99 protein-coding genes and 3 pseudogenes are annotated in these 109,666 nt (G+C 59.0%); 46 read left to right on the forward strand and 56 right to left on the reverse strand.

Going from position 1 to position 109,666, the window contains the following annotated elements; genetic code table 11:
* Positions 1–82 precede the first annotated feature (82 nt).
* The 12 genes from KGA88_RS04665 to arcD (KGA88_RS04720) form a co-directional block, all read right to left on the reverse strand.
* A complete protein-coding gene (locus tag KGA88_RS04665) occupies positions 83–571 on the reverse strand; it encodes an RDD family protein (protein ID WP_223589263.1) in 489 nt (162 codons plus the stop codon).
* 95 nt (positions 572–666) lie between these two features.
* Positions 667–879: a cold-shock protein gene (locus tag KGA88_RS04670; protein ID WP_007977299.1), complete on the reverse strand. Its 213-nt coding sequence runs from the start codon at positions 877–879 to the stop codon at positions 667–669.
* 400 nt (positions 880–1,279) lie between these two features.
* Positions 1,280–2,404 (reverse strand): glycine cleavage system aminomethyltransferase GcvT, encoded by a 1,125-nt coding sequence (gcvT, locus tag KGA88_RS04675; protein ID WP_223589265.1) that lies wholly within the window; start codon positions 2,402–2,404, stop codon positions 1,280–1,282.
* Positions 2,405–2,440: 36 nt separating this feature from the next.
* Positions 2,441–3,817, reverse strand: coding sequence for an L-serine ammonia-lyase (locus tag KGA88_RS04680; RefSeq protein ID WP_223589268.1), 1,377 nt, complete (start codon positions 3,815–3,817; stop codon positions 2,441–2,443).
* Between the two features lie 206 nt (positions 3,818–4,023).
* Positions 4,024–6,876 (reverse strand): aminomethyl-transferring glycine dehydrogenase, encoded by a 2,853-nt coding sequence (gene gcvP, locus KGA88_RS04685; protein ID WP_110661226.1) that lies wholly within the window; start codon positions 6,874–6,876, stop codon positions 4,024–4,026.
* A gap of 11 nt (positions 6,877–6,887) precedes the next feature.
* The gene (gene gcvH / locus KGA88_RS04690; RefSeq protein WP_008047373.1) at positions 6,888–7,271 is read right to left on the reverse strand and encodes a glycine cleavage system protein GcvH; all 384 of its coding nucleotides are present in this window, start codon (positions 7,269–7,271) and stop codon (positions 6,888–6,890) included.
* A gap of 429 nt (positions 7,272–7,700) precedes the next feature.
* Positions 7,701–9,209, reverse strand: coding sequence for a sigma-54-dependent transcriptional regulator (locus KGA88_RS04695; RefSeq protein WP_223589271.1), 1,509 nt, complete (start codon positions 9,207–9,209; stop codon positions 7,701–7,703).
* Between the two features lie 187 nt (positions 9,210–9,396).
* The gene (locus KGA88_RS04700; RefSeq protein WP_223589273.1) at positions 9,397–9,759 is read right to left on the reverse strand and encodes a DUF5064 family protein; all 363 of its coding nucleotides are present in this window, start codon (positions 9,757–9,759) and stop codon (positions 9,397–9,399) included.
* Between the two features lie 12 nt (positions 9,760–9,771).
* Positions 9,772–10,701: a carbamate kinase gene (gene arcC / locus KGA88_RS04705; protein ID WP_223589275.1), complete on the reverse strand. Its 930-nt coding sequence runs from the start codon at positions 10,699–10,701 to the stop codon at positions 9,772–9,774.
* A 184-nt stretch (positions 10,702–10,885) separates the two neighbouring features.
* A complete protein-coding gene (locus KGA88_RS04710; protein WP_110662651.1) occupies positions 10,886–11,896 on the reverse strand; it encodes an ornithine carbamoyltransferase in 1,011 nt (336 codons plus the stop codon).
* Positions 11,897–11,920: 24 nt separating this feature from the next.
* Positions 11,921–13,177 carry an arginine deiminase gene (gene arcA / locus KGA88_RS04715; protein ID WP_110662650.1) on the reverse strand — a complete coding sequence of 419 codons (1,257 nt, stop codon included), beginning with the start codon at positions 13,175–13,177 and terminating at the stop codon, positions 11,921–11,923.
* A 31-nt stretch (positions 13,178–13,208) separates the two neighbouring features.
* On the reverse strand, positions 13,209–14,636 hold the full coding sequence (gene arcD / locus KGA88_RS04720) for an arginine-ornithine antiporter (RefSeq protein ID WP_223589277.1): 1,428 nt from the start codon (positions 14,634–14,636) through the stop codon (positions 13,209–13,211).
* Between the two features lie 438 nt (positions 14,637–15,074).
* On the opposite strand from arcD (KGA88_RS04720), the gene arcD (KGA88_RS04725) reads away from it, so the two are divergent.
* Positions 15,075–16,502 (forward strand): arginine-ornithine antiporter, encoded by a 1,428-nt coding sequence (arcD, locus tag KGA88_RS04725; protein ID WP_223589422.1) that lies wholly within the window; start codon positions 15,075–15,077, stop codon positions 16,500–16,502.
* The gene (locus KGA88_RS04730) at positions 16,499–17,362 is read left to right on the forward strand and encodes a DNA-3-methyladenine glycosylase family protein (RefSeq protein ID WP_223589279.1); all 864 of its coding nucleotides are present in this window, start codon (positions 16,499–16,501) and stop codon (positions 17,360–17,362) included. The genes arcD (KGA88_RS04725) and KGA88_RS04730 overlap by 4 nt, the downstream gene beginning before the upstream one ends.
* 112 nt (positions 17,363–17,474) lie before the next feature.
* Here KGA88_RS04730 and KGA88_RS04735 read toward each other — a convergent pair whose 3' ends face one another.
* The 10 genes and pseudogenes from KGA88_RS04735 to gap all read right to left on the reverse strand — a co-directional run bounded on the left by KGA88_RS04735 (position 17,475) and on the right by gap (position 28,573).
* A complete protein-coding gene (locus KGA88_RS04735; RefSeq protein ID WP_223589281.1) occupies positions 17,475–18,824 on the reverse strand; it encodes a CoA transferase in 1,350 nt (449 codons plus the stop codon).
* 156 nt (positions 18,825–18,980) lie between these two features.
* On the reverse strand, positions 18,981–19,736 hold the full coding sequence (locus KGA88_RS31700; RefSeq protein WP_411740833.1) for a methyl-accepting chemotaxis protein: 756 nt from the start codon (positions 19,734–19,736) through the stop codon (positions 18,981–18,983).
* A gap of 102 nt (positions 19,737–19,838) precedes the next feature.
* Positions 19,839–21,119, reverse strand: a pseudogene (locus tag KGA88_RS31705) (HAMP domain-containing protein); the annotation flags it as partial.
* A gap of 200 nt (positions 21,120–21,319) precedes the next feature.
* The gene (locus KGA88_RS04745) at positions 21,320–21,709 is read right to left on the reverse strand and encodes a YbaN family protein (RefSeq protein ID WP_223589285.1); all 390 of its coding nucleotides are present in this window, start codon (positions 21,707–21,709) and stop codon (positions 21,320–21,322) included.
* A 161-nt stretch (positions 21,710–21,870) separates the two neighbouring features.
* Positions 21,871–22,473: a biliverdin-producing heme oxygenase gene (locus KGA88_RS04750; RefSeq protein WP_110662007.1), complete on the reverse strand. Its 603-nt coding sequence runs from the start codon at positions 22,471–22,473 to the stop codon at positions 21,871–21,873.
* A 114-nt stretch (positions 22,474–22,587) separates the two neighbouring features.
* Positions 22,588–25,152, reverse strand: a complete 2,565-nt coding sequence (locus tag KGA88_RS04755; RefSeq protein ID WP_223589287.1) for a TonB-dependent receptor — start codon at positions 25,150–25,152, stop codon at positions 22,588–22,590.
* Positions 25,153–25,274: 122 nt separating this feature from the next.
* Positions 25,275–26,240, reverse strand: coding sequence for a FecR family protein (locus KGA88_RS04760; RefSeq protein ID WP_223589289.1), 966 nt, complete (start codon positions 26,238–26,240; stop codon positions 25,275–25,277).
* Positions 26,241–26,361: 121 nt separating this feature from the next.
* Positions 26,362–26,880 carry an RNA polymerase sigma factor gene (locus KGA88_RS04765; protein ID WP_223589291.1) on the reverse strand — a complete coding sequence of 173 codons (519 nt, stop codon included), beginning with the start codon at positions 26,878–26,880 and terminating at the stop codon, positions 26,362–26,364.
* 77 nt (positions 26,881–26,957) lie between these two features.
* Entirely contained in the window at positions 26,958–27,422 is a 465-nt protein-coding gene (locus KGA88_RS04770; protein WP_223589293.1) for a methylglyoxal synthase, read from the reverse strand.
* A gap of 149 nt (positions 27,423–27,571) precedes the next feature.
* Positions 27,572–28,573: a type I glyceraldehyde-3-phosphate dehydrogenase gene (gene gap / locus KGA88_RS04775; RefSeq protein WP_223589296.1), complete on the reverse strand. Its 1,002-nt coding sequence runs from the start codon at positions 28,571–28,573 to the stop codon at positions 27,572–27,574.
* A 220-nt stretch (positions 28,574–28,793) separates the two neighbouring features.
* On the opposite strand from gap, the gene edd reads away from it, so the two are divergent.
* The 11 genes from edd to KGA88_RS04830 all read left to right on the forward strand — a co-directional run bounded on the left by edd (position 28,794) and on the right by KGA88_RS04830 (position 42,616).
* Positions 28,794–30,620 (forward strand): phosphogluconate dehydratase, encoded by a 1,827-nt coding sequence (gene edd, locus KGA88_RS04780; RefSeq protein ID WP_110662283.1) that lies wholly within the window; start codon positions 28,794–28,796, stop codon positions 30,618–30,620.
* Complete coding sequence (locus KGA88_RS04785) at positions 30,617–31,576, forward strand: glucokinase (protein WP_223589297.1); 960 nt, start codon at positions 30,617–30,619, stop codon at positions 31,574–31,576. Before edd ends, KGA88_RS04785 begins: the two co-directional genes overlap by 4 nt.
* Positions 31,577–31,762: 186 nt before the next feature.
* Complete coding sequence (locus KGA88_RS04790; RefSeq protein WP_110663107.1) at positions 31,763–32,494, forward strand: response regulator; 732 nt, start codon at positions 31,763–31,765, stop codon at positions 32,492–32,494.
* Positions 32,495–32,525: 31 nt separating this feature from the next.
* Positions 32,526–33,953, forward strand: coding sequence for an ATP-binding protein (locus KGA88_RS04795; RefSeq protein WP_223589425.1), 1,428 nt, complete (start codon positions 32,526–32,528; stop codon positions 33,951–33,953).
* A 220-nt stretch (positions 33,954–34,173) separates the two neighbouring features.
* The gene (locus KGA88_RS04800; protein WP_223589299.1) at positions 34,174–35,433 is read left to right on the forward strand and encodes an AGE family epimerase/isomerase; all 1,260 of its coding nucleotides are present in this window, start codon (positions 34,174–34,176) and stop codon (positions 35,431–35,433) included.
* A 117-nt stretch (positions 35,434–35,550) separates the two neighbouring features.
* Positions 35,551–36,849, forward strand: a complete 1,299-nt coding sequence (locus KGA88_RS04805) for an ABC transporter substrate-binding protein (protein WP_110661154.1) — start codon at positions 35,551–35,553, stop codon at positions 36,847–36,849.
* Between the two features lie 157 nt (positions 36,850–37,006).
* On the forward strand, positions 37,007–37,915 hold the full coding sequence (locus KGA88_RS04810) for a carbohydrate ABC transporter permease (RefSeq protein ID WP_110661155.1): 909 nt from the start codon (positions 37,007–37,009) through the stop codon (positions 37,913–37,915).
* Positions 37,908–38,753: a carbohydrate ABC transporter permease gene (locus KGA88_RS04815; RefSeq protein WP_110661156.1), complete on the forward strand. Its 846-nt coding sequence runs from the start codon at positions 37,908–37,910 to the stop codon at positions 38,751–38,753. Before KGA88_RS04810 ends, KGA88_RS04815 begins: the two co-directional genes overlap by 8 nt.
* 4 nt (positions 38,754–38,757) lie before the next feature.
* The gene (locus KGA88_RS04820; RefSeq protein WP_223589301.1) at positions 38,758–39,918 is read left to right on the forward strand and encodes an ABC transporter ATP-binding protein; all 1,161 of its coding nucleotides are present in this window, start codon (positions 38,758–38,760) and stop codon (positions 39,916–39,918) included.
* A 204-nt stretch (positions 39,919–40,122) separates the two neighbouring features.
* Positions 40,123–41,469 carry a carbohydrate porin gene (locus KGA88_RS04825; protein WP_223589303.1) on the forward strand — a complete coding sequence of 449 codons (1,347 nt, stop codon included), beginning with the start codon at positions 40,123–40,125 and terminating at the stop codon, positions 41,467–41,469.
* 292 nt (positions 41,470–41,761) lie between these two features.
* Positions 41,762–42,616: a D-hexose-6-phosphate mutarotase gene (locus tag KGA88_RS04830; RefSeq protein WP_110661932.1), complete on the forward strand. Its 855-nt coding sequence runs from the start codon at positions 41,762–41,764 to the stop codon at positions 42,614–42,616.
* A 144-nt stretch (positions 42,617–42,760) separates the two neighbouring features.
* On the opposite strand, the gene KGA88_RS04835 is transcribed toward KGA88_RS04830, so the two are convergent.
* Positions 42,761–43,621, reverse strand: coding sequence for a MurR/RpiR family transcriptional regulator (locus tag KGA88_RS04835; RefSeq protein WP_172681795.1), 861 nt, complete (start codon positions 43,619–43,621; stop codon positions 42,761–42,763).
* Positions 43,622–43,849: 228 nt separating this feature from the next.
* Here KGA88_RS04835 and zwf point away from each other — a divergent pair, with 228 nt between their 5' ends.
* From zwf to KGA88_RS04850, 3 genes are read left to right on the forward strand one after another with little or no spacing between them, the layout of a single operon-like run.
* Complete coding sequence (gene zwf, locus KGA88_RS04840) at positions 43,850–45,319, forward strand: glucose-6-phosphate dehydrogenase (RefSeq protein WP_110661931.1); 1,470 nt, start codon at positions 43,850–43,852, stop codon at positions 45,317–45,319.
* A complete protein-coding gene (gene pgl / locus KGA88_RS04845) occupies positions 45,306–46,019 on the forward strand; it encodes a 6-phosphogluconolactonase (RefSeq protein WP_110661930.1) in 714 nt (237 codons plus the stop codon). Before zwf ends, pgl begins: the two co-directional genes overlap by 14 nt.
* A gap of 17 nt (positions 46,020–46,036) precedes the next feature.
* Positions 46,037–46,702 (forward strand): bifunctional 4-hydroxy-2-oxoglutarate aldolase/2-dehydro-3-deoxy-phosphogluconate aldolase, encoded by a 666-nt coding sequence (locus tag KGA88_RS04850; RefSeq protein WP_008032978.1) that lies wholly within the window; start codon positions 46,037–46,039, stop codon positions 46,700–46,702.
* A 207-nt stretch (positions 46,703–46,909) separates the two neighbouring features.
* Here the strand turns inward: KGA88_RS04850 and KGA88_RS04855 are convergent, their stop codons facing one another.
* A complete protein-coding gene (locus tag KGA88_RS04855; protein ID WP_223589305.1) occupies positions 46,910–48,091 on the reverse strand; it encodes an aminotransferase class V-fold PLP-dependent enzyme in 1,182 nt (393 codons plus the stop codon).
* Positions 48,092–48,110: 19 nt separating this feature from the next.
* Positions 48,111–48,347, reverse strand: a complete 237-nt coding sequence (locus KGA88_RS04860; protein WP_003227425.1) for a DUF3820 family protein — start codon at positions 48,345–48,347, stop codon at positions 48,111–48,113.
* A gap of 203 nt (positions 48,348–48,550) precedes the next feature.
* Here KGA88_RS04860 and KGA88_RS04865 point away from each other — a divergent pair, with 203 nt between their 5' ends.
* Positions 48,551–49,018, forward strand: coding sequence for a ferritin-like domain-containing protein (locus tag KGA88_RS04865; RefSeq protein ID WP_223589308.1), 468 nt, complete (start codon positions 48,551–48,553; stop codon positions 49,016–49,018).
* 128 nt (positions 49,019–49,146) lie between these two features.
* Here the strand turns inward: KGA88_RS04865 and KGA88_RS04870 are convergent, their stop codons facing one another.
* Both KGA88_RS04870 and KGA88_RS04875 read right to left on the reverse strand, forming a co-directional pair.
* Positions 49,147–49,617: a MaoC family dehydratase gene (locus KGA88_RS04870; RefSeq protein ID WP_095967928.1), complete on the reverse strand. Its 471-nt coding sequence runs from the start codon at positions 49,615–49,617 to the stop codon at positions 49,147–49,149.
* 42 nt (positions 49,618–49,659) lie between these two features.
* Entirely contained in the window at positions 49,660–50,604 is a 945-nt protein-coding gene (locus KGA88_RS04875; RefSeq protein WP_110662509.1) for an alpha/beta hydrolase, read from the reverse strand.
* A 245-nt stretch (positions 50,605–50,849) separates the two neighbouring features.
* Here KGA88_RS04875 and fadD2 point away from each other — a divergent pair, with 245 nt between their 5' ends.
* Complete coding sequence (gene fadD2 / locus KGA88_RS04880) at positions 50,850–52,538, forward strand: long-chain-fatty-acid--CoA ligase FadD2 (RefSeq protein ID WP_110662510.1); 1,689 nt, start codon at positions 50,850–50,852, stop codon at positions 52,536–52,538.
* Between the two features lie 394 nt (positions 52,539–52,932).
* A complete protein-coding gene (gene fadD1 / locus KGA88_RS04885; protein WP_110662809.1) occupies positions 52,933–54,633 on the forward strand; it encodes a long-chain-fatty-acid--CoA ligase FadD1 in 1,701 nt (566 codons plus the stop codon).
* 209 nt (positions 54,634–54,842) lie between these two features.
* On the opposite strand, the gene KGA88_RS04890 is transcribed toward fadD1, so the two are convergent.
* Positions 54,843–55,220: a hypothetical protein gene (locus tag KGA88_RS04890; RefSeq protein ID WP_110659627.1), complete on the reverse strand. Its 378-nt coding sequence runs from the start codon at positions 55,218–55,220 to the stop codon at positions 54,843–54,845.
* A 202-nt stretch (positions 55,221–55,422) separates the two neighbouring features.
* On the opposite strand from KGA88_RS04890, the gene KGA88_RS04895 reads away from it, so the two are divergent.
* The 3 genes from KGA88_RS04895 (at position 55,423) to def (ending at position 57,293) form a co-directional block, all read left to right on the forward strand.
* Entirely contained in the window at positions 55,423–55,614 is a 192-nt protein-coding gene (locus KGA88_RS04895) for a CsbD family protein (RefSeq protein WP_110659626.1), read from the forward strand.
* A gap of 177 nt (positions 55,615–55,791) precedes the next feature.
* Complete coding sequence (locus tag KGA88_RS04900) at positions 55,792–56,751, forward strand: YihY/virulence factor BrkB family protein (RefSeq protein ID WP_110659625.1); 960 nt, start codon at positions 55,792–55,794, stop codon at positions 56,749–56,751.
* Positions 56,752–56,753: 2 nt separating this feature from the next.
* A complete protein-coding gene (gene def, locus KGA88_RS04905; RefSeq protein ID WP_223589311.1) occupies positions 56,754–57,293 on the forward strand; it encodes a peptide deformylase in 540 nt (179 codons plus the stop codon).
* 117 nt (positions 57,294–57,410) lie between these two features.
* On the opposite strand, the gene KGA88_RS04910 is transcribed toward def, so the two are convergent.
* Entirely contained in the window at positions 57,411–57,824 is a 414-nt protein-coding gene (locus tag KGA88_RS04910; protein ID WP_223589315.1) for a GNAT family N-acetyltransferase, read from the reverse strand.
* Positions 57,825–58,152: 328 nt separating this feature from the next.
* On the opposite strand from KGA88_RS04910, the gene KGA88_RS04915 reads away from it, so the two are divergent.
* From KGA88_RS04915 to KGA88_RS04930, 4 genes are all read left to right on the forward strand, one after another.
* Positions 58,153–59,094, forward strand: a complete 942-nt coding sequence (locus KGA88_RS04915) for a fatty acid desaturase (protein WP_223589319.1) — start codon at positions 58,153–58,155, stop codon at positions 59,092–59,094.
* A gap of 150 nt (positions 59,095–59,244) precedes the next feature.
* Positions 59,245–60,036 (forward strand): phosphate/phosphite/phosphonate ABC transporter substrate-binding protein, encoded by a 792-nt coding sequence (locus KGA88_RS04920; protein ID WP_223589322.1) that lies wholly within the window; start codon positions 59,245–59,247, stop codon positions 60,034–60,036.
* A gap of 182 nt (positions 60,037–60,218) precedes the next feature.
* Positions 60,219–60,767 carry a sigma-70 family RNA polymerase sigma factor gene (locus tag KGA88_RS04925; protein ID WP_223589325.1) on the forward strand — a complete coding sequence of 183 codons (549 nt, stop codon included), beginning with the start codon at positions 60,219–60,221 and terminating at the stop codon, positions 60,765–60,767.
* Complete coding sequence (locus KGA88_RS04930) at positions 60,764–61,777, forward strand: ABC transporter substrate-binding protein (protein ID WP_102675437.1); 1,014 nt, start codon at positions 60,764–60,766, stop codon at positions 61,775–61,777. Before KGA88_RS04925 ends, KGA88_RS04930 begins: the two co-directional genes overlap by 4 nt.
* A 114-nt stretch (positions 61,778–61,891) precedes the next feature.
* On the opposite strand, the gene gstA is transcribed toward KGA88_RS04930, so the two are convergent.
* Positions 61,892–62,494 carry a glutathione transferase GstA gene (gene gstA, locus KGA88_RS04935; RefSeq protein WP_223589327.1) on the reverse strand — a complete coding sequence of 201 codons (603 nt, stop codon included), beginning with the start codon at positions 62,492–62,494 and terminating at the stop codon, positions 61,892–61,894.
* A gap of 99 nt (positions 62,495–62,593) precedes the next feature.
* On the opposite strand from gstA, the gene KGA88_RS04940 reads away from it, so the two are divergent.
* The 3 genes and pseudogenes from KGA88_RS04940 to KGA88_RS31715 form a co-directional block, all read left to right on the forward strand.
* On the forward strand, positions 62,594–63,466 hold the full coding sequence (locus KGA88_RS04940) for a LysR family transcriptional regulator (protein WP_223589329.1): 873 nt from the start codon (positions 62,594–62,596) through the stop codon (positions 63,464–63,466).
* Positions 63,467–63,986: 520 nt separating this feature from the next.
* Positions 63,987–64,655: pseudogene (locus KGA88_RS31710) on the forward strand (PAS domain-containing protein); the annotation flags it as partial.
* Between the two features lie 129 nt (positions 64,656–64,784).
* A pseudogene (locus KGA88_RS31715) lies at positions 64,785–65,201 on the forward strand (methyl-accepting chemotaxis protein); the annotation flags it as partial.
* A 169-nt stretch (positions 65,202–65,370) separates the two neighbouring features.
* On the opposite strand, the gene KGA88_RS04950 reads toward KGA88_RS31715, so the two are convergent.
* The 3 genes from KGA88_RS04950 to KGA88_RS04960 all read right to left on the reverse strand — a co-directional run bounded on the left by KGA88_RS04950 (position 65,371) and on the right by KGA88_RS04960 (position 67,323).
* Positions 65,371–65,916, reverse strand: a complete 546-nt coding sequence (locus KGA88_RS04950; RefSeq protein ID WP_223589334.1) for a hypothetical protein — start codon at positions 65,914–65,916, stop codon at positions 65,371–65,373.
* 148 nt (positions 65,917–66,064) lie between these two features.
* Positions 66,065–66,703 carry a glutathione S-transferase family protein gene (locus KGA88_RS04955; RefSeq protein WP_223589337.1) on the reverse strand — a complete coding sequence of 213 codons (639 nt, stop codon included), beginning with the start codon at positions 66,701–66,703 and terminating at the stop codon, positions 66,065–66,067.
* Positions 66,704–66,828: 125 nt separating this feature from the next.
* Positions 66,829–67,323, reverse strand: a complete 495-nt coding sequence (locus KGA88_RS04960) for a hypothetical protein (protein WP_223589341.1) — start codon at positions 67,321–67,323, stop codon at positions 66,829–66,831.
* Between the two features lie 425 nt (positions 67,324–67,748).
* Between KGA88_RS04960 and KGA88_RS04965 the strand changes: the two genes are divergently transcribed.
* Complete coding sequence (locus KGA88_RS04965) at positions 67,749–67,997, forward strand: DUF6124 family protein (RefSeq protein WP_007974480.1); 249 nt, start codon at positions 67,749–67,751, stop codon at positions 67,995–67,997.
* Positions 67,998–68,175: 178 nt separating this feature from the next.
* On the opposite strand, the gene KGA88_RS04970 is transcribed toward KGA88_RS04965, so the two are convergent.
* The gene (locus KGA88_RS04970) at positions 68,176–69,207 is read right to left on the reverse strand and encodes a LacI family DNA-binding transcriptional regulator (RefSeq protein WP_223589345.1); all 1,032 of its coding nucleotides are present in this window, start codon (positions 69,205–69,207) and stop codon (positions 68,176–68,178) included.
* Positions 69,208–69,422: 215 nt separating this feature from the next.
* Here KGA88_RS04970 and KGA88_RS04975 point away from each other — a divergent pair, with 215 nt between their 5' ends.
* Entirely contained in the window at positions 69,423–69,956 is a 534-nt protein-coding gene (locus KGA88_RS04975) for a gluconokinase (protein ID WP_223589349.1), read from the forward strand.
* An 81-nt stretch (positions 69,957–70,037) separates the two neighbouring features.
* On the forward strand, positions 70,038–71,390 hold the full coding sequence (locus KGA88_RS04980; protein WP_110662595.1) for a GntP family permease: 1,353 nt from the start codon (positions 70,038–70,040) through the stop codon (positions 71,388–71,390).
* Between the two features lie 227 nt (positions 71,391–71,617).
* Here KGA88_RS04980 and alaC read toward each other — a convergent pair whose 3' ends face one another.
* Positions 71,618–72,835 (reverse strand): alanine transaminase, encoded by a 1,218-nt coding sequence (gene alaC / locus KGA88_RS04985; protein WP_223589353.1) that lies wholly within the window; start codon positions 72,833–72,835, stop codon positions 71,618–71,620.
* Positions 72,836–72,972: 137 nt separating this feature from the next.
* Between alaC and KGA88_RS04990 the strand changes: the two genes are divergently transcribed.
* From KGA88_RS04990 to KGA88_RS05000, 3 genes are all read left to right on the forward strand, one after another.
* The gene (locus tag KGA88_RS04990; RefSeq protein ID WP_110662620.1) at positions 72,973–73,635 is read left to right on the forward strand and encodes a LysE family translocator; all 663 of its coding nucleotides are present in this window, start codon (positions 72,973–72,975) and stop codon (positions 73,633–73,635) included.
* A 67-nt stretch (positions 73,636–73,702) separates the two neighbouring features.
* Complete coding sequence (locus KGA88_RS04995) at positions 73,703–74,188, forward strand: GyrI-like domain-containing protein (RefSeq protein ID WP_223589356.1); 486 nt, start codon at positions 73,703–73,705, stop codon at positions 74,186–74,188.
* Positions 74,189–74,285: 97 nt separating this feature from the next.
* Positions 74,286–74,774: a GNAT family N-acetyltransferase gene (locus KGA88_RS05000; protein ID WP_223589360.1), complete on the forward strand. Its 489-nt coding sequence runs from the start codon at positions 74,286–74,288 to the stop codon at positions 74,772–74,774.
* A 234-nt stretch (positions 74,775–75,008) separates the two neighbouring features.
* Here the strand turns inward: KGA88_RS05000 and KGA88_RS05005 are convergent, their stop codons facing one another.
* The 7 genes from KGA88_RS05005 to KGA88_RS05035 all read right to left on the reverse strand — a co-directional run bounded on the left by KGA88_RS05005 (position 75,009) and on the right by KGA88_RS05035 (position 82,410).
* A complete protein-coding gene (locus KGA88_RS05005) occupies positions 75,009–75,695 on the reverse strand; it encodes a dTMP kinase (RefSeq protein WP_223589364.1) in 687 nt (228 codons plus the stop codon).
* On the reverse strand, positions 75,692–76,828 hold the full coding sequence (locus KGA88_RS05010) for a radical SAM protein (protein WP_223589368.1): 1,137 nt from the start codon (positions 76,826–76,828) through the stop codon (positions 75,692–75,694). The genes KGA88_RS05005 and KGA88_RS05010 overlap by 4 nt, the downstream gene beginning before the upstream one ends.
* A gap of 23 nt (positions 76,829–76,851) precedes the next feature.
* Positions 76,852–77,688: an inositol monophosphatase family protein gene (locus KGA88_RS05015; protein ID WP_223589371.1), complete on the reverse strand. Its 837-nt coding sequence runs from the start codon at positions 77,686–77,688 to the stop codon at positions 76,852–76,854.
* The gene (locus tag KGA88_RS05020; RefSeq protein WP_223589375.1) at positions 77,685–78,743 is read right to left on the reverse strand and encodes a hypothetical protein; all 1,059 of its coding nucleotides are present in this window, start codon (positions 78,741–78,743) and stop codon (positions 77,685–77,687) included. Before KGA88_RS05020 ends, KGA88_RS05015 begins: the two co-directional genes overlap by 4 nt.
* A gap of 26 nt (positions 78,744–78,769) precedes the next feature.
* Positions 78,770–80,131, reverse strand: coding sequence for an MATE family efflux transporter (locus tag KGA88_RS05025; protein WP_223589378.1), 1,362 nt, complete (start codon positions 80,129–80,131; stop codon positions 78,770–78,772).
* Between the two features lie 55 nt (positions 80,132–80,186).
* Complete coding sequence (locus tag KGA88_RS05030) at positions 80,187–81,245, reverse strand: hypothetical protein (RefSeq protein ID WP_223589381.1); 1,059 nt, start codon at positions 81,243–81,245, stop codon at positions 80,187–80,189.
* Between the two features lie 679 nt (positions 81,246–81,924).
* Positions 81,925–82,410, reverse strand: a complete 486-nt coding sequence (locus tag KGA88_RS05035; RefSeq protein WP_223589384.1) for a GNAT family N-acetyltransferase — start codon at positions 82,408–82,410, stop codon at positions 81,925–81,927.
* Between the two features lie 140 nt (positions 82,411–82,550).
* On the opposite strand from KGA88_RS05035, the gene KGA88_RS05040 reads away from it, so the two are divergent.
* The 3 genes from KGA88_RS05040 (at position 82,551) to KGA88_RS05050 (ending at position 84,636) form a co-directional block, all read left to right on the forward strand.
* On the forward strand, positions 82,551–82,976 hold the full coding sequence (locus KGA88_RS05040) for a YybH family protein (protein ID WP_223589387.1): 426 nt from the start codon (positions 82,551–82,553) through the stop codon (positions 82,974–82,976).
* 78 nt (positions 82,977–83,054) lie between these two features.
* Positions 83,055–83,399, forward strand: a complete 345-nt coding sequence (locus KGA88_RS05045; protein ID WP_015096538.1) for a YciI family protein — start codon at positions 83,055–83,057, stop codon at positions 83,397–83,399.
* Between the two features lies 1 nt (position 83,400).
* Positions 83,401–84,636, forward strand: coding sequence for an RNA polymerase sigma factor (locus KGA88_RS05050; RefSeq protein WP_223589389.1), 1,236 nt, complete (start codon positions 83,401–83,403; stop codon positions 84,634–84,636).
* A 93-nt stretch (positions 84,637–84,729) separates the two neighbouring features.
* On the opposite strand, the gene KGA88_RS05055 is transcribed toward KGA88_RS05050, so the two are convergent.
* Positions 84,730–85,584, reverse strand: a complete 855-nt coding sequence (locus KGA88_RS05055; RefSeq protein WP_110662187.1) for a LysR family transcriptional regulator — start codon at positions 85,582–85,584, stop codon at positions 84,730–84,732.
* 92 nt (positions 85,585–85,676) lie between these two features.
* On the opposite strand from KGA88_RS05055, the gene KGA88_RS05060 reads away from it, so the two are divergent.
* On the forward strand, positions 85,677–86,108 hold the full coding sequence (locus tag KGA88_RS05060) for a multidrug/biocide efflux PACE transporter (RefSeq protein WP_223589391.1): 432 nt from the start codon (positions 85,677–85,679) through the stop codon (positions 86,106–86,108).
* Positions 86,109–86,246: 138 nt separating this feature from the next.
* On the opposite strand, the gene KGA88_RS05065 is transcribed toward KGA88_RS05060, so the two are convergent.
* Positions 86,247–87,005, reverse strand: a complete 759-nt coding sequence (locus tag KGA88_RS05065; protein WP_223589393.1) for an SDR family NAD(P)-dependent oxidoreductase — start codon at positions 87,003–87,005, stop codon at positions 86,247–86,249.
* 121 nt (positions 87,006–87,126) lie between these two features.
* On the opposite strand from KGA88_RS05065, the gene KGA88_RS05070 reads away from it, so the two are divergent.
* A complete protein-coding gene (locus KGA88_RS05070; RefSeq protein ID WP_223589395.1) occupies positions 87,127–88,023 on the forward strand; it encodes a LysR family transcriptional regulator in 897 nt (298 codons plus the stop codon).
* Positions 88,024–88,126: 103 nt separating this feature from the next.
* Here KGA88_RS05070 and KGA88_RS05075 read toward each other — a convergent pair whose 3' ends face one another.
* Positions 88,127–89,740, reverse strand: coding sequence for an inorganic phosphate transporter (locus KGA88_RS05075; protein ID WP_223589397.1), 1,614 nt, complete (start codon positions 89,738–89,740; stop codon positions 88,127–88,129).
* Positions 89,741–89,986: 246 nt separating this feature from the next.
* Positions 89,987–91,009 carry a transporter gene (locus tag KGA88_RS05085; protein ID WP_223589399.1) on the reverse strand — a complete coding sequence of 341 codons (1,023 nt, stop codon included), beginning with the start codon at positions 91,007–91,009 and terminating at the stop codon, positions 89,987–89,989.
* Between the two features lie 272 nt (positions 91,010–91,281).
* On the opposite strand from KGA88_RS05085, the gene KGA88_RS05090 reads away from it, so the two are divergent.
* Positions 91,282–92,907, forward strand: a complete 1,626-nt coding sequence (locus KGA88_RS05090) for a methyl-accepting chemotaxis protein (protein WP_110660762.1) — start codon at positions 91,282–91,284, stop codon at positions 92,905–92,907.
* Positions 92,908–92,967: 60 nt separating this feature from the next.
* Here KGA88_RS05090 and KGA88_RS05095 read toward each other — a convergent pair whose 3' ends face one another.
* The gene (locus KGA88_RS05095) at positions 92,968–93,273 is read right to left on the reverse strand and encodes a PepSY domain-containing protein (RefSeq protein ID WP_007974512.1); all 306 of its coding nucleotides are present in this window, start codon (positions 93,271–93,273) and stop codon (positions 92,968–92,970) included.
* 244 nt (positions 93,274–93,517) lie between these two features.
* Entirely contained in the window at positions 93,518–94,645 is a 1,128-nt protein-coding gene (locus KGA88_RS05100) for a glycerophosphodiester phosphodiesterase (protein WP_223589401.1), read from the reverse strand.
* A 211-nt stretch (positions 94,646–94,856) separates the two neighbouring features.
* Here KGA88_RS05100 and KGA88_RS05105 point away from each other — a divergent pair, with 211 nt between their 5' ends.
* The gene (locus tag KGA88_RS05105; RefSeq protein WP_223589403.1) at positions 94,857–95,183 is read left to right on the forward strand and encodes a DUF2025 family protein; all 327 of its coding nucleotides are present in this window, start codon (positions 94,857–94,859) and stop codon (positions 95,181–95,183) included.
* Between the two features lie 122 nt (positions 95,184–95,305).
* Here KGA88_RS05105 and KGA88_RS05110 read toward each other — a convergent pair whose 3' ends face one another.
* The gene (locus KGA88_RS05110; RefSeq protein WP_110660764.1) at positions 95,306–95,629 is read right to left on the reverse strand and encodes an antibiotic biosynthesis monooxygenase family protein; all 324 of its coding nucleotides are present in this window, start codon (positions 95,627–95,629) and stop codon (positions 95,306–95,308) included.
* Complete coding sequence (locus KGA88_RS05115; RefSeq protein ID WP_110660765.1) at positions 95,626–96,333, reverse strand: CTP synthase; 708 nt, start codon at positions 96,331–96,333, stop codon at positions 95,626–95,628. Before KGA88_RS05115 ends, KGA88_RS05110 begins: the two co-directional genes overlap by 4 nt.
* Positions 96,334–96,348: 15 nt before the next feature.
* Here KGA88_RS05115 and KGA88_RS05120 point away from each other — a divergent pair, with 15 nt between their 5' ends.
* Positions 96,349–97,290 carry a LysR family transcriptional regulator gene (locus KGA88_RS05120; RefSeq protein ID WP_223589405.1) on the forward strand — a complete coding sequence of 314 codons (942 nt, stop codon included), beginning with the start codon at positions 96,349–96,351 and terminating at the stop codon, positions 97,288–97,290.
* 6 nt (positions 97,291–97,296) lie between these two features.
* Here KGA88_RS05120 and KGA88_RS05125 read toward each other — a convergent pair whose 3' ends face one another.
* The 3 genes from KGA88_RS05125 to KGA88_RS05135 all read right to left on the reverse strand — a co-directional run bounded on the left by KGA88_RS05125 (position 97,297) and on the right by KGA88_RS05135 (position 99,746).
* On the reverse strand, positions 97,297–97,830 hold the full coding sequence (locus tag KGA88_RS05125) for a DUF1003 domain-containing protein (RefSeq protein ID WP_110660767.1): 534 nt from the start codon (positions 97,828–97,830) through the stop codon (positions 97,297–97,299).
* A gap of 82 nt (positions 97,831–97,912) precedes the next feature.
* The gene (locus tag KGA88_RS05130; RefSeq protein ID WP_223589407.1) at positions 97,913–98,980 is read right to left on the reverse strand and encodes a diguanylate cyclase; all 1,068 of its coding nucleotides are present in this window, start codon (positions 98,978–98,980) and stop codon (positions 97,913–97,915) included.
* Positions 98,981–99,137: 157 nt separating this feature from the next.
* Positions 99,138–99,746, reverse strand: a complete 609-nt coding sequence (locus tag KGA88_RS05135) for a TetR/AcrR family transcriptional regulator (protein WP_223589410.1) — start codon at positions 99,744–99,746, stop codon at positions 99,138–99,140.
* Positions 99,747–99,961: 215 nt separating this feature from the next.
* Here KGA88_RS05135 and KGA88_RS05140 point away from each other — a divergent pair, with 215 nt between their 5' ends.
* Complete coding sequence (locus KGA88_RS05140) at positions 99,962–101,020, forward strand: MBL fold metallo-hydrolase (protein WP_223589412.1); 1,059 nt, start codon at positions 99,962–99,964, stop codon at positions 101,018–101,020.
* Between the two features lie 37 nt (positions 101,021–101,057).
* Here the strand turns inward: KGA88_RS05140 and KGA88_RS05145 are convergent, their stop codons facing one another.
* The gene (locus KGA88_RS05145) at positions 101,058–101,375 is read right to left on the reverse strand and encodes a helix-turn-helix transcriptional regulator (RefSeq protein ID WP_007998876.1); all 318 of its coding nucleotides are present in this window, start codon (positions 101,373–101,375) and stop codon (positions 101,058–101,060) included.
* Positions 101,376–101,496: 121 nt separating this feature from the next.
* The gene (locus tag KGA88_RS05150) at positions 101,497–102,462 is read right to left on the reverse strand and encodes a hypothetical protein (protein ID WP_223589414.1); all 966 of its coding nucleotides are present in this window, start codon (positions 102,460–102,462) and stop codon (positions 101,497–101,499) included.
* Positions 102,463–102,577: 115 nt separating this feature from the next.
* Between KGA88_RS05150 and KGA88_RS05155 the strand changes: the two genes are divergently transcribed.
* Entirely contained in the window at positions 102,578–104,359 is a 1,782-nt protein-coding gene (locus KGA88_RS05155) for a SulP family inorganic anion transporter (protein WP_223589416.1), read from the forward strand.
* A gap of 53 nt (positions 104,360–104,412) precedes the next feature.
* Positions 104,413–107,916 (forward strand): alkaline phosphatase family protein, encoded by a 3,504-nt coding sequence (locus KGA88_RS05160; RefSeq protein ID WP_223589418.1) that lies wholly within the window; start codon positions 104,413–104,415, stop codon positions 107,914–107,916.
* 306 nt (positions 107,917–108,222) lie between these two features.
* On the opposite strand, the gene KGA88_RS05165 is transcribed toward KGA88_RS05160, so the two are convergent.
* Positions 108,223–108,936, reverse strand: a complete 714-nt coding sequence (locus tag KGA88_RS05165) for an HNH endonuclease (RefSeq protein WP_223589420.1) — start codon at positions 108,934–108,936, stop codon at positions 108,223–108,225.
* Positions 108,937–109,666 lie beyond the last annotated feature (730 nt).

Raw genomic sequence — 109,666 nt, forward strand, 5'->3', positions numbered from 1 at the left:
GTGTTTCAGTCGACATCGAGGTTGACTGACACACCCTCTTCGCGAGCAAGCCCGCTCCCACATTGGTTTGTGTGTTCCGGGATTACTTGGTCTTTTTCGGAATCCGCACCAGCCGGGTGTTGGAATACATGTCATGCCAGCTGCGATTCTGCTTGTCGAACTGCGACCAGAAGAATCCCAGGCCAACGCAAAGCAGTGAGGCAATCGACACCACAAAGCGCAGCAGCGCCTGCCACAGGCTGATGGACGAGCCATCGGCATTCTGCACGCGGATACACCAGACCTGCATGCCCAGGGTCTGGCCGGACCAGGTCCAGAATTTGGCGAAGAAGCCGAACAGTACGAACAACAGGACTGTGGAGAGCAGGGGATCACCGTCCAGCGCACCGGCTTCAGTCAGGGTGCGCATCCGCTCTTCGCCGATGATCGCCATCTGGATCATCTTGTAAATGCCGCTGGTGACGATCAACAGGGCGGTGCACAGCAGAAAGTCATAGAACATGGCTGCCAGGCGACGACCCAGGCCAGCGGCAGGAAAGTCGCCCTGGGGAGTAAGCAGGTGTTTCGACATGGCAGGCTCTCGGCGAAAAAAGAAGCCATTTTACGGATTTACGCGCACAAAAAAGCCCCCGATGTCAGCATCAGGGGCTTTTTCGTTACAGAAGATTAGGCTTCTGCTTGTACTTCGTCAGCCTGCATGCCTTTCTGGCCTTGCACGGCGATGAAAGTCACTTTCTGGCCTTCTTTCAGGCTCTTGAAGCCGTTGCCCTGGATGGCGCGGAAATGCACGAACAGATCCGGACCGCTTTCAGGAGTGATAAAACCAAAACCTTTCTCGTCGTTAAACCACTTGACGGTACCGCTCTGACGTTGGGACATTTCTTATTTCCTTTGACGCAAAAATTAATGACAGTCTCCTTCTCATGAAAGAGTACTGGGGCTGGTTGCAGGAGAGTAAGAAGACGTCGAACGGGATGTAGCTAACTTGTAGGCTACTGCCCAGGTCACGATTCCAAGCGACCCATGCAAACACAGTGAACAAACTCTACGCCAACTATGGGAGAAAAAACAAGCCCCGCGAAGGCCCCGTATTTACTCAGGTTGATGGCAAAGTCAGTCCACTAGTGGCCTTATACGCTAACCTTGTTCAAATGTTTTCGATCGTTATAAGCAAAGTTCATAATCGAAGCTTAGAGCCAAACAATGCACTATTTTATGGCGGTTGCGTTACACATTAGTGCACAGTTAACGCAACCGCGTTACTTATAGAAACATTCAATCAGCCGCGATAGTAGCGTTGTGGAACAAATGGCATTTTGCTTACAAGCAAAGGCACCTTTTTCCCACGGACGATCGCCCAAACAGGTGTGTCCATCGCGATGTAAGCGCTGTCGACATAACCCATGGCCAGCGGCCCGCCCAGGGTCGGCCCGAAACCGCCGCTGCAGACGCTGCCGATGATGTCGCCGGCTTCGTTGACGATCTCGGCACCCTCGCGCACCGGTGTGCGTTCCTGCGGTAACAGGCCGACGCGCTTGCGGCTGACACCAGCCTGTTGGTGGGCGAATACGGTTTCGGCACCCGGGAAGCCGCCGGCACGTGCACCATCGGCGCGACGTGGCTTGGAGATGGCCCACAGCAGGCTTGCTTCGATCGGGCTGGTCTCGGTGTTCATGTCGTGGCCATACAGGCACAGACCCGCTTCCAGGCGCAGGGAGTCGCGGGCGCCAAGGCCGATGGCAGCTACTTCCGGTTCGGCCAGCAGGGCGCGAGCCAAGGCTTCGGCATTGGCGGCCGGCACGGAAATTTCGAAGCCGTCTTCACCGGTGTAGCCCGAACGGCTGACAAAACAGTCCACGCCCAGCAGTTTTACTCGAGCAAACTGCATGAAGGTCATCTTCGCAACTGTAGGTGCCAGACGCGCCAGTACAGTGACCGCCGCCGGGCCTTGCAGGGCGAGCAGGGCGCGCTCCTCGAACAGCGGCTCGATCGTGCACTGATCGCCGATGTGCTGGCGCAGGTGCGCCAGGTCCTGATCCTTGCAGGCGGCGTTGACCACCAGGAACAGTTCGTCGTTACCCAGGTTGGCGACCATCAGGTCGTCGAGGATGCCGCCCGTCGCGTTGGTGAACATCGCGTAACGCTGCATGCCCACCGGCAGGTCGATGATGTCCACCGGCACCAGGGTTTCCAGGGCCTTGGCGGCGTTGGCGCCGGTCAGGCGGATCTGGCCCATGTGCGAGACATCGAACAGACCGGCCTGGTCGCGGGTGTGCTGGTGTTCTTTCATCACGCCCAACGGGTATTGCACCGGCATGTCGTAGCCGGCAAACGGCACCATGCGCGCGCCGAGTTCGATGTGCAGTGCGTGCAGCGGGGTTTTCAACAGTTGTTCGGTGGACATATTCAGCTCCTGGAGAAGGGTGCAGATGAGCGCGCATCAGCACTCGATAATGTTGACCGCCAAACCGCCACGGGCGGTTTCCTTGTATTTGCTTTTCATGTCGGCGCCGGTCTGGCGCATGGTGCGGATGACCTTGTCGAGGGAGACGAAGTGTTGCCCGTCGCCGCGCATGGCCATGCGCACGGCATTGATGGCCTTGACCGAGCCCATGGCGTTGCGCTCGATGCATGGCACTTGCACCAGCCCGCCAATCGGGTCGCAGGTCAGCCCGAGGTTGTGTTCCATGCCGATTTCCGCGGCGTTCTCCACTTGTTGCACGGTGCCGCCAAGCACTTCGCACAGGGCGCCGGCGGCCATCGAGCAGGCGACGCCGACTTCACCCTGGCAGCCGACTTCGGCACCGGAGATCGAGGCGTTTTCCTTGTACAGAATGCCGATGGCTGCGGCAGTGAGCAGGAATCGCACCACGCCGTCGTCATTGGAACCCGGGATAAAACGCATGTAGTAGTGCAACACCGCTGGAATGATCCCCGCTGCACCATTGGTGGGGGCCGTTACGACGCGCCCGCCGTTGGCGTTCTCCTCGTTGACCGCCAGTGCGTAGAGGTTGACCCAGTCGAGCACCGACAGCGGGTCGCGCAAAGACGATTCCGGGTTCTTGCACAATTGCCGATGCAGCGCGGCAGCCCGGCGCTTGACCTTCAGCCCGCCAGGCAGGATGCCTTCGTTGCGGCAACCGGCGTCGACGCAGTCCTGCATCACTTGCCAGATGTTCAGCAGGCCGGCGCGGGTTTCCGCTTCCGGGCGCCAGGCGCTTTCGTTGGTCAGCATCACCTGGCTGATCGACAGCCCGTATTTGACGCAATGACCGAGAAGATCCTTGGCGCTTTTGAACGGAAAGGTCAGGGGCGTGGCGTCTTCGACGATGCGGTCGGCGCCGGCGGCGTCTTCATCGACTACGAAACCGCCGCCGACCGAGTAGTACTCGCGGCTGCGGATTTGCAGGCCTGCGGCATCGAAGGCGCGAAAAATCATGCCGTTGGGGTGATAGGCCAACGGTTTGCGAATCATCGCCAGGTGTTCTTTCTCGTTGAACGCAATGCTGTGTTCGCCGAGCAGGTTCAAGCGCCCGTTGCCGCGGATTTCTTGCAGGCGCGCAGCGACGGTTTCGGTGTCCACGGTGTCCGGGTGTTCGCCTTCCAGGCCCAGCAGTACGGCCTTGTCGCTGCCGTGGCCTTTGCCGGTGGCACCGAGGGAGCCATACAGCTCGACTCTGACGCTGGTGGTTGCCGACAGCAGCGCTTCACGGCGCAGGCCTTCGACGAAACGCGCAGCGGCACGCATCGGGCCAACGGTGTGGGAGCTGGAGGGGCCGATGCCAATCTTGAACAGGTCGAACACGCTTAACGACATGGTGGTTCTCCGGTTTCTTGTTATTTGATATCGACGCAGATCTTGTGGGGAGACTGGACCCTGTGGGAGCGGGCTTGCTCGCGAAGGCGGCGTAACAGGCAGCGCATCTGGTGCCAGACACACCGCCTTCGCGAGCAAGCCCGCTTCCACAAGGGGAATGCGGTGTTCTTGAGATTGGGGGCGGATGAATCCGCCCCTTCATTCGTTTAAGCGTAGCTTTCGATCGACGGGCAGGCGCAGACCAGGTTGCGGTCGCCGAACACGTTGTCGACGCGACCGACCGGTGGCCAGTACTTGCCGTCGATCAGCGAGGCAACCGGGTAAACCGCTTGCTCACGGCTGTACGGGTGCGACCACTCGCCCACCAGCTCCTTGGCGGTGTGCGGAGCGTTTTTCAGCGGGTTGTCGTCCTTGTCCAGGGTGCCGTTTTCCACTGCGCGGATTTCTTCGCGGATGCGGATCATGGCGTCGCAGAAACGGTCCAGTTCTTCTTTGGATTCGCTTTCGGTCGGCTCGATCATCAAGGTGCCGGCTACCGGGAACGACATGGTCGGCGCGTGGAAGCCGAAGTCGATCAGGCGCTTGGCCACGTCATCGACGCTGATGCCGCTGCTGTCTTTCAGTGGGCGCAGGTCGAGGATGCACTCGTGTGCCACCAGGCCGTTGCTGCCGGTGTACAGCACTGGGTAGTGCTCTTCGAGGCGACGGGAAATGTAGTTGGCATTGAGGATTGCCAGCTGCGAAGCACGCTTGAGACCCGCGCCACCCATCATACGAATGTACATCCAGGTGATCGGCAGAATGCTCGCGCTGCCGAACGGTGCCGCGCACACGGCGCCTTCCTTGCGCTCCATCTGTGCGTGGCCCGGCAGGAACGGTGCCAGGTGCGATTTCACGCCGATCGGGCCGACGCCCGGGCCGCCACCGCCGTGCGGGATGCAGAAGGTCTTGTGCAGGTTCAGGTGCGAAACGTCGCCGCCGAACTTGCCCGGTGCGCACAGGCCGACCATGGCGTTCATGTTCGCGCCGTCGATGTACACCTGGCCGCCGTTGTCATGGATGATGCCGCAGATTTCGCGGATGCCTTCTTCGAACACACCGTGGGTCGACGGGTAGGTGATCATCAGCGCAGCGAGGTGTTCGCGGTGCTCGATGGCCTTGGCGCGCAGGTCTTCGATGTCGACGTTGCCGCGGGCATCGCAAGCGGTCACGACCACGCGCATGCCAGCCATTTGGGCGGTGGCCGGGTTGGTGCCGTGGGCCGAAGACGGGATCAGGCAGATGTCGCGACGATCTTCGCCACGGCTCTGGTGGTAGGCGCGGATCGCCAGCAGACCGGCGTATTCACCCTGGGAGCCGGCGTTCGGTTGCAGCGAAACCGAGTCATAACCGGTGGCCGCGCAGAGCATGGCTTCCAGTTCGTCGGTCAATTGCTGATAGCCGGCGCTTTGCTCGGCCGGGGCGAACGGGTGCAGGGCGCCGAACTCGGCCCAGGTCACCGGGATCATTTCGCTGGCGGCGTTGAGTTTCATGGTGCACGAACCCAGCGGGATCATGGTGCGGTCCAGCGCCAGGTCCTTGTCCGCCAGTTTGCGCAGGTAGCGCATCAACTCGGTTTCAGAGTGATAGCGGTTGAACACCGGGTGGCTGAGGATCGGCGACTGGCGCACCAGCGCGGCCGGGATGGCGCTCTGCACCGAGGCAGCGAGGGCGGCGAAGTCCGGCAGGGCCTTGCCGTCGGACAGCAGGCTCCACAGGGCTTCAACGTCGGCCTGAGTAGTGGTTTCGTCCAGGGACAGGCCCAGGCGTTCGCCGTCGACCACGCGCAGGTTGATGCGCTGGGCGTGCGCCTTGTCGTGCAGCGCGGCAGTTTGCGCGCCGGTCTTCACGGTCAGGGTGTCGAAGAAGCTCGCTTGCTCGACGTTCAGGCCCAATGCGCTCAAGCCTTTGGCCAGGATTGCAGTCAGGTGGTGTACGCGATTGGCGATCTGCGTCAGGCCTTTTGGACCGTGGTACACGGCGTACATGCTGGCGATGTTGGCCAGCAGCACTTGCGCGGTGCAGATGTTCGAAGTGGCTTTCTCGCGACGGATGTGTTGTTCGCGTGTCTGCATGGCCAGGCGCAGGGCCGGGTTGCCGAAACGGTCCACGGAAACACCGACCAGGCGGCCCGGCATGTCACGCTTGAACGCATCCTTGGTGGAGAAGTAAGCCGCGTGCGGGCCACCGAAGCCCAGCGGCACGCCGAAGCGCTGTGCGCTGCCGATGGCCACGTCGGCACCGAACTCGCCCGGTGCGGCCAGCACGGTCAGGGCCAGCAGGTCGGCAGCTACGGCGACCAGGGCGTTGGTGGCGTGGAAGCGTTCGGTCAGCTCGCGGTAATCGAACACGTCACCGTTGCTCGCCGGGTACTGCAGCAGCGCGCCGAAGAACGGCGTCACGTCGGTCAGTTCGAGTTCGTCGCCAACCACTACGTCGATGCCCAGAGGCTCGGCACGGGTGCGCAGTACGTCGAGGGTCTGCGGGTGGCAATGCACGGAAGCGAAGAATTGGTGGCTGCCCTTGTTCTTGCTCAGGCGTTTGCAGAAGGTCATGGCTTCGGCGGCAGCGGTGGCTTCGTCGAGCAGGGAGGCGTTGGCAATCGGCAGGCCAGTGAGGTCGCTGATTAGGGTCTGGAAGTTCAGCAGCGCTTCGAGACGGCCCTGGGAGATTTCTGGCTGGTATGGGGTGTAGGCGGTGTACCAGGCCGGGTTTTCCAGGAGGTTGCGCAGGATCGGCGACGGCGTGTGGGTGCCGTAGTAACCCTGGCCGATGAAGGTCTTGAACAGCTGGTTTTTAGTCGCGATGGACTTGATCAAGGCCAGGGCATCGGCTTCGCTCAGGCCGTCTTCCAGGCCGAGCACGCTGGTGCCCTTGATGCTATCGGGAATCACGCTGGCGCTCAGGGCTTCCAGGGAATCGAAGCCGAGGCTGTTGAGCATGGCTTGCTCGTCACCGGCGCGCGGGCCGATGTGACGGGCGATGAATTCGTTGGCGGTGGTCAGGTTGACTTGAGTCATGTCAGTGCTCCTCAGGCTTCGGCTTGGGCTTTGATCAGGCGGTCGTAGGCGTCCTGATCCAGCAGTTGAGCGACAGCCGAGGCGTCGCTTGGCTGGAAGCGGAAGAACCAGCCTTCGCCCAGCGGATCTTCGTTGACCAGTTCAGGGCTGCTGTCGAGCGCCGGGTTCACTTCCAGCACTTCACCATCCAGCGGCATGTACACGCCGCTGGCAGCCTTTACCGATTCCACGGTGGCGGCTTCGGCGCCCTTGTCGTAGGACTGCAGCTCAGGCAGTTGAACGAAAACCACGTCGCCCAGGGCGTTCTGTGCGAAAGCGGTGATGCCGACCGTGACGCTGCCGTCAGCTTCGGTGCGCAGCCATTCGTGATCTTCAGTAAAACGCAACTCGCTCATGGAAACTCCTAAGGGGGCCAGACTCGTCTGGTGGACGCGATTGAATGCTTGGGCGATGCCCTGGTTATGCAGGTGTACATAGCAAGAACGCGGCCAACCTTGGTTTTCTCTTTGTTTATCAATGATTTAGGTGGTTTTGACAAAGCCTGAAATTCATTCGCTGTAGCGAAATCGATACGTCATATGTCAGGGATAAAAGCCGAGGTGGATCAAAGCCTTGCACAGCCGTGATCGGAGGGGTGTGTAGCGATATCGTTCCGCTGTAGCGCTTTCAGTACAGGTGGAGGTCGTTTTTAGAGAGAGTACTCGGCCAGACACAAAACCTGTGGGAGCGGGCTTGCTCGCGAAGACGGAGTGTCAGTCGACATCATTGTTGTCTGATACACCGCATTCGCGAGCAAGCCCGCTCCCACATTGACCTAGTGTGGCTCAGGCCTTGCCGGGAATCCCGTACTTGCGCAACCGATGGGCAATCGCGGTGTGGGAGGTTTGCAGGCGGGTCGCGAGTTGCCGGGTCGAGGGATAGCTGATGTAGAGTTTTTCCAGCAGGGTTTTCTCGAATTCATCCATGGCCTGTTCCAGGCTGTCGACGTCATGGTCGCTCTGGCGGGCCACCGAGGTGCCGGCGATATCGAGGTCGCCAATGTCCACCAGGCTGCTTTCGCAAATCGCCGCGGCGCGGAAGATCACGTTCTGCAATTGCCGCACGTTGCCCGGCCAGCGGTTGCCCAGCAGCGCCGGGTAAGTGCCCGGCGCCAGGCGACAGATCGGGCGCTGGATCTGCGCGCAGGCCTGCTGCATGAAGTAGCGGGCCAGCAGCAGAATGTCCTGGCCGCGCTCGCGCAGCGGCGGCACTTCAATGTTGAGCACGTTGAGGCGATAGAACAGGTCTTCGCGGAACAGGCCTTCGCTGACCATTTTTTCCAGGTCGCGGTGGGTCGCGCTGAGGATCCGCACGTTGACCTTGACCTCACGATCACCGCCAACCCGACGAAAACTGCCGTCGTTGAGGAAGCGCAGCAATTTGGCCTGCAGGTACGGCGACATCTCGCCGATTTCATCGAGAAACACCGTGCCCTGGTTGGCCAGTTCCATCAGCCCCGGTTTGCCACCTCGTTGTGCGCCGGTGAAGGCGCCGGGGGCGTAGCCGAACAGTTCACTTTCGGCGAGGTTCTCCGGCAATGCCGCACAGTTCAATGCCAGGAACGGTGAACTGTGCCGGGCGCTGATGGCATGGCAGGCACGGGCCACCAGTTCCTTGCCGGTGCCGGTTTCGCCCTGGATCAGCAGCGGTGCATCGAGGGCCGCCACCCGTTGGGCGCGGGCCTTTAGGGTGCGGATCACCGGCGACTCGCCGAGCAGTGCATCGAAACCTTCGGCGTGATCGTGATGCAACGCGGAAAGACGTTCACCGATGCGGTTCGGTTGATACAGGGTCAGCAGGGCGCCGGCGTCGGTGATCGGTGTAGCGTCGAGCAGGAAGGTCTGGCCGTTGACGGAGATTTCCCGCAGCGGCAGGCGGAAGCCGTGTTCGAGCAGGGCGTCGAGCAAGGCCGGGTCGGCAAACAGGTCGGCCACGCTTTCACCGGCCGGTTCACGGCCGTACAGGGCGATCAACGCCGGGTTGGCCAGCAGTACCTTGCCGTCGCTGTCCAGTGCCAGCACCGGGTCGGTCATGGCGGCAAGTAGCGCGTCGAGCTGCAAGTGCCGGCGCTGGCCGGGCAGGATGTCGACCACCGTCACCGCTTGCACGCCACGCACGCTGAACAGGGCATCACGCAGTTCCTCGAGGACTTGCGGGCTCAGGGTCGGGGCGTCGATGTAAACATTGGGCGGGACCATTTCCACCGCATCCAGGTTCAGATTGCGCCCGCCGAGCAGGGCCAGGACTTCCTGGGTGATACCGACGCGGTCGATGAAGCTGACGTGGATACGCATGGGGCGGTTTTGGGTTCTGCAGTGCGAAGGGTGGCAAGTATGCCTTGGTGAAGGGGTAGAGGTGAAATCCGCAGTCAGGTACAGCACCTGTAGGAGCCGGCTTGTTGGCGATTCGGACGGTGCGGTATGTCAGTAATACCGCGTTATCGTTCATCGCTGGCAAGCCAGCTCCAACAAGGGATAGGGGTTACTCGAAGTTCTCGAGATCTATCGGGTCGCCGGATTTCATATTCAGTTGCTGGCGGATGTCTTCAAACATCAGGTCGTAATGTTCGTGTGACGAGCCAATGGCGATTTTTTCCTTGGGAATGCCATATTTCTCGGCGATTTTCGTCACATTGCTGGCGAAGTTGTAGGCTTCCACCTTGGGCAGGAAGAAGGGCTCCTTCAGGTCCTTGCCCTGAATGCTGCCATGCATGGTGAACTGGATGCCTTTTTCCCCTGCGGGGTTCTTGCTGACTTCATAGTCGAGGTGAATGTTGTAGCTCACATCATCCTTGTTCAGCGCATGGCGCTCGATGTGTAAGTGACCTGGCTCAAACATTGCCATAAAGGGTTCTCCCTACAAGTAAGTAATGCCCGCTGTCGCCGTGCTGATGCGTGTACCGGCCTTGCCCTGAACGATAGCTTCAATGTCCGCGAGCGAACCGATCACCGCCACTTTTCCAGTATGGCGTGCGAATTCGCAGGCTGCCTGCACCTTCGGTCCCATGGAGCCGGCGGCGAAGCCGAGCTTTTCCATTTCGTCGGGGTGGGCCTGGGCGATGGCTTTCTGCGTGGGTTTGCCAAAGTCGATGAAGGCGGCTTTGACGTCGGTGGCGATCACCAGCAGATCGGCCTCAAGCTGTTCGGCCAGCAGCGCCGAGCACAGGTCCTTGTCGATGACCGCTTCGACGCCCTCGAGTTTGCCGGGCGAGGTATACATGGTCGGAATACCGCCGCCACCGGCGCAGATCACGATGCTGCTTTTTTCCAGCAGCCATTTGATCGGACGGATTTCGAAGATGCGCTTGGGTTTCGGGCTGGCAACCACGCGGCGGTATTTGTCGCCGTCCGGGGCGATTGCCCAGCCTTTTTCGGCGGCGAGCTTTTCCGCATCGGCCTTGCTGTAGACCGGGCCGATGGGTTTGGTCGGGTTCTTGAACGCCGGGTCATTGGCATCGACTTCGACTTGGGTCAGCAAGGTCGCGAAGGGCACTTCGAAGTCCAGCAGGTTGCCCAGTTCCTGTTCGATGATGTAGCCGATCATGCCTTCGGTTTCAGCGCCGAGCACGTCCAGCGGGTAAGGGGTGACGGAGGTGTAGGCCGCCGCTTGCAATGACAACAGGCCGACTTGAGGACCATTGCCGTGGGCGATGACCAGTTGGTTGCCAGGATGGATCTTGGCGATCTGTTCGGTGGCGATCCGGATGTTGGCGCGCTGGTTGTCAGCGGTCATCGGTTCGCCGCGGCGGAGCAGGGCGTTACCGCCAAGAGCTACGACGATGCGCATGGTGCAGTCCTTCTAAAAGAGAAGTCACAAACAACTCGATCTCCCGGTTGGAACCGGGCCAGTGTGGGAGCGGGCTTGCTCGAGACGGCGTGTCAGTCGACATCATTGTTTTCAGACACACCGCTTTCGCGAGCAAGCCCGCTCCCACATTGACCGCGTTGCGTCAGTGGGAGCGAGTCAGCCGTTAGAGATCCGCCAGCGTCGACACCAGAATCGCCTTGATCGTGTGCATGCGGTTTTCCGCTTGCTCGAAGGCGATACAGGCCGGCGACTCGAACACGTCATCGGTCACTTCGATGCCGTTCTTCAGGTGCGGGTACTGCTCGGCAATCTGCTTGCCGATCTTGGTGTCGCTGTTGTGGAACGCCGGCAGGCAGTGCATGAACTTGGTGCGCGGGTTGCCGGTGGCTTTCATCAGTTCGGCATTGACCTGATACGGCAGCAGTTGCTGGATGCGTTCGGCCCAGGCTTCGACCGGTTCGCCCATCGACACCCAGACGTCGGTGTGGATGAAGTCCACGCCCTTGACCGCCGCTTTCGGGTCTTCGGTGAGGGTGATGCGCGCGCCGCTTTCTTCGCCGTATTTTTTGCAGCGATCCACCAAATCGTCCGCTGGCCACAGGGCTTTTGGCGCGCAGATGCGCACGTCCATGCCGAGTTTGGCGCCGATCAGCAGCAGCGAGTTGCCCATGTTGTTACGGGCATCGCCGAGGTAGGCGTAGCTGATTTCGTGGATGGGTTTGTCGGCGTTTTCGCGCATGGTCAGCACGTCGGCGATCATTTGCGTCGGGTGGTATTCGTCGGTCAGGCCGTTGAACACCGGTACGCCGGCGAACTTGGCCAGTTCCTCGACGATTTCCTGCTTGAAGCCACGGTACTCGATGGCGTCATACATGCGCCCGAGCACCCGGGCAGTGTCCTTCATGCTTTCCTTGTGGCCGATCTGCGAGGAGTTCGGGTCGATGTAGGTGACGTTGGCGCCCTGGTCATAGGCGGCTACTTCGAAGGCGCAGCGGGTGCGGGTCGAGGTTTTTTCGAAGATCAGCGCGATGTTGTTGCCCTTCAGATGCTGCTGTTCGGTGCCGGTGTACTTGGCACGCTTGAGGTCGCGGGACAGGTCGAGCAGGTAGCGCAATTCGCGAGGGGTGTGGTGTTCCAGGCTCAGTAGATTGCGGTTATGGATATTGAACGCCATTTTGGATCTCCTAAGGTGAACAGGTTAGTAGTCAATCGGGTCGCGGATGATCGGGCAGGTCATGCAGTGGCCGCCGCCCCGTCCCCGGCCGAGTTCGCCGGCGCTGATGGTGATGACTTCCACGCCGGCCTTGCGCAGCAGGGTGTTGGTGTAGGTATTGCGGTCGTAGCCGATCACCACGCCCGGTTCCACGGCGACCACGTTGTTGCCGTCGTCCCATTGCTCGCGTTCGGCGGCGAAGCTGTTGCCGCCGGTTTCCACCACGCGCAACGCCTTGAGGTTCAGGGCCTGGGCGACGGTGTCGAGGAAATTGGTTTCTTCGCGACGGATATCGATGCCGCCCTCTTTGCTTTCATCGGGACGCAGGGTGAAGGCGACAATCTGGTTCACCACTTCCGGGAAGATCGTGACGAGGTCGCGATCGCAGAAGCTGAACACCGTGTCCAGGTGCATCGCCGCGCGGGATTTCGGCAGGCCGGCGACGATCACTTTCTCCACGGCTTTGTTCTTGAACAGGTTCACCGCCAGTTGCGCAATGGCCTGGCGCGACGAGCGTTCGCCCATGCCGATCAACACCACGCCGTTGCCAATCGGCATCACGTCACCGCCCTCAAGGGTGGCGTTGCCGTGGTCTTTGTCCGGGTCGCCGTACCAGATCTGGAAGTCGGCGTTGGTGAACTCGGGGTGGAATTTGTAGATGGCGGTGGTCAGCAGGGTTTCCTGACGGCGTGCCGGCCAGTACATCGGGTTGAGGGTGACGCCACCGTAGATCCAGCAGGTGGTATCGCGGGTGAACTGGGTGTTGGGCAGCGGCGGCAGGATGAAGCTGGAGTTGCCGAGGAAGTCGCGGAACATCTCGATGGCCTTGCCACCGAAACTGGTCGGCAGATCGTCGCCCGAGACACCGCCGATCAGGAACTCGGCGATCTTGCGCGGCTCCAGGCTACGCAGCCACGAGCCTGTTTCGTTGATCAGGCCCAGGCCCACCGAGTTGGCGGTGATCTTGCGTTCCAGAATCCAGTCCAGGGCTTCGGGAATGGCAACGATGTCGGTCAGCAAGTTGTGCATTTCCAGCACATCGATGTTGCGCTCGCGCATCTTGGTGACGAAGTCGAAATGGTCGCGTTTGGCCTGGGCCACCCACAGCACGTCATCGAACAGCAGTTCATCGCAGTTGTTCGGGGTCAGCCGCTGATGGGCCAGGCCTGGGGAGCAAACCATGACTTTGCGCAGTTTGCCGGCTTCGGAATGGACGCCGTACTTAACTTTTTCCTTGGTCATTACAGTGATCCTCCAGATGAAAACAGGGTTATTACAGGGTCAGGAAGCCGTCATAGAGACCGTAGGCCGCCACCACGGCGCCGACGACCACCGCAGCGAAAATCAGCTTCTCGACGTTGGTGAAAACCGGTTTGTTGATTTCCAGCTTGGCCTTGGCGAACAGGATCACGCCGGGGGCGTAGAGCAGGGCGGACAGCAGCAGGTACTTGGTGCCGCCGGCGTACAGCAGCCAGATCGCATAGATCAGGGCCACGGCGCCGATGATCAGATCCTTGCGCCGCTCGCCGGCCGCGCCTTCGTAGCTTTCGCCACGCACCGCCAACAGCAACGCATAAGCCGCCGACCACAGGTACGGCACCAGAATCATCGAGGTGGCGAGATAGATCAGCGACAGGTAAGTGCTGGCCGAGAACAGCGTGATGATCAGGAAAACCTGGACCATGGCGTTGGTCAGCCACAGGGCGTTGACCGGTACATGGTTGGCGTTTTCCTTGCGCAAAAACGCCGGCATGGTGTGGTCCTTGGCGGCGGCGAACATGATCTCCGCGCACAGCAGCACCCACGACAGCAACGCCCCCAGCAACGAGATGATCAAACCGATGCTGATCAGCACCGCGCCCCAGTGACCGACCACGTGTTCCAGCACGGCGGCCATTGACGGGTTCTGCAGTTTGGCCAGTTCCGGCTGGGTCATGATCCCCAGCGACAGGACGTTGACCAGGACTAAAAACAGCAGCACGGTGACAAAGCCGATCACGGTGGCTTTACCCACATCGCTGCGTTTTTCCGCCCGGGCCGAAAAGATGCTCGCGCCTTCGATACCAATGAACACCCACACGGTGACCAGCATCATTTTGCGTACCTGGTCCATCACGCTGCCCAGGTCCGGATTCTTCAGGCCCCAGATGTCAGCGGTGAAGATGTCCAGTTTGAAGGCGAACAACGCGATCAGCATGAACAGCAGCAACGGCACGATCTTGGCGACCGTGGTTACCAGGTTGATGAACGCTGCTTCCTTGATGCCTCGCAGTACGAGGAAATGTACGGCCCAGAGCAGCACCGAGGCACCGATCACCGCAGCAACTGTATTCCCCTCCCCAAATAGCGGGAAGAAGTAGCCGAGGGTGCTGAACAACAGTACGAAGTACCCCACGTTGCCCAGCCAGGCACTGATCCAGTACCCCCAGGCGGACGAGAAACCCATGTAGTCGCCGAAACCGGCCTTGGCGTAGGCGTAGACCCCGCCGTCCAGGTCGGGCTTGCGGTTAGCCAGGGTCTGGAACACGAATGCCAGGGTGAGCATGCCGACGGCGGTGATCGCCCAACCGATCATAATGGCGCCGACATCAGCACTGGCCGCCATGTTTTGTGGCAAGGAAAAGATCCCGCCACCAATCATCGAGCCGACGACTAACGCAACCAGCGCGCCGAGTTTTAGTTTTCCGGGAGCTTCAGACATTGCATGACTCCAATGCAGGAGAAGAGAGGCAACAGATTATTCTGTTGGCTATCCGATCAGCTGACTTAGATCACTAAATGAGAGCGTTCCCGGAATCTTGGCTGAGTGCCATCACTTATAAGTCTGCTGCCTGTAATGCCTGATCTAGAGGCCTTTTCTGGTTGCTCAAGAACTTTTCAGTATTTGTTTCGAATTATGACGCTAGTTGGTTTTTCAGAATCTGCAAATTTTATTCATGCATTTTTTGGACAAAATTGACTTATTAAATGAACGTATAAAACAAATGATTATATCGACGTTGCGATAGCCGATTTGTGCAAGTTAAAAGACGCTTGTTGGCGTTATCCAATAAACGTTATTACTCTTCAACAGTTTAGTTGACGCCCGATATGTGACGATCTCGCGGCAGTGCCGCCCCCGGAAAATGGAGTTGCAATGATGTCGCAATCGCCGAACAAGCTTCGCCTGAGCGCATTGATCGCATTGGTGGTGGGTTCGATGATCGGCGGCGGGATTTTTTCCCTGCCGCAAAACATGGCGGCCAGGGCCGATGCCGGGGCGATTCTGATCGGTTGGGCGATCACCGCCGTCGGCATGCTGACCCTGGCGTTCGTGTTCCAGACCCTGGCCAACCGCAAGCCGGAACTGAACTCCGGCGTGTACGCCTACGCCAAGGCCGGTTTCGGCGACTACATGGGGTTTTCATCCGCCTGGGGGTACTGGATCAGTGCCTGGCTGGGCAACGTCGGCTACTTCATTTTGCTGTTCAGTACCCTCGGCTATTTCTTTCCGGTCTTCGGCGAAGGCAACACGCCGATTGCCATCGCCTGCGCTTCGGTGCTGCTGTGGACCGTGCATTTTGTGGTGATGCGCGGGATCAAGGAGGCCGCGTTCATCAACCAGGTGACCACGGTCGCCAAGATCGTGCCGCTGATCATGTTCATCGTGATTGCCGCCGTGGCGTTCAAGGCAGACATCTTTACCCTCGATATCTGGGGGCGCAACAACCCGGAATTCGGCAGCGTGATGGATCAGGTCCGGCACATGATGCTGGTCACCGTGTTCGTGTTCATCGGCATCGAAGGCGCCAGTGTCTATTCGGCCCGGGCGGAGAAACGCTCCGACCTGGGCCGGGCGACGGTGATCGGGTTCGTTGGGGTATTGGCCCTGCTGGTGCTGGTGAACGTGCTGTCGCTGGGGATCATGTCTCAACCGGAACTGGCGAAATTGCAGAACCCCTCTTTGGCGGCGGTGCTGGAACACATCGTCGGTCCCTGGGGTGCGTTGCTGATCAGCGTCGGCCTGGCGATCTCGCTGTTGGGTGCGTTGTTGTCCTGGGCGCTGCTGTGCGCCGAAATCCTCTTTGCCACGGCGAAAGACAAGACCATGCCGGCCTTCTTGACCAGGGAGAACGCCAACCACGTGCCGGTCAATGCGATGTGGCTGACCAACTCGATGATCCAGTTGTTCTTGCTGATCACGCTGTTTTCCGCCGGCACCTACACCAGCCTGATTTATCTGGCCTCTTCGATGATTCTGGTGCCGTATCTGTGGTCGGCGGCCTATGCCGTGTTGTTGTGCGCGCGGGGTGACACTTATCAACAGGCGCCCGTCGAGCGCACCAAGGATCTGCTGATTGGTGGCATCGCCCTGGTCTACGCAGTGTGGTTGTTGTATGCCGGGGGCCTGAAATATCTGCTGCTGTCGGCGTTGCTGTATGCGCCCGGCGTGATCCTGTTTGCCAAGGCTCGCCATGAGCAGGGCATGCCATTGTTCACGGTTATCGAGAAGGGCATTTTCACCTGTGTCATCGGTGGCGCAGGGCTGGCGGCCTATGGCTTGTACAGCGGCTTGTTGAGCCTGTGAAGATGTTGCTGGCGTATCAACCACCCTATGATTGGCCGGCGATGTTGGGGTTCTTGTCGGCGCGGGCGATTACCGGGCTGGAAACCGTGGTCGACGGCGTGTATTCGCGCAGCATCGGTTTGAACGGCGCCTGCGGTACGTTCTCGATCCAGCCTGCCACCGCCGATGCCCTTGAGTTGAGCCTGGACTTTCCAGACCCGGGTGCCGTACCTGCAATCGTCGCAAGCGTGCGACGGATGTTTGATCTGGACGCCGAGCTGTCCACGATGCATCGGCACCTGGCGGTTGATCCGCTGTTGGCGCGGCTGATTGCCGAGCGCCCCGGGCTGCGTGTGCCGGGGGCGTGGGATGGCCTGGAACTGGCGATCCGCGCGGTGTTGGGGCAGCAGATTACGGTGGTGGCGGCGATCCGGTTGGCGGGCAAACTGGTCGCGCAGTACGGCACGCCCTTCCATTCAGGGCTGCCGGGGGTGACCCATGTGTTTCCCGAGGCCGGCGTTCTGGCGGGTGCGGATCTCGCCGCGTTGGGGATGCCGAAAAGCCGTGGCCGAACGTTGTCGGGTGTGGCTCAGGCGTTGCTTGATGATCCGCGATTGTTCGAGCCCGATCGGGACGGAGGCGTAGCGCGCTTGCTGGCCTTGCATGGGATTGGTGACTGGACGGCGCAGTACATTGCGCTGCGGCAGCTGCGGCAGATGGATGGGTTTCCCAATGGTGATGTGGGGCTGATCAATGCGTTGGTGGCGCTGGAAGGTGGGCCGGTGACAGCGAAGCAGCTTTTGGCACGAGCCGAAACCTGGCGGCCTTATCGGGGGTATGCGGCGCAGTTGTTGTGGACTTCGTTGAGTCGGGTGGACTGAGCTGATCCGGGTTTTGTGTTGCCTGTCCTGGGGTCTTCGCGAGCAAGCCTGCTCCCACAGGTGACCGCGATCAACTGTGGGAGCAGGCTTGCTCGCGAAGGCGATCCGGCCGTCACCACCACTGCGCGCGATGGGAACCCAATTCCGTTGCCGGTAGCGCCCACTGCATCGGCGTCCCGGTTATCTTCAACGGCGCGTGCAACCGATGCGCAGGCCCCCACGGCGTCTGTTCCACGATCAACCCCTGATCCTGCTCATCTTCCGCGCTTAATGCATCACTCGTCCCAGGCCCCTGCTCGATCAACAACTTCGCCGTGCGCGCCAACGACAATCGCGCCGAGCCCCCGGAACCGTCGCTCAACCTTTGCGCCAGCAACCGGATCGCACTGGCCGCCATCAAATATCCGGTGGCGTGATCGAGGGCCTGCACGGGCAGCGGTGTCGGTTTGTCGGCACCTTTGCAGAGCATACCGGCGTCGGCAATACCGCTACTCATCTGCACCAGGCTGTCGAAGCCCCGGCGGTTTTGCCAGGGGCCGCTCCAGCCGTAGGCATTGAGGCAAACATCAATCAGGCTCGGGTTCATGGACCGGCGCTCATTCACGCCGAAGCCAAGTCGCTCAAGGGCATCGGCACGATAGCCATGCAGCAGAATGTCGGCATCCCTGAGCAGACATTCGAATACGGCGCGGTCGGTCTTGTCGTACAGATCAAGGCGCGCGCAACGTTTTCCCAAGGTGACTTCCGGCACCACCCCGGGCTCGTTCCAGGTCGGCGGATCGATGCGCAAGACATCAGCACCCAGGCCTGCCAGAAAGCGACTGGCGATGGGGCCGGCGAGCACGCGGGTCAAATCCAGCACCTTGAGGCCGGCCAGTGGTCGAGCCACTGAACCTGTCCACACTTTGCGGCCCTGGCTTGGGTGGTTGGCGAACTGAATCAAGGATTCGGCATTCACTGCCTGGCCTTGAGGATGGACCTGCCATTGATCCCAAGTGCGCATCTCGGCGGCACAACCCCCGGCATCGACCACCGCTTGCTCCAGCTCGCTGTTCGCCCATTGCGCCACTTTGCCGGCCATCGCTGCGCGGTCGGCACAGGCGCCCAGCACGCTTTCGGCCGCGGCGCGGTGATGGGGCGCGTTGGTGTGCAGGCGAATCCAGCCATCGCGGGTGGCGTAGTCACCGGCCACCGGGTCCCACAGCGGTGGGACGCTCCAGCCTATCGGGCGAATCGAGGTCGCGAACCAGAATGATGCGAGGCGTCGGTCAACTTCAAGGTCGGGCAGGTGCCCGGTTTGCTGGTGCAGCAGTTCGCTGGCGGCCTGGCCGGCGGCAGCGATGCTGGCGCAGGCCAGATCCGTGACGGCAAACGCCGAGGGCAGGGCGCCGCTGGAGGTGAATGGAATCGGGGTGTGAGGCAAACCGAGTGCGGCTTGAATGGACGTGAGCAGATCAGTCATCGAAGGGCCCTCCGGAGCGAGAGCCCGATCATAGTTCAAAAAAATCGGGGCCAGATGAAATCCCTTTGTGGGAGCGGGCTTGCTCGCGAAGAGGCCGGCACATTCAACAACGATGTTGTCAGGCACACCGCATTCGCGAGCAAGCCCGCTCACATTTTAAACGCGGAACTGATCCATCAACTTCATCTGGTGGGTGGTCAGGGCGTTGAGCTGGCTGCTGATCTGCGCCGATTCGGTGGCCTGGCCGGTCAGGGTTTCGGTGACGGTGCGGATCGCCGAGACGTTGCGGTTGACCTCTTCGGCCACCGCGCTTTGCTGCTCGGCGGCGCTGGCGATTTGCAGGTTCATGTCGCTGATCACGGTGACCGCGTCGCTGATCTTGCCCAAGGCCTGGACCGCCTGCTGGATCTGCCCGGCGTTGCTGTGGGCCTGGGTCTGGCTTGAATGCATGGTGGCGACCACGCCACGGGTGCCGGACTGGATGCGTTCGATCACCAGGCGAATTTCTTCCACCGAGTCCTGGGTGCGCTTGGCCAGATTGCGCACTTCATCGGCGACCACCGCAAAGCCACGACCGCTTTCACCGGCGCGGGCCGCTTCGATCGCCGCGTTGAGGGCCAGCAGGTTGGTTTGTTCGGCGATGCTGCGGATCACCTCCAGCACCGAGCCGATCTGCTCGCTGTTGACCGCCAGGGCTTCGACTTCGGTCACGGCCTTGCTGACTTCGTCGGCCAGTTGATTGATGTCGCGGGTGCTGCGCTCGATGATCTGCATGCCATCGCGGGCCGACTGGTCGGCACCCTTGGCGGCATTGGCCGCGTTCGAGGCGCTGTTGGCGACATCGTGGGCGGTGGCGCTCATTTCGTTGGACGCGGTGGCGACCTGGTCGATTTCACGGAACTGCACCTGCATGCCTTCGCTGGTCTGGCGGGCGATTTCCGACGACTGATCGGCCGTGCCACGGGCATCGGTGATGCTTTGCTTGATCTGCGCGATGGTCGGTTGCAGCTTGTCGAGGAAGCGGTTGAACCAGCTCACCAGTTCGCCCAGTTCGTCCTTCTTGCTGTAGTGCAGACGCTGGGTCAGGTCGCCGTCGCCACTGGCAATCGCCTTGAGCATCTCGGCCACGCTGTTGATCGGACGGGTCACGCCCGACGCGGTGAGCCACATCAGCAGCAGTCCGAGCACACCGGCGATCACCGCCACTGACAGGGCCTTGATCGTGCCGCTTTGCTGGGCATCGTCGAGCACCGCTTGCAGCTTCACCGAATCGGCCAGCAGCACTTGCTTGGGTAGGTCGATCACCACGGCCCAGGCCTTGGCATCGGCGATCGGGCTGACCGGGTACACCGCACGGATCAGGTCGCCTTGCTGAAGAATCTTCGGTGCTCCGCTGCCGAGCAATTGCAGGATGTCCTTGCCATCCGCACCCAGGGTGTCGCCGATGCTCTTGCCGACTTTCGTTGCGTCGACGCTGTAGGCCGCCATCACGCCAGTGCCGGAGACGATCAGCATGTGCCCGGCGCTATTGAACAGTTCGCGCTGGGAATCGACGGCCGCCGCTTGCAGGGCGTCGAGGGCGATGTCGATACCGACCACGCCGATCGACTTGCCATCCACCAGCAGCGGTACGGAAATGGTGGTCATCAGCACTTCCTTGTTGCCGACGGTATCGGCGTACGGGTCGAGCAGGCAGGTGCGCTTGCTGTCCCGTGGGCAGGTGTACCAGACGTTGTACGGCGTGCCGCTGAGGTTCAGGGTGGTCTTGGTCATGTCCTCTTCGACCATGATCGTGTTCAGCGACTCACCTCCGGCGCGGCTCCAGTAGGTGGCGAAACGGCCGATCTCGTTGGACTGGCGGGCGGCGTCGTTGGCAAATTCGCTGTCCTTGCCGTCCAGGCCGTTGGGTTCGAACGCCAGCCAGATGCCCAGCACTTTGCTGTTGCGCTCGAAGGCGGTTTTCAGGCTCAGGTTCAACTCTTCGCGCAGGGCGCCTGGCTCAAGCGAGCGCTTGGCGGCCATGGTGCGCATGTCCTTGATCTGGTCGGCCAGGGCGGTCACCACCGTCAGGGTTTCACCGAACGTCTTCTGCACCCGCACCGCTTGCTCGGCGGCCTTGGCCTGGAGCAGGTCCTGCACACTGGCGGTGAGCATTCTGCTGCTGGAATCGTTGACCAGATCATCGTTCTGATTGGTCTGGTAGATGTTCATGCCCACTATCAAGGCGACTACGCCCAGCAGGCACAGACCGGACAGCAGGACGATTTTCAGGCGGATGGACAGTGAGTCGAACATAGGGCGAACTCGCGAATGGATGAAGTGTTGGCTGTGGGCCGCTGCGGCTCACTCGCTAAATCCATTTAGCGCCGATCAATGCACATCGGCGTGTCGCTGAGGTTACATGAGGGGTAACCCGACGAACGGTATTGGTTGAACGTTTGCGCAGTAAAATGTGCCGAAAAGCGCTTTAAAACGAAGAAAAATCGCGGAGTTGTTCAGGTGGTATCCGGCAGTGATTCCGGTCGCGACCAGATCCACAGGTTGCCCAACCCCATGCCGGCAATCGCCAGGTAGATCGGCCAGCCATGATCGAGCATCACCAGCATCAGGCCGGCGCATAACAGCATGCTGACAGTGGCGCTGACTTTGGCCCGGCGCGCGATGATCTTGCCGTTGCGCCAGTTATGGAGGATAGGGCCGAACAGCCGGTGGTTTTCCAGCCAGGCACTCAGGCGCGGCGAACTGCGGGTCGCGGCCCAGGCGGCGAGCAGGATGAACTCGGTGGTTGGCAGGCCGGGTATCACGATCGCAATCAGGCCGATGCCCAGGCTGACGTAGGCGAGCAGGCCGAAGAGGAGGCGGGAGAGTTTTGAAGAGGCGGGCATGGGCTCAAGGCAACACGTGAGGCGAATCGAAATCCTACAGGCTAACAACATCTCCTGTGGGAGCGGGTTTGCTCGCGAAGAGGGTGTGTCAGTGGACATCAATGCCGACTGACACGCCGCTTTCGCGAGCAAGCCCGCTCCCACAAGGGGAGCGCGTTGGATCAGGCGGCTTCGGTAGCGTAAGCCTGCTCCAGCAACACGGTAAAACGGTTGAACGCGTCGATGGCGCCTTTTTCCACTTCGGCTTCTTCCTGGGCGCTGAACTCCAGGCCGTCCAGGGTTTTGACGAAGCTCTTCCAGCCTTCCGCGCGGCCACCGGCCGGTTCGCCGAGGTGGCGGGCGCCGAAGGTTTCGCTCAGGCCAAGGCCCACGGCGCGCTTGATCAGGAACGCCGCGCCGAGTTTCGAACCTTCCGAAACAAAAATCCAGCCCAGGGCTTGGGCCTTGGTCGGGTTCTTCAGGGCACCAGCGACAGGTGCCGGCACGTCGGTGTCCAGGTCCGCCAGGTCCGCCTTGGCAGCATCGGCGCGGCAGCGGGCCGGCAGGTCCGGGACGATGGCGGTCAGTTCGGCATCGTTGTACAGCGACACCAGCTCCGACTGGAACAGGTACTGCGCCACCACGAAACGGGCGAAATTGGCCTGGGTCTCAAACGGGGCATGGGCTTTGACCAGGGCATCGAGCTTGGTGTGCGGTTCGTTGGTGATCTGGTTCAAACGCTGGGAACGCAAGTTGGGGCGTTGTTCGGTGGCCTGGGTAGTCATGGCAATTCCTTGGGGGAAGAAGAGGCGCTTGGTAACGAGACGAACAAGCAGGCGCCTGACAGTAAAAAATCCTCGCCGGACGGTTTCAATTCACCGCCCGGCGGGATGGCCGGATCAGATATCCCAGATCAGGTTGACCGCGAAGTTGCGACCCGGCTGGGTCAGGCGGTCGAGGTTGGCCGGTTGGGTCACCGAGGCTTCGCCGACACTGTCGTAGCCGCGCACGTCATCCCACAGCCAGTACTTTTTGTCGGTGAGGTTGTAGACGCCGCCACTGACGGTCACATCGTCGGTCACCTTGTAGAACGCGCTCAGGTCCAGAATGCCGAAGCCGGGAGTCTTGAACTGGGTGCTGGTGCCGTCCGGGGTCTTGAAGCTGCTGCTGTCGACGCGGTCCTTCTTCTTCACCAGGGTCCAGCTGAGCAAGCCACCGTAGGTGTCCTGGTCGTAGCCGAGGCCGAACACGCCGGTCAGCGGGTTGACGCTGTTTAGCGGTTCGCCCGAGTCGTCGTTGCGACCGTAGGCATAGGCCACCGAGCCCTGGGTGTAGAGGCCTTGCGGCGCGCCGAAGGCGTCGAGGTTCAGGCGACCCTTGACCTCGGCACCCTTGATGGTGGCGTGTTTGATGTTGTTGCTCTGGAACGTGGTCTCGGTGTAGCCCGGAGTGATGGCGTTCTCGTCGATGAAGTCGCGGTATTTGTTGTAGAACACCGCCACGTCAAACGAGCCCTGTTCGAAGTTGCCGCGCAAACCGGTCTCGTAGCTCTTGCTCTTTTCCGGTTCGAGGTCCGGGTTAGGCGCGACCTGATAGCCGCCGGCGAGGTTTTCGAAACGACCATACAACGCCTTGGCAGTCGGGGTACGGAAGCCTTCGGCGTATTTGCCGTACCAGGTGTAATAGTCGTTGAAGCTGTAGGTAGTGCCAAAATTCGGCGACAGGCGATGCCAGGTCTTGGTTTCGTCGCTTACCGTGCCGTTGCGACTCTGGTCGGCGGTGGCCAGGAACTCTTCGGTGATGTGCGGCTTGAGCTGGGTGTAGTCGTAGCGAGCACCGGGCACGAAAGTCCAGTTGCCCCAACTGATCTGATCCTGGGCGAACAGGCTGTAGGTGTTGACGGTTGGGTCCGGGAAGTCACTGGCGGGTGTCAGCGTGTCGGTGGTGCTAGGTGCGCCGATGACCCGGCAGGCACCGGCCACGGTCAGGCACGTGCCGGTACCGGTACGCAGGCCGGTAATCTTGTCCTGCTTGATGGTGGTGCCATAAGTGACGAGGTGCTCGGTGTCGGCGATGGCAAACGACTTGTCAGCCTGGGCATCGAATACCCATTGGCGATCCTTGTAGTTGGTATCGCGGTTACGCAGCACGGTCCGCGACGGCGCGTAGATTTCCTCGGTGCTCTGGTCGGTCTTGGCGATCTGGTAGTTCAGCGACCACTTGATGTTGTCAGCCAGTGCGCTGTCCAGGCCGAAGCTGTGTTCCAGGCCAAAGCGTTCGCGGGTGATCGTGTCGTTGCCGGTGCGGGCTTTGTAGAAGCCGAAACCGCGTCCGGCGTTGAACGGGCCGCCCACGGCGCTCAATTGATTGGTGTCGCGGTCGTCCTTGTAATGCTCGTAGGTCAGGCCCAGGCGTGCGTCGTCGGCGTAATCCCAGCCCAGTTTGGCTAGCACGCTAGTGGTGCGAGCGTCCTGGGGGTTGGCCTCGGTACGATTCAGGCCAGTGCCACCGGTTTCGCCATAGGACTCTGTTTCATGACCGTTGCGCTGACTGAAGTGCAACAGGCCATCGAACTCGCCGGTGCGACCGGCGACGGTGCCGGACGTCAGCCAGCTTTCGTCGGCGGAGCTGTAGCCGGTTTTCAGACGTGCACCAACATCCTTGCCCGGTTTGATGATGTCGTCAGCGTCCAGCGTGTAGTAGCTGACGGCGCCGCCAATGGCGTTGCTGCCATACAGCACTGAGGCCGGGCCGCGGAGGATTTCCACACGCTTGACGATTTCCGGGTCGACGTAGTTGCGGTTGGTCTGGGCATACGGGCCGTTGAAGAAACCGTCAGGGACCTGCACGCCATCGACCTGGGTCAGCACGCGGTCGCCATCGATGCCGCGAATGTTGTAGCCAGTGATGCCGGCGCGCTGGCCTGCGCCACCTACCGATACACCGGGTTCGTAGCGCACCAGTTCCTTGATGGTATTGACGTTGTTGCGGTCCAGATCTTCGCGCGTGTAGACAGAGACCGTGCTCGGCACGCTGCTCACGGACTGTTCGTTACGGGTGGCGCTGATGGTCACCTGATCCAGATTCAGGGCACTGCCAGCGCTGCGCTTTTCCAGCACGATGCTGTTGTTGCCCAGTTTGCGATAGCTCAGGTTGGTCCCCACCAACAGGCGATCCAGGGCTTTCTCCGGCGACAGGGAGCCGCGTACGCCCGGCGAGGCCACACCTTGTGCCAGCTCCGACGACACACCGACCTGCCAGCCCGTCACGGCGGTAAAGGCATTGAGTGCCGACACCAGTGACTGCTGGGGAATGGCGAACGAGTAGTCGCCCATTTTGCGGGTCGACTGCTCGGCGGTGGTGGCGGCCATCAGCGGTGCGGTGCCGGCCATCAAGATGGCAGCGGTCAGCAGCGACAGCACGCGGGAAGGTGAAGGGGCTTGGCGGGTAAGGCGAGAGGACATCGATAGCGCTCCGTGTCGCACGAATCTTTATAGGTGCTGATTGGCATCATGAGATGCGAATCAATTGCATTGGCTATAACGAGACGTACGGGATTTGCCTATCGAGTAAAAATAATTCTCATTCAGTTCAGGATGACCAACGCGGGGAATTCCTGCAGCCGGGCCGAGGTGATGTGGGCCAGGGAACGGACCACGTCCAGCGGTTGATCGAGGCGATAGTTACCGGTCACGGTGACATCAGCCAGTTGTTCGTTGTTGTTGATGATCCAGCCCGGGTAGTAGCGGCGCAGTTCGGCCAGCACCTGGTTCAACGGGCAGTTTTCGAACACCAGGCGCCCCTGCACCCACGCCAGGTCGGTGGCGGCATCCAGCTTGGCCGGGCGGTCGAAGCCGTTGGGGCCGATGCGGATACTTTCCCCGGCGGACAGGCGAACCCGGGCATCGTCACGGGTGGCGCGCAAGTCGACATTCCCGCGCTGCACCCGCACCTGTGCCACGCCGTCGAGGTAACGCACGGCAAATGCGGTATCGAGAACGCTGGCCGTGACCGGGCCGGCATCGATTTCCAGAGGCTGGCCGCGACTGGCCTGGACTTCGAAAAACGCTTCACCCTGATACAGGCGGGCGACACGTTGTTGATCGTTGATGGTGCTGGAAAACGCCGAATTGGTGTTGAGCAGGACCCTGGAGCCGTCTTCCAGTTGCAGGCGCTGGCGCTCGCCGACCACGGTCAGGTGATCGGCCTGCAGGCGCATCGGCAAATTGCTGAAATTGAACAGGCCGAGCAGCAGCACGGCGGCAGTGGCCAGCGGTTTCCAGTGCGGACGCAGGCGAGCGAGGACGGTGACTTTCGCGGGACGGGCAGCCAGGCTTTGCGCGCATTTCGCCACTTGCGGGCCGTCCCAGATCGCCTGGGCCTTGGCGAAGGCCTGGGCATTGAGCGGGTCGGCATCGAGCCAGGCATGAAACTGGCGGGTCTGCTCCTCGTCGGGACTGCCGAGCACGATCAGCCAGTCCAGGGCCTGGTCCATCGCGCTAGCGGAGTCCTGCGCCGAAGAAGGCTCAGGGGAGCGGTGGTTGTCCGTCACGGTGTTTCCTCGGCTGTGTCTGTGCACGGCTGTTTTTTTAGTGAAGCGTAAAAAGTGGGCCAAGGGTAGCAAAGCCCGATGACCAGCGCAGTCGGTCAGGGTCAGCGCAAGATCCAGACGCTCAATTGGCGTTCAAGCGATCGGCAACCCCGATGCAGATCGACATGATCAATTTGAGTTCTTTCTGCACGGTGCTGAGGGACACGTTCAACTCGTCGGCGATTTCCTGGTAGCTGTGCCCGTGCAGGCGGCTGAGGATGAAAATCCGCTGTTGGCGGTCGCTGAGTTCACTGAGGCTCACGTTCAGGCGCTCCAGCAATTGTTCGGCATGGGCGGCGTCTTCGGCGCTGCTGGTGGGGGCGGCGACGCTGTGCACCACCTCCTGGGGTACGTCCTCGACCATGGTGCGCGAATGTATGCGCCGCGCGCGCAGATGGTCCAGCGCCAGGTTGCGCGCCGTCTGGAAAACAAAGGGCTCGAGATGATCGATGGCCCGCTCGCTCAACGCACGGGTCACCCGCAGGTAGGTTTCCTGCAGGAGGTCTTCAGCGGTGCTGTGATTGTTGACCATCCGCTCCAGCGTACGCAGCAGGGAGGTGCGCTGGGTGAGGAAAACGTGGTTGAAGCGCGACTGACTCACGGGAGGACCTGATCCATTTCTAGCGAATGATAATGCTTATCATCCACCCGAGTGGTCAAGTATTGATTTGTGAAGGTTTAAGCGCGTCCCTGCAAATAGCTCGCGTAATCGGGAATCCGATGGCTGTGCGCCTGGTCCATCAACGGGCTGCTGATGAGGTAATCGGCGCTGCACTCGTTGCATGCCACCGGGATGTTCCAGACCGCCGCGACCCGCAGTAACGCCTTGATGTCCGGGTCGTGTGGTTGCGGTTCGAAGGGGTCCCAGAAGAACACCAGCATGTCGACCCGCTGCTCGGCGATTTGCGCACCAAGCTGTTGGTCGCCGCCCAGCGGACCACTGATCATGCTCTCCACGGGCAGGTCGAGGCGTTGTTGCAACAACAACCCGGTGGTGCCGGTGGCGACCAGATCATGCTGGGCCAGTTTGTCTTTTTGCCGTTCGGCCCAGTCCAGCAAGAACACCTTGCAGTGGTCATGGGCAACCAGGGCGATACGCTTGCGCGCCGCCAGGGTCTTTTGCGTAAAGCTGATGCCGATCATGGGTTGTTGCTCCAGAAATGACATGCACCCTGTAGGAGCGAGCTTGCTCGCGATGGTCGTTAACGATGACAAGGGTCGCCTGAATGAGCGCGGTGCCCTTACATCCATCGCGAGCAAGCTCGCTCCTACAAGACCGGGGGGCGTGCTGCTTATTCAGCGTTGCACAGCGCCAGGCAGTTATCGAGCATGCGGTTGGAGAAGCCCCACTCGTTGTCATACCAGGCCAATACCTTGAGCAGCTTGCCGCTGGATTTGGTGTGGTTGGCGTCGAAGATCGACGACAGCGGGTTGTGGTTGAAGTCGCTGGAGACCAGCGGCAGGGTGTTGTACCCAAGGATTTTCGAGTGCTGGCTGGCTTCTTTCATCAGCGCATTGACTTCATCGGCCGACGCTTCGCGCTTGAGCTGTACCGTCAGGTCCACCAGCGACACATTGATCACCGGTACACGCACCGACATGCCGGTCAATTTGCCCGCCAGTTCCGGCAGCACCAGGCCCACCGCTTCAGCAGCACCGGTCTTGCTCGGGATCATGTTCTGGGTGGCCGAACGGGCGCGGTACGGATCGACGTGATAGACGTCGGTCAGGTGCTGGTCGTTGGTATAGGCGTGAATAGTGGTCATCAGGCCGCTTTCGATCCCCAGTTCGCGATGCAGCACCTGGGCCACCGGGGCCAGGCAGTTGGTGGTGCACGATGCGTTGGAAATGATTTGGTGCGATTGGCGCAGAATGTCGTGGTTCACCCCGTAAACCACGGTGGCGTCGGCGCCTTTGGCCGGGGCCGAAATGATCACTTTGCGCGCCCCGGCCGTAATATGCGCGGCGGCCTTGGCCCGGTCGGTGAACAGACCGGTGCATTCGAACACCACATCAATCTTTTCCGCGGCCCAGGGCAGGTCGGCCGGGTTGCGAATGGCACTGACCGAAATGCGGTCGCCATTGACCGTCAGGCTCTCCTGGTCGTGCTGGACATCGGCATCGAACGTGCCGTGAACGGTGTCGTACTTGAGCAAGTGAGCGTTCATAGCGCTGTCGCCCAGGTCGTTGATGGCGACGATCTGCAGATCCTGACGGTAGCCCTGGGTATAGAGTGCGCGCAGAACATTACGGCCGATGCGGCCAAAGCCATTGATTGCGATTCGAAGAGTCATATGTCTGCGCTACCGTCGTTTTGTTGTTGGAATTACAAGATTATTCGCAAAAAAATAGAAAACAAGCCTTTTTGATGGCAATATTTTGTTCAATCTACAACGAGTGACCTGAATCAACTGGTCCAACCGATCAAGAAAACCGTCTGTCATCCCATCGACACCGGCCTTTGATCAGCATAGACAATCAGGTCGCCACATCCGTTAGCCTGGAGTTCTACACATGCATCCCCGCGTCCTTGAGGTCACCGAACGGCTTATCGCCCGCAGCCGCGCCACGCGTGAGGCTTACCTTGCATTGATTCGCGGTGCGGCCAGCGACGGTCCGATGCGCGGCCAGCTGCAATGCGCCAACTTCGCCCATGGCGTGGCTGGCTGCGGCAGCGACGACAAGCACAGCCTGCGGATGATGAACTCCGCCAACATCGCGATAGTTTCGTCATATAACGACATGCTCTCGGCGCACCAGCCGTACGAAGTCTTTCCCGAACTCATCAAGAAAGCCCTGCGCGAGATCGGCTCCGTCGGCCAGTTCGCCGGCGGCACCCCGGCCATGTGCGATGGCGTGACCCAGGGCGAGCCGGGCATGGAACTGAGCCTGCCGAGCCGCGAAGTGATCGCGTTGTCCACGGCCGTGGCGCTGTCCCACAACATGTTCGACGGCGCGCTGATGCTTGGCATCTGCGACAAGATCGTGCCGGGCCTGATGATGGGTGCGCTGCGTTTCGGCCATCTGCCGATGATCTTCGTGCCAGGCGGGCCGATGGTGTCGGGCATTTCCAACAAGCAGAAAGCCGACGTGCGGCAGAAGTACGCCGAAGGCAAGGCGACCCGCGAAGAGCTGCTGGAATCGGAAATGAAGTCCTACCACAGCCCGGGCACCTGCACCTTCTACGGCACCGCCAACACCAATCAGTTGCTGATGGAAGTCATGGGCCTGCACCTGCCGGGCGCGTCCTTCGTCAACCCGAACACGCCGTTGCGCGATGCCCTGACCCGCGAAGCGGCGCACCAGGTCACGCGTTTGACCAAGCAGAACGGTGACTACATCCCGATCGGCGAAATCGTCGACGAGCGTTCGCTGGTCAACTCCATCGTGGCGCTGCACGCCACGGGCGGCTCGACCAACCACACCCTGCACATGCCGGCCATCGCCATGGCGGCGGGCATTCAGTTGACCTGGCAGGACATGGCCGACCTCTCCGAAGTCGTGCCGACCCTGAGCCACGTCTACCCCAACGGCAAAGCCGACATCAATCACTTCCAGGCCGCGGGCGGCATGTCGTTCCTGATCCGCGAGCTGCTGGAAGCCGGGCTGCTCCACGAAAACGTCAACACCGTGATGGGCCACGGCCTGAGCCGCTATACCCAGGAACCGTTCCTCGACAATGGCCAGTTGGTGTGGCGCGAGGGCGTGACCGACAGCCTCGATGAAAGCATCCTGCGTCCAGTCGCCCGAGCATTCTCGCCAGAAGGTGGCCTGCGGGTGATGGAAGGCAACCTCGGTCGTGGCGTGATGAAAGTCTCCGCCGTAGCCGTGGAAAACCAGATCGTCGAAGCACCGGCCATGGTGTTCCAGGATCAGCAGGACCTGGCCGATGCGTTCAAGGCCGGTTTGCTGGAGAAGGATTTTGTCGCGGTGATGCGCTTCCAGGGCCCGCGCTCCAACGGCATGCCGGAACTGCACAAGATGACGCCGTTCCTTGGCGTGTTGCAGGACCGCGGTTTCAAAGTGGCGCTGGTGACCGACGGGCGCATGTCCGGCGCGTCGGGGAAAATCCCGGCGGCCATTCATGTCAGCCCCGAAGCTTATGTCGGTGGCGCTTTGGCGCGGGTGCAAGAGGGCGATATCATCCGCGTCGATGGCGTCAAAGGCACCCTGGAACTTAAGGTGGACGCCGAAGAATTCGCAGCGCGCACACCAGCCAAGGGCCTGTTGGGTAACAACATCGGCACCGGTCGCGAGCTGTTCGGTTTCATGCGCATGGCCTTCAGCTCGGCGGAGCAGGGCGCCAGCGCCTTCACTTCTGCCCTGGAGACGCTTAATTGAAACTGGCTTTGGTCGGTGACATCGGTGGGACCAACGCACGTTTCGCGTTGTGGAAAAACCAGCAACTGGAAAGCGTCCAGGTGCTGGCGACGGCCGACCATGCCAGCCCGGAGGAGGCGATCAGTCTCTACCTGAGCGGGCTCGGTCTGGCGCCAGGTTCAATTGGTTCGGTGTGCCTGTCGGTGGCCGGTCCCGTGAGCGGCGACGAATTCAAGTTCACCAACAATCACTGGCGCCTGAGTCGCAAGGGCTTTTGCCAGACCTTGCAGGTCGAGCAACTGTTGCTGGTCAACGACTTCTCGGCCATGGCCCTGGGCATGACCCGTTTGCAGCCCGGCGAATTCCGCGTGGTTTGCGAAGGCACGCGGGAGCCGTTGCGCCCGGCGGTGGTGATTGGCCCGGGCACCGGCTTGGGTGTCGGCACCTTGCTCGATTTGGGCGAGGGCCGATTCGCCGCGTTGCCGGGCGAGGGTGGTCACGTCGATCTGCCATTGAGCAGTCCGCGTGAAACCCAGCTCTGGCAGCACATTTTCAATGAAATTGGCCATGTCAGTGCAGAGACAGCCCTGAGCGGCGGCGGCTTGCCTCGCGTCTACCGGGCGATCTGCGCGGTGGACGGGCACACGCCTGTGCTCGACACACCGGAAGCGATCACCGCTGCCGGGCTGGCGGGCGACCCGATTGCCGTGGAAGTGCTTGAGCAGTTCTGCTGCTGGCTCGGTCGCGTGGCCGGCAACAACGTGCTGACCACCGGCGGGCGGGGTGGCGTGTACATCGTTGGCGGGGTGATTCCACGCTTTGCCGATTTCTTCCTTGAGAGCGGTTTCGCTCGCTGCTTCGCCGACAAGGGTTGCATGAGCGATTACTTCAAGGGGATTCCGGTGTGGCTGGTGACGGCACCGTATTCGGGATTGATGGGGGCGGGTGTGGCGCTGGAGCAATCAATCCCGACTTGAAACCCGATCACCTGTAGGAGCGAGCTTGCTCGCGATGGACGTTAACGATAACGCGTGCATTCTGAATGCACGCGGTGCTTCCAAGTCCATCGCGAGCAGGCTCGCTCCTACAGTTGTTTTGTGGTGTTTGCAGTTTCGGTGCTTAAGGCATAATCCGCCCAATTCAAACAACAAGGACGCCGCCCCGTGAGCTCAGTCAACAAGTCGATTTTGTTGGTCGATGACGATCAAGAGATACGCGAGTTGCTGGACACCTACCTGACCCGCGCCGGGTTTCAGGTGCGTGCCACCGCCGATGGCGCCGGGTTTCGCCAGGCGCTGAACGACGCGCCGGCCGATCTGGTGATCCTTGATGTGATGCTGCCCGACGAAGACGGCTTCAGCCTGTGCCGCTGGATTCGCCAGCATCCGCGCCAGGCGCAGGTGCCGATCATCATGCTCACCGCCAGTTCCGACGAAGCCGACCGTGTCATCGGCCTGGAGCTGGGCGCCGACGATTACCTCGGCAAACCGTTCAGCCCACGGGAGTTGCAGGCGCGGATCAAGGCGTTGCTGCGCCGCGCACAGTTCGGCCAGGAGCGTAACGGCGGTGAGGTGCTGGCCTTCGATGACTGGCGCCTGGACATGGTCAGCCATCGGCTGTTCCACATCGACGGCGAAGAGGTGATTCTCTCGGGCGCCGACTTCGCGCTGCTGAAACTGTTCCTCGATCACCCGCAGGAAATCCTCGACCGCGACACCATTGGCAACGCCACCCGGGGGCGGGACTTGATGCCGCTCGACCGCATTGTCGATATGGCGGTCAGTCGGTTGCGCCAGCGCCTGCGCGACACGGAAAAACCGCCACGGCTGATCCGCACCGTGCGCGGCAGCGGCTACCAACTGGCAGCCAGCGTGGTTGCCGGCAATGGTCACTGAGACTTTGCGCAAACTCGCCGCCAAGGTGCCGATGCCGCGTTCGCTGCTCGGGCGGATGTTGCTGTTGACCCTGCTGGCGGTGTTGTTCGCTCAGACACTGTCGAGTGTGATCTGGGTGTCGCAGCTGCGCGCCACGCAACTCGAAGGCCTGGTCACCAGTGCCCGCAGCCTGGCCCATTCGATGACGGCCAGTGTCAGTTATTTCCGTTCGTTGCCGGTGGCGTTTCGGCCCCTGGTGCTCGATCAGTTGCGCAGCATGGGTGGCACCCGGTTTGTTGTAACGCTCAATGACAAACCCCTGGGCATGGAAGTACTGCCCATTACCCCGCGCAAAGAGGCAGTGCTCAAAGCGGTGGATGAAGTGCTGCGCCAGTCCCTCGGCCAGGACACGGACATCTCGGTGACCTTCGTCAGCCCGCAAGACCTGCGCATCTTCAATGGCGGCCTGAAACTCGATGAGTTGCCACGCTCCTGGGCGCACTACGCGCTGACGCTGGAACCGGTGAATCCGCCGGTGCTGGTCACGCAGATCCAGATGGCGCCGGGTGAATGGCTGTACATCGCCTCGCTGTTGCCCGAGCCCTACACCAGTCTTGAAGAACAAGGCCTGCCGGCGCAGCAGGTGTGGTTCATCGTCCTGACCAGCAGCTTTTTGCTGTTGTTCATCGGCCTGCTGGTGCACTGGCAGAGTCGTCCGCTCAAGCGCCTGGCGCGGGCGGCGCGGGATCTGTCGTTGGGGGCTGATGTGGAACCGGTGGCCGAAGGCGGCGGCAGCGAAGTGGTCGAGGTCGGGCGCGCCTTCAACACCATGCGCGAGCGCATCAGTCGTTACCTGACCGAGCGCAGCCAGTTGTTCAGCGCCATTTCCCATGACCTGCGCACGCCGATCACCCGCTTGCGTTTGCGGGTCGAGTTACTCGAAGACGAAAAGCTGCAAGCCAAGTTCGGCCGCGATCTGGATGAGCTGGAACTGTTGGTCAAGGGCGCGCTGCAATGCGTGAAAGACACAGACATTCACGAGAACATCGAGCCGGTGGATCTCAATCACGTGCTCGACTGTCTGGTCGAACCGTACCTGGCCCCCAACGGCAATGGTCGCGTGACCCAGCAGGGGCGGGCGCTGGCGGCGTATCCGGGCAAACCGCTGGCGCTCAAGCGCTGCATCGGCAACCTGATCGACAATGCGTTGAAGTACGGACAGAACGCGCACCTGCACATCGATGACGATGAAAGTGCATTCATCCTGCATGTGGATGATGAAGGGCCGGGCGTACCGGAGCAGCGGCTGGAGCAGGTGTTCGAACCGCACTTCCGCCTGGCCGGGCAGCAGCAGGGGTATGGGTTGGGGTTGGGGATTGCCCGCAACATTGCCCATAGCCATGGCGGTGAAGTCAGTCTGCAGAATCTGCGTGAGGGTGGGTTGCGGGTGACCCTTCAGCTTCCCCGCTCAGTGGATTGACACCGACCCTGTGGCGAGGGGGCTTGCCCCCGTTGGACCGCGCAGCGGTCCCTCTTTTGGGGGCGCTTCGCACCCCAACGGGGGCAAGCCCCCTCGCCACAAATATCACTCACCCTATGAATGTCACAGCTCGGTGACATAACCCACCCCCTTCGTTACAAGGCCGCCTTCGTCCGTTGTTTATGCTGCCCTGCAGTCATAACAACAAAAAAGGTACGCCATGGACACCTTCCAACCCGCCTTCAGCAGTTGGCTGAACGCACCTGCCCATCAGCAATGGCTGGCCGCCGAAGGCGTGCGCCTGCTGGCGTTTGCCAAGGCTTCGAAGCTCCCTGAAGGCTTCGGCAACCTCGATGAAAAGGGCCGCCTTGCGGCTGATGCGCAAGCCCAGACCATGAACACCGCACGCATGACCCACAGCTTCGCCATGGCTCACATCCAGGGCTTGCCGGGGTTTGCCGGGCTGGTCGATCACGGGGTTGCCGCCCTGCGCGGGCCGTTGCGTGATGCGCTGCATGGCGGCTGGTTCGCGACCGCCGAACACCGCGACGGCAATACTGGCAAGAACGCCTACCTGCATGCTTTCGTCGCGCTGGCCGCCAGTTCCGCAGTAGTCGCACAGCGTCCCGGTGCACAAGCCTTGCTCGATGATGCCATCGACATCATCGACACCTACTTCTGGAGCGAAGAAGAGGGCGCCCTGCGCGAATCCTTCAACCGCGACTGGAGTGAAGAGGAAGCCTATCGCGGGGCCAACAGCAACATGCACGGCACCGAAGCCTTCCTCGCCCTGGCCGACGTCACCGATGACAACCGCTGGCTGAGTCGCGCCCAACGGATTGTCGAACGAGTGATCCATGGCCACGCCGCTGCCAACGATTACCTGGTGATCGAGCATTTCGACCGCGCCTGGCAACCGCTGCGGGACTACAACCGCGACAATCCGGCCGACGGCTTCCGCCCCTACGGCACCACCCCGGGTCATGGTTTCGAGTGGGCGCGGCTGTTGCTGCACCTCGAAGCTTCGCGGGTGAGAGCGGGGATGCTTACGCCGGGCTGGCTGGTCACCGACGCGCAAAAACTCTTTGAGCACAATTGCCGTCACGGCTGGAACATCGATGGCGCGCCGGGGATTGTCTACACCCTGGACTGGGACAACAAAGCGGTGGTCCGCCATCGCCTGCACTGGACCCATTGCGAGGCCAGTGCCGCCGCCAGTGCCTTGCTCAAGCGAACCGGTGAAGAGCAATACGAACACTGGTACCGACTGTTCTGGGAATTCTGCGACAGTCATTTCATCGACCGCTGTGATGGCAGCTGGTATCACGAACTCGACCCGCAAAACCGCCCGAGTGCCGATATCTGGCCCGGCAAACCTGACCTTTACCACGCCTGGCAAGCCGTGCTGATTCCGCGCCTGGCGCTGGCGCCGAGCATGGCCACGGCGCTGGCGCAGTTGTCCCAGAGCGGTTCTATGTAACCATGCGGTGACATTCGCGCATCCCTTCGTTACCTGCGAGGGGATGACCCCTGTTTAGAATCCTATGCAGCGCAAGCAACAGACTTGCATGCATAACAACAAGAAAGGTGCTCCTAGATGAATGCGATTTCTCGCCTCGCTACTGTCATTTCTCTCGCTTCCCTGTCTGCACTCCCTCTCAGTGTCCTGGCCGCCGAATCCAAAGGTTCCGTTGAAGTCGTTCACTGGTGGACTTCCGGTGGTGAAAAGGCAGCGGTCGATGTCCTGAAGGCCCAAGTCGAAAAAGACGGCTTCACCTGGAAGGACGGCGCAGTCGCCGGTGGCGGCGGTTCCACGGCCATGACCGTACTCAAAAGCCGCGCCGTAGCCGGCAACCCGCCAGGCGTTGCCCAGATCAAGGGCCCGGACATCCAGGAGTGGGGCAGCACCGGCCTGCTCAGCACCGACGCGCTTAAAGAAGTCTCCAAGGCGGAAAACTGGGATGGCCTGCTGTCGAAGAAGGTCTCCGACACCGTCAAGTACGAAGGCGATTATGTGGCCGTGCCGGTGAACATCCACCGCGTCAACTGGCTGTGGATCAACCCGGAAGTGTTCAAGAAAGCCGGGATCGAAAAAGCCCCGACCACCCTCGAAGAATTCTACGCCGCCGGCGACAAACTCAAGGCCGCAGGCTTCATCGCGCTCGCCCATGGTGGCCAGCCTTGGCAGGACAGCACCGTGTTCGAAGACGTGGTGCTCTCGGTCATGGGCGCTGACGGCTACAAGAAAGCCCTGGTCGACCTGGACCAGAAAACCCTCTCCGGCCCGGAGATGACCAAGTCGTTCACCGAGCTGAAAAAGATCACCACCTACATGGACCCAAACCGCGCCGGTCGTGACTGGAACATCGCGGCCGCTGACGTCATCAACGGCAAGGCCGGCATGCAGATGATGGGCGACTGGGCGAAGAGCGAGTGGACCGCGGCGAAGAAAGTCGCCGGCAAGGACTACCAGTGCGTGCCGTTCCCGGGCACCGAAAAAGCCTTCACCTACAACATCGACTCCCTGGCGGTGTTCAAGCTCAAGGCTGATCGCAAAGGTGACATCGCTGCCCAGCAAGACCTGGCCAAAGTGGCGTTGGGTACCGACTTCCAGAAAGTCTTCAGCATGAACAAGGGTTCGATCCCGGTGCGTAACGACATGCTCAACGAAATGGACAAGCTCGGCTTCGACGAGTGCGCGCAGAAGGCGGCGAAGGACTTCATCGCGGACGACAAGACCGGCGGCCTGCAACCGAGCATGGCGCACAACATGGCCACTTCCCTGGCCGTGCAGGGTGCGATCTTCGACGTGGTCACCAACTTCATGAACGACAAGGACGCAGACCCGGCCAAGGCCAGCGCCCAACTGGCGTCGGCTGTCAAAGCTGCCCAGTAATCCCTGACACAGCCTGACCCCATGTGGGAGCGGGCTTGCTCGCGAATGCGGACTGACATTCAACATTAATGTCGACTGACACACCGTTTTCGCGAGCAAGCCCGCTCCCACAGGGGGTCACCGTGTCGACTCATTTCTCTAAACCTGGATTATCCCGATGAGCTCTGTGGCGGTTTTCAGCAAAGCCTCACCGTTCGATGCGCTGCAACGCTGGCTACCCAAGTTGGTACTCGCGCCGAGCATGCTGATCGTGTTGGTTGGTTTCTACGGTTACATCATCTGGACCTTCATTCTGTCCTTCACCAATTCCAGCTTCATGCCGAGCTACAAGTGGGTCGGCCTGCAGCAATACATGCGCCTGATGGACAACGACCGCTGGTGGGTCGCGAGCAAGAACCTGGCAGTGTTCGGTGGCATGTTCATCGGCATCAGCCTGGTGCTGGGGGTGTTCCTCGCCGTGCTGCTGGACCAGCGCATTCGCAAGGAAGGCTTCATCCGCACCATCTACCTGTACCCGATGGCGCTGTCGATGATCGTCACCGGTACCGCGTGGAAATGGCTGCTCAACCCAGGGCTCGGCCTGGACAAGATGCTGCGTGACTGGGGCTGGGAAGGCTTCCGCCTCGACTGGCTGGTGGATCAGGATCGCGTCGTCTACTGCCTGGTGATCGCTGCCGTGTGGCAAGCCTCCGGGTTTGTCATGGCGATGTTCCTCGCCGGCCTGCGCGGTGTCGATCAATCGATCATCCGTGCCGCGCAAGTCGACGGTGCGAGCCTGCCGACCATCTACCTGAAGATCGTTTTGCCGAGCCTGCGCCCGGTGTTCTTCAGCGCCTTCATGATCCTCGCGCACATCGCGATCAAGAGCTTCGACCTGGTCGCGGCGATGACTGCGGGCGGTCCGGGCTACTCGTCCGACCTGCCGGCCATGTTCATGTATTCCTTCACCTTCAGCCGAGGCCAGATGGGCATCGGTTCGGCCAGCGCCATGCTGATGCTCGGCGCCGTGCTGACCATCCTCGTGCCGTACCTGTACTCCGAGCTGCGAGGCAAACGCCATGACTAATCAACTCGGAAAACCATCCCTGAGTTTCAGCCGCATCGCGATCTACGCCACCCTGCTGCTGGCAGCGGCGGTGTACCTGATCCCGTTGATCGTGATGCTGCTGACCAGCTTCAAATCCCCGGAAGACATCCGCACCGGCAACCTGTTGAGCTGGCCGACCGTGATCGACGGCATCGGCTGGATCAAGGCCTGGGACAGTGTTGGCAGCTACTTCTGGAACTCGGTGAAAATCACCGTGCCGGCGGTACTGATTTCCACGTTCATCGGTGCCATGAACGGCTATGTGCTGTCGATGTGGCGCTTCCGGGGTTCGCAGCTGTTCTTCGGTCTGCTGCTGTTCGGCTGCTTCCTGCCGTTCCAGACCGTGCTGCTGCCAGCCTCGTTCACTCTCGGCAAGATCGGTTTGGCCAACACCACCACGGGCTTGGTGCTGGTACACGTGGTCTACGGCCTGGCGTTCACCACGCTGTTCTTCCGCAACTACTACGTGAGCATTCCGGATGCGCTGGTCAAGGCCGCAAGGCTCGATGGCGCGGGCTTCTTCACGATCTTCCTGAAGATCCTGCTGCCGATGTCGATCCCGATCGTGATGGTCTGCCTGATCTGGCAGTTCACCCAGATCTGGAATGACTTCCTGTTCGGCGTGGTGTTCGCCAGTGGCGACGCCCAGCCAATTACCGTGGCCCTGAACAACCTGGTCAACACCAGCACCGGGGCCAAGGAATACAACGTTGATATGGCCGCCGCGATGATCGCCGGGCTGCCGACACTGCTGGTCTACATATTCGCTGGCAAGTATTTCCTGCGTGGGCTGACGTCCGGCGCGGTCAAGGGGTAGAAACATGGCAACTCTCGAATTACGCAACGTCAACAAGACCTACGGCCCCGGCTTGCCGGACACCCTGAAAAACATCGAACTGAAAATCGATGACGGTGAGTTCCTGATCCTGGTCGGTCCTTCGGGCTGTGGTAAATCCACGCTGATGAACTGCATCGCCGGTCTGGAAACCATCAGCGGCGGCGCCATCCTGGTGGACGACGCCGACATCAGCGGCATGAGCCCCAAGGATCGCGACATCGCCATGGTGTTCCAGTCCTACGCGCTGTACCCGACCATGAGCGTGCGCGACAACATCGCCTTCGGCCTGAAGATCCGCAAAATGCCGACCGCGGAAATCGACGAAGAAGTCGCTCGGGTTTCCAAACTGTTGCAGATCGAACACCTGCTCAGCCGCAAGCCCGGCCAACTCTCCGGTGGCCAGCAGCAGCGTGTGGCGATGGGCCGTGCACTGGCGCGGCGGCCGAAGATCTATCTGTTCGACGAACCGCTGTCCAACCTCGACGCCAAGCTGCGGGTCGAGATGCGCACCGAAATGAAACTGATGCACCAGCGCCTGAAAACCACCACGGTCTACGTGACCCACGACCAGATCGAAGCCATGACCCTGGGCGACAAGGTGGCGGTGATGAAGGACGGAATCATCCAGCAGTTCGGTACGCCGAAGGACATCTACAACAACCCGGCCAACCTGTTCGTGGCGAGCTTCATCGGTTCGCCACCGATGAACTTCATCCCGCTGCGCCTGCAGCGCAAGGACGGTCGTCTGCTGGCGTTGCTCGACAGCGGCCAGGCCCGTTGCGAATTGCCGCTGGGCATGCAGGACGCCGGTCTTGAAGACCGCGAAGTGATCCTCGGCATGCGCCCTGAGCAGATCATCCTGGCCAACGGCGAAGTGAACGGTTTGCCGACCATTCGTGCCGAAGTCCAGGTCACCGAACCGACCGGTCCCGACACCCTGGTCTTCGTCAACCTCAACGACACCAAGGTCTGCTGCCGCCTGGCACCCGACGTGGCGCCGGCAGTGGGCGAGACCCTGACCCTGCAATTCGACCCGGCGAAAGTGCTGCTGTTCGATGCCAAGACCGGGGAGCGGTTGGGGGTGGCCGGCGTGCCGAAAGCCGAGGCGCATGCTGACAACGTGGCCCAATTCAAAGGCCGCTGAAGAACAAAACTGTAGGAGCGAGCCTGCTCGCGATGGACGTCAACGATGACACTGGAAACCTGAAACCCCACGGTGTTCTCGGGTTTCTCGCGAGCAGGCTCGCTCCTACAGGGGGGACATGTGGCGGATGGATTGTTATCCGTCGCAACTGATGTAACCGCGTTAAAGAAGAAAAGTTAATAACAATAAAACGAGGAAGTAGGGATGAAGATGAAGAACAAGGCCCGGTTGATCTGCCAAGTGTCAGCAGCGGCAGCACTGGTTCTGGCCGGCAATGCGATGGCCGATGAAGCGTTCAGCTCCGACTCCAAATGGATGACGGGCGATTGGGGTGGCGAGCGTACCAAGCTGATCGAGCAAGGCATCGACATCAAGATGGATTACGTCGGTGAAGTCGGCGGCAACCTCAATGGCGGGTTCAACGATGACAAGACCGCGCGCTACGCCGACCAGTTTGGCCTGGGCGCGGCGCTGGACCTGGAGAAACTGTTCGGCTGGGATAACACCCAGGCCAAGATCCAGCTCACCAACCGTAACGGTGAGAACATCTCCAACGACCGTGTCGGCGACCCGCGTGCCGGCACCCTGAGTTCCTCTCAGGAAGTCTACGGTCGTGGCCACATGGTGCGCCTGACCCAGTTGTGGATTCAGCATCAGTTCTTCGACAACAAACTGGACGTCAAGGCCGGTTACTTCGGTGAAGGCGAAGACTTCAACACCTTCCCGTGCGAATTCCAGAACCTGGCGTTCTGCGGCTCCCAGGTGGGTAACTGGGCCACCAACATCTGGTACAACTGGCCGGTGATGCAGGCGGCGATCCGCGTGAAGTACAACATCAATGACGAGCTCTACGCCCAGATCGGCGCGTACAACCAGAACACGTCGCAACTGGAACACGGCAACGGCTTCAAGCTCAGCGGCAGTGGTACCAATGGCACCGTGTTGCCGGTCGAGTTGGTGTGGTCGCCGAAGGTCAACAGCCTGCCGGGCGAATACCGTGTCGGTTACTACAAGAGCACAGCCCCTGCCGACGACGTTCTCGAGGACGACAACGGCCAGAACGCTGCAACCAGCGGCAACCCTTACCGCGTCCACGATAGCAAGCACGGCTACTGGTTCGTCGCGCAGCAGCAACTCACCAGCCACAACGGTGACGCTTCCCGTGGTCTGAACATCGCGGCCAACGCCACGTTCCACGACAAGGACACCAACTTCATCGACAACTACCAGTCGTTGATGTTCGTGTACAAGGGCCCGTTCGACGCACGTCCGAAGGATGACGTGGGCATCGGTTTCGCCCGTATCCATGTCAACGATGACGTGAAGAAAAACGCCGAGTTGGTCAACGCTTCCAACGGTGTTTCGGATTACGACAATCCGTTGTTCTCGCCTATTCGTGAAACCGAATACAACTACGAGATCAACTACGGCTTCCACGTGACCAACTGGCTGACCGTACGTCCCAACCTGCAATACATCACGCACCCGGGTGGTGTGGATCAAGTCGATAACGCGCTGGTGGCCGGCCTGAAAATTCAGTCGGTGTTCTAACGCGTCTGCGATAAGCTTCTCTCCATGTGCGCATATTTGCGGACAGCCATGGCTGTCCGCTTTTTTTTGCGAGGGCTAACAAGACATGTTGTGTCGAGCGCAACTGTGGCGAGGGGGCTTGCCCCCGTTCGGCTGCGAAGCAGTCGTAAAACCTGCTACCCGATTCCTTCAGGCGATCGGCAGCGACAGTATTGGGAGCGCTTCGCACTCCAACGGGGGCAAGCCCCCTCGCCACAGTGGTTCACTGTGCACAACCGTATGAGTTCACCCATGTTTTTCAGGACCGTGGCACATGCTTGAGCATCCGCTACAACGCTTCTTCAAATCCTTGCGCGAGCGCTCCGTGTTTGCGTGGGAGCGCTATCAGATGCGCGATGTGCTGGTGATCGATCATCCGCTATGTCAGGCGGTGTTCAGTCGCCAGGGCGCGCAGTTGCTGCACTTCCAGCCAAGGGGTCAGAAACCCTGGCTGTGGTGCGCGGCGAAGTGGCCGCAGGTCGGCGCCATTCGCGGTGGCGTGCCGGTGTGTTGGCCATGGTATGGCCGGCATCCGAGCGAAAATGCCTGGCCGTCCCATGGCTGGGCGCGATTGCTCGACTGGAAGCTGCTCGACAGTAGCAATGACGACGATGGCGTGCGTTTGCACTGGCAATTGAAGTTGTGCGACTGGCAGGTGGACCTGCACGCGCACCTGGGTGAGCGCATGGAGCTGCGCCTGAGTACCGAGCATCAGGACGACATGCCATGCCAGTTGAGCCAGGCTTTGCATGCTTACTGGCGTATTGGCGATGTCAGTGAGATAGCGCTGTCTGGGCTCGAGGGAGCGCAGGGTTACGACCAGTTGAGCCGACAGGTTTGTCAGCAGGAAGGCGAATTGCGTGTGGACGGCGGTTGTCAGCGGGTGTTCCAGCATGACGGCGAACTGCAGCTCAACGACCACGTCTGGCAGCGCGCGCTGTGCATTGATACCGGGGATACGGCCGATACGGTGGTGTGGCATCCCGGTTCACGTCCGTTGCTCGGTGTGACCTGGAACGAGATATCCGAATTCGTTTGCGTGGAGGCCGCAAGTGGCGGCACCGACAGCCTGTGCCTTGCACCTGGGGAGCGGGCGCATTTGAGTTTGCAGGCGCGTGTGGGGGTCTAGTTCTGGATCTTGCGGTGTTTGGGCTGACCCCTTCGCGAGCAAGCCCGCTCCCACATGTGACCGCGTTCGTTCTGACGGAACCGGGTCACCTGTAGGAGCTGGCTTGCCAGCGATGAGGCCGGACCGGTCAGCCAAGATTTCGGATCAGTTGAACTCATCCCCAACCGGATACCGGCTGGCATTCAAACTCTCCTTGATCTTGCGCAGATGCGGTTGGAAATCCACCCCGCGACGCAAGGTCATGCCAGTGGCGAGCACGTCCAGCACGGTCAGCTGGATGATCCGCGACGTCATCGGCATGTAGATGTCGGTGTCTTCCGGCAGCGGAATGTTCAGGCTCAGGGTGCTGGCCTTGGCCAGTGGCGAGTTCTCGGCGGTCAGGCCAAGTACCGAGGCGCCGTTTTCCCGGGCAATGCGCGCCACTTCCACCAGTTCACGGGTGCGGCCAGTGTAGGAAATGATCACGAACAACTCGCCGGTGTGGGCTACCGAGGCAATCATGCGCTGCATCAGCACATCCGCGTGGGCGGTGACGGCGAGGTTGAAACGGAAGAACTTGTGCTGCGCATCCAGTGCCACCGGGGCCGAGGCGCCGAGGCCGAAGAAGTGGATCTGCCGGGCCTGGATCAACAGGTCGACGGCGCGGCTGATCAGGTTCGGGTCCAGGGCCTGCAGGGCACTGTCCAATGATGCGATGGCGCTGCCGAAAATCTTCTTGGTATAGGCTTCCGGATTGTCGTCGGCTTCCACCGCGCGGCTGACATACGCGGCTCCACTGGCCAGGCTCTGGGCCAGTTGCAGTTTGAGCTCGGGGTAGCCGCTGACGCCGAACGAACGGCAGAACCGGTTGACCGTCGGTTCGCTGACCGAGGCGGCCTGGGCGAGGGCGGCGATGCTGAAGCGGGTGGCCTGCTGCGGGTTGAGCAGGATCACCTCGGCGACTTTGCGTTCGGCCTTGTTCAGCTCTTCAAGGCGATTCTGGATTTGCTCCAGTAAATTTCGCACGCGGTCCATATAAGTATCCTTGATTCACCGGCACCGATAAGCGCGCGGCTAATGCAAAAAGGGCCTTTGGTGAGGCCCGTAACGGTGGCCTATCCTACTGATGGCTCCGACCGACCACCACTCGGAATCTGTATTTTGCGAAAATGTTGTGGTTATTACTACATTTTCCCTTGAGTGATGCCTTGAAAAAAGGTATTTGTAGCTTAACTTGATAAAAGAACAAACATCATGCTCTCGATTACGGTTGAACCGTGCACCTTTGCCTTGTTCGGCGCCCTGGGCGATCTGGCCTTGCGCAAGCTGTTTCCTGCCCTTTACCAACTCGACGGCGCGGGCCTGTTGCACGAGGACACGCGCATCATCGCGCTGGCCCGTGAGGCTGGCAGCGAGCAGGAACACCTGACGTTCATCGCCTCCGAGCTGCGCCGCTATGTCGGTGCCAAAGAGCTGGACGAAGCCGTGGTCGAGCGTTTTCTGGCACGCCTGAGCTACCTGCACGTCGACTTCCTCAAATCCGAAGACTATGTGGCCCTGGCCGAAGTCGCCGGCACCACGCAGCGGGTCATTGCCTACTTCGCCACGCCGGCTGCCGTCTACGGTGCGATCTGTGAAAACCTGGCCAAGGTCGGCCTGGCGGAAAATACCCGTGTGGTGCTGGAAAAGCCCATCGGTTCGGACCTGGAATCCTCGCGCAAGGTCAATGACGCCGTGGCGCAGTTCTTCCCGGAGAACCGCACCTACCGCATCGACCACTACCTGGGCAAAGAGACTGTCCAGAACCTGATCGCCCTGCGTTTCGCCAACAGCCTGTTCGAAACCCAGTGGAACCAGAATTACATTTCCCACGTGGAAATCACCGTGGCCGAGAAGGTCGGTATCGAAGGCCGCTGGGGTTACTTCGACAAGGCCGGCCAGTTGCGCGACATGATCCAGAATCACCTGCTGCAACTGCTCTGCCTGATCGCCATGGACCCGCCGGCCGACCTGTCCGCCGACAGCATCCGTGACGAGAAGGTCAAGGTGCTCAAGGCCCTGGCGCCGATCAGCCCGGAAGGCTTGACCACTCAAGTGGTGCGCGGCCAGTACATCGCCGGCTACAGCGAAGGCAAAGCGGTGCCGGGCTACCTGGAAGAACCCAATTCCAATACCCAGAGCGACACTGAAACCTTCGTCGCCCTGCGTGCCGACATCCGCAACTGGCGCTGGGCCGGCGTGCCGTTTTACCTGCGTACCGGCAAGCGCATGCCGCAGAAGCTGTCGCAGATCGTCATCCACTTCAAGGAACCGTCGCACTACATCTTCGCTCCCGAGCAGCGCCTGCAAATCAGCAACAAACTGATTATCCGCCTGCAACCGGACGAAGGCATTTCCTTGCGCGTGATGACCAAGGATCAAGGCCTGGACAAAGGCATGCAGCTGCGCAGCGGTCCGTTGCAGCTGAATTTTTCCGACACCTGGAGCAGCGCACGGATTCCCGATGCCTACGAGCGGTTGTTGCTGGAAGTGATGCGCGGCAATCAGAACCTGTTTGTCCGTAAAGATGAAATCGAAGCCGCGTGGAAGTGGTGTGACCAGTTGATCGCCGGGTGGAAAAAATCCGGTGATGCGCCCAAGCCGTACGCGGCCGGGTCCTGGGGGCCGATGAGCTCCATTGCTCTGATCACGCGGGACGGGAGGTCGTGGTATGGCGATATCTAAACTGAATCTACCGCAGGGCGTCAGCGCCCATGCGTTCAAGAGCCCGGTGCTGCTGGCTGAAAGCCTGGCACTGAATGTGGCCAAACAATTGAGCAATGCGATCGACGCCCAGGGCACTGCGACCCTGGTGGTGTCCGGTGGCCGCAGCCCGGTGGCGTTTTTCCAGCACCTGGCCAAGCAGACGCTGGACTGGTCGAACGTGGTGGTCAGCCTGGCCGACGAGCGCTGGGTGCCGGTGGAGCACGCTGACAGCAACGCCGGCCTGATCAAGCGTTACCTGCTGCAAGGCCCGGCGGCCAAGGCGCAGTTCCTCAGCCTCTACAGCGCTAGCGCCAATCTTGAACAGGCGGCCGAGCAGGCCGACCGGTTGCTGTCCGAACTGCCGGTGATCGATGTACTGATCCTCGGTATGGGCGATGACGGCCACACCGCGTCGTTGTTCCCCAACAGCCCGAACCTTGCCGAGGCATTGCAGGCCGATGGCACCCGTCGCTGCTGGCCGATGCTGGCGCCGACCGTGCCGCATCAGCGCTTGACCATGAGCCGCGCACTGCTGGCCTCGGCCAAGCACAAAGTTCTATCGATTTCCGGTCAGTCCAAGCTGACCACCCTGAGTACCGCACTGGCCGGTGACGATGTCGCCGAAATGCCGGTGCGCGCATTTCTGCAACCCACGTTAGAGATTTACTGGTGCCCATGAGCCAAGGAACAGCCGCTATGACAACCCCATCCCCGACCGTTTCCATGGCGGACAAAGTTGCCCTGATCGACAGCCTCTGCGCGAAAGCGCGGATTCTGCCGGTGATCACCATTGCCCGCGAGCAGGATGTCCTGCCGCTGGCGGATGCCCTCGCTGCCGGTGGCCTGACCGCACTGGAAGTGACCCTGCGTTCGCAGTTCGGCCTCAAGGCCATCCAGATTCTGCGCGAGCAGCGTCCGGAGTTGGTGACAGGTGCCGGTACCGTGCTTGATCGCCAGATGCTGGCGGCGGCGGAAGCGGCGGGTTCGCAGTTCATCGTCACGCCGGGCATCACCCGCGACTTGCTGGAAGCCAGCGTTGCCAGCCCGATTCCACTGTTGCCGGGCATCAGCAATGCCTCTGGCATCATGGAAGGCTATGGTCTGGGCTATCGCCGCTTCAAGCTGTTCCCGGCGGAAGTCAGCGGTGGTGTTGCAGCCATCAAGGCTTTGGGCGGCCCGTTCGGCGAAGTGAAATTCTGCCCGACCGGCGGCGTGGGCCCGGCCAATATCAAGAGCTACATGGCGCTGAAAAACGTCATGTGCGTGGGCGGTAGCTGGATGCTTGATCCGGAGTGGATCAAGAACGGCGACTGGGCCCGCATTCAGGAATGCACCGCCGAGGCCTTGGCGCTGCTGGACTGATCGCTTCACCCGACACTTCGTTGTGTGTTCTACGGCTTTACGGTGCGCTTGGTCGGTGCACCGTTTTTTTTGCCCGTAGAAAACTGCGCCAATCCCTGTAGGAGCGAGCCTGCTCGCGAAAAACCCGAGAGCGCCACTGGGCATCAGGATTCACGCGTTATCGTTCACGACCATCGCGAGCAAGCTCGCTCCCACAATGGTGAGTGTTCAGCGCAGTTCTTTCAGCGCGGTGATCAACTGCTGCATATGGTCGGCAGTGCTGGTCAATCCCGGTGTCACGCGGATGCACGGCCCGCAAGCCGCGCCACTGCGCACCACGGTGAACAGGTTGTAGTCGTTGAGCAGCCGTTCGACCATCACCTGTTGATCGGCCTGTTGGGTAAAGCGCATCGAAGTGATGCCGCAATACAGTCGTGGATCATCCGGGGTCAACACCTCGATGCCCGGAAGTTCGCGAACTTCGCGCACCCACAGGTTGCGCAGGTAATTGAGGCGCGCGCCCTTGGCCTCGGCTCCTCCCATCGCCCAATGTTCTTCGAGCACCAGCGGCAGGGTCAGCAGCGCCGGGATGTTGGGAGTGCTGTACGAAGTGCGGGCACGGATGTCAGTCGGCGGATAATGCATCTCGCCCATGTCCGGGTCGATGTCGGCCAGGCGCTCGGGAGCGATATAGATAAAGCCGAGCGTCAACGGCGCGCCGATCCACTTGTGCAGGTTGAAACCGGCGAAGTAGATGCCCAGGTCGGTGAGGTCGAATTCGATCTGGCCGAGGGCATGGGCACCATCGAGGATGACGTCGATGCCATGTTCCTTCGCCGCGGCAGCAATCGCCTGCACCGGCATCACCAGGCCCGTGCGATGGGTGACGTGGGTCAGGGCCATCAACTTCAGCCGTGGATACTTCGCGAAGGCTTCCCGATAGGTATTGAGCAAGCCGTCGAAGGTTGCCGGGTGCGTGTGTTCGATCTCGATCACTTCGACACCACGATTGCGTGCCAGCCAACGCATGGCGCCTTTGACCGTGTCGTATTCCAGATCGCAGAACAGTACTTGATCGCCGGGCTGCAGCCGGTTGTAGTTGCGGATCAGCGACTGCAAGCCTTCCGACGCGTTACGGGTCAGGGCGATGCTGTCGGCGGGTACACCAATCAGCCTGGCCAGTTGCGCGCGGATCTTCAGGCTGTCGTCCTGTTCGAAACGCTGACGCACGTACACCGAGTTACTGCGATTGATGAGTTCGATGTTGCGCTGGTATTCCTCGACCACCGTGCGCGACATGCGCCCGAAGTAACCGTTTTCCAGATTGAGCGGGCCGGGTTCGACATCGTAGCGGTCGGCAAAGGTTTGCCAGAAAGCTTCATCACGGGCGCGGCGGGTGTTGTCGGGCATGGGCTACTCGGTAGGTGATTCAGTGGCGCGGGGCCGGTTTGCCGTGTTTGGCGCGCAGCGGTTCAAGCAAGTCCGACAAACCGTTGTGATCGATTTCCTGCATCAGTGCCAGCAGGCCACCCAACTCGCCATGGGGGAAGCCCTCCCGGGCGAACCAGTTCAGGTAGGGGCCGGGCAGGTCGGCAATGATTCGACCCTTGTACTTGCCGAAGGGCATTTCGCGGGTGATCAGCAGTTCGAGCTTTTCAGGATTCATCGATCGGTCGTCTTGATTCAGTCAGTCTGGAAAATACAGGCATTCTGCATGCAGGCCAAATGACAGATCATGCAAATAAAACGGATACAGATTTTCGGATAATAGATAACTGTTTGAAAAATAAAGAATAATGTAACAGTTCCAGGCTGGCATGCAGGGTGCACTACTCATTGCATCTTTCATCACCCGCGAGGAATTGAAAAATGACCGACATGAACAAAGAAGCGATTTCTGTACTCAATGACCTGATTGAAACCAGCAAGGACGGTCAGGCCGGGTTCAAGACTTGCGCTGAAGACATCAAGCACCCTGAACTCAAAACCCTGTTTATCAATCGTGCGACTGATTGCGGCACTGCCGCTGCGGAATTGCAGTCTGCCGTGCGTTCGATGGGTGGCGATCCGGAAACTTCCACCAGTGTCAGCGGCGACCTGCACCGTCGTTGGGTCGACGTGAAGTCGATGTTCACCAGCAAGGACGAAGAGGCTGTACTCAATGAAGCCGAGCGCGGTGAAGACCATGCATTGAAGGCTTATCGGGATGCCATGGAGAAAATCAACAAGCACAACCTGGTGGGCATTCGTGACCTGGTTGAGCGTCAGTACCACGGCGTACAGCGTAACCACGACCAGGTCAAAGCCCTGCGTAACCAGGCGCGTGCCCGTTCGTAAGCCAGCCTGAAACAACTGTGGGAGCGGGCTTGCTCGCGAAGGCGATCCGCCTGTCACCATTATCAGTGACTGACACGCCCCCTTCGCGAGCAAGCCCGCTCCCACATTGTTTGTTTTTGACCCGTCAATCAGCCGATGCTGATCGCCGGCAGTTCAGTCAACGTCACGCTCTGTTGCTTGCGTGGCGCGAGGATTTCCGCCTCGCCGTCCACCACCAGTTCATCGCGCTGGTTGAACACGCGCGTGGCAATGCGCACGCGAAACTTCGGCAATTTTTCGAGGATTTCCAGGCGCACTGTCAGGGTGTCGCCAATTTTCACCGGTTTCTGAAAGCTCATTGTCTGGCCGATGTAGATAGTCCCCGGCCCAGGCAATTCGCAAGCGACCGCCGCGCTGATCAGTGCACCGCTGAACATGCCGTGGGCGATGCGTTCCTTGAACATGGTGCTGGCGGCGTATTCGGCATCCAGGTGCACTGGGTTGTGGTCGCCGGACATTGCAGCGAACAACTGGATGTCGCGCTCTTCGACGGTCTTGCTGAAACTGGCGGTCTGGCCGACTTCGAGGGCTTCGTAAGGGGTGTTGGTAACCTGGGTCATCTGTCTCAATTCCTGTGACGAATTAAAAAATTCACAAAAAAACTATTCGGATCGGTGTGGCCGAGGAGTGCTCAAGGCCTGTGCGATCCAGTTCAGCACATCGGCGATGATTTCATCGCGGTTGCTCTCGTTGAACAGTTCGTGCCGTGCCTGCGGGTAAACGGTCAGTTGCAGGTGCTGGCTGCCGGCCGCCCGCAGCGCGTCGGCCAGATCCTTGAGACGTTTGCCCTCACTCACCGGATCACATTCACCGCCAATCACCAGCAGCGGCAGGCCCGGATCGATCTGGGCGAGATTGGACGCTTTGCTGATTTGCTGCAAGCCACCGAGCAAGTCGATCCACAGTTGATTGGTGCAGCGGAAACCGCAAAGCGGGTCGTTGACGTACAGATCGACCTGCGCCGGATCACGGCTGAGCCAGTCGAACGGCGTGCGTGCCGGTTTGAATTTGTTGTTGAACGAGCCGAAGGACAGCCATTCGATCAAGGCGCTGCGTCCTTTGCCGCCCTGGCGCAGGCGTTCGAGACGGGCGATCTGCCGTGCCGCGCGATAAAGCGCTACGGGTTGGAAATTCGAGCCGCTGAGGATTGCCCCATGCAGGCTGGCACTGTGGTGCAGCAGATAAGCCTGGGCAATGTAACTGCCCATGCTGTGGCCGAGCAGCACGATCGGTATGCCAGGGTGCTGCTGGCCGATGTGCTGGTTGAGGCTGGCCAGGTCGCTCACGACCTTGCACCAGCCATCGTCATCGGCGAAATGTCCGAGCGTCCCGTTTTCGGCAGTTTTGCCATGTCCACGCAGGTCCGGTGCACACACGCCATAGCCCTGATCACAGAGTTTTTCCGCCAGCGGGCCATAGCGAGCGCTGTGCTCGGCCATGCCGTGGGCCAGCAGAATAATTGCCTTGAGGCTGCCGTCGGGAAGCCACTGGTTGACGAAGAGGCGACTGTGGTCGCTCGTGGTCAGCCAGAAAGTGTCATGGATCATGGCGGTTCCTTTGCATGGGGCTGCCTGGTTGGAAACAGCTCGTTGCAGTTTATAGCGCATCCTTGAACGGGCGTCTGATCAGGCTACGCCACGGCAGAAAGATTCATACGATCAATGACGGCGGTTGGCATATTTGCCTGCTACGTCATAACTGCTAGTGTCCGTGAAGCTCCGCTTTTTGCATTTTTCTTGAGAAATGACAGAACAGTGGCCCCGGATAGATTCAGGTAAAGAGGACAAGAACAATGCAACCTGATTTCTGGAATGACAAACGCCCGGCCGGCGTCCCCCTGGATATCGATCTGGGGGCCTTCAAATCGGTGATCGAGGTGTTCGAGCGTTCCTGCAAGAAGTTTGCTGACCGCCCCGCGTTCAGCAACATGGGCGTCACCCTGACCTACGCCGAACTGGAACGCCAAAGCGCTGCTTTCGCAGGCTACCTGCAAGCCCACACCGACCTGGTGCCGGGGGACCGCATCGCAGTGCAGATGCCCAACGTCCTGCATTACCCGATTGCCGTGTTCGGTGCCTTGCGCGCCGGGCTGATCGTGGTCAACACCAATCCGTTGTACACCGCGCGGGAAATGCGCCATCAGTTCAAGGACTCCGGTGCCCGGGCGCTGGTGTACCTGAACATGTTCGGCCAGAAAGTCCAGGAAGTGCTCCCCGACACCGATATCCAGTACCTGATCGAAGCGAAGATGGGCGACCTGATGCCCACCGCCAAGGGTTGGCTGGTCAACACTGTGGTGAGCAAGGTCAAGAAGATGGTCCCGGACTATTCCTTGCCCCAGGCTGTTTCCTTCAAGAGCGCGCTACGCATGGGCCGGGGGCTGGGTATCAAGCCGCTGAACGTCGGCCTCGACGACATCGCCGTGCTGCAATACACCGGCGGCACCACCGGCCTGGCCAAGGGCGCGATGCTGACCCATGGCAACCTGGTGGCGAACATGCAACAGGCACGGGCCTGCCTCAGCCAGTCGTCCAGCGACGGACAACCGTTGTTGCGCGAAGGCCAGGAGGTCATGATCGCGCCGCTGCCGCTCTACCATATCTATGCCTTCACGGCGAACTGCATGTGCATGATGGTGACCGGCAACCACAACGTGCTGATCACCAACCCACGGGACATCGGCGGTTTCATCAAGGAGCTGAAGAACTGGCGGTTCTCGGCGTTGCTGGGGCTCAACACGCTGTTCGTCGCGCTGATGGATCACCCGGACTTCAAGACCCTGGACTTCTCCAGCCTCAAGCTCACCAACTCCGGCGGCACTGCGCTGGTCAAGGCCACCGCCGAGCGTTGGGAGCAACTGACCGGTTGCCGCATCACCGAAGGTTACGGCCTGACCGAAACTTCGCCGGTGGCCTGTACCAACCCGTATGGCGACAAGTCGCGGATCGGTACGGTCGGCATGCCGGTGCCGGGCACCACCCTGAAAGTCATCAGCGATGATGGCGTCGAACAACCTTTGGGTGAGCGTGGCGAGCTGTGCATCAAAGGCCCGCAGATCATGAAGGGCTACTGGCAGAAACCCGATGCCACGGCCGAGGTGCTGGATGCCGAGGGTTGGTTCAAGTCCGGTGACATTGCAGTGATCGACCCGGACGGTTTCGTGCGCATCGTCGATCGCAAGAAGGACATGATCATTGTCTCGGGTTTCAACGTGTACCCGAACGAGATCGAAGACGTGGTGATGGCTCACCCGAACGTCGCCAACTGTGCGGTCATCGGTGTGCCAGATGAACGGTCGGGAGAGGCGGTGAAGTTGTTCGTGGTGGCCCGAGAGGCGGGCGTCAGCCTTGAAGAGCTGAAGGCTTACTGCAAGGAGAACTTCACGGCGTACAAAGTACCCAAGCACATCGTGCTGCGTGAGTCGTTGCCAATGACGCCGGTGGGCAAGATTTTGCGGCGGGAGTTGCGTGATATCGCTTGATCGGTGAATGGCCGCGCTTTGCGCGGATCCCTGTAGGAGCGAGCTCGCTCGCGATGGACGTCAACGATAACGCGCCCTGTTTGAATGATCGCGTTGTCCGGACGTTTTTCGCGAGCAAGCTCGCTCCTACAGTTTTAGCGCTAAAGCCCCGGTTTTCGTGGGCTCCAGGCATAAATAGATTTTTTGCTCTAAAATGACTGCTTGGGGTTCTTGAGTCACAAATGTGACCGTAGAGGCCGCTTTTGGCTCTAGTCGACCCTTGGCAAAGCTGCTACTCTCGGCGCGCTTTGTGCTTCTTGGCCTGTGTAAAAGCCCAGATTCATCAATGACCAAACACCAATAATAATCGCATCAAATGCGGTGCTGAATTCGCGTTGCTGAGGAGTGGGCTTCCATGATCGAAGACTTTTGGAAGGATAAGTACCCAGCTGGGATTGCTGCAGAAATCAATCCAGACGAGTATCCGAATATTCAGGCAGTGTTGAAGCAATCCTGCCAACGCTTCGCCAACAAGCCGGCATTCAGCAACCTGGGCAAGACACTCACCTACGGTGAACTGTATGAATTGTCCGGTGCGTTTGCCGCTTATCTACAACAGCATACCGATTTGCAGCCCGGCGATCGAATCGCCGTGCAACTGCCCAACGTGTTGCAGTACCCGGTTGCCGTCTTCGGCGCCATCCGCGCCGGGCTGATCGTGGTCAACACCAACCCGCTGTACACCGCGCGGGAAATGGAGCACCAATTCAACGACTCCGGTGCCAAGGCCCTGGTCTGCCTGGCCAACATGGCGCACCTGGCGGAAACCGTGGTGCCGAAAACCGGCGTCAAGCACGTGATCGTCACCGAAGTCGCTGACCTGCTGCCGCCGCTCAAGCGCTTGCTGATCAATAGCGTCATCAAGTACGTGAAGAAAATGGTGCCGGCCTATCACTTGCCAAAAGCCGTCAAGTTCAATGACGTGCTGAGCAAAGGCCTGGGCCAGCCAGTGGCGGAAGCCAACCCTGCCAGCAGCGATGTTGCGGTGCTGCAATATACCGGCGGCACCACCGGCGTGGCCAAGGGTGCGATGCTGACCCACCGCAACCTGGTGGCGAACATGCTGCAGTGCAAGGCGCTGATGGGTTCGAACCTCAATGAAGGTTGCGAGATCCTGATCACGCCGCTGCCGCTGTACCACATCTATGCATTCACCTTTCATTGCATGGCGATGATGCTGGCGGGCAACCACAACATCCTGATCAGCAACCCGCGCGACCTGCCGGCGATGGTCAAGGAACTGTCGAAGTGGAAGTTCAGCGGCTTTGTCGGCCTTAATACCCTGTTTGTGGCCCTGTGCAACAACGAAGGCTTCCGCAAGCTGGACTTCTCGGCGCTGAAAGTCACCTTGTCGGGCGGCATGGCCCTGCAACTGGCTGCGGCCGAACGCTGGAAAGCGGTGACCGGTTGCGCCATCTGCGAAGGCTACGGCATGACCGAAACCAGCCCGGTGGCGACGGTGAACCCGATCCAGCACATCCAGGTCGGCACCATCGGCATTCCGGTGCCGTCGACCCTGTGCAAAGTCATCAACGATGCCGGTGTCGAGCAGCCGTTGGGTGAAATCGGCGAGCTGTGCGTGAAGGGCCCGCAAGTCATGAAGGGTTACTGGCAGCGTCAGGAAGCCACCGATGAAATCCTCGACAGCGAAGGCTGGTTGAAGACCGGTGACATCGCGCTGATCCAGCCCGATGGCTTCATGCGCATTGTCGATCGCAAGAAAGACATGATCCTGGTTTCCGGATTCAACGTGTACCCGAACGAACTCGAAGACGTGCTGGCCACCCTGCCTGGCGTGCTGCAATGCGCGGCCATCGGCATACCAGACGAGAAGTCGGGCGAGGCGATCAAGATTTTCATCGTTGCCAAGCCGGGTGTGACCCTGACCAAGGAACAGGTGATGGAGCACATGCGCGCCAACGTCACCGGCTACAAGGTTCCGCGCTCCGTGGAGTTCCGCGACGCTTTGCCGACCACTAACGTTGGCAAGATCCTGCGTCGTGAACTGCGCGATGAAGAGCTGAAGAAGATCAACGCGAAGAAAGCCACCGCGTAATCAACAAAAAGCCCCGCAGATGCGGGGCTTTTTGTTGGTGCAGACTTTTGGCGAAGGGGCTTTTGTGGCGAGGGGGCTTGCCCCCGTTCGGCGGCGTAGCCGTCGCAAATCAGATGAGCGCGGTGTGTCTGACAAATCTCGGTTGCAGGTTTTGGGGCCGCTTCGCAGCCCAACGGAGGCAAGCCCCCTCGCCACAAGGGTTCTGTGTATTACAAGCGAAACGGCGCGAAGTTGACGTTGGTGCCCGCCGGGCGCATGTCCTGCAGGAAGGAGTCCTTGTCAGCGCTCAGTTCCAGGCTCAATGCCGCCTTGCGCTTGCCTTCATTGCGCACCACCAGGCCTTCGAGCTTCTCGCGCAGGAACACGGTCGGCACTTTCAGGTGCAGCAACTCGTCGGTGGCCGGCGAGTGCATCAGCAGGTGAATCCACTCGTACTGACCGATGGCCAGGCGCGTCACCGGGAGGTCGAACCACCAGATGTTGCGGTTGCGGTTCAGTTCGGCGAAGTGGCAGTTGTTGACGCCAAGCACAGCACCGCCGAGTTCCTGGTTTCTGCGGGCAATGGCCTGCTTTTTATCGAGTTTCATAACATTCCTACGGGATTGGATCTTCAGCGCCATGGCCTGAATGTGTTGCGCATTCTCAGGGGTTGGCCCGCAAACATAAAGCGCAACCTGCACTGAGCGATGAAATGTCGCGGTGAAAATAAATGAAACTCCCTGCAAAAGCCCCCGGTCAACCTTGTGTAACGACTTTTCTTCCCATTGAAATGTTCACCGGAGAATCACCATGGGCAGCACAAGCGATAAAGTCAAAGGCATGGCCAATGAAGCCGCCGGCAACGTCAAACAGGGCGTCGGCAAAGCCACCGGCAACGATAAACTGCGTGCCGAAGGCGTGATGCAGGAACGCAAAGGCGAGGCCCAGCAAGCGGTCGGCAAGGCCAAGGATGCGCTCAAGAAAGGTATCGACAAGGCGTGATCCGGCCTTTAATGAAAACAGCAAGCGGCCATCTTCAGATGGCCGTTTTTGTGTCAGCCTGAACTTGCGCATTGAAATTGTTTCAAAGTCGCCAACTGGGCTACCTTGATGAAAGAAAACGGCCCCTGAGTCGCCACGACTTCAACCCAAATCCGTATGCGGCGAATGGAGACGCGAATGATTTTTCCGGACATGAGAGGCTTGCCCCTGCACCGTGTGATGATGCGCACGGTCACCGAGTTCATCGACGACGAGATGTCGACCTATGCCTCGGCGCTGGCCTATCAAATGCTGTTTTCGCTGTTTCCTTTCATCCTGTTCCTGATTGCCCTGATCGGCTTCCTGCACCTGCCGGATTTCTTCTCCTGGCTGCGCCTGCAATCGGAACTCGTATTGCCGCCCCAGGCGTTGGAGCAGGTCAACCCGGTGATCGACCAGTTGCAGCAGTCCAAGGGTGGCTTGCTCTCGGTGGGTATCGTGATTGCGCTGTACACCGCCTCGGCGGGTGTGCGGCTGATGATGAGCGCGATGAACGCGGCCTACGACGTGGTTGAAGGGCGCCCGCTGTGGAAACGCTTTCCGTTGTCGATTATCTACACCGTCGGCATTGCCGGCATGCTGCTGATTGCGGCGGCGCTGATGGTGCTCGGTCCGCAAGTGATGGGCTGGATCGCCTCGCAGGTCGGGCTTGAGGATTTCATCGTCACCTTATGGACCATCGTGCGCTGGCCGGTGATCGTGATTCTGTTGATGGTCGCGGTGGCGTTGATCTACTACGTCATGCCCGACGTCAAACAGGAGTTTCGCTTCATTACCCCCGGTTCGGTGCTGGCGGTGGTGGTGTGGATCATTGCCTCCCTCGGCTTCGGTCTGTACGTCAAGGAGTTCGCCAACTACAACGCCATGTATGGCAGTATCGGTGCGATCATCGTGCTGTTGCTGTACTTCTACATTTCCGCCGCGGTGCTGCTGCTGGGCGCGGAGATGAACGCGGTGATCGAACACATGTCGCGAGAGGGCAAGGACCCGGGCGAAAAAGTTGCCGGCGAGCATGGTCCCGTCCATGAGGAAAAACACCACGTTTCGGGACTGGGCCGTGATCATTCACAACCCAAACCAACCATTGATGAAACCTGATCATGATTCGTGAAATTCTGAAAATGGGCGATGAGCGCCTGCTGCGCATTGCCCCGCCGGTGCCGGCCGAAATGTTCGACAGCCCCGAACTGTGGCAACTGATCGATGACATGTTCCAGACCATGGAAAGTGTGGGGGGCGTTGGCCTGGCTGCACCGCAGATCGGCGTCGACCTGCAACTGGTGATCTTCGGTTTCGAGCACAGCGAGCGTTATCCGGATGCCGAAGCCGTACCGCAGACGATCCTGATCAATCCGTTGATCACACCGCTGAGCCCGATCCTGGAAGAGGGTTTTGAAGGCTGTTTGTCCGTACCCGGCCTGCGCGGCGCGGTGCAGCGTTACCAGCAGATTCGCTACGAAGGCGTCGACCCCAAGGGTGATCCCATCGTACGCATTGCCTCGGGGTTCCACGCACGGGTGGTGCAGCATGAGTGTGATCACCTGATCGGCCGCCTGTACCCGTCGCGTATCACCGACTTCAGCAAGTTCGGCTTCACCGAGGTGATGTTCCCGGACCTGGACCCCAACGCGGACGATTAAATCGCCGCTAAACCTGTGGGAGCGGGCTTGCTCGCGAAGAGGCCCGGTCAGTCAATATTGCTGGCGACTGATACACCGTCCTCGCGAGCAAGCCCGCTCCCACATGTTTGATCCCGGTTACTTCGGCTCCAACCCCATCGCAATCATCGGCTTGCTGCGCGCATATCGACTCAAGCGTTCAACCATCGCGTAAGGCATCGGCGGATCGACCGTAAACCCGCGACGCTCATAAAACCCGCGCAAGTCCGGATGACAGAACAACCACACCGGCTGTTCGCAATCCTTCACCGCGGCCGCAATCAACCCGGCGGCAATCCCTTGTTCGCGACACTCGGGATCGACAAACAACCCGGTCAGCCAATGCCCGCCGGAGACCGGACGCAAACACAGCGCGGCAACAATCCGGTCACGCCGGGCCACCCACAACTGCGCGTCGCGCACGGCTTTCATCGATGATTGGTGAGCGCGGTAGAACTTGTTCATCAAGGGCCATAACGGCTCGTCGAGCAGGGCGTATCGGGTGTCGGACATGGTCTTGGGCTGTCGGTGTGCAAAACGGGCGATTATAAAAGAACACGCGCTGCGGGATAGGTGTATACCTGATCTCACATCCCCTCGAGTGGAGTACGCATCATGTCCAAAGGTATGGATTCAAAGAAATCGGCGAAAAAAAAACCGGTGAAAACCGCCATTGAAAAACGCGCGGACAAGAAGGCCAAGAAGGTTGGTGTGTTCGGTCACTGATCCCGCGTTGATTGATCGCTCCCATGCAACATGGGAGCGATCCTCCCGAAAATAATCTGCAGGATTTCCCAAGGCCATTGCACAGAAGGGGACTGGTCCCAATCTGAGCAACGCCATGCCCCTTTATTTCGATAGCGCCCACCAAGAAGAAATCGAAACCCTGCGCCGACGCTTCACCGCCCGTACCGAATGGCCGACCTGGTTGCTGTTGATCGGTGTGTATGGCGGCTGGTTTGGCATCGTGTTGAGCAGCCATCGGCTAGGTTTGTGGTGGAGCACGCTGTTGCTGATTCCATTGCTGGTGCTGTGGTTGTCCGTGCAACACGAACTGCTGCACGGTCATCCCACGCGCTGGACAACCCTGAACAAGATCCTTGGTTACGCGCCGTTTGCCGTCTGGTATCCGTACACCCTGTACCGCGATAGCCATTTGCTGCATCACCGCGATGAGGACCTGACTGTCCCCGGTCGCGATCCGGAGAGCCGCTATCTGAGCGCCGGGCAATGGCAGGGCAGTTCACTGTGGGTGCGCAGCCTGCACTGGCTGAACAAGACCGCGCTCGGCCGCTTTGCCCTGGGTGCACCGTTGGCCTTGCTGGCGCTGGCCGGTGAAGAGTTGCAACGATTGAAAGCAGGTAATCGCCAGGCCTGGCTGATGTGGCTGAGCCACGGTTCGCTGACGCTGTTGATGCTGCTGTTCATCGCGCACTTCAGCGTGTTTGCGGTCTGGCATTACCTGTTTTTGATCAGCGTGCCAGCGCTGTCGATCGCCATGATTCGCTCCTACTATGAACATCGACCCCATGCCGCGCCGGAGCAACGAACCGTGCTCAATGAAGCCGCCTGGCCGTGGCGCTGGCTGTTCCTGAACCTCAATTTCCACCTTGTGCATCACGAGTTGCCGGGCTTGCCCTGGTACGACTTGCCCCGCGCTTACCGGGCCCGCCGGGAGCAATGGCTGGCGCGCAGTGGCGGGTTTTTGGTGCAGGGTTATGGACAGTTGTGGCGTGAACATGGCGTCAAAGCCATCGACAGCCCGAGGCATCCGTTTCACTGAAGCATGGATCACCTTCAATCCCTGTAGGAGCGAGCCTGCTCGCGAGAAACCTGAGAGCGCCGCGGTGAATCAGGCTTCCCGCGTTATCGTTGTCGCCCATCGCGAGCAGGCTCACTCCTACAGGGGATTGCGTTGCATGAGGAAATTTTTATGACCCAACACATCGCCGAACTACAGATGTACGTCGCCCCCGAGCTGATTCACCAGGCCAACGAACGTTGGCTGGCGCGAATCCTCGAACATCTGGGCGAAACCCGCCGTGATGCCGCAGGCCTGTCACTGCCGGACCAGTGGCTGTCGCCGCACTTGCTGCTCACACAAACCTGCGGTTATCCGCTGATGACGGCATTGCGCGGCAAGGTCCGGGTACTGGGGCGCCCTCGGTATGAGCTGCCGGACAGCAGTGGCGGTAATCATTGCAGCCTGATCCTGGGGCGCACCGACGATTCGCGCCGAACCCTGGCGGATTATCGAGGCAGCCGAGGCGTGATCAATGGCGAGGACTCCAACAGCGGCATGAATTTGCTGCGCCACCGGTTGGCGCCGTTGCAGCGTGACGGGCGATTTTTTGCTGAGGTCGGCATCAGCGGCAGTCATCGCGAAAGCCTGCGTTGGTTGCGCCAAGGCCTTACCGATCTGGCGGCCATCGACAGCGTGACCTTTGCCTTTCTGGCGCGCCATGCCGCAGAGGAAGTGGCTGGGTTGCGGGTGATTGAGCGCAGTGCCTTGAGCCCGACCTTGCCTTACATCACGGCAGTCACCGTCAGCGATCAGCAGGCTGAAGCGCTATTGCAGGTGATGAATCAGGCGTTGCGCGAATTGCCTGACGTCGCCGAAACCCTCGGTCTGCCAGAGGTGCTGCCGGCTAGCGAAAGCGACTATCAGGTGGTGCTCGATTATCAGCGTGAAGCCGAGGTGTTGGGGTATGGGCATTTGCGATAGGGCGCAAATGTTGGGTCGACAGGTCCATTTTTCGCGGGCAAGCCCGCTCCTACAGGTATAGCTAAACTATCCAATTGGAATATAAAAATAAGTTTTAAGTATTATTAATGAATAAGGCTCCTTGCTAGGATCCGCCTCACCGGACCACCGGACATTCAGCGACCCCTAACCCAGGAGCCCCTATGTCCGGCGCCGATATTCTTCATCGCAAACACGTGGACGGACTGTTCCGCGCCCACTACCACTGGCTCTGCACGCGCCTGCGCCAGTCCTTGAACGATGCCGCCGGTGTCGAAGACATTGCCTGCGAAACCTTCGTGCAACTGCTCGAAGCCCCTGGGCTGACGGCCATCCGCGTACCCCGTGCCTTGCTCACCACCATCGCCCAACGCCTGCTCTATCAGCGCTGGCGTCGAGCTGATCTGGAGCGCCGGTATCTTCAGCAACTGCAACAGGCCGAGCCGATCCACGCCGATTCGCCGGAGCAGCTGGCGCAGTTGTCCCAGATCCTGACCCGTGTCGACCGCAGCCTTCAGCGCCTGCCCGGCAAAGTCCGCTCGACCTTCCTGCTGTCGCGGATCGACGGCCTGACCTATGCGCAAATTGCCGCTGCGCTGGGCATCTCGCTGCGTTCAGTCAGCGACTACATGGCCCGTTCCCAGGCCCTGTGCGACCGGCACAGCGCCAATCAATCCCTGAACCGTCCACTCCAGAACAAGAGGTCCGCATGAGATCGATCAAAACCCTGCTCGGCAGTTCGTTGCTGGCCCTGAGCCTGTTGTCCCACCCGGCATCGGCCACGGAAAAAGCCGCCCCCATTCACTTCGGCGACATCACTTGGGAAAGCGGCAGTTTGATCACCGAAATCCTGCGCCTGATCGTTGAGAAGGGTTACGGCTACCCGACCGACACGCTGCCGGGCAGCACCGTCAGCCTGGAAGCGGCGCTGGCGAAAAACGATATCCAGGTCATCGGTGAAGAGTGGGCCGGACGCAGCCCAGCCTGGGTCAAGGCAGCGGCGGAGGGCAAGGTGTTTGGCCTCGGCGATACGGTCAAAGGCGCCACCGAAGGCTGGTGGGTGCCGGAGTACGTGATCAAGGGCGATCCGGAGCGCGGCATCAAGCCGTTGGCCCCGGAGTTGAAATCCGTTGCCGATCTGGCGAAGTACAAGGACGTGTTCCGTGACCCCGAAGACCCGAGCCGCGGACGCTTCCTCAACAGCCCGACCGGCTGGACCTCGGAAATCGTCAACAGCCAGAAACTCAAGGCCTATGACCTGACCGCCAGCTACGTCAACTTCCGCACCGGCTCCGGTGCCGCGCTGGATGCAGAGGTGGCGTCGTCGATTCGCCGTGGCAAGCCGGTGCTGTTCTACTACTGGTCGCCGACACCGCTGCTGGGGCGGTTCAAACTGGTGAAACTCGACGAGCCGCCGTTCGACGCCGAAGCCTGGAAAACCCTGGCCGATGCCAACAACCCGAACCCCAAGGGCACGCGCTCGATGCCGGCGAGCCTGGCCATCGGTGTATCGGCACCGTTCAAGGCGCAATATCCTGACCTGGTGACGTTCTTTGAAAAGGTCGATTTGCCGATTGATCTGTTGAACCAGACCTTGGGCCAGATGAGTGAAAAGCGCCAGAAACCCCGGGAAGTCGCCGAAGCCTTTTTGCGTGAGCAACCGCAGGTGTGGAAGGGCTGGGTGCCGGGGGAGGTGGCTACCAGGGTGAGTGCAAGCTTGTAGTACTTTCTGACGTTTCTGTGGTGCTTGAACTGCCGTCTTCGCGAGCAAGCCCGCTCCCACATGAGTTCTTTACCGTCCTGTGGGAGCGGGCTTGCTCGCGAATAATCTTCAGTCTTACGCCAATTCGGCGGCCAACGCCGCCTTCACCGCCGGCCGCTGATCCACCTTCGCTTGAAACCCTGCCAACGCCGGCCACCCATTCAAATCAATCTCAAACAACCTCGCCCAACGCAACACCGTAAACAAGTACGCATCCGCAACACTGAACCCGCCCACCATCAAAAAATCCTGCCGCTCCAACGTCTGGTTCAACACCGCAAAACGCTTGAACAGCTTCTCCTTGATCAACGTTTTCACTTCATCTGGGAATCGGCTGTTGAACAGCCAACCAAGCCCGCCATGAATCTCCGTCGAAAGGAAGTTCAGGCACTCCTGCAACCGCACCCGCTCGAATGTCCCCTGGGCTGCGGCCAGTTTCGCTTGCGGCTGCAGATCCGCCAGGTATTGCAGGATCGCCGGCCCCTCGGTCAGCAACTCGCCGTTCTCCAGTTGCAAGGCAGCGACGTAACCCTTGGGGTTGATGGCGAGAAAGTCGTCGCCGTCGGCGGTGGTTTTGGTGATGTTGTCGACGCGGATCAATTGGAAGGGCAGTTCCAGTTCGCGCAATACGATATGCGCTGCGAGCGAGCAGGCTTGGGGGGCGTAATACAGCTTCATGGGGCGGGCTCTGGTTGTGGGTTTACGCCAGTGTCATAGTGCTCGGCACCCTCGGTAAAATTAATCTTTCAGAAAACTGCCATAAGGAAAGCTACTGCCATGATGAACCTGATGCACTGGCGAATGGTGGTGGCCGTGGCGGACACCGGCAACATCACCCGCGCCGCCGAACGGGTCGGCATGACCCAGTCAGGCGCCAGCCAGGCCCTGGCCTTGATCGAGGAAACCCTGGGCGTGCAGTTGTTCAGCCGGGAGAATCGCCAGACGTTGCCGACAGCCATCGGCCTGCCGGTCATCGAGCAGGCACGGACCATGCTCGGTGCGCTGGAAGCCATTCGCAGCACCGTCGAGGCCGCAAAAGGTATTCAACGCGGGACGATTCGCCTGGCCAGTTTTCCCATGGTACTGGCGACCTTTCTGCCGCCGTTGCTGCGTCAGTTCAACAGGCTCTACCCCGGCATCGAGGTGGTCGCCCTGGAAGTCAGCGATGACGAAGTGGAAACCCTGCTCGGCGCAGGGTTGGTGGATGTCGGCGTGGTGCTCAATCCATCCGCCGAGCGCAAGGCCAGTCCATTGGGACGCGATGCGTGGATGGCGGTATTGCCCGGCGGCCACCCGCTGGCGCGGCGCTCCCATGAAGAAGGCGTGTCCCTCGCCGAGTTGGCGGCGCAACCCTTTGTATTGGCCACGGGCGGTTGTTCGACCAATGCACGAAGCCTGGCTGCCGATGCGGGCCTGCAACTGCAGGATGTGCGCGTCGAGGTCCGTGAATGGAGCAGTGCGCTCACCCTGGTGCGGGAAAACATCGGCGTGAGCCTGGTGCCGGAAATGACATTGCCGGGTAATCGCCAGGGTTTGCGTGTGGTGCCGGTGTTGCCGAGGATCGAGCGCGAGTTTGCCTTGGTGGTCGCGGCGAACAAACCAACGTCGGCGGCAGTGCAGGCGCTGCTGGACATGCTCGACGAACGGTAACCCCCCAACCAGCTGCTGAACCGTTTTTGTCCTCAATGCTGGCCGACTAGTGGCCTTGCAAGCCCAAGGTTGCTGTCTATGATCAGATGTAACTAACCATGTCGGCCGTGATGAGGCGGTCGATGTCTTGGCGAAAGAGTGCGCAATCGAAGGCACCCACAGTTGATGACAAGGAGCTTTGCGCTAAATGGAATTTGTTGTGAATCTGTTAGGGCTGGCCCGCATGCGGGCTATCAAGAGAAGGATGTCTTGATGAGCGTGTCGCTATAAGGACCCTCCGATTGATCATCATTTATCACCTGACTAGTCCTTCTTTTTGGAGGGATGCGTGTGCCTGTTCCACGGAACGTAGTGGTGGATGTGAAAGACCTGCAACTTTCATCAATCAAAAAACCGCGCTGAAGGTGATACAACAATGTTCAACCTACATCACAAGGCTGACCTGCTGGAAATCGAACGCTTCAGCTGTGCGCTGACAGAGGCCAACGCCAAGTTGGCGGCGGTCAGTCGTTCAATGGCGATGATTGAATTCACCCCGGACGGCATTGTCATCGATGCCAACGAAAACTTTTGCAGTGCCATGGGTTATAGCGCCGACGAAGTGCGCGGCAAGCATCACCGGGTCTTTTGTGAAGAGCAGTATTACCGCAGCGATGACTACACCAAGTTGTGGCGCGACCTGGCGCGGGGCGAGCCGGTGAGCGGGACCTTTTTGCGCTTGCATAAAAGCGGCCGGGAGATCTGGCTCGAAGCCAGCTACATGCCGGTGCTAGGTCCCGACCGACAAGTTAAAAGCGTGATCAAGGTCGCCACCGACATCACCGCCCGGGTCAACAAGGAGCACGAAAACGAAAGCCGGCTCGCCGCGATCGGCCGCTCCATGGCCGTGATTGAATTCACCCCGGACGGCAAGGTCATCAGCGCCAACGAAAACTTCCTGAAAACCATGCAGTACTCGCTCAACGAAGTGGTGGGGCAGCATCACAGCCTGTTCTGCCACCGTGCCGAAGCCGAGTCCCAGAATTACCGGAATTTCTGGGCGTCGCTCAACCGCGGCGAATATCACTCCCATCGTTTCGAGCGCAGAAACAAACAGGGACAGACCATATTCCTTGAAGCGTCCTACAACCCGTTGTTCGACGCCAAGGGCCGATTGTACAAAGTGGTCAAGTTTGCCAGCGACATCACTCACCAGATGACCACCCTGCAAACCGCCGCTGAATCGGCCCACAGCACCTCGGTGCAAAACGACGTCTGTGCACGCAAGGGTTCCGAGGTGGTGCAGCAGACGGTGCAGATCATCCAGGACATTTCCAAAGACCTGAACGAAGCGGCGCTGAGCATCGATGCCGTGAGCAAGCAGTCCGACATCATCGGCACCATCGTGCAGACCATCCGTGGCATTGCCGATCAGACCAACCTGCTGGCGCTCAACGCCGCGATCGAGGCGGCCCGCGCTGGCGAGCACGGGCGCGGATTCGCGGTAGTGGCCGATGAAGTGCGCAGCCTAGCGGCACGCACCAGTCAGGCGACGCTGGAAATTGTCGAGGTGGTGCGCAAGAACCACGACTTGTCGCTGAGTGCGGTGTCGAGCATGCAATCGAGTCTGAGCCGGACCGGCCTCGGCGTGGAACTGGCGAACGAGGCAGGGGAGGTGATCCTGGAAATCCAGCAGGGCTCGCGCCACGTGGTGGATGCGATCAGCCAGTTCAACTCGACGTTGCAACTGAACTAAGCAGGGCAACTTGTAGGAGCGAGCTTGCTCGCGATGGTCGATAACGATAACGCGTGTTTTCTGGCTAAACGCAGCGCTCTTGTATCCATCGCGAGCAAGCTCGCTCCTACATGAAATGAGCAAATGAGAAAGGGTCCCGGTAGAGGGACCTTTTTTTATTGCGCAATGGTTAGAGCGAGGCGAGGAACTTGTCGACCACCTGGGGACTGCCTTTTTCGCTGCTGCTGTCTTTATCGGCTTGCGCCAATTGCATTTTGTCTTTCATGCGATCGGCAATCTCTTGAGCGACCGCCTGTTGTTTCTCCGGCGGCGTGGCTTTCAAGTCTTCTTCGGTAATGCCCATCTCTTTCAGAATACTGTCACGCAGGCGCTGTTCAGGCGTTTTGCTCATGTAGTCCTTGAACTCGGCGGTGGCCGAGCCTTCGTTGAGCTTGGTGGAGTCTGTCGCTTGCAGGTTCACGCGGGTCTTGGCGAACGCTTCGTCGACGTTGTCGCTGATCTTGCTCGCCTCGCCGACCTGCTGCGTGGCGATCTGGGTGGCGGAGTCCTGCACCTGTTTGGTGGCTGTGGTTTGCGCCTGCACATTGTTTTGCATGGCCTGGGCGATGACCGCCTGCATGCCGCCCTGAAGACCGGCGGCGGCATCGGCGGATGGCTCGTCACCGGGACGCTTGGCGAGTGGGGTCACCAAGGATTGTTTTGCACTGACCAACATGATGAAGAGACCTTGTGGGTAATGGCGATACCTGGTCTGAGCAAATAGCGTGCCTCGTCGATTAAAATCAACAAAATCAAATAGTTGAGTCAATTGTCGCAGTGAGGTTTCGGTCAGCGGTTGCCGCTGGGTGGCAACCTGCGGCCATTCAAGGCAAGCCGTTGCAGCAATGCTTGAGGAACCCGGGGTGCTGCGCCAGGCGTTTGAAATACTCATCGACGGTGGGGTAGTCCGGACGCTCGATCGGGGTCATCAGCCAGCGATTGACCGACAAACCGATGACCACATCGGCCAGGGTAAATCGTGGCCCGGCGACATACGCCTTGGTGGTTGCGAGTTGATGTTCGAGAATGCCCATCTTCTGGTTCCAGCCACGGGTACCGACCTCGAGGCTATGCGCGTCCTGGAACTCCGGGTCCTTGCGCACCAGTGCCATGAACGGGTATCTCCAGGACGGATTGAGCTCGGTGGCTTGCCAATCCATCCACTGCTCCACCCGGGCGCGGGTGGCCGGGTCGGTTGGCAGCAAATCGGCATGATGGTGATGGTGTTTGCCGACCAGGTAGCGGCAGATGGTATTGGACTCCCACAACACTCCGGCTTCATCGATGATTACGGGCACTTGGGCGTTGGGGTTGAGCCTGAGAAACTCGGGGCTGTGGGTCGAGGCAAAGCCACTGCCCCAGTCCTCGCGTTCAAAGGACAGGCCCAGTTCCTCGCACGTCCACAGAACCTTGCGGACGTTGATCGACGAGGCTTTACCCAGGATCTTCAGTGTGTGTTCCATTGAGCTACTCCGTTAGCGAATTGGTGCGCTACGGGAATCTAACAGCGTGCCCACCAGAGGGCGACATTCGTTGCTCTAAAAGGTTAGTTGAAATCCGCTCGCCGCGTTCGGCTCTTGATTGGACTTCAGGCGCTCGGCCGAACCTGGTTGCCCGGCACCAGGTCGGTCCAGATCGGGGTCGAACAGGCACTGGGAATGTATGGATGGAGGGCAGGTTGCTTGAGGATCCAGCCCTGAAGCTGTTGGTCGATGTACACCGGGGTTGGCTCGATACACTCGCCTTTGGGGGCAACCTTGGCTTGATCCACAGATACAAACAGTGGGCCGGGCAGATCAAAAACCGTCTGGGAATGGCTTAAAACCCCCGTGTCCTTGCGGGCGAAACAGTTGTTCCTGCGTCCGCTCAGGTCGGTTGTCATGACCCCGGCTTCTTCCAGGTTCGCATGCCAAACATTCATGACAACGGCTGGCCCCTCGGCTTTCGGGTGCAAGGCGAGGCAACTTTTGATTGCCGGCATGAAACGCGGATCACTTAGAAACTGCGTCCAGTCGTTCGGCTGCGAAGCTTGCGCCTGAATCGTTTGGCCGAGCAAGAAGGTCAGGAAAATCGCTTTGCGCACAGGAATATCCGCGAGAAAAAAGTTTGCGGATTCTGCACTCGACGCTCGGGTCGCGGAGGGTAAAAGATGTTTCGAAATGCTGTGTAGGAATGGTCTGAGGCAATCGGCTTCAGGGGCGTTCCGCGGGCTACGATTTCTTGCACCCTTGCCTACAACTACGCCAGAATCCGCCGACTTGTGCGCCTGGTATCCGGACTCTATCGTTCCGTGTCGCTGTAAATTCAGCGATCGGGTCTAGCAGCCCGGATACTTTAGGCGCATAGCGTCCACCATTCGTGATCAGTTCATGTTATGGCGGCTGTGCGTGGGAAGACCTTCGGGTCTACCGGGTTCTAGAGTCCTGGTCTGCTAGCCCGCGCACGGCTGCCACCTTATTTTCGTCTAGCAGCGAATCGTGGCAGCTCCACCACTCTAGGAGCATTGCCATGTTCAAACCCACGCCGAACCCCCCACGCAATCCCAGCCCAATGTTCTCCATCTCACCTGGCATCAATAACGAAACGCTGCTGGCGCACGCCTGCGAATCACTGGCCTCGGCGAGTGTGATGACCAATGACTTTGCTACGTTTCTGGAAGGCAGCCAGCGCAATACGGCACTGGCGATTGCACAGATCATCATGCTGGCCGAGCTGGCGGTGAACCGGGTGCTGGATAACCTTGATCCGCAGGATTAAACACGGAGCGGGGGTGAGAGGCTTTCCCTGTGGCGAGGGGGCTTGCCCCCGTTGGGTTGCGAAGCAACCCCCAAAAAACAGACGCCGCAGTCATACAGGTATACCCCGTGAACTGGATTACGACTGCTTCGCAGCCGAACGGGGGCAAGCCCCCTCGCCACAGTGGTCTATGTCGCGGCTACGTACTCTCGCGCACCTTCAACTCAAACCCCATGTCCTGCACCGGTCTGGCCACGGTATTGCCGGCCATCAGTGTCAGCATCTGCTCCGCCGCGCGGCGGCCGATGGCTTCGCGTGGGGTGTTGATGCTGCTCAGGCGCGGGACCATGTGTTCGGACATGGGCAGGTCGTTGAAGCCGAGGATCGCCACTTGCTCGGGGATCTTGATCCCGTGTCGCAGCGCTTCTAGCAGCGCGCCCTGGGCCAGGTCGTCGTTGCCGAAGAAGATCGCATCGACATCCGGGTGACTGGCGAGCATCTGCAGGAACAATTCACCGCCCAGCCCGACCGATGACGGGCGGGGCGTCAGCACTTCCAGCGCCGGGTCATACAAACGGGCTTTTTGCAGGGCTTTGCGGAAGCCTTCGCCGCGCAGCAAGGTGCGCTGGTCCAGTTGCGCGCCGATGTAGGCCAGGCGTTTGCGGCCGCGAGACAACAAGTGTTCGGCTGCCGTTTCGCCGGCGGCCAGTTGCGAGAAACCCACGCAATTGAGCCCGGCGGCGCTGTCCAGCTCCATCATGTACACGCAAGGAATGTTGCTGGCTTCGATCATCCGCCGCGAACTTTCGGTGCGGTCGAAACCCGTCAGCAGCAAGCCGCGTGGCTGATAGGCCATGTAATTACGCAGCAGGTTTTCTTCTTCATCGCGCGAGTAGTGGAAGTTGCCGATCAGCACTTCGAAGCCCTTGGGCCGCAAAACCTGATGAATGGCTTCCAGGGTGTCGATGAACAGCAGGTTGGACAGTGACGGCACCAGCACCACGACGGAATGGCTCTGGGCCGAGGCCAGGGCACGGGCGGCAGGGTTGACCACATAGTTGAGTTCCAGCGCCGCTTTCTGCACCTTTTCCACCAGTTCAGTGGCAACAGTGCTGACGCCACGCAAGGCGCGGGAAGCGGTGATCGGGCTGACGCCGGCCAGTCGGGCTACTTCGTTCAGGGTAGGGCGGCCAGTGGTGCGGGTATTTTTATCGTTCTTGGTTGGGTTCATCGATGGCTTGCCAAACAAAATTCAAGGCACTAAGGTAGCGCTGTCTCGATGCAGCTGCAAATGCGTGAGCGAGGGTTCGCCTGATCCTTGCTTTTTGGCGTTGGGACCTAACCTGCTGCAACCCATAAAATGACAAGAAAGGCGTCGGCAACTTCTGCTTTTGGTCTAGTGTCATAACTGGCAAAGGTAGCGCTGTCTGCGCGCTGAGGTGTTACATGAATCATCCCATCACCGCCCTGGTCATCATGGGCGTTGCCGGTTGCGGCAAGACGTGCGTCAGCGAGGCCCTGTGCCAATTGAGCGGCGCCACTGCCATTGAAGGCGACTCTTTCCACCCTGCCGCCAATATCGAAAAGATGAGCGCGGGGATCCCCCTGAACGATGAAGACCGCGCCGGCTGGCTCGACAGCCTGTGCGATGAACTGCGCCGTGTCGACGCCATGGGCCAGCGCCCGGTGCTGACCTGCTCGGCACTCAAACACATCTATCGCGAACGTCTGCGCAGTGCCTTGCCGGGCCTGGGCTTCGTGTTCCTTGAACTGACCCCCGAAGTGGCCGCGGACCGCGTCTCCCATCGGCCGGGCCATTTCATGCCGTCGACCCTGATCGACAGCCAGTTCGCCACCCTTGAATCGCCCGTGGGCGAGCCGCTGACCCTGGCGCTGGACGCTTCGACCCATAGCGTCGAGCAACTGGCAGCGCAGGCTCATGTCTGGTGGCAGGCGAACGGCCTGAAACAGGCGGTATGACTGTGTTTGCAAAGACAGCGCTGTCCTCACGACTTCTGATCAACCCGCTTTAATAACAACAACAACCAGGAGACACCCCTAATGTTTGGCATGTCCCACGAGACGTTCCTGCTGCTCGATGCAGTGGTCACGGTGATCGGGCTTATCTTCCTGATCACCAAGTTCAAGTTGCACCCCTTCCTTGCCCTGATCATCGCCGCAGCTTTCCTCGGGCTGACCTCCGGCATGCCGATCGGCACCATCATCAAGGCGTTCCAGGACGGCTTCGGTGGCGTGCTCGGCTTTGTCGGCATCATCCTCGCGCTGGGCACCATGCTCGGCAAAATGATGGCCGAGTCGGGCGGTGCGGATCAGATTGCGCAGACGTTGATCCGCGCGTTCGGCAAGGACAAGGTGCAGTGGGCGATGATGTTCGCCGCGTTCCTGGTCGGTATTCCGCTGTTCTTCGAAATCGGCTTCGTGCTGCTGATCCCGCTGGTGTTCATCGTTGCCCGCCGCACTGGCGTGTCGATCATCAAGATCGGTATCCCGTTGCTGGCTGGCCTGTCCGCCGTGCACGGCCTGGTGCCGCCGCACCCGGGTCCGCTATTGGCTATCGGCGTGTTCGGTGCCGATATCGGTAAAACCATTCTGTATGGCCTGATCGTTGCGCTGCCAACCGCCATCATCGCTGGCCCGATCTACGGTACGTTCATTGCCAAGCACATTCCCGGTCATCCGAATCAGGAGCTGGTGGATCAACTGGCGCGCGAAACCGATTCGGCCGAACTGCCGAGCTTCGGCATCACCCTGGTGACCGTGCTGCTGCCGGTGTTCCTGATGCTGCTCAAGACCTTTGCTGACGTGGTGCTGCCGGATGGCAATATCTTCCGCGCCTTCATGGACCTGATCGGTCACCCGATTTCGGCGTTGCTGCTGGCGTTGCTGCTGTCGCTGTATACCTTCGGCTACAAGCAGGGCATCGGTTCCAGCCAAATGATGAAATGGCTGGATGCGAGCCTGGCGCCGACCGCCGCGATCATCCTGATCATCGGTGCCGGTGGTGGCTTCAAGCAGATGCTGGTGACCAGCGGCGTGGGCGACGTGATCGGCCATATGGCGGTCAACGCACAGATCTCGCCGATCCTGCTGGCCTGGCTGGTGGCGGCGGTGATTCGTATCGCGACCGGTTCGGCAACCGTGGCGACCATTACCGGTGCTGGCATCGTGGTGCCGGTGGTGGGGATGATTCCAGGTGTGAACCGTGAGCTGCTGGTGCTGGCCACCGGTGCAGGTTCGTTGATCCTGTCCCACGTCAACGACGCCGGTTTCTGGTTGGTGAAGCAGTACTTCAACATGACCGTGGCCGAAACTTTCAAGACCTGGACTGCGATGGAAACGATCCTCTCCGTGGTCGGCCTGGGCTTCATTCTGTTGTTGTCGCTGTTCGTTTAAGCGATTCGACAGGCACAAAAAAACCGCAGCGATGCGGTTTTTTTGTGCCCCAAGGATAACCCTGTTCATTGTGGCGAGGGGGCTTGCCCCCGTTGGATTGCGCAGCAATCCCAAAAGCAGTCACTGCGGTTTTTCAGGCGGAATGCGTTAACTGGTTTTACGACGGCTTCGCCGCCGAACGGGGGCAAGCCCCCTCGCCACAGGAAGTTGTTGCCACAGGTTTTGTGTCAGGTGTTGGATTTGCTGACTAGTCCATCCGCCCTGAACATCCCGCGAATCCCGCGCACGGCCTGGCGAATCCGGTCCTGGTTTTCGATCAGGGCGAAGCGCACATGGTCGTCGCCGTATTCGCCAAAGCCGACGCCCGGCGAAACGCACACCTTGGCTTCAGCCAGCAGCTTCTTGGCGAACTCCAGCGAACCCAGGTGCGCATAAGCCTCGGGAATTTTCGCCCAGACGTACATCGACGCTTTCGGGTTTTCCACCATCCAGCCCAGTTCATGCAGGCCCTTGACCAGCACGTTGCGGCGCTGCCGATACTGCTCGGCGATGTCGCGCACGCATTGCTGATCGCCTTCCAGCGCGGCAATCGCCGCCACTTGCAGCGGGGTGAAGGTGCCGTAGTCGTGGTAGCTCTTGATCCGCGCCAGGGCGTTGACCAGTTCCGGGTTGCCGACCATGAAGCCGATGCGCCAGCCGGCCATGTTGTAGCTTTTGGACAAGGTGAAGAACTCCACCGCAATGTCCTTGGCGCCGGGCACTTGCATGATCGATGGGGCTTTCCAGCCGTCGTAGACGATGTCGGCGTAAGCCAGGTCGTGCACCACCAGCACATCGTACTGCTTGGCGAGGGCGATGACGCGCTCGAAGAAATCCAGCTCCACGCACTGGGCGGTAGGGTTGGACGGGAAACCGAGGATCATCATCTTCGGCTTCGGAATCGAACCACGAATGGCCCGCTCCAGTTCAGCGAAGAAGTCCACGCCCGGCACCAGCGGCACCGAACGCACCTGGGCGCCGGCAATCACGGCACCGTAGATATGAATCGGGTAGCTCGGGTTCGGTACCAGCACGGTGTCGCCCTGGTCCAGGGTGGCCAGCATCAGGTGTGCCAGGCCTTCCTTGGAGCCGATGGTGACGATGGCTTCGCTTTCCGGGTCGATGTCGACCTCGTAGCGCTCCTTGTACCAGTTGGAAATCGCCCGGCGCAGGCGCGGAATGCCTTTGGAAGTCGAGTAACCGTGGGTGTCTTCGCGTTGAGCAACTTGTACGAGTTTTTCGACAATGTGCGGCGGCGTGGCGCCGTCGGGGTTGCCCATGCTCAAGTCGATGATGTCTTCGCCACGACGACGGGCGGCCATCTTCAGCTCGGCAGTGATGTTGAAAACGTAAGGGGGGAGTCGATCTATGCGCGCAAAGCGGCGCGGCGAACCTTGTTCGGCCATTGTTGCCTCGGATAACGTAAGCGCCCGGAACCGTCCGAGCGACGCAGGTCAGCGGTGACCTGTGGCGGAATGTACGGGCAGCTGTGGCAGACTGTCCAGCCTCAATGTGAACAAATTTTTCCGAAGGAATTGGGTCGATGGAATTTACCAGTGGCTTCCTGCTGAGCCTTTCGCTGTGCCTGGACATTGGCGTGGCGAACATCGCGATGATCACCCTTGCGATGCAGCGCGGCTACTTTCAAGGCTTTGCGCTGGGCCTGGGTACCTGCGTCGGCGACCTGATCTACGCGGTGCTGGCGCTGGCCGGCATCACCGTGTTGCTGCAATACGAAACCGTGCGCTGGGTGTTGTGGATCGGTGGCTCGGCGTTGCTGGTGTACTTCGCGGCGAAGATGGTCTATTCGGCGATTCACCACGAGGCGCTGCTGGCCGAGACGGCAGAGGTCGGGAACAACTCCCACCGCAAGGAATTTTTCCGCGGGATCTTTCTCGCCATGTCTTCGCCCAGCGCCATTCTCTGGTTCGCTGCAGTGGGCGGCACCCTGATCGCCCGTTCCGGTGGCGGTGGCCCGCTCAGTTCGGCGCTGTTTCTCGGCGGTTTCCTGTGTGCCGGGCTGCTCTGGTCGGCAGGCTTGTGCTTCGCCGCCAGCCACGGCGGCAAGTTGCTGGGCGACAAGTTGCTGCGCTATTCCTACATGGCATCGGCGGCGATCTTCTGCTATTTCGCGGTCTACGTGATCCTATCGGGTTACAACGAGTTCTTCGGTGCCGCGGCCGTCGAGCAGTTGCACGCACTGTAATTGGGCGAATCGGGTTTGGCTTCTATACTCCCAGCCGAACCCATTTTTACGCGCCAGGAGTCGAGTCATGGATGAGTTAGCACGCGTCGAACTGACGCAACCGCGCTTCGAGCACGGGCATTTCCTGCTGATTGCAGGGCTGGGCGGTCAATTCACCCAGCAAACCACCCAGGGCATTCCCGCACTCTGGGAAAAGTTCGAGCCCCACATCGGTAACATTCCCGGCCAAAAAGGCGAAGTCACCTACGGTGTCTGCTGCAATTTCGACGGCAAGGGCGGCTTCGATTACATAGCTGGCGTCGAGATCAGCAAACTCGACGACCTGCCGGAACAATACCGTTGGGTTGAGGTTCAGCCTCAGTTGTACGCGGTGTTCGAGCACAAAGGGCCGTTGGATACCTTGCCGCAACTGTTTCAGTACATCTTCGGCACCTGGCAGGAGCAGTCGGGGCATAAGGTGTTGAATGAGCCGGAGCTGGAACGCTACAGCGAAGACTTCAACCCCAAGCTCAACACCGGCAAGTTGGAGATCTGGATTCCGATCAAGGCATGAGATGTGTGTCGAGTGGCGGGTCCAGCGATTCGTCTCTCGATGTCCCACTTCGGCTGATTTATCATCCCGGCCTTTCCCACGCTGATTCCGAGCTGCCATGAACACCGTCATCCGCAACGTCATCCCCGCCGATCTGGACCGCTGCTTTGCCATCGAGACCCTTGCCTACGAAGGTGATGAAGCCGCGACCCGTGAGAAAATCGCCACCCGCATCGCCACCTGGCCCGAGGGTTTTATCGTCGCTGAAGTGGATGGGGCCGTCGCCGGGTTCATCAACTCCGGTGCGGCGTTCCAGGTGGAAATGTCGGATGAGGCGTTCAAGGAGCTGATCGGTCACGACCCGGCCGGACCGCACGTGGTGATCATGTCGGTGGTGGTGCACCCGGATTATCAGGGGCAGGGCCTGGCCAAGCTCCTGATGGGCGAGTTCATCGAGCGCATGCGTGCGATGGGCAAGGTCAGCATCAACCTGATGTGCAAGGAACGGCATATTCCGTTGTATGCCGGGTTCGGTTTTGCCTACGTCAAACCGTCGGCGTCCGACCATGGCGGCATGGCGTGGCATGAGATGGTGCTCAAGCTCTAAGCACACCGCAAATCCCCTGTGGGAGCGGGCTTACTCGCGAAGAGGCCGGTACATTCGACATCTCTATTGACTGACACGCCGCTTTCGCGAGCAGGAGTTAGTGGTGGCCCTTAGTTTCAGGGGTAGTAAAGACTTTCCCGGACGGGAGCCTGCGGTTGTATGTCTCTGCATCGAACGGGCCGTCATTAAAACACTGATGGAATGCACCAAGGCTGGGCGGGTGTTTTGTGAAGACTATATTCCGTTGAGTATGCTCCGTACGGCGCTTATCGCTTTATCAAGTACGGCCTCCTCACTTAGGTCAGTTGTATCGATCCGAACCCAGCTTTCTAAACCGCATCTCTCATAACTGGATCGGACTCGATTTTGATACTCAATGAAACTCTTGATGCGATCTTCATTGCCTCCATCATAGGCTCCACTCTCGCTCAGGCGGAATGATTCCTTTCTCTGCGCCGCAAGAACTGGATCGACATCTAAAAAAATTACGAAATCAGGTTTTCTAATTGTCGAGAATACTGCTAAGGCTTCTTCAGCCAAGTCTTCGTCTTTAAGCAGGAAGCGAGCTAGGTACTTATAGTACCAACCATCGGCGATGCAACTCATGCCAGAATCAACTAGTGGTCTTACGGCGGCATAGTCCGTGGCCTGAAACCAAGCAGTGATCAGGGTCAACCAATGTCTATCACCTAATTGCTCAAGTGGGGCTTGGTCGGGATAATCCCAAAGAACCTCACGAAGGCGGGACATATGAAACTCTGAATAGCCTGATGATACCGGTGGACGGTTCTTGTCTATATAATGCAGCGCAGCGTGGGACTCAAGAATATTGTCATATGTGGCCCTTGCAACAGTTGATTTCCCTGCACCATCCGTGCCTTCAAATGCGATGAATACTGCCTTCTCAGATGTGTATTTCATTCGAAACCTCCCAAGTAAGCCTCGGTGTCAAGAGAATTTCTACCACTTCCTTCTATTAACGGGCGAAATCCTTCTCTGCGATATATCTCTGACATCTTTTTACCGAGTGTATTCAGGAAGTTCACAGATGGTCGCTCTCTTGTAGAATATTGTGAACCGGCGTCAGGGTGGAACACCGCAACTGCAGGAACAACTCCCATCTCTCCAAAGTACTCGATACCTTCAATGATTGACTCTAATGGCTCCATGCCTGCTACAAATCCAGCGTATACATTGCCGTGACCTAAAACGTCTACAGCCGCTTCAAAAGCGGCAAGAAATCGCTCCCGAGTGAAATCACGAGATTTACCTGGGCAAACTTCGGAGAATAAGTCTGAATTGAATACCTCCAGGCTCATTGACATGTTGTTGCCAACTGCTTTGAATCGTTCAAAAAGTCGGAAGTCCTTAGGAGGCATAGAAATTAGATGATAGTCCAAGCCGTTTTGTAGATTTTTTTGTTTTACTCGTTCAAGTAAATCTATATGCATTGCATATCCTTTGTCATAATTCGGGATTGTGCCGCCGTTCAATAGAACTCTCTTGTACCGGTTGCTCTCATCTTCGATGGCTGTTGCTACTGCTTCCCCCGCTACATCGCCTTTAATACGCATCTTGTGATCGGATAGGCTTTCTCTTGCTGGGCCCAGAGAGCAAAATTTACATTCATGACCATCATTGAAGTAATAGCAATGGCCAGGTGAGAAAATTCCGAGGGTCGAATCTCCGTATACAGTTAAGTTCCTTTCGAGAAGCTCGCCATTGCTCAAACGTTTTCCGTAGGATCGTGGTCTCGTCGGAAAGGTAATTTTTATAACTTTGTTGCCGTATCTTAGTGATGGCGTTTCTTGCTCTAAAGTTATTCTGTAGTTTGAGTTCGGATTGTGGTTGGCGGCAGCTATAATCTGACCGTCGAGAATGATTTCCTGCGGCGTCCGGGTGTCAGAACTAAGTATGACGCTATCACCCGTTCCATATGCTCGCCTTTTTTCAATGTGATTTGTTTGGGACTGAAAGTACTCTAGGAACTCCTGGGAAAAACTAACGCCGTTGGATAGTAACTCAAGTTTCAGCTTTACTGTTTCTTGCAGCATGATTCGTCTCCATTTGAATTGCGCTATAAAATTATTCGTATCAGTTCTTCTGAGGATAAGGCAATCAATGTTGCGTTATCTGATAGGGAGGCAGTCGTTGGTGGTAGGCAGAATCTGGGGTGACCTTTATCATCGAATAGTGCTCCACCTGCCTCTCTGAGTATTAACTCTGCAGCGGCAATATCGCAACTCCGCTCATGTCCAGGCGGACCTATGTCTATGAATGCATCAAGAACGCCGGCGGCAATCAGGCATATCTCCAGAGAAGAACATGAATAAACGCGAACTTTAGCTGCCGACCATATAAGGTTTTGAATTTTATTTATGTCCCTATTATTTTTGGGGCGGTGAAATGAAATTCGCATGTCTTCTATTGAGTTGGGTTTTCGAGTCTGAAGCCGTTTTACAGTTATTGGAGACTGAAGATAGGCTCCCTCGCCGTATGCAGCGGTGTAAACTAAATCTCTCGATATGTCGTAAACCCAGCCGAAGACATAATTTCCATCATGATAAAGCGCCACGCTAGATGTATAGCCGGGAAAGCCTAGAACTGCGTTGTGTGTCCCATCTAAAGGGTCTATCAATAAGTAGAAGTCTCCGTGGCTCCCAAAATTTATAGGTAAAGTACTTTCCTCGGAATAGATTGTGATTCGGATGCTGATACTTGAAAGACATTTGAATAATATATTTTGGCAATCTATATCGAATTTAGTTTGGGCGTTGTCCCAGATCTTATTCTCAATGTTGAGGCTTGGAAGACAGGCCAACGTTGCCGCCCAATAACGGCGTAATTGTTTTCTGGCTTCATAAAGGCATCCTTCCAGTTCGGCTACATATTCGCGCTTGAATAGTGCTCTCATATTGAGTGCTCAGTTATCAATTGTGTATGCCAGTTCTCTCTATCCAATCGTGAGGCATACGATCTGACCTCAAAGAGCTTTCCTGCATAAATGGCATAGTCTGCGCTCATGAAGGCGCTGAAGGTTTTTGGAAATAGTGCTAACGTTTTGACCTCGAGTTCATAGCCTAGTTTTTTTCTGATCATATTGGCTGCTGCTCTTAGACTTCCCCCAGTATAAGCTTTGTCTATTATTAGCCATGACTCGTTAGACGATAAAATATGAGGAAAAATGTCAAGGAAATCGTTGTCTCTAGTTAGCAGGCTTGGATCGTTTTGCCGATGGACTTCTGAAAAGAAGATGTTTCGATCTCCGGTCGTTGCTAGATAACCAAGTGCGAGTGGTAGACCAGCCGATAGTAAAAATAATTTGTTTTTTGCTATCGTTTTAATTTTGTGCCAAATGGCATGATCCTCATAAATGTATCTTGTATTTAGCGGTAGGCTGCTGTCCCAATGTTCGTGAGAGATATATTCGCTGTAGAACGCACAGAATCGGTTGTGAAAGTCCATCGTTTCGTCATTTGTGGCTATCAGTAACCTGTTCTTTGCGATGCCTCGAACCGTTGGCTTAATCGATGAGAATTGTTTGTTATGAGAGGAGTTAGAGAGTGCTTCTCTAATTAGAGATTTTTTGTAGTCAAGCAATAAAGGTTTGGACGGTCCAGAAATAGCTATTTCCGGCGATAGACCATCTCCTTTTATTTTTCGGAGCTCAATTGAGTTTAATTGACTCGTTCTTAGGTTTAAGTACTTCCATGTATTCACTATTTCGTCATCGGACAAATAGTCGAAATCTGGTTCTATGTTGCTCAAGTCGTAAATCATTACTTCTGGGTGACGAAGTTCGAAAGAGGCTTTTTGAAGATGGCAGCCATTTAGCAGTGCATTGCGATAAGCGTAATAGTCATTTGTTTGCACGCCGCTCAGCGTTCGCCAAGCGTGATGCTCACTAATGATGGTTACAAGCGTCGAGTTTGAATTTTCAGAAAAAGTTAAGTGGGGGGCATGCTTCATGGTTTGACTCTCACGAAATGGAAGTGTTATGGGTTTAACTTGTTTCTCTGTTCGTGTTTTGTTCTTAATGGTTTAAGTTTATTTTGTAGGTCTGTTGCTGCGATTCGTTTTTTTGATATTGATTTCAGTCGCCAAAAAAGAAACAACATTAGGGTGAGGGAACAAAGCACTAAAGCTAAAAATATGGAATGGACTGTGTAATCGTAAAGTATTAGCAGGGAGACTGAAAAAGCTATGCCGAGAATATTTAGTGTCAGTATGGTAAGCAGCGTGGGAACCCAGATGTCTTCCATGCTCCTCAATGTCATCCGGGTTACAACATAAACAAATTCAAATACTAAGAAAGGAATCGATATGTGAATATTGTTTTCAATTAATCTCCTGGTAGGCGCGTCTGATGTATAGATTATTGATATATTTTCCTTTAGGAAATAACAGCCAAATAAAATTGGTGTTAATATTGCTAGTCCAAGAGTTATTCCTTGAGTATAGGTTTTTATGACCGATTTTATATCTAGTGTGGCGTAATAGCGTGCTGTGACTATCCCCGTTGCGTTTCCCACTCCAATAGAAATCATATATATGACGCTAATGAAGTGGAGAGATGCCTGGTATGCGGATAAACTGCTATCGCTTAAGTTTTTTGAGATTATAGAAAGTATAAAGAAGAGAAAGCTTTCACCGCCAAGACACAATGCGATAGGGATGCCTCGAATCGAGTAATTAAAATATTCTTTTTTGGGGATGTATCTGATGTGTAGAAAGTTATCAATATATTGCTGTATTTTTAGATTGAAAAATAATAACGCTAGAGCAGAAAAAACGCATCGTAAGCAAGAGTATATTAGGGTGAATTTGGATAAATTTATTTCTAACTCTGTAGCGATTAGGATGGTGCAGGCTAAAAAGAGGGAGAGGTTGAATGTCCATGTAAATATAACCTCGTATTGCGGTTTATTGATTCCGTTGAAAAAATTGAAAATTGTTATCTGCAGATATACGGCAGGCATTGAGAGTGAAAGCGTTAGTAGTGCTTTGAGTTCCTCTGTTTGACTTGGGTCTACGACTGAGTCGAGTGTGATTGTGGCTAAAAAAAGTATTGCACCTATGATAAGGGTCCCAAATAAGATGGCAAGTCTTATCGAGATAACTATTTCTGACTCTATTTTGCTTGTGTTTAAATCGCATGACCCTGCCAATTTCAGTAGTGTTGTTGAAAAGAAACCGAAACCAACGACTGTTAGGAACGAAATTGATGCCAGAGCAAACGATGCGGAGCTAAGTGAATTTACTATAAAGTGGCCAACAAAAGAGAAGTAGATTAATGAGGCTGTCAAATCACCTAGTCTGGAAATAATGAGCGGAATGGCTATTCGGAAAACTTCCATACATAGACCGCCGATAAAAATACCAAAAATAGGTTAACTTTGAAGGTTGATTAAATTAATCCCACTCTTTTAGTAGGCTTACTAAGGGAGGTGTTCCTGTTGCAGCGAAATATTTTTTTCTGAAGTGGTACTCGCACATCGAAGCTTTGTGTTTGGTTTGCTTTCGTTCGTTAAATTCATTATTAAGTGCAATGAGCGATTTTTCTGACGGTGGATAATTTTTTGACTTTTTTAGAAGAGATTCAATTGCCAGAAATACCAAGTCAATATATTTGAGTGTTTCTTCAATGTATGATCTACATTCTGTTTCTGTAGTTGCGCCCTGTCTGGCTAAAACAAAGAATCTATTTTTTATTTCATCAAAGCCTTCGACACGATACATGTTTGAATAAACCCACTTGTAATGCTTGTTTGTCGTACCAGTAAGGTAGGTGAAACTCATTGTTGTTTTTAACATCATGTCACGGACGATCTCACACCCCATCCAGAGGTTTCCTGATTGCCAGCAACCTTGAACATCCTGAAATGCGTAAAAAACAGGAAGCTTTTCGCGGTGAGCTACGTAGATATGTTTTTCCAGAGGTATTCTTGATTTTAAATCGTTAAATCTTTCTTCGTTTTTCAGTGCGTGCCCAATAATTGATCTGTGGATAACATTGTTTTCTGTGTTGGTCAAAATTGGGGCGTAGAGAAAACGCTGGTCAGAAGATATTTCTTCAAATGCAATTTCTATTTTTTCAAATATCCCTTCTATCTCTGAAAATGTTATGTAGTCAGCGTCAATGTGAATGCTGGTTTCGCCGTAGAAGTCGGTTGTATTGTGTACTTCCTCCTCTTGAGTTATGTGCCGATAATTTATGTCGGTCACAAAGGCGTGTTCAATTCCTTTAATGCTATGTGCTTTGGGACGTTGATCGCAAAGAATGATACAGTCGATGTCGGAATGTATGCTGCCAATTCCTTCAATTAAAGAACCGGAAACGATGAGTGCACTCGTGTCGTCTAAAAATGCCTTTTGGCGGAGGTAGTCTTTCGGAATCGAAATTTTCCCATCTAGTATTGTTATTTCGGTGTCAGATATTTTTGCTTGCGAGGTTTTTATCAGGACGGTCATTGGGTGTCGCTCCTTGAATAATGTCGAGTGCTTGGAATGCTATGGTTAGCAGCGTCTATAATCCTTAACTTTGAATAGTGTTTTTTGTTGGGGTTTAGTGAGTGAGTTGTTTTTGTGGTGGCAGCGGTCGTGTCTAAACCATAGTTTTGATCAGAAATGCTCGTCAATACTTAAGGGTAAAATCAGAAGTGCCTTACAGGCTTTGACAGGAGGACGACTTTTTAGAGAAGGAATTGTCTTTTTTTGGATGGGGAATTCTCCTACAGAATAATTCGCAAGGCTTTGTAGGAGTAGCGTGGAGCTGTTGTGTCAGTAAAGACTGTTCCTCACCAGCCTCGGTGTTTCGCGGTTGTAAGTCTCGGCATCGAACTTCCAATCATTAAAATGTTTGTGATACGCCGTCTCCACCGTCATCAGCATCACCGTACGCTCGATCCGGTAAGGCGAGGAAGCGTTCGTGCATTATTCGTTATTCGTTCAAATCCTGGGTTATTGCCGCTTGGCGAGCTGTTGAGACTGTCGACGCCCACCGAACTGATCACCAGCAGCGAGGCGCGGACCATCGCCTGATAGTCCTAGTTGAGAAAGCTGATCTGTTTGCACAGTGCTCGTTTGTGGGGGAGGTCGTAAATGGCTTTCCGTGCTTCGATTGATTAATCATTGTTGTTCCTTCGACGATTTAGAAAAACAATCCCATCCGCCGCTCATAGCCGATCCGGCCCTTGTACGCTTCGCCGCTGTCGACAAAGCCAAACCTGGCGTACAGGGTGATGGCAGCCTCGTTGTCCGCATCCACCGACAACTCCAGCCCCTTGATCTCCGGCCAGGCCAAACGCGCCGCCTCGGGCAGCGCTTGCAGGCACGCCTTGCCGTAACCTTTGCCCTGGGACCGTTGATCGACTTGCAGCGCATGCAGCGTTGCGCTGTGTTCATCGGCCCAGGCGGGCAGAACGGGCGGGCGCTTGAGCAGCAGGAACGCCACGGGAGTGTCCTCGACCAACAGGGCAAATCCTTTGACCCCCGGGCCTGGCTTGGACAGCAGAGAATGCAATGCACCGTGAATGTCGCCGGAGAACCTGACCTGTTCCGGATGTACTTCAATGGCCTCGACCTGCTGGCGCTGCAGCGCATTCAGGCTTTCATAAGGCACGAGTCGGGCTGTCACGGGAGTGTCCTTTTTCCATCACAAATGAGCCTCGGATTCTAGCGAGTTTGCCTGTTTGGATTATTTTTATTTCACCTGTCGATTCGCCGGATCGCCAGACGACTAAGGGTGTCTTCCAATAAAAACCACGGAGAACCACCATGAACTCGCACACCCAGATCCAGAAACTGATCGAAACCTACCGTCAGGCCATGATGGCCAAGGACGTGGATAAAATCATGACCCTGTATGCCGACGACATCGTCTCCTTCGACGCGGTCAAGGCCTTGCAATTCAAGGGCAAGGAGGCGTACCGCGCGCATTGGGAAGATTGCATGAAAATGTGTCCCGGCCCGCACATTTTCGACTTCCATGACATCCGCATCGAGGCCTCCCAGGAGATCGCCTTCGCCCACTGGCTGGCCCATTGCGGCGGCACCAACGACAAGGGCGAGACCCAGGCCTGCTGGATGCGCGGCAGCGCATGCTATCGCCAGGAAGACGGGTTGTGGCGGATCGTCCATGAGCACTGGTCGGCGCCGTTTGACATGATGAGTGGCACCGTCCTGTTCGATCTGAAGCCCTGATCGATGTTATTTGTCGGGGCGCCGCGCCAAATGATCATTCCACGGCCATAGTTGATCCGTTCGAGTCAGGAGACGTTCATGAAGTATTTATGCTTGGTCTACAGCGATGAGCACCTGCTGCATTCGCTGCCGGAAAGCCCGAAGGACGAAGAGTGCATGGCCTATGCCGAGTCGATCCAGGGCAGTGGCCGGATGGTCGCCGCCGAGGCGCTGGAGTCGGTGCAGACCGCTACCACGGTACGCATGCGCAACGGCAAGATGTCGATCACTGACGGGCCATTCGCCGAAACCAAGGAGCAGTTGGCCGGTTTTTATTTGATCGATGCCAAGGACCTCAACGAAGCCATCCAGGTCGCCGGGAACATTCCGGCGGCCCGGGTCGGCAGTGTCGAAGTGCGCCCCGTTCGGCAGTTGAATCCTTAAGATGCCGGGGCTGCCGGTTCAGGCGCAGGTCGAGCGGGTCTATCGCGAAGACTCGCGGCGGATTCTCGCGACCCTGATTCGCTTGCTGGGGGATTTCGACCTCGCCGAAGAGGCCTTGCACGAGGCGTTTTTCGTCGCGGTCGAACGCTGGCAGCGTGACGGCGTGCCCGGCAATCCTCGGGCCTGGCTGGTGTCCACCGGGCGTTTCAAGGCCATCGATGCCTTGCGTCGGCGCGCACGTTTTGCTGCGTCGCAGCCCTTGCTGATCGCGCAACTGGAGGAACTGGAACAGGCAGACTGGAGTGATGAAGACGTGGAAGACGATCGCCTGCGGCTGATCTTCACTTGCTGCCACCCGGCCCTGGCGGCGGACGCGCAAGTGCCGCTGACGCTGCGCGAAGTCTGCGACCTGACCACGGAAGAAATCGCCCGGGCCTTCCTCTCGGCCCCGGCCACCATCGCCCAGCGTATCGTGCGCGCCAAGGCGAAGATCCGCGACGCGAAAATCCCCTATCAAGTACCGACGCTGGCAGAGTTGCCCGAGCGTCTGGACAGCGTATTGCGGGTGATTTACCTGGTGTTCAACGAGGGGTATTCGGCGTCCATCGGCGCCGAACTGATCCGCGAGGATTTGACCCGCGAAGCGATCCGTCTCGGCCGGTTGCTGGTGGAACTGCTGCCGGAGCCAGAGGTGAAGGGTTTGCTGGCGTTGATGCTGCTGCACGAGTCACGACGCCCGGCCAGGACCTCGGCGAGTGGCGAGCTGATTGTGCTGGACGAACAGGACCGCTCGCTGTGGGACGCCGGGTTGATCACTGAAGGCTGCGCGCTGATCGAACAGGCGCTGACCATGGGGCGCTTCGGACCCTATTGCCTGCAAGCGGCCATCGCGGCGGTGCACGCCGAAGCCCCGACGACGGGGGAAACCGATTGGCCGCAGATTGTCGGTCTGTATGACGTGCTGCTGCGGGCGGTGCCGTCGCCAGTGATCGAGTTGAACCGCGCGGCGGCGATTTCGCAACGCGATGGTCCACTGGCGGGCCTGACATTGGTCGATGCCATTCTGCAGCGGGGAGAACTGCTCGACTACCACCTGGCGTATTCGGCGCGGGCGGAGTTTTGTCGACAACTGGGCCGCAAGCAAGAGGCGCGGACGGCGTGGGAGCGGGCACTGGAGCTGACCCGGCAAGAGCCGGAGCGGCGCTTTATCGAGGAGCGACTCAAGGCACTGGATTGATGTGATTTCACTGGCCTCTTCGCGAGCAAGCCCGCTCCCACAGGGATCACATTGAACCTGTGGGAGCGGGCTTGCTCGCGAATGGCCGCGCCGCTATTCCAGCATCTTGCCCAGCAACCAACTCCCCGCCGGCCCCGGCGGATTGAGCCGCGACCACAACGCATCCACCGACACCGTTTTCGGCCAGCCACGCACCACCAGCTCCTGCAACGTGCCAGGCCCAAACCGTTCGACCAGCCAGCGCGGCAACGGCGCCCAGCCGAATCCGCCCTGGGCCATTTCCAGCAGCATCAGATAACTCGGCGCCGACCAGACGCGGCCTTTCGCGCGACTTTCATAGGGATTGATGATGGTGGCCAGGCGCAGTTCGCGGTGCTGTTGCAGCACGTCCTGATCGACGTAGTCCAGCGTCGCCAACGGATGTGCCGGGGACACGAACAAGGCAATTTCGGTGCGCTCGTCCACTGTCGAACTGACCAGGTCCGGTGGGTAACTGTCCTGCATTTCGGCGAAGGCAATCTGCGCCCGGCCGCTTTGCACCAGGGACACCAGGTCATCGCATTCGGCGATCAGGCATTCGAGTTCCAGGTCGGGATAACGTTGCTCGAAGGCACCGAGGGCGGCTTCGAAGCGGTCCGACTGATAGGTATCGGACAGCGCCACCGTCAGCTTCGCTTCCACCCCTTGGGACAGTTGGCTGGCGGTCATCTCCAGGCGACTGGTGGCGGCCAGGATTTCTTCGGCCCGTTGCAGCATGACGCGCCCGGCCGGGGTCAGCCCGGGCTTGCGGCTGCTGCGGTCGAATAGGGTCAGGTTGAGATCGATTTCCAGGCTGGCCACCGCCGCGCTGATGGTCGACTGGCTGCGGCCCAGCTTGCGCGCCGCGGCGGAAAACGAGCCTTGGGTTGCCGCTTCGACAAACGCCAGCAACACTTCGTGAGAAGCCATGAACTATCGCCTTGATCGATGGTTATTGGTTATGAAGTATCGGTGTGATGAAGGATCATGGCAACCACACAGTCACTCAAGGGAGTTCGGCCATGAGCGCCAACAAATCCATTACTGAACGTATTTTCCAAGCCATCGGTTTCGAACTGCTGGCCATCCTGATCTGTACCCCGTTGCTGGCCTGGATCATGAAGAAACCGATGCTGGAAATGGGCATGGTCACCGTCCTCATCGCCGGCCTGGCCCTGGCCTGGAACGTGGTCTTCAACGGTCTGTTCGACCGGGCGCTCAAGCGCCTCGCCATCGCACACAACGCCTGGGTCCGGGTGGTGCATGCGCTGTTGTTCGAAGGCGGACTGGTCGCTCTTGGCGTGCCACTGATCGCCTGGTGGCTGAATGTCAGCCTGTGGCAGGCGTTCCTTCTGGATATCGGTGTGTTGCTGTTCTTCCTGCCGTACACCTACATCTACCACTGGGTGTATGACGTGGTTCGCGAGCGGATGGTCGTGCGCCAGGTTTGCTGAGTCGTGTTTTTGTGGCGAGGGGGCTTGCCCCCGTTCGGCTGCGAAGCAGCCGCAAAGCTGGGGAGCGCTTCGCACTCCAACGGGGGCAAGCCCCCTCGCCACAAGTATTGTGTCCTGCCAGTTGTTCAGCATTAAGCCTTACAGAAACATCCCCCCCGAAGCCTCGATGCGCTGGCCAGTGATCCACTGGCTGCCCGGCGCCAGCAGCAGTGCAATCGCGGCGCCGATGTCATCCGGCAATCCGGCGCGACCCAAGGCGGTGTTGTTCGCCACCAGCGTGTTCAGGTCGGGGTTGTCGCGCACGGCGCCGCCGCCGAAATCGGTTTCGATCGCGCCCGGTGCCAGGATGTTCACTGTGATGTTGCGCGCGCCGAGTTCCTTGGCCTGGTAGCGGGTCAGCACTTCCATCGCACCTTTCATCGCCGCGTAGGCGCTGTGACCCGGCAGGCTGAAGCGGGCCAGGCCGCTGGAAATGTTGACGATGCGCCCGCCGTCATTAAGCAATGGCAGCAGCGCCTGCGTGAGGAAGAACGGTCCCTTCAATTGGATGTTCACCAACAGGTCAAACTGTTCGACGGTGGTGTCGACGAAGTTGGCGTGCAGGCCGATCCCGGCGTTGTTGACCAGAAAATCGAAGCGCTCGCGCTGGAAGTGGCTCTGCAAGATCTTTGTCACTTCGCTGGCGAAGGCGCTGAAGCTGTCACTCCGGGCAACGTCCAGTTGCAGCATGACGGCGCGACCGCCCAGGCTTTCGATCTCGGCCACCAGTGCCTGCGCCTCATCGGCGCGGCTGTTGTAGGTGCCGATGATGTCGATGCCTTGGGCGACCAGATGCAGGGCTGCGTTTTTGCCGAGGCCGCGGCTGGCGCCGGTGATCAGTGCGATTTTACGGTTCATGGGACTTCCTCAGGTGCAGTGGGCGGTTGATGTGAGGAAGTTTATTTATCCGCTTGGTGGTGATAAACAGAGTGAAATCGGAATCACTGGTCGGATAAACCGAACAATAAAGAGCAAGCTGATGAACAAACTGGAACTGTTGCGCACCTTTGTCCGAGTCAGCGAGATGTCCAGTTTCACCCTGGCCGGAGAGAGCCTGGGCCTGCCTCGTTCAACGGTCTCCGAGCATGTGCAGGCTCTGGAGGCATTGCTCGGCACCCGGCTATTGCAACGCACCACGCGCAAAGTACAGGCGACCCAGGATGGCCTGGTGTTGTACGAGCGCAGCAAGGACCTGCTGTCGCACATGGACGAAATCGAGGGATTGTTTCGCCAGGACGAGGCGTCGCTGGTCGGGCGGATTCGCATCGACCTGCCGAACATTCTTGCTCGTCGCGTGGTGATGCCACGTTTGCCGCAGTTCATGACGCAACACCCCTTGCTTGAACTGGAAATCAGCAGCACCGACCGCCGGGTCGATCTACTCGCCGAAGGCTTTGATTGCGTGCTGCGCATCGGCGCCCAACCCGATCAATCGGTGGTGGCGCGACACCTGTGTGACTTCACCATGGTCAACTGTGCCAGCCCGGCGTATTTGCAGCGATACGGCGTGCCGGAGCGGCTGGACGATCTGGCACAGCATCGACTGGTGCACTACGTCGGCGTGCTGGGCGGGCGTTCGGAAGGGTTTGTGTATGTCGACAAGGGGCAGGTGCAGCGACTGCCGATGGCCGGCAGTGTCACGGTCAACAGCACCGATGCCTACGAGGCCGCCTGCCTGGGTGGTTTCGGCCTGATCCAGGCGCCGAGGATGGGTATGCAGCAATACCTGCAAAGCGGTGAATTGGTCGAGGTGTTGCCGGCGTTCAACGCGCCGTCCATGGAGGCGTCGCTGCTCTATGCCCGGCAACGGCATTTGCCGTTGCGGGTGAGGGTGTTCATGGATTGGTTGGGGGAGGTGATTCGTTCAGAAGTCTGAGGCCAGGCTTTATGTGGGAGCGGGCTTGCTCGCGAAGACGGAGTGTCAGTCAACATCAATGCTGAATGATAAAGCGCTTTCGCGAGCAAGCCCGCTCCCACATTTAGAACAACTGCGTGAACAACCAGTACAAACTGCCCGACAGCAGGATCGCCGCCGGCAAGGTCAATACCCAGGCCATCAACAGGTTGCGGATGGTCTTCATCTGCAGGCCGCCACCGTTGGCGACCATGGTCCCGGCCACGCCCGAAGACAGCACGTGGGTGGTCGACACTGGCAGGCCGAACATGTCGGCGGCGCCGATGGTCAGCATCGCCACGGTTTCTGCCGAGGCGCCCTGGGCGTAGGTGAGGTGGGTCTTGCCGATTTTCTCGCCGACGGTCACCACGATGCGCTTCCAGCCGACCATGGTGCCAAGGCCCAGGGCGATGGCCACGGCGATCTTCACCCACAGTGGAATGAAGCGCGTGGAGTTGTCGATCTGTTGCTTGAACAGTTGCAGCTTGCCGCTGGTGTCGGCATCGAAGTTGCCGACCTTGTTCTTGTCCATCAGGCGAATGGTTTCGCTGGTCAGGTACATGTCGTTACGCACGTTGCCCACGGCCTCGGCCGGGACTTTCGACAGCGAACCGTAACCCTTGACCTCGGCGCCGATGCTGCCGGTCAGTGCGGCCAGCGCCGGCACCAGTTGCGGAGTCGCTTCCTTGCTGCGCACGTATTCGGACAGCACCGGGCGCGGGTCGGCTGGCGCTGGCAGCGGCGCGGCCTTGACCAACGCTTGCTGGGTGACTTCGGCCACCGCCGCGAACTGCAAGGCCTGATCGGCCGGCATGGTGCGGTTCAATGCGTACGCCATTGGCAGGGTACCCACCAGAATCAGCATGATCAGGCCCATGCCTTTCTGGCCGTCGTTCGAACCGTGGGCAAACGACACACCGGTGCAAGTCAGGATCAGCAGGCCGCGAATCCACCATGGCGGCGGGGTCTCGCCCTTGGGCTCCTTGTACAGCGCACGATTCTTGACGAACGCGCGCAGGGCCAGCAACAGCAGCGCGGCACAGCCAAAGCCGACCAGGGGCGAGAGCAGCAGTGCGTAGCCGATCTTGGTGGCTTGCGCCCAGTCCACGCCGCTGGTGCCGTCGCGGCCGTGCATCAGGGCGTTGGCCACGCCGACGCCGATGATCGAGCCGATCAGGGTGTGCGATGACGAGGCCGGCAGGCCCAGCCACCAGGTGCCGAGGTTCCACAGGATCGCGGCGATCAGCAGGGCGAAGATCATCGCAAAACCGGCGGACGAGCCGACTTGCAGGATCAGCTCCACCGGCAGCAGGGCGATGATGCCGAACGCCACCGCGCCGCTGGACAGCAGCACCCCGAGGAAGTTGAAAAAGCCCGACCAGACCACCGCAACATTCGGCGGCAGCGAGTGGGTGTAAATCACCGTGGCCACCGCGTTGGCGGTGTCATGGAAGCCGTTGACGAACTCGAAGCCCAGGGCAATCAAAAGCGCCACGCCCAGCAACAGGAATGGCGTCCAGGTGGTGACCACCGTGCCGAGTTCGTTCATGTCGTGCATCAGGCTGTAGGCGGTAAACAACAAGCCGATGGCCAGCACTGCAACAAACACCACGATGGTGATCAGGCCGGGTTTCTTGTCGAATTGCGGTTTGGCGCTACTGGCCGGTGCCGGGGCGGCGGTGAAGGAGGGCGTAGCCATCACGGACATTCCTGAGGAGGGAGGTGTATCAGTGATAATCGTTGCCAATTGTTACAGGGAGAGTGCTCTGGGTCAGTGTTTGGGTTTTTTGCAGGGCCGCTGATCTGAAGTCATCGGTCTGTGGAGGTGAACCTTGAACCTTGTGGGAGCGGGCTTGCTCGCGAAGACGGTGTGTCATTCAACATTGATATTGACTGGCCTGACGCCTTCGCGAGCAAGCCCGCTCCCACAGGGTTTCATGTGAGTTCAGTAATCCCGCTGCTTGCGAAACGCCCAACGCCCGGCAATCACGGTAAAGGTCGCGACCAGCGCGACCAGGATCCAGAAACCCTCCGGATCACCGGCCAGCGGAATGCCGCCGACGTTCATGCCGAAGAAGCCGGCAATGATGTTGATCGGCAGCGCCAGCACCGTCACCACCGTCAGGGTGAACAGCGTGCGGTTGGTCTGTTCGTTGATGTTGGCGGCGATCTCTTCCTGCAACAGCTTGATACGCTCACCCAGTGCCGTGAGGTCGTTGATGATCAGCGCAAACTCTTCGGTGGATTTGCGCAGCTCCTTGACGTCTTCCTTTTGCAGCCATTGTGGCGGCCGGTTGAGCAGGCGCAGCAATGAGCCGGGCTCCAGTGCCAGCAACCGTTGCAAACGCACCAGCACCCGGCGATTGGCGCCCAGTTCGGCGCGGTTGGTCGACAGCCGCGAGGACAGCAGTTGGTCTTCGATCAGGTCCACGCTCTGGCTGGTCTTGCGCACGATCTGGGTCAGCACTTCACCCTGGTCGCGCAGCAAATGCACCAGCAGCTCCAGCGGGGAGCGAAAGCATTCCCGGGCCTTCACCGAGGAGCGCAATTTGTCCACCGAGTGCAGGGGTTGCAGACGGGCACTGATGATCAGCCGACTGCGGGCGCACACCCACAGCGTCGAAACATCCGACGAGACCATGTTGCTGAGGTTGAACACCACGTCGTTGACCACCGCCAGCAGCGCCGAATCGACATGCTCGATGCGCGTCGAACGCGAGCCTTCGTGCAGTGCCTCGAAAAACTCCTCGGGCAATTCCAGATGACTTTTCATCCAGCGTTCGCACGCGGCATGTGCGAGGTTCAGATGTAGCCAGAGAAATTGCTCGTCGCTCTCTGGTTGTCGCAGATAGTGCAAGGCCTCGGCCGAGTTGATTTCCCGACCGGGTTCACCGGGGCGAAAGCTGAAACCGTAGAGCAGGCCGAACAGATCCGTGTCGCGATGGCTTTGATCGATGCTGTGGTTCATGAGGACTCGCAAGGGGAGGCGCCTGTCGCGTGTTTTACAGGTTCACTTGAGCGGCATGATCGCAAGGCGAGATGACGTTTTTGTGACGGGAAAAAAACTAAAACGATTGCTCTACCGGCGGTCGGGATTTTCTCAAGAACCGCTCTGGCACGCCGATCACGCTTGGGTTAAGTTGCGCGCCGCCGGCGATCAGCCGGGACCGCAGACAGGGATGTCCGGACACCTTTCACGCCTTACCGGGCGTGCCTCATTCCTGTCATGAGTACCCTCCGATGCTTTTGCAAAAGTCCCTGAGAGCGCAAATTCTCGCCCTGCTGAGCGGCAGCCTGCTGGCGATGCTGTTGATCGCCCTGGCGTGCTTTCACTTCCTGTCCAGCGGCGTGCAGAACTACGCCAATCTGATCGAAGGCCCGCTGCATACCTCGCAATTGATCGATGAAGCCAACCTGCAATTCAAGGTGCAGGTACAGGAGTGGAAAAACGTCTTGTTGCGCGGCAAGCAACCGGCGGATTTGAGCAAGTACTGGGGGCAATTCGAAGACCGTCAGCGCGATGTGCAAAACATTCTCGGCGAACTGGCCGCGCAGAAGGGCATCGAGCCGCAACTCAAGAACCGCATCGAGCGCTTGCGTGACGAACATCGCCAGTTGGGTGCGGCCTATCAGAAGGGTCGGGACGCGTTCGTGGCCGCCGGTGGTGATCCGACGGCGGGCGACACGGCGGTCAAGGGCGTGGACCGCGCCACCAGCGATCAAATGAGCGAACTGGTCAGTGAGTTGCGCAAGCAGGGCGCCGAGCAATCGACATTGATCAGTGCCAGCGCCGATCGCACGGTGTTGCTGGGGCTGGTCGTGATGCTGGTTTCGGGGGGGCTGATCGGCCTGCTGAGCCTGTGGCTGGTCAACCGCAATCTGGTCGAGCCGATCCGCAAACTGATCGAATACGTGGCGCAACTCAGCCAAGGACGTATTGCCGAGCGCGTGGCCAGCACCCGCCAGGACGAGTTGGGTAAACTGGCAATGGCCGCCAATACCCTGCGCGATTTCCTCGCCGAAACCTTCAGCCGTTTACAACGCAGCGCGTCGGACCTGGACAGTGCCAGCGGCGAGCTGAATTCGATAGCCACCGTGATGGCCGGCGGCACCAACGAGCAATTCAACCGCACCGATCAGGTGGCCACGGCGATGAACGAAATGTCCGCGACGGCACAGGAAGTCGCCCGTCATGCCGCCGAAGCGGCGCGGGCCGCCGATGATGCCGACCAGTCCGCCCAGCAGGGCGAAAAAGTCATGCAGGGCACTATCCACACCATCACCCAGATGCGCGGCGAAATCGCCAACACCGCCACGGTCATCCGCCAACTGGAAACCGACAGCGGGCGCATCGGCAAGGTCCTGGAAGTGATTCGCGGCATCGCCGAACAGACCAACCTGCTGGCGCTCAACGCGGCCATCGAAGCGGCCCGCGCCGGTGAGGCCGGACGCGGATTCGCGGTGGTGGCCGATGAAGTGCGCAGCCTGGCCCAGCGCACGGCGGCGTCGATCATCGAGATCAACCAGATCATCCAGACCGTGCAGACCGGTGCAATCGAAGCGGCCCAGGCCATTGAAAGCGGTCAGTCGCGCAGCGAACAAAGCGTGCAGCAAGTGACCGAGGCTGGCGCCATGCTCGAACGCATCACCCTGGCCGTGGAAGCCATCCGCGACATGAACCGCCAAATCGCCACTGCCGCTGAAGAGCAAACTTCGGTGGCCGAAGACATCTCGCGCAATCTTACCGAGATCACCAGCATCGCCAGCACCAACCTGGACAACGTGCAGCGCACCGAAGCGGCCAGCAACAACCTGCATGGCTTGTCGGGTCAGTTGAACGAGGTGACGGCGCGCCTGAGCGCTTGAATCCAGAATGCACAAAAGCCGCACGAGTTTTGAGTCGTGCGGCTTTTGTGTGTTTCAGGATTACTTGTCCTGTTTGTTTTTCAGGACCTTGCCATTGGAGGCATCGATGTCCACATCCCACTCGACGTTCTTGGCGTCACGCAGCTCGATCTCGTACTCGTAACCGTTGAAGTGGTTGTCCAGTTCGGTTTTGGTGATCGTTGCACCCGGGTGCAGATCCAGCGCGATCTTGTTCAGGTCTTCCAGCGGCTTGATCTTGCCGTCCTTGACCAGTTGCGGGATCTCATCGACCCGGACATCGGCCTGGGCCAGGCCCGCGGTGAGCGTCAGGGTTGCAGCGGTAAACAAAGCAGTCAGGGTCTTCATGGGCTTCTTTCCTTGGGTGATCCGTTTAAGTGAGATCAGGTTAGCTTGTGTAACTTAATCCACCCTTAAATCCCTCTACATGTCCTGCATCAACTCCTGTGGGACTGTGTTCGGACACACAAACACAAATACATAACCTGTGTGGGCTTGCTCGCGAAAGCGGTTTGTCATTCAGCAATGGTGGTGACTGACACTCCGTCTTCGCGAGCAAGCCCGCTCCCACAGGGTTTTGCGCGTCTCTGGATCAGTAGCCGTTGTTCTGTAGCACCTGCGCCACACTCGCCGGCGCTGGACGTTTATAAAACTTCAACAACTCACTGGCGCGATTGGTGAAAATACCGTCGACACCGGCGTCCATGACTTTCTGGTAGTCCACCGCATCGTCGATGGTGTAGACGTGCACGAGCAGGCCTTGATCGTGGGTGTACTGGTTCATCCACGGTTGCACCAGGTCTGAGTAACTCTGGTCGCCACCCTGGGTCAGTGCGGCGGACGGGCCGGTACCGATGGCACCCTGGGCCTTGGCGTAGTCGATCCAGCGCTGGAATTCGGCTTTGTCCTTCGGTTCCTGCTTGGCGTAGTAGGCGGCTTTATCCTTTTCGCCGGACTCGGCAAAGGTCACCTTGGACTTGGGTTCGATACTGCCTTCACCGACCCACAACAGCAGGATCTTGGGCACCGTCGGCATTTCCTTTTGCAGCAGTTCGAGGCTGTTCTTCTCGAAGGTCTGCAGGACCACCTTGCCTTTGCCCAGGCCGACCGCCTGCTCGCCATTCGCCTGTTTCGAAGCGCTCGGGCTCAGCCAGCCACGGTCGTGGAGTTTTTCCTTGAGGTCGTGTTCGATGCCGGGAAACTGCTTAGGCTCCTTGGTCTCGATGTACAGGCCGGGCTTGTGCAGGGCGTTGCCCTCGGCGATGTCGATGATTTCATCAAGGGTCAGAATCTTCAGGCCGGCGAAGGCAGGACGTGCGCGATCCGGGTACGCGGCATTGAACCAGCTGCCCGCATCCAGGGTTTTCAGTTCGGCCATGGTGAACGCATTGGCGGGGCTGTCCTTGCGCTCGGGGAATTTGCTGGCGACGTCGGTAGTGCGTTGCAGGTTGTTGTCGTGCAAGGCGAACAGCACGCCATCCTTGCTGCGCTGCAGATCCATTTCCAGGTAGTCGGCGCCCAGGTCGCGGGCAGTCTTGTAGGCGGCGGCGGTGGATTCCGGTGCATCGAAAGACGCGCCACGGTGGGCGATCACCGCTGGATGTGGAATACCCAAACGGGTCGCCAACGCTGTGGGAGTGGGTTCGCTGGCGGCCTGTGCCTGGCCGAGGCCCAGCAACAGGCTCAGTAACAAGGCACTTTTAGTAAAGGTTGCCGGCATGCTCGAGTTCCTTTCGTTATGAGTGAGCGGTCCCTTTTAACAATTCATCTTTGCAGGCGCTATCGCGAGACCGACATAAAGTTGTCTAAAGCTGATGTTCGTCAGCGCTTTTGTGCGCCCGTTTGCAGTACGCTGGGGCGCTGCAATTTCCCCGGCAGAGGGAGACGCAGGCCCTGCGTGCAAACCAATGATCACCATTGCGGGGTTTAACATGCGCATCACTTCCCAGCTCATCTGCCAGGCTGCCGACCAACTCAAAGGCTTCGTCGGCCTCAATCGCAAGACCGGCCACTACATTGTGCGCTTCAGCGAAGATTCATTCGGCATGGACGTGGCGGACGACGGCATCATCCCGACCAGCGAATTCGTCTGGGTCTCGGGGCCCGGGCAGACCATGACGCTCAAGCGCGAATTGATTCGGTTGTTGTTGGACCAGAACATCGATGACCGGATCAACATCACCGAGCCATTGCGGGTGTACATGAGTCGGGTGGAGGTGCCGGAGATTGCGGCAGTTCGCAGTCTGGTGCAGGGTTGATCGTTTTGCGTTGACCGTTCTGGCCTCTTCGCGGGCAAGCCCGCTCCCACAGGGATCTTGGGTGTGACACAAGACACTGTGCGGGCTTGCCCGCGAAGACGGCCTCAAGCACACCGCATCATTTACAGGCTGAACCCATAGGCCCGCTCAACCCGGCACACCCGCGTTTTACACCGCGCATACCAGGTCGAGCGTCCACGCTCGCGAATCGCCGTGTGTTCCGGATGATGCTTCCACGCCAGAATCGCCGCTTCACTGGCCCAGTACGACACGGTTATTCCCAACCCATCCTCGCCCCGAGCCGATTCCACCCCGAGAAACCCCGGCTGTTCACGGGCCAGCTCCAGCATCCGTGCGGCCGCTGCGGCGTAACCCTGGTCACCCTCGGTGCGCAGCGAGGTGAAGATCACCGCGTAATAAGGCGCAGCTGGCGTATCGGCGATCATGCTGAGCGCCCCGCACAGGCTTCGACAAAGGCGCCAACCAACGGCGGCAAGACGCCCTTGAGCGCCGCTCGCTCGGGTTGGAACAAGGTCGCGACAAAGAACGGATGACCGCTGAGTTCGACCACGCGCAGTCCGTGTTCCGAATCGTGGCCGACGGCGTGCAATTCGCGCTTGAGCAGCTCCCCTTCGAATTGTGGATTCACCCCATAGCGACAGCGATAGCCTTCACGTATCTCGGTACTTTCGTACGCCTGGGCGATCAACGAGCCTTCATCTAAATGAATGGTATCGACCGCCTCCACCAGCGCGCACGTCAGCGGTGTCAGCAGCGCCCGTGTTGCATCGGGCGCCGTTTCGCCGTGTTCGGCATCCGACCAGCCCAGCACATTGCGCGCATATTCCAGCACCGCGTGTTGAAATCCGCCGCAGGTGCCGAGGAAAGGTCGCTGCTGTTCGCGGGCAAAACGAATCGCCAGCAATGCACCGTCCATGTTGCGGTAGGGGCTGGCCGGTACACACCAGAAGCCATCAAATGTGCGCAGTGGTGTCCCGGCGTGGATTTCATCGGTGGCGAGCCAGTGCCATTGCAGGTTCAGGCCAGTGTGTGCGGCGATTCTTTCGAGGGCGATGGGAATGGCCTGGTGGGCGGTGACTTGCGGGTCGTAATCGCCGATCAGGGCGATGCGAATCGGGCGGGTTTCCATGAGAGGCCTCTGCACTTGTTGATTCCTGGTGCCCACTATAGATTGGCGTTCACGCATTCAATATTGGCGTTTTCCCAAGTGATCAATGCAGTGACGCACTATCGACTGGACTACCCGGACCTGGCCCTGATCCTCGCGCTGGTACGCGGCGGGTCTCTGGTCCGGGCATCGCAACTGCTCAAGGTGGATGTCTCGACGGTGTTTCGAGCGGTGCGCCGGCTGGAGGCTGCGCTGGGTCAGCAACTGTTCGAAAAAAGCCGCGCCGGTTACCTGCCGACCACCCTGGCGCAGTCCCTGGCTGAACAGGCCGAACGTGCCGAGCAGGCTCTGGAGGCGGCGCGCATCGGTGTGGAGCAGGGCGGTGAAGTGATCAGCGGCATTGTGCGCCTGACCTGCACCGACTCGGTCCTGCAAGGTTTGCTGTTGCCGGCGCTGGCGCAGTTCATGCCGAACTATCCGGCGCTGATGCTCGAGCTGAGCACGTCCAATGATTTTGCCAATCTCAGCCGTCGGGATGCCGATATCGCCCTGCGCCTGACCCGCACGCCACCGGAGCATTTGGTAGGACGGCGATTGGCGGATATTTCCTACCGCGTATGCGCCAGCGAACGCTATCTGCAAACGGTCAACACCACAGACCTGGCCTCATTGACCTGGATCGCCCCGGATGACTTCCTGCCCGATCACCCGACCGTTACCTGGCGTCGCCAAGCCTTGCCGGGCGTAACGCCAGGCTATCGCTGCAACAGCATGCTTTCGGTTACCCAGCTGGTCAGGGCGGGGCTGGGTGTCGCGGCACTGCCGGATTTCTTGATCGGTGACGGATTACGGCCACTGGGCGAGCCGCTGCACGGATACGACACCGCGCTGTGGCTGCTGACTCGTCCCGACTGCCGCGCCTTGCGCTCGGTGGTCACGCTGTTCGATGAGCTGGGGCGGGCATTGAAACTGCCGTGAAACCGTTCAGGTCTTTGGCACGTCCTTTCGCACGAAATGTTGATGCATTTCTGTGGTCAGGTTTTCGATGCGCTCGGTGAGGGACTTGGTCATCTCCGTGAGGCGGGTGTTCTGCTCCAGCAGTTCGAGTAGTTGCGCGGTGTTTTTTGCGGCTTCTGCCTGCCGCTCACTGTTGGCGATCGCCAGCGCTTCGCGGTGCTGCGCATCGGCATCGGATTGGGCTTTGTCCCGCGCAGCCTGACGAGTCTGGGCCAACAGAATCAATGGCGCGGCATAGGCCGATTGCAGGCTGAAAGCCAGGTTGAGCAGGATGAATGGGTACGCATCGAAGTGGGTGAAGCCGGACAGGTTGAGGCACACCCAGACCACAACGATCAGCGTTTGTGCGCCGAGAAAGGTCGGGGTGCCAAAGAACCGGGCAAAGGCTTCGGCGCGCAGGGCAAACTTGTCATTGCCGAAGGTCGGCGCCAAGTGGGCATGCTTGCGATGGAAACGCAGGTGATCGACGGGGGCGGTGGTTTCGTGGCGGGTGGTGGTCATGATGCTCTCTGTCTGGCGCTGGGACTGAGGCTCACTATAGCCTCAGCGTCATTCGAGCAGCGCAATCGCCAAGCTATTGCCATCATACGGCCGACGTTTCCAGGCCGATGTTGCTTGGGTTGACACTGACCTTGTTGCGCCCGGTGTTTTTCGCGGTGTAGAGGGCTTTGTCAGCGTCATCGAGCCAGGCCATTGCATCGGTAAACGACGGTTGGTAAGCCGCCAGGCCGATACTCAGGCTGACCCGCAGCTTCGGCACTTCCCGATGTCGATAGTCTTGCAACACTTTGCGCAATCGCTCCATAACGTCCATGGCCTGATTCAGCGGCATGTTGGGCAGGATCACGCAAAACTCGTCACCCCCATAGCGGCCGGCCAGATCGCTTTCGCGCAGGTTGCATTTGAGCTCGATGCTTAACTGGCGCAACACCGAGTCGCCAATGATATGACCGTAGGTGTCATTGATGGCCTTGAAATGGTCGATGTCGATCAGTGCGATGGCGGCCTGCTGCTGACGCTGGCTGCACTCGCGAAACTTCATTTGCAGCAAGTCCTTCCAGGCGCCGTGGTTGAGGAGCCCCGTCAAACTGTCGGTGCGGCTCAAAGCGCTCAGTGTACGTTTATGCTCCGACAACTTGATCGCCAACTGGTAGCAGACCATGCCCAACGCCAACGGGTAGAGCGTCAACATCGGCAAGCACGCCCAAATCTGCAGTTGCGTGGTCGACAGGGTGTATGCCGCGCCGAACAGCGACCAGGCAATCATCACGCCCGCCACTTGACTCAGACTGCCCAACAGGAACATCCGTTGGCCGCCGGCGGCGACATTGTTCATCGCCATCATCGCCAGAATGGTCACGGTGCAAAGCGGATTGAACTGGAATGTCGCGACCCAAAAACCACCGCACAGCGAATCGTAAAGTAGATTGCGGCGTTCGGCCTTGTAGGGAAAAACCGAGCGACTCGAAAGTTGATAAGCGAGATGCGGCCAGACAAAACCATTCAGTGCCAACAAAACCCAGACCCAGACCGGCAGGTGCAACGGATACAGTGCCGCGGCCACGCTGAAACTGCCGATGCCCAAGCCAATGGTTCGAGGCATGTAGATGCGTCTGGCAAATGACAAACCCTTGCCGTGTTGTTTATCCATAATTCCCTGCGCCAGATTCATTCTGAAACACTTTACTGCATGGGGTTTAGAATTACCGTTCATCGGTAATAGTGGCGCACATTGTCATTTATTCCAGCCGGAATAATCAGTGTCCTTCGAAGCCATTTAATTCCAGCCTGTGCTGCAAACAACTGATTTAGAGCTGGTAGTACGCCAGGAACATGTCCAGCGCGGAATCCGCCACCGTATTTTGCTCCTCGACGGACAAGCTGGGCTGCCCCATGGAAATCTGCGGCCAGAATGCAAATGACTTGAGCAGGCCATGGATCTGTTGAGCGGCGAATTCGGGAGCCACGGCCTTCAACCGGCCATCAGCCTGAGCGGCCCGAATCCACACCGTCAGCCCCTCTTCGCGCTCGCCCATTCGGGCCACCATGTCTTGCGCCCGCTCCGGGGAATGAATCGTCGCCGCAATGGCGACCCGGGCCAGGTCGAGCAGATTGTCGTCGCCCAACATCTGCAGTTTGGCCATCAGCAGCGAGCGCAACTGGTCGCGCAATGGTTGGTCGGGACGGTAGGACGTTTCCTGTTCTGCCGTCACCCGGATCCATAACTGATTGAGGATCTCGGCGAACAACTCTTCCTTGCTGGGAAAGTGGTTGTACACCGTGCGCTTCGACACGCCGGCAGTGGCGGCAATCTTGTCCATGCTGGTGATCTCGAAACCGTTGTCACGGAACTCGTTGATCGCTGCCTGGATGATCGCTTGGCGTTTTCGGTCGGTGAGGCGCTGTGGAGCTGTCATAAGTACGCTTCGGCAGGAAGAAGGGGGGAATTACACTCAGTAGTTTACTTGTCATCGACTTTGATGCAACCTAGAAACTACACTGTGCAGTGTAATGTTTTGTTAATCCTGCCCAGTAAAAATAGAAAGTCCGGCTGATGCGTGCGTGCCTTGGCCATTTATCGTCCCAAAGCGGAAAGTCGCGTCATGCGCGGTTTTTCTGGAGTCATTCAGTCATGGCCAATTCAAACTCCCCGGCGGACACCGCCTCCACACCTGAAGCGTCCCGACAGGCTCAAGGGCAGTATCAAAACTTCACGCCGGTTCAACGTCTAAGCTTTGGCAAAACCATGGGCATCCTGTGGAGCGCGCTGTTCCACAAGCCGCAAAACGCCCGCCCGAGCGCACCCGTCCCGGTGCAAGCCCTGACTCAAGCCGCGCTGATCGCAGCACCCAACCACAGCGTCTATCGCTTGGGTCACTCCACGGTGCTGCTGAAGTTGCGCAACAAGTTCTGGATCACCGACCCGGTCTTCGCCGAGCGCGCCTCACCCGTGCAATGGGCCGGCCCCAAGCGTTTCCACCAGCCACCGATCAGCCTGGAAGAATTACCACCGATCGAAGCGGTGATCCTGTCCCACGATCACTACGACCACCTGGATCATCAGGCGGTGCTGAAGCTCGCGGACAAGACCAAACACTTCCTGACCCCGCTAGGTGTAGGTGACACCCTGATCAAGTGGGGCATCGACGCCAGCAAAGTCCGCCAACTGGATTGGTGGCAAGGCACGGAAGTCGATGGCATCCAGTTCATTGCCACCCCGTCGCAGCACTTTTCCGGCCGTGGCCTGTTTGACAGCAACAGCACCCTCTGGGCCTCGTGGGTAATGATCGACGGCGATACACGGGTCTTCTTCAGCGGTGACAGTGGCTACTTCGACGGCTTCAAACGCATCGGCGAACAGTACGGCCCATTCGACCTGACCCTGATGGAAACCGGCGCCTACAACGTCGACTGGCCACACGTGCACATGCAACCCGAACAAACCCTGCAAGCCCACCTTGACCTCAAGGGCCGCTGGCTACTGCCGATCCACAACGGCACTTTCGACCTGTCGATGCACGCCTGGTACGAACCTTTCGACCGCATCCTCGCCCTGGCCTGGGAGCGCAACGTATCGATCACCACACCGCAGATGGGCGAGGCGTTCAACTTGATGCATCCGCAGCGTGGTGGGGCGTGGTGGCTGGCGGTGGAAGGGGAGAGTGATCGGGCGGTGGTGCAGAACGCGTAAGCAGTTCACCCAGGGCCACTTGCCATGAAGTGGTCCCTCACTCCACCATCGCAAAATCCGCCCGTCCAACCGGATTCGGCGTCGACCCTTTCACATTCATCCCCCGACCCGGCGCAAACCCCGGGAAGAACACCAACCCTTCCGATTCGAAGCGATAGGCCAACGCCAGGCGTGTGACATCCAGCACCTCCTGGCGCGCCTCGAAGCGTTGAATGGCATCCACCGAGACTCGGGACTCCCGCGAGAGCTCTTCCACGCTCCAGCCCAGCATCGCTCGGGCCTGGGCGCAGTGGGCCGGGGTGAATTGAAAGAGGGCGATACGTTCCAGGGTGATTTTCATCGCTTGAGAGGCCATGGGTATTCTCCGGGCTCGAGAGTGTTGGTCAAAATCTACTGTGTTTTTGTACAGTTGTTTTGAGCCCGGATCAAATGCAATTTTTGAATAGTACTTTCAGGCAGACGGACGGTCCCCGTCGTTATTTAGCGTGCAACCCCGGCGCTTCCCGCACGATAAAGTGATCCAGATTCTCGATATTGGCGCTGAACACCCCGAACGTCTGCTCGGGGTTTTTCTTGCTCGGCACCTGCTTCAACTCGGGCGTCACCCCATAAAAGAAGCAATACAACTCCCGCCCGCTCTCGATGGCGTGCTTGATCTCCTCCAGGAACGCCTTGCGCTTGCGGTAGCTGTCGATCAGCTTCTTGCTCAGGTAGACATTGACCGAGTAAGGCTTTTTCTCGAACCAGACCTTCTTCTCGAAATCGATGCGAAAGCTCTGGGTGTAGTCCTTGATCTCCTTGACCTTGCCCCAGTAAATCAGCCCCTTGTTGTCCTGCAGATACTCGATCTTCTTGAAAAACGCGCCGTAAGGCGCGGTGTGCTCGCCAATCTTCAGCGGCACACGCTTGAGCAAGTCCTTGTCGTCGAAGTTCGAAACGAAGCATTCCACCGGGTGGGCAAAGACGCTGGTCTTGTCCGGGGCCGATTCCTTGCCCGGTTGCTCGACGTTGCTGGTCACCGACGACGTTGGCGACTCATCCCGCACCTCGTCCACCACAACCTTCGGGCTGGGCGGTTTACGCACATACTCACGCCGAGTCAGTAACAATTCCGACGGGAAGTTTTCCTCGCGGCTGTCATCCGTTTCCGCCTCATCCACACCCGACCCCGGGGTCTTCAAGCTGACATAAGGGCAGCCCTCGACATGCCGTGTACTCGGCAGGTTCTTGAAGTGCGGCGTGCGCACGTAATTCACATTCTTGGCGTTGAACGTGCCCAGCTCATTGGTCGTATCGAATGCCAAGCGGCAGGCATCGTTGGGGCACTGGAAGTGTTCCCTGGCAGAGTCGAAATCCATCGTCTCGTCGAAATTCAGATCCCGAACGTCGTAGATCGACAACTTGTCGTTGAGGCCGAGGCAGTAGGCGAGGTCGAATTTCATGTCGGGTTCCAAGTCCTTTAGGTGAACAGCTTCCAGTGATGGCGCATTTGAAGCAATAGCTACACTGATCACTTCGATATCGCCGCGTCGGCATGGTCCAGCAAGTAGGACGTTTATGAGCCATTCAGATGCTTCGCCCCCGCTCCCGGAGCAGGGCCGGATAACCCGCCGGGACGAACAGACCGGTTGGCGCCGCTGGCTGCCGGGGCTGGGCGTGCTGCGCGAATACCAATGGGCGTGGTTGCGATACGACATTATGGCTGGCCTGGTGCTGACCACGATGCTGGTGCCCGTCGGTATCGCCTATGCGGTGGCATCGGGAGTACCCGGCATTTATGGCCTGTACGCGACGATCGTTCCGCTGCTGTTCTATGCCTTGTTCGGCCCCAGCCGGATTCTGGTGATGGGCCCGGATTCCTCTCTAGTGGCGGTCATACTTGCGGTCATCCTGTCACTCTCCGGCGGTGACCCGCAGCGTGCCGTCGCCCTGGCGGGGATGATGGCGATCGTCTCCGGAACGGTGTGTATCCTGGCCGGTATCGCGCGCCTGGGGTTTATTACCGAGCTGCTGTCCAAACCGATCCGCTACGGATACATGAACGGCATCGCACTGACCGTATTGATCAGCCAACTGCCTAAGCTGTTCGGTTTTTCGATTGAGTCCAACGGTCCGTTGAGAGACCTGTGGGCTATTACCTCAGCGGTGATGGAGGGAAAGGTCAACTGGACCACCTTCGTGGTGGGCGGGCTTACCCTGGCGGTGATTCTGCTGCTCAAAAGATGGCCGCGACTGCCGGGTATCCTGATCGCCGTGGTCGGCGCGACAGTCGCCGTGGGTATGCTCGACCTTGCGACACGCGCCGGTGTGAAGGTCCTGGGTTCGCTACCGCAAGGTTTGCCCGGGTTCGCGATCCCCTGGATCACCACCGCCGATATCGTCCCGGTGTTGATCGGCGGTTGCGCCGTCGCTCTGGTCTCGTTCGCCGACACCAGCGTGCTTTCCCGTGTCTATGCAGCGCGAACCCGAACCTACGTCAACCCGAACCAGGAAATGGTGGGGCTGGGTATCGCCAACCTGGCAACCGGATTTTTCCAGGGCTTCCCGATCAGCAGCAGTTCGTCACGTACGCCGGTGGCCGAAGCGGCCGGAGCCAAAACCCAGTTGACCGGCGTCGTCGGCGCACTGGCGGTGGCCTTGTTGCTGTTGGTGGCACCGGACCTGCTGCAACATTTACCGTCCAGCGCCCTGGCGGCGGTGGTGATCGCCTCGGCTATCGGCCTGATCGAAATTACCGACCTGCGCCGGATCTATCGCATCCAGCGCTGGGAATGCTGGCTGTCGATTGTCTGTACGGTCGGCGTGGCCGTGTTCGGCGCGATCGAAGGCATCGGCCTGGCCATCGTGATTGCGATCGTTGAATTCCTCTGGGATGCCTGGCGCCCGTACTCCGCGGTGCTGGGGCGTGCCGATGGGGTCAAGGGCTACCACGACATCAAACGCTACCCCGACGCGCGCCTGGTACCCGGGCTGGTCCTGTTTCGCTGGGATGCGCCCTTGTTTTTCGCCAACGCCGAGCTGTTCAGCGACCGCGTGCTGGACGCCGTGGCGGCATCGCCCACACCGGTGCGCTGGCTGGTGGTCGCCGCAGAACCGGTCACCAGCGTCGACGTGACCTCCGCCGACATGCTGGCCGAACTGGACGACACCCTGCACGCGGCAGGAATCGAGTTGTGCATTGCCGAGATGAAAGACCCGGTCAAGGACAAGCTCAAGCGGTTCGGCTTGTTTGCGCGGCTGGGGGAGACGGCGTTTTTCCCAACGATAGGGACGGCTGTGGACAGCTATGTGGCGAACTATCAGGTGGATGACAGGGAGCGGGAAGATGATGGGAACTGATTGCCGTGAAACCCGCGAGATCGAAACCGAGACTTCACATCAAGGAGCGCACCATGGCGAACAACTGGCCCGCAGGGATTGAGCACGTTGTCGTGTTGATGATGGAAAACCGTTCGTTCGACCATTTGTTGGGGGATTACACAAGCATCAACCCCGCGTGTAACGGTATCGACCGCAAGGCGCCCAGCACCAACCCGCTGAAGCTGGCCAATGGCAATTCGACGGTGATTACCCAAGCGTCAGAGTTCCCGGAAAACTACAGCCTGTGGGCACCACCGCCACCTCTACCTCCGGCGTTACCGCCGAGCAATAGTGAGGGATTCGACCTTGGCCACGAGTTCGACAACGTAGAGAAACAACTGGGCGTCTCGTTCAAGACCAGTCCGGCCATCCCCAAACTCGATGGTTTCGCCCAGGACGCCTACGAAAAAGCTCGCAAAGGCCTGACGGTGTACAAAACCTGGTCGCAATCCATGGCCCAACGGGCGATGAACTACATCCCGTTCGGCGCCACGCCAGCGGACGATACGCTGCCGGCAATCCAGGGGTTGGCGCGCAACTTCACCGTGTGCGATCGCTGGTTTTCCTCGGTGCCAGGCCCGACCTGGCCGAACCGTTTTTTTGCCATGCTCGGCAGTTGCAATGGTCATCTGCTGATGCCCTCCACTGGCACGGTACTGGCCGGTATCAAAAGCCTGATCGCGCAGTTCGGCGGCGAGAGCATTTTTTCGCTGCTGCGCAACAACGGCCACGACGCGCGTATTTACTCCGACGGTGCCGTTCCGCTGGCGGCGCTGGTCAAGGGTGGTCTACAGCACCTGGGCATCGAGGACTTCAAGGCGGACGTCGCCGCTGACACACTCCCCGAACTGTCCTGGATTGAGCCGAGTTATGGCTTGCTTAACGGCAAGCTCGGGCCAAACGTGTCGCATCATCCACCTGAAGACCTGCGCTTTGGCGATCAGTTTGTCGGTGAGGTGTTCAACGCCTTGTCGGCCAAACCCGCTGTCTGGAACAAAACCCTGTTCGTGCTGCTGTACGACGAACATGGCGGTTTCCATGACCATGTGGTGCCACCGACTTGCGTGGCGACCGGTTCAACGGTCGATGTCGAGTGGAAGAATCCCTTCACCCGTCTCGGCGTTCGTGTGCCGGCGATCCTGGCTTCGCCGTGGCTCAAACCAGGCTTGATTCCCTGGACGGGCAACGTCCAGGCACAGCACTACGATCACACCAGCCTGCTGGCTTTTCTTTGCGATCATTTCAAATTGCCGCGCAGTGCCCTCGGCCCTCGGGTGATCGCGGCACAGCACTTTGGTAACGCGCCCATCTGGCGCGCTGCACCGAACGCAACGGCCGCGCCAAAGTTGGCGGCCACCGTGGTGCCGAGTCGAGTCGGGCTGCCATTGATCGAGTCCGAACTGGCGACCCAAAGTCGGCAAGTGGTGGACAGCGCCACCGGTTACCTCGACGGCCTCGACCCAGAGCAGATCTGGAGGAACAGCGCCCAATGGGTCAACGGATTTCTTGGCAACCGCAACCGTACATTGCCTGATCCCGGCCAGGACGCTCGCACGCCTGCCGCGCCCAGTGCAGACAGCCTGGAAGCGAAACTGCGGCGCTTGCAGGATTTGATGGTCACCGCCCAAGGTCAAACAGTGCCTGCGGTTACGGCGCCTGCCAGTAAAGCCTTGGTCGAGCCGGGATCGGATGTCGCGCCAGCACGGCTGCGTGTCCTGTGCCTGTCAGGTGTTGGATTCAGCCGGGCAATCGACGGGCGGGGGAGCATCGATGCGAACTGGCAGGAGCAATGGCGCACCTTGATCCGCACTCAACTGGCGCAGAACGGTCGCCTCATTGATGACCAGGACATCGACTTTCTGTCCTTCGACGACCAACTGGAAGGTGGGCCGGACTTCGCCCAGATCACCCGAGGCCTGGCGATGTTGAGCGCCGACGCCAGGGGCAAGGCCGACGAGAATTTCGGCAGCTGGGGCCTGCCGGTCAATCAGATGTTGCGCGTTACGGTGGGCGCCATTGTGCAGTGGATCGAAGACGCCGATTTACGTAGCCGACTGACCCAGCATCTGTTGGCGAAGATCGAGGCATTCGATCCACAGATCATCTTCGCCCAAGGGCTGGGCAGCTTGATCGGCTACGATGCGTTGCGCCGTTCGGTAGCGAAAAAAGGTTCGGCACTCAAGCGCATCGATGGCCGGGTGTTCGTCAGTTTCGGCTCGCCGATCGCGTTGCCGTTGGTGATGCGCGAAGTGTGGGGCGGGCGGGTCCTGCGCCTGAGCGAAAGTGGCCGAGGCATCCGCCGCTGGTTCCACCTCTACAACCCCAACGACGGCTTGCTGACCCGACCTGTCACCTCACCTGACTCGGCGCGGGTCGACCTGCAAACCGAATTCACTCTGCCACTGCGTGATGACCTGCTCGACCTCAATCACGCCGCCCAGGCCTACTTGTCGTCACCCACCAGCCAGACCGGCCTGTGGCCGCAACTGGCCCGCGATGTGGTGGTGGCGCGGGCGCTGGAGGTGCCGGCGTTCCTGTCCCGCAGCGGCCAGCGCAAACGTCGCGCCCTGGTGGTCGGCATCAACGACTATCCCGACCCAAGTGCACGCCTCGATGGCTGCATCAACGACACTTACCTGATCAGCCGCATGCTCCAGGAAAGCGGCTACGACGCTGGCGACATCCGTTTGCTGCACGACGCCCGGGCAACCCGGGCCAACTTCGTCGAGCGCCTCGAATGGCTGGTGGAAGGCGCACGCGCCGGGGACGAGCGAGTGCTGTTCTACTCCGGTCACGGTACCCAGTTGCCGGTCTACAGCAGCAGCGGCGAAGCCGATTGCATGGATGAAACCCTGGTACTCCACGACTTCGACTGGGACGACGGGAGCACCCACTTCACCGACAAACTGTTCCGCCAGTTCTATAGTCACCTGCCATTCGACCCGGACGGCCACGGCGCCAAACTCACCGTCATGTTCGACTGCTGCTACGCCGGCGGCATGACGCGCGGCAACGGCCGCGTGCGCGGCATCACACCACCCAGCGACATCCGCCACCGCATGCTGCGCTGGGACCCCTACGCCGGTGACTGGGATCGCCGCGTCTACGCCGTCGACAGCGACCGCCGCGACTTCAGCGAACAAGACAACAAAACCCGCGGTCTCACCCGCACCCGCACCACCCAAGGCGCCGCCACCGGCCTGCGCCCCGAGAAAAAAGCCCAACTGCTGCGCCAAGGCAAACTCTACGGCCACCACGGCCCGTACATGCCCCTGATGCTTTACGCCGCGCGGGAAAACGAAAAGGCCAATGAGTATGAGGTGGGCTCCAACAGCTACGGCGCCTTCACCTACGCCCTGGTTGAGCAACTGCGCAAATTGCATCAGGAGAATGCGACGTTGGGGTTTGATCAGTTGATTGAGCGGGTGGGGAGTGTGTTGAGCGCCAGGTCGCTGGGGCAGACACCGGAGATTGTCGGACCGAATGGGGTGAGGGCGGCGGATTGTCCTTGGCGGATTAGTGGGTTGGGGAGGTGAGGTTTTAGCTTTGTTGCGGGCGAAGAAAAGGGTCGCAGGAAGATCCAGCGACCCTTATTAGTATCAAAACTCTAAAGCCTTTCTCTGATCTCTTGTGGGAGCGAGCCTGCTAGCGATTCCCAACATCAACACAGCAAACTTGCCAGGCACCAACCTTGTGGTGAGGGGGCTTGCCCCCGTTGGGCTGCGAAGCGGCCCTTAATGCTGCAAGTCGGGAGTATCAGACAAACTGAGTCGCGCGGATTTACGACTCCTGTGCAGCCGAACGGGGGCTAGCCCCCTCGCCACAGGTTTTGTTCCGCTCGGTTATTCGGGTTTCAACCGTTTCACCTTTATATAAAGCGAAGCGGTGAACTCCTCCCGGTCACTCGAATGGTGACAACGACGATGGCAGTTCGGGCACAGCGCTACAGCATTGCTCGGACGATCTGAACCTTCCTGTGCCAAATGCTTAACGTGATGAACCTCAAGAAACGGCCTGCCCGACTTTTCAAATGGAGCAGGCTCGCCACACCCTTCGCACTTGCCTTCAGCCTGTTGGCGCACCCACGCTCTCACTTCCGGATCGCGAACATAAGACTTTCCGCTGGACTGAGTTTGCTCTGGTTTCTCAATCCCCTTCGGCTCATCTTTGATCGGCTTTCGCTCAAGCTTTGCAGCTCGCTGCTCCAGTGTGGCCTCGTCGGCTGTCGGGGCGAGGTCTTCGGGAGTTGCAGGACCTGGAGCATTGAGTGCATCACGAATGCTCTTCGCAACATTGGCGCCGACATTCTTGGCGGGTTTGTATCCCTTGATAGGTTTTCGATCCAGTTCGACCATAACCGTAGAAATGTTCTGCATCCGAAACTCAACCGAACCTTTGGTCCGTCCGGCCAAAGCACCTTCGCGCAAGGTGCGATTTTCGTGAGCCTTGTTGATCGCCTGGCCGTTCTGCTCCCGCGCAAGCATGCTGAGATAGGCATCGACCGCAGCCTGAATCTCTAAGTCACTCCAATCGCTGTTGCTCTTTTCCGTATCCATACATTCGCCGAGGGTAGAAAACCCTTGGACGATACTGAGTGGCCACTACGACTGTCTACGAAAAATCCTACACAAAACAGAGACGAATCTCGCGGGCGATCCTACAAGTACATCATCTGATCCATCGAATGCTTCGACGACAGAAACACCCGCGCAACCTTCCGCCACCAAGGTTTAACCACGGGCATCCGCCGTTGCGTGTGATCAAGCAACAGGTAAGACAGCATGGTTGGTTTTCCAGGAGGAGGGCATAGCGAGAGGGTGACGACGTGGTCTGGCCTCTCTGCTGCCCTGATGCTTTGTACAGACGCTGGAAGTATTCACAGTGGCAACCTGGGCTCTTTAGTAAGGAAAAGAATTTTCAGGCGGGGGTTGACCATGCATTTTAATGCTGTACTATTCGCCTCCCGCTAACGAGCAGTTTGCTGCTGGTTACGGGGTAAGTGGTTGAAGTTACAAAGGAAACTTTGAAAACTTCTGAAAAATACCACTTGACAGCAAGTGAGGCTGCTGTAGAATGCGCGCCTCGGTTGAGACGAAAGTTCTTAACCAACCGCTCTTTAACAACTGAATCAAGCAATTCGTGTGGGTGCTTGTGGAGTCAGACTGCTAGTCAACAGATTATCAGCATCACAAGTTACTCCGCGAGAAATCAAAGATGTAACCAACGATTGCTGAGCCAGGTTTAGGGTTTTCTCAAAACCCAAAGATGTTTGAACTGAAGAGTTTG

It is taken from the genome of Pseudomonas sp. A-R-19 (genome assembly GCF_019956575.1).
In the GTDB taxonomy this organism is placed as follows: Bacteria; Pseudomonadota; Gammaproteobacteria; order Pseudomonadales; family Pseudomonadaceae; genus Aquipseudomonas.

Coding starts and splice junctions, on each gene's coding strand:
- KGA88_RS04665 (WP_223589263.1), bottom strand. CDS start 571: ATGTCGAAACACCTGCTTACTCCCCAGGGCGACTTTCCTGCCGCTGGC.
- KGA88_RS04670 (WP_007977299.1), bottom strand. CDS start 879: ATGTCCCAACGTCAGAGCGGTACCGTCAAGTGGTTTAACGACGAGAAA.
- gcvT (WP_223589265.1), bottom strand. CDS start 2,404: ATGTCCACCGAACAACTGTTGAAAACCCCGCTGCACGCACTGCACATC.
- KGA88_RS04680 (WP_223589268.1), bottom strand. CDS start 3,817: ATGTCGTTAAGCGTGTTCGACCTGTTCAAGATTGGCATCGGCCCCTCC.
- gcvP (WP_110661226.1), bottom strand. CDS start 6,876: ATGACTCAAGTCAACCTGACCACCGCCAACGAATTCATCGCCCGTCAC.
- gcvH (WP_008047373.1), bottom strand. CDS start 7,271: ATGAGCGAGTTGCGTTTTACTGAAGATCACGAATGGCTGCGCACCGAA.
- KGA88_RS04695 (WP_223589271.1), bottom strand. CDS start 9,209: ATGCGTATCCACGTCAGCTTCATCGACCGCGTCGGTATCACCCAGGAA.
- KGA88_RS04700 (WP_223589273.1), bottom strand. CDS start 9,759: ATGGCAATGTTTGAGCCAGGTCACTTACACATCGAGCGCCATGCGCTG.
- arcC (WP_223589275.1), bottom strand. CDS start 10,701: ATGCGCATCGTCGTAGCTCTTGGCGGTAACGCCCTGCTCCGCCGCGGC.
- KGA88_RS04710 (WP_110662651.1), bottom strand. CDS start 11,896: ATGGCGTTCAATATCCATAACCGCAATCTACTGAGCCTGGAACACCAC.
- arcA (WP_110662650.1), bottom strand. CDS start 13,177: ATGACCAAGGAAAAAGTTAAGTACGGCGTCCATTCCGAAGCCGGCAAA.
- arcD (WP_223589277.1), bottom strand. CDS start 14,636: ATGTCTGAAGCTCCCGGAAAACTAAAACTCGGCGCGCTGGTTGCGTTA.
- arcD (WP_223589422.1), top strand. CDS start 15,075: ATGTCGCAATCGCCGAACAAGCTTCGCCTGAGCGCATTGATCGCATTG.
- KGA88_RS04735 (WP_223589281.1), bottom strand. CDS start 18,824: ATGACTGATCTGCTCACGTCCATTCAAGCCGCACTCGGTTTGCCTCAC.
- KGA88_RS31700 (WP_411740833.1), bottom strand. CDS start 19,736: ATGCAGGTGCAGTTCCGTGAAATCGACCAGGTCGCCACCGCGTCCAAC.
- KGA88_RS04745 (WP_223589285.1), bottom strand. CDS start 21,709: ATGCCCGCCTCTTCAAAACTCTCCCGCCTCCTCTTCGGCCTGCTCGCC.
- KGA88_RS04750 (WP_110662007.1), bottom strand. CDS start 22,473: ATGACTACCCAGGCCACCGAACAACGCCCCAACTTGCGTTCCCAGCGT.
- KGA88_RS04755 (WP_223589287.1), bottom strand. CDS start 25,152: ATGTCCTCTCGCCTTACCCGCCAAGCCCCTTCACCTTCCCGCGTGCTG.
- KGA88_RS04770 (WP_223589293.1), bottom strand. CDS start 27,422: ATGATCGGCATCAGCTTTACGCAAAAGACCCTGGCGGCGCGCAAGCGT.
- gap (WP_223589296.1), bottom strand. CDS start 28,573: ATGACTCTTCGAATCGCAATCAATGGCTTTGGCCGCATCGGCCGTAAT.
- edd (WP_110662283.1), top strand. CDS start 28,794: ATGCATCCCCGCGTCCTTGAGGTCACCGAACGGCTTATCGCCCGCAGC.
- KGA88_RS04795 (WP_223589425.1), top strand. CDS start 32,526: ATGCCGCGTTCGCTGCTCGGGCGGATGTTGCTGTTGACCCTGCTGGCG.
- KGA88_RS04800 (WP_223589299.1), top strand. CDS start 34,174: ATGGACACCTTCCAACCCGCCTTCAGCAGTTGGCTGAACGCACCTGCC.
- KGA88_RS04805 (WP_110661154.1), top strand. CDS start 35,551: ATGAATGCGATTTCTCGCCTCGCTACTGTCATTTCTCTCGCTTCCCTG.
- KGA88_RS04810 (WP_110661155.1), top strand. CDS start 37,007: ATGAGCTCTGTGGCGGTTTTCAGCAAAGCCTCACCGTTCGATGCGCTG.
- KGA88_RS04815 (WP_110661156.1), top strand. CDS start 37,908: ATGACTAATCAACTCGGAAAACCATCCCTGAGTTTCAGCCGCATCGCG.
- KGA88_RS04820 (WP_223589301.1), top strand. CDS start 38,758: ATGGCAACTCTCGAATTACGCAACGTCAACAAGACCTACGGCCCCGGC.
- KGA88_RS04825 (WP_223589303.1), top strand. CDS start 40,123: ATGAAGATGAAGAACAAGGCCCGGTTGATCTGCCAAGTGTCAGCAGCG.
- KGA88_RS04830 (WP_110661932.1), top strand. CDS start 41,762: ATGCTTGAGCATCCGCTACAACGCTTCTTCAAATCCTTGCGCGAGCGC.
- zwf (WP_110661931.1), top strand. CDS start 43,850: ATGCTCTCGATTACGGTTGAACCGTGCACCTTTGCCTTGTTCGGCGCC.
- pgl (WP_110661930.1), top strand. CDS start 45,306: ATGGCGATATCTAAACTGAATCTACCGCAGGGCGTCAGCGCCCATGCG.
- KGA88_RS04850 (WP_008032978.1), top strand. CDS start 46,037: ATGACAACCCCATCCCCGACCGTTTCCATGGCGGACAAAGTTGCCCTG.
- KGA88_RS04855 (WP_223589305.1), bottom strand. CDS start 48,091: ATGCCCGACAACACCCGCCGCGCCCGTGATGAAGCTTTCTGGCAAACC.
- KGA88_RS04860 (WP_003227425.1), bottom strand. CDS start 48,347: ATGAATCCTGAAAAGCTCGAACTGCTGATCACCCGCGAAATGCCCTTC.
- KGA88_RS04865 (WP_223589308.1), top strand. CDS start 48,551: ATGACCGACATGAACAAAGAAGCGATTTCTGTACTCAATGACCTGATT.
- KGA88_RS04870 (WP_095967928.1), bottom strand. CDS start 49,617: ATGACCCAGGTTACCAACACCCCTTACGAAGCCCTCGAAGTCGGCCAG.
- KGA88_RS04875 (WP_110662509.1), bottom strand. CDS start 50,604: ATGATCCATGACACTTTCTGGCTGACCACGAGCGACCACAGTCGCCTC.
- fadD2 (WP_110662510.1), top strand. CDS start 50,850: ATGCAACCTGATTTCTGGAATGACAAACGCCCGGCCGGCGTCCCCCTG.
- fadD1 (WP_110662809.1), top strand. CDS start 52,933: ATGATCGAAGACTTTTGGAAGGATAAGTACCCAGCTGGGATTGCTGCA.
- KGA88_RS04890 (WP_110659627.1), bottom strand. CDS start 55,220: ATGAAACTCGATAAAAAGCAGGCCATTGCCCGCAGAAACCAGGAACTC.
- KGA88_RS04895 (WP_110659626.1), top strand. CDS start 55,423: ATGGGCAGCACAAGCGATAAAGTCAAAGGCATGGCCAATGAAGCCGCC.
- KGA88_RS04900 (WP_110659625.1), top strand. CDS start 55,792: ATGATTTTTCCGGACATGAGAGGCTTGCCCCTGCACCGTGTGATGATG.
- def (WP_223589311.1), top strand. CDS start 56,754: ATGATTCGTGAAATTCTGAAAATGGGCGATGAGCGCCTGCTGCGCATT.
- KGA88_RS04910 (WP_223589315.1), bottom strand. CDS start 57,824: ATGTCCGACACCCGATACGCCCTGCTCGACGAGCCGTTATGGCCCTTG.
- KGA88_RS04915 (WP_223589319.1), top strand. CDS start 58,153: ATGCCCCTTTATTTCGATAGCGCCCACCAAGAAGAAATCGAAACCCTG.
- KGA88_RS04920 (WP_223589322.1), top strand. CDS start 59,245: ATGACCCAACACATCGCCGAACTACAGATGTACGTCGCCCCCGAGCTG.
- KGA88_RS04925 (WP_223589325.1), top strand. CDS start 60,219: ATGTCCGGCGCCGATATTCTTCATCGCAAACACGTGGACGGACTGTTC.
- KGA88_RS04930 (WP_102675437.1), top strand. CDS start 60,764: ATGAGATCGATCAAAACCCTGCTCGGCAGTTCGTTGCTGGCCCTGAGC.
- gstA (WP_223589327.1), bottom strand. CDS start 62,494: ATGAAGCTGTATTACGCCCCCCAAGCCTGCTCGCTCGCAGCGCATATC.
- KGA88_RS04940 (WP_223589329.1), top strand. CDS start 62,594: ATGATGAACCTGATGCACTGGCGAATGGTGGTGGCCGTGGCGGACACC.
- KGA88_RS04950 (WP_223589334.1), bottom strand. CDS start 65,916: ATGTTGGTCAGTGCAAAACAATCCTTGGTGACCCCACTCGCCAAGCGT.
- KGA88_RS04955 (WP_223589337.1), bottom strand. CDS start 66,703: ATGGAACACACACTGAAGATCCTGGGTAAAGCCTCGTCGATCAACGTC.
- KGA88_RS04965 (WP_007974480.1), top strand. CDS start 67,749: ATGTTCAAACCCACGCCGAACCCCCCACGCAATCCCAGCCCAATGTTC.
- KGA88_RS04970 (WP_223589345.1), bottom strand. CDS start 69,207: ATGAACCCAACCAAGAACGATAAAAATACCCGCACCACTGGCCGCCCT.
- KGA88_RS04975 (WP_223589349.1), top strand. CDS start 69,423: ATGAATCATCCCATCACCGCCCTGGTCATCATGGGCGTTGCCGGTTGC.
- KGA88_RS04980 (WP_110662595.1), top strand. CDS start 70,038: ATGTTTGGCATGTCCCACGAGACGTTCCTGCTGCTCGATGCAGTGGTC.
- alaC (WP_223589353.1), bottom strand. CDS start 72,835: ATGGCCGAACAAGGTTCGCCGCGCCGCTTTGCGCGCATAGATCGACTC.
- KGA88_RS04990 (WP_110662620.1), top strand. CDS start 72,973: ATGGAATTTACCAGTGGCTTCCTGCTGAGCCTTTCGCTGTGCCTGGAC.
- KGA88_RS04995 (WP_223589356.1), top strand. CDS start 73,703: ATGGATGAGTTAGCACGCGTCGAACTGACGCAACCGCGCTTCGAGCAC.
- KGA88_RS05000 (WP_223589360.1), top strand. CDS start 74,286: ATGAACACCGTCATCCGCAACGTCATCCCCGCCGATCTGGACCGCTGC.
- KGA88_RS05005 (WP_223589364.1), bottom strand. CDS start 75,695: ATGAAATACACATCTGAGAAGGCAGTATTCATCGCATTTGAAGGCACG.
- KGA88_RS05010 (WP_223589368.1), bottom strand. CDS start 76,828: ATGCTGCAAGAAACAGTAAAGCTGAAACTTGAGTTACTATCCAACGGC.
- KGA88_RS05015 (WP_223589371.1), bottom strand. CDS start 77,688: ATGAGAGCACTATTCAAGCGCGAATATGTAGCCGAACTGGAAGGATGC.
- KGA88_RS05020 (WP_223589375.1), bottom strand. CDS start 78,743: ATGAAGCATGCCCCCCACTTAACTTTTTCTGAAAATTCAAACTCGACG.
- KGA88_RS05025 (WP_223589378.1), bottom strand. CDS start 80,131: ATGGAAGTTTTCCGAATAGCCATTCCGCTCATTATTTCCAGACTAGGT.
- KGA88_RS05030 (WP_223589381.1), bottom strand. CDS start 81,245: ATGACCGTCCTGATAAAAACCTCGCAAGCAAAAATATCTGACACCGAA.
- KGA88_RS05040 (WP_223589387.1), top strand. CDS start 82,551: ATGAACTCGCACACCCAGATCCAGAAACTGATCGAAACCTACCGTCAG.
- KGA88_RS05045 (WP_015096538.1), top strand. CDS start 83,055: ATGAAGTATTTATGCTTGGTCTACAGCGATGAGCACCTGCTGCATTCG.
- KGA88_RS05050 (WP_223589389.1), top strand. CDS start 83,401: ATGCCGGGGCTGCCGGTTCAGGCGCAGGTCGAGCGGGTCTATCGCGAA.
- KGA88_RS05055 (WP_110662187.1), bottom strand. CDS start 85,584: ATGGCTTCTCACGAAGTGTTGCTGGCGTTTGTCGAAGCGGCAACCCAA.
- KGA88_RS05060 (WP_223589391.1), top strand. CDS start 85,677: ATGAGCGCCAACAAATCCATTACTGAACGTATTTTCCAAGCCATCGGT.
- KGA88_RS05065 (WP_223589393.1), bottom strand. CDS start 87,005: ATGAACCGTAAAATCGCACTGATCACCGGCGCCAGCCGCGGCCTCGGC.
- KGA88_RS05070 (WP_223589395.1), top strand. CDS start 87,127: ATGAACAAACTGGAACTGTTGCGCACCTTTGTCCGAGTCAGCGAGATG.
- KGA88_RS05075 (WP_223589397.1), bottom strand. CDS start 89,740: ATGGCTACGCCCTCCTTCACCGCCGCCCCGGCACCGGCCAGTAGCGCC.
- KGA88_RS05085 (WP_223589399.1), bottom strand. CDS start 91,009: ATGAACCACAGCATCGATCAAAGCCATCGCGACACGGATCTGTTCGGC.
- KGA88_RS05090 (WP_110660762.1), top strand. CDS start 91,282: ATGCTTTTGCAAAAGTCCCTGAGAGCGCAAATTCTCGCCCTGCTGAGC.
- KGA88_RS05095 (WP_007974512.1), bottom strand. CDS start 93,273: ATGAAGACCCTGACTGCTTTGTTTACCGCTGCAACCCTGACGCTCACC.
- KGA88_RS05100 (WP_223589401.1), bottom strand. CDS start 94,645: ATGCCGGCAACCTTTACTAAAAGTGCCTTGTTACTGAGCCTGTTGCTG.
- KGA88_RS05105 (WP_223589403.1), top strand. CDS start 94,857: ATGCGCATCACTTCCCAGCTCATCTGCCAGGCTGCCGACCAACTCAAA.
- KGA88_RS05110 (WP_110660764.1), bottom strand. CDS start 95,629: ATGATCGCCGATACGCCAGCTGCGCCTTATTACGCGGTGATCTTCACC.
- KGA88_RS05115 (WP_110660765.1), bottom strand. CDS start 96,333: ATGGAAACCCGCCCGATTCGCATCGCCCTGATCGGCGATTACGACCCG.
- KGA88_RS05125 (WP_110660767.1), bottom strand. CDS start 97,830: ATGACCACCACCCGCCACGAAACCACCGCCCCCGTCGATCACCTGCGT.
- KGA88_RS05130 (WP_223589407.1), bottom strand. CDS start 98,980: ATGGATAAACAACACGGCAAGGGTTTGTCATTTGCCAGACGCATCTAC.
- KGA88_RS05135 (WP_223589410.1), bottom strand. CDS start 99,746: ATGACAGCTCCACAGCGCCTCACCGACCGAAAACGCCAAGCGATCATC.
- KGA88_RS05140 (WP_223589412.1), top strand. CDS start 99,962: ATGGCCAATTCAAACTCCCCGGCGGACACCGCCTCCACACCTGAAGCG.
- KGA88_RS05145 (WP_007998876.1), bottom strand. CDS start 101,375: ATGGCCTCTCAAGCGATGAAAATCACCCTGGAACGTATCGCCCTCTTT.
- KGA88_RS05150 (WP_223589414.1), bottom strand. CDS start 102,462: ATGAAATTCGACCTCGCCTACTGCCTCGGCCTCAACGACAAGTTGTCG.
- KGA88_RS05155 (WP_223589416.1), top strand. CDS start 102,578: ATGAGCCATTCAGATGCTTCGCCCCCGCTCCCGGAGCAGGGCCGGATA.
- KGA88_RS05160 (WP_223589418.1), top strand. CDS start 104,413: ATGGCGAACAACTGGCCCGCAGGGATTGAGCACGTTGTCGTGTTGATG.
- KGA88_RS05165 (WP_223589420.1), bottom strand. CDS start 108,936: ATGGATACGGAAAAGAGCAACAGCGATTGGAGTGACTTAGAGATTCAG.